This window comes from Pseudomonas sp. RC3H12 (assembly GCF_018596375.1).
In the GTDB taxonomy this organism is placed as follows: domain Bacteria; phylum Pseudomonadota; class Gammaproteobacteria; order Pseudomonadales; family Pseudomonadaceae; genus Aquipseudomonas.
This window is the reverse complement of sequence record NZ_CP075595.1, coordinates 5310858-5425283: the sequence shown is the minus strand read 5'-3', so window position 1 is coordinate 5425283 and position 114426 is coordinate 5310858. Positions and strand designations below refer to the sequence as shown.

The following is a 114426-nucleotide window of genomic DNA, read 5'->3' as shown; positions in this document are numbered from 1 at the left end:
AAGGCCGACTACAACCCGGACAAGGATTTCCTGCCACCGGACCTGGCAGCGGCGGCGGCGAAGAACTTCGAACGCCGGCCTTGAAGGCAACACACTACCTGTAGGGCGGGCTTCGTGGGAGCGGGCTTGCCCCGCTCCCACCACAACCGCGCCTACAGGCTCATCATCAGCTCAGCAGGCGCGCCAGCCCATCGAGCAACCGCTGCAACGCCCCCTGATTGGCCCGCATCACCGCCCTGCCCGCCTCGCCCATGCGCCGCGCGTCCTGCGGCAGCTCGACCAAGCGGCGCACCGCCGCGGCCAGGCCCTCGGCATCGTCCACCTGCTGCAACGCCCCCGCCTCGCGCAGCATCGCGCTGATCTCGAGGAAGTTGAACACATGCGGTCCCATGAGCACCGGCAGTGCCAGCGCCGCCGGTTCCAACGGGTTGTGACCGCCCGTGGGGACCAGGCTGCCGCCTACGAAAGCGATATCGGCCAGTGCATACAGAAACAGCAGTTCGCCCATGGTGTCGCCCAGCAGCACCTGGGTCTGCGCCGTGACCGCGTCACCGGCCGAGCGGCGCACCGTGGAGAACTGTCCGGCGCACAGCTCATGCACCGCCGCGAAGCGCTCGGGATGGCGCGGCACCAGGATCAGCAGCGCATCGCTGTGTACCTTCAGCAGCTCACGATGAGCCTCGAGAATCAACGCGTCTTCGCCATCGTGGGTACTGGCGGCGATCCACACCGGGCGCTGCCGGGCAGCCCACTGCTCGCGCAATGCGCAGGCCCGTGGCAGCAGTTGATCGTCGATCGTGAGGTCAAACTTGATCGAACCGGTCACCTGCACGCATTCGTGGCGTGCACCGAGCGCGCAGAAACGCTCCGCCTCGGTTTCGGTCTGCACGGCGATCAGGTTCATCTCCTCGAGCATCGGCCGGGTCAGGCCGGCAAAACGGGCATAACCACGCGCCGAGCGCTCGGACAGCCTCGCATTGGCCAGCGCCACCGGAATGCCGCGCCTGGCGCACTGGTGGATGTGGTTCGGCCACAGCTCGGTTTCCATGATGATGCCCAGGCGCGGGCGCACATGGTCGAGGAACCGCCCGGCCGCCCACGGCAGGTCGTAAGGCAGGTAGCAGTGCTGCACCCGTGGCTCGCCCTCGAACATCGCACGGATGCGCTCTGAGCCGGTCGGGGTCATGCAGGTGAGCGTGACCGGCAGGTCCGGGTACTGCTTGAGCAGGGCCCGCACCATCGGCGCGGCAGCGATGCTCTCACCCACCGAGACCGCATGCACCCAGATGCCACCCTGACGCATGGGTGGCAAGCCACAAGCGAAGCGCTCGGCAATACGCGCACGGTAGGCCGGCGCCTTGCGCCCGCGCAGGAACAGGCGCAGCGCGACCAGCGGCAGGCCCAGATGGAAAAGCAGGGTATAGAGGGTTCTGTTCATGACGGCGGAGTTTACTAGGAACTGGATGAAAAGGCCTGTCAGCCAATGGCCCGCAGGTGCACGGCGAAGCGCTCGGCCAGCCACTGCGCCGCAGGGCCCAAGGGCTCGTCACGGCGCCAGGCCAGTTCCGCCACCAGCGCCGGCGGGCGCCATTCGCTGTCCAGCTCGACCATCTGCGCCTGGTAGGTGGGGTACTGCACCACATGACGCGGCAGCCAGGCCCAGCCCAGGCCGCGCATCAGCAATTCGGCCATGGCATAGAAGCTGTCGGCACGCCAGATCTGCGGGCTGATCGCCTCGCCGCCGGGGTAGCCGCTCTGCTGCGGGGTGATCAGCAACTGGCGATGGCGGGCCAGTTGTTGGCGGCTGACCTTGGCCAAGTGTGCCAGCGGGTGGTCGATGGCACACACCGTGACCATCTCGACGCTGCCCAGGGCGCGTCGCTCCAACGAGGCGGGAATGCTTTCATGGTGAAAGAACAACCCCAGGTCGGCGCGCCGCTCCACCAGCTTGCGCGCCACATCGCCCTGGGCGCCGCTGGCCAGTTGCACCTCCAGGAAGGGGTAGCGCACCGCCAGCTCGTCGAGGCTGTCGATCACCGGCTGGTAGGGCATGGCCTCGTCCTGGGCCACCCGCAACAGCGCTTCCTGGCCACGCATCAACGCGAGTGCCCGACCGTCCAGACGCTCGCACTGGCGCAACAGCTCGCGGGCGTCCTCCAGCAGCGCGGTGCCGCTTTCGGTCAGGCGTGGCTGGCGCCCGCTGCTGCGCTCGAAAAGGGTCACGCCCAGGTCCGCCTCGAGCAAGGCGATGGCGCTGCTGATCGCCGACTGGGCCTTGTGCTGCTCTCGGGCCACGGCGGAAAACGAACGGAGTTCGGCGGTCCGCACGAACAAGCGAAGTTGTTCAAGGCTCCAGTGTTCAGTCATCCCTATCCTATCTCCAAAGCAGATAGGTAATGACTTTACCGCATCCAGGAATTCCCTAGAATGCCCATCCAGCAACGGAGAACCCGCACCATGAACGCCTACACCTATCTCGCCATCGCCATCTGCGCCGAAGTCATCGCCACCGCCTCCATGAAAGCGGTCAAGGGGCTGAACACGCCGCTGCCGCTGCTGCTGATGGTCTGCGGCTATGGCGTGGCGTTCTGGATGCTGACCCTGGTGGTGCGCAGCATTCCGGTGGGCATCGCCTATGCGATCTGGTCGGGACTGGGCATCGTGCTGATCAGCATCGCGGCGCTGGTGATCTACGGGCAGAAACTGGATGTGCCGGCGATGCTGGGCATGGCCATGATCGTCGGCGGGGTGGTGGTGATCCAGGTGTTCTCCAATACCGCGGGGCATTGATCCACGAGGAACACTGTTCCCATGTGAACTGTATACTGCGCACCTGTCCCAGTTTTCGAGGTGCCCGCATGCCATCCGCCATTACCACTGACGTGCTGATCGTCGGCGCCGGGGTCGCAGGCCTCTGGCTCAATGCCCGGCTGCGCCGCCTGGGCTACTCGACGGTGCTGGTGGAGCGCGCCAGCCTGGGTGGCGAGCAGACCATCAAGTCGCAGGGCATCATCCACGGCGGCACCAAATATGCCTTGCACGGCGCCCTCACCGGCGCCTCCGAGGCCATCGCCGACATGCCGCGACGCTGGCGCGAAGCGCTGGCCGGCAACGGCGAACTGGACCTGAGCGGCACCCGCCTGCTGTCCGAGGCCCATTACCTCTGGTCCCCCGGCACCCTGGCCGGCAACCTCACCAGTTTCTTCGCCAGCAAGGCCGTGCGCGGCCGGGTCGACCAGGTCAAGGGCGAGCAACTGCCGCCGGCCCTGCAGGACCGCGCCTTCAAGGGTAAGGTCTACCGCCTGGCCGAACTGGTCATCGACGTGCCCAGCCTGCTGGCCAACCTCGCGCAACTGGCGGGTGACAGCCTGCTGGCCGGCGAGCGAATCGAACCGCTGCGCGACGGCGAAGAGCTCGCCGGCCTGGTGGTCGATGGCCGCGAGATCCGCGCCCAGCGCATCGTCCTTAGTGCCGGCGGTGGCACCGCAGACCTGCTGCACGCCCTGGGGCTGGAGCAGCCGGCCATGCAACGCCGACCGCTGCACATGGTCCTGGCCAAGGGACCCAACCTCAAGCCCTTGTATGCCCACTGCCTGGGCGGTGGCCCCAAGCCGCGCATCACCGTGACCACCCACCCGGCCGCCGATGGCCAATGGGTGTGGTACCTGGGTGGCGATATCGCCGAGGCCGACGGGGTTGCTCGCGAGCCTGAGGCGCAGATCGCCGCGGCGCAGAAGGAAGTCGCCAGCCTGCTGCCTTGGGTCGATCAAAGCCTGGTGCGCTGGGCCACCCTGCGCGTCGATCGTGCCGAGCCCGCACAATCGGGCCTGGTACGCCCGGACAACGCCTTCCTTGCCGACCAGCAGCGCCTGCTGGTCGGCTGGCCGACCAAGCTGGCCCTGGCGCCGGACTTCGCCGATCGCGTGCTGGCCAGCTTCGAGCGCGACGGCATCAGCCCGGCGAGCCAGCCTGACCTTGCCGACCTGCCGCGCCCTCCGCTGGCGCTGCCAGCCTGGGAGCAACTGCTGCCATGAGCCTGCCGACCCTGCACGATCACCACCGTCCCTTGGGCAGCACCGGCCTGCGGGTATCGCCACTGGGCCTGGGCACGGTCAAGCTGGGCCGCGACCAAGGCGTCAAATACCCCAATGGTTTCACCATTCCCGATGACCAGGCCGCGCGCCTCTTGCTCGCGCAAGCCCGCGAGCTGGGCATCAACCTGATCGACACCGCCCCGGCCTATGGCCGCAGCGAGGAGCGCCTCGGCCCGTTGCTGCGCGGCCAACGCGAGCAATGGGTCATCGTCAGCAAGGTCGGTGAAGAGTTCGAGGATGGCCAGTCGCATTTCGATTTCAGCGCCGCCCATACCCGTCGCTCGGTCGAGCGCAGCCTCAAGCGCCTGGAAACCGACCGTATCGAACTGGTGCTGGTGCACTCCGATGGCAACGACCTGGCGATCCTCGAGCAGGAGGGGGTGTACGAAACCCTCGCCGCGCTCAAGCGCGAAGGCAAGATCCTTGGCTACGGCTTCTCCGGCAAGACCCCCGCAGGTGGCCTGAAGGCCTTGGAACAAGGTGATTGCGCCATGGTCACCTACAATCTCAACGAGCAGGCGGAGCGGCCCGTGCTCGACTACGCTGCCGAACACGGCAAGGCCATCCTGGTAAAGAAGGCCCTGGCCAGCGGCCATATCTGCCTGGCGCCGGGGGTCGACCCGGTGCAGGCCAGTTTCGAGTTGCTGTTCGCCCACCCCGGCGTGTGCAGTGCCATCGTCGGCACCATCAACCCGGTTCACCTGGCCCACAACGTGGCCACCGTCGCCCGCATCCTGGGCCGGCCCTGAGCCGCCCGGGCGGGGGCCCAACGCAAGGAGGAGCCTCGTGCCGCGTACGCTGATCCGCAAGAATCCGAGCAACTTCAAGACCCTGCCGCTGCACGTCGAAGCCACGCCCGACGGCCTGACTTACCAGAGCATCGGCATGCCGCTGAATTTCGCCCAGACCCTGCAGCGGCGCAAGGCCATCCAGGTCGCCGACCCCGAACGCTTCGTGGCGGAGCTGGCCAACCTCGGCGTGTCGGTGCGCCTCACCCTGAACTGGCAAGGCCGCGACTACTGGGTGCTGGTGCGCCAACGCCGACAGGACCGTGGCGATGTGGTGCTCAAGCTGATTTCAGGCTATGTCCCGGCCCACGAGCTGAACCTGCCGCTGCACACGGCGATCCAGGAAGTGGCCGAGGAGTGCCTGCTGGAAACCCCTGAAGGCTGGCTTGGCGGGCGCTTCAACGATACCTGGCTGCCGGCGCCCTATGCCGCCGCCCTGCACTATCGCGAGGCGCTGCCGTTCGTGCTCTCGCCTGAGTCCGGTGCCGCCCGCCCGGTGCATTGCGCCCGGCTGACCCTGCTGGAGCGGCCACGGGCCTACGTGCACCTGCCCACCGCGTCGTTGCAGCTGATCTACGACCTGCGTCTGCAAGTGCCCAAGGAGGCCAAGTCACTGAGCCTGTTCCATGTCGATGAACGGCTCGAGGGCGACCAACTGGTGGCACGGCTCGACCGCAAAAGACCAGACCTTTACCTGATGCCGTTGAAGGACGGCCAACCGATGGCAGAGCTCTATACCCTGAAGAAGGATCAACTGCTGCCGGCGAGCACACGCGGCCTATGGCTGGCTGAAAGCTTTGCACCACAGGTAGGCTGGGTGGTTCGGGAGGAGCGGGTACGCTGGAAGGATTGGTTGAAGCAACAAGGCCTGGCCGAACACAAGCGCGAACCGGCTTCGCACCTGGAGCGCTTCAGTGACAAGGCCCGGGCGTTGCTGGAGCGAGCGCGGGACACGCTGCACAAATGAACGCGGGGCAAGTCGGAGCGGCGGTGCGCCGATGCGACTTGCCCCGCGATTGCAACTGACTCAGTGCTTGCGGATCTTCTCGACGATCGCCGTGGTCGAGCTGTTTTCCACCAGCCCCAAGACCTTCACCGTGCCGCCGTAGGCCTTGACGATATCGGCGCCGACCACCTGGTCGATACCGTAGTCGCCGCCCTTGACCAGCACATCCGGCTTGACCTGGCGCAGCAGGTTCTCGGGGGTGTCCTCAGGGAAGCTGATGACCCAGTCCACCGCACCGAGCCCGGCCAGCACGGCCATGCGCCGATCGACGCTGTTGATCGGACGGCCCGGCCCTTTCAGGCGGCTGACCGAAGCATCGTCGTTGATGGCGACGATCAGACGGTCCCCCTGGGCACGGGCTTGCTCCAGGTAAGTTACATGGCCTGCGTGCAGGATATCGAAGCAGCCATTGGTGAAGACGATGCTCTCGTTGTGCGCACGGGCATCATCGATCGCCAGCAGCAACTGCTCCAACCCCAGCACACCGCGCTCGGAGCCTTCCTCACGCTGGATCGCCCGGCGCAGTTCGGGTGCGCTGATAGCGGCGGTACCCAGCTTGCCGACGACGATGCCGGCAGCCAGGTTAGCCAAGGCGACCGCATGAGGCAGGTCTTCGCCGGCGGCAATGGCGGCGGCAAGCGTCGAAATCACCGTATCGCCGGCACCGGTGACATCGAACACCTCACGGGCTCGGGCCGGCAGGTGCAGCGCCGGGTGGCCGATGCGCAGCAAGGTCATGCCGTGCTCGCCACGGGTCACCAGCAGCGCGCCCAGGTCCAGCTCCTCGAGCAGCTTCAGGCCCTTGGCCACCAGCTCGGCTTCGTCGGCGCAACGGCCGACGATGGTCTCGAACTCGCTGAGGTTCGGGGTGATCAGGCTGGCGCCGCGGTAGATCGAGAAATCCTTGCCCTTGGGGTCGGCCAGCACCGGGATGCCCTTGCTGCGGGCAGCCTGGATCAACGACTGGTGATTCTTCAGCGCGCCCTTGCCGTAGTCGGACAGCACCAGCACCTTGACCCCTTCGAGCAAGGCATCCACTTCCGCCCCCAGCGACAGCGGATCGGTGGCGAAGGGTTCTTCGAAATCGATGCGCAGCAACTGCTGGTGGCGGCTCATGACCCGCAGCTTGACGATGGTCGGCTGATGGGCGATGCGCTGGAAGATCGAGCGCACGCCCGCCGCCTGCAGGCTGTTGGCCAGGCTGTCGGCAGCTTCGTCCTGGCCGGTGACGCCAACCAGCGCGGCTGGGGCGCCGAGGGCGGCGATGTTCAAGGCCACGTTGGCGGCGCCGCCGGGACGGTCCTCGATCTGATCGACCTTGACCACCGGCACCGGCGCTTCAGGCGAGATACGCGAAGTACCGCCATGCCAGTAGCGGTCAAGCATGACATCGCCGACCACCAGTACCGGGGCTTGATCGAAACGCGGCATGGACAACTTCATGGGCAACCCATCATTGGAAAAGTGAACAGGGGCAGGATATTAGCACAGGGTTGCGCAGGGCTTTACGGCCAACGGCGGCAATGCTGTATCGATTGACTGGCGGGGCCGCGCGGGCCCCGCCATACGGCCAATCAGGTGATGTCGGCCTTTTCCGCTTCGTCCAGGCCCATGGCGTGCAGGCGGGCATAATGGCCATTGGCCTGGAGCAGTTCGGCGTGGGTGCCACGCTCCACCAGACGGCCTTGATCCATTACCAGGATCAGGTCGGCCTTCTCGATGGTCGACAGGCGGTGGGCGATCACCAGGGTGGTGCGACCTTCCATCACGTGATCCAGCGCCGCCTGGATGTGGCGCTCGGACTCGGTATCGAGGGCCGAGGTCGCCTCGTCGAGGATCAGCAGTGGCGCGTTCTTCAGCAGCGCCCTCGCGATCGCCAGACGCTGGCGCTGGCCACCGGAGAGCAGCACACCGTTCTCGCCGACTTCGGTATCGAAGCCCTTGGGCAACTGGTCGACGAACTCCTTGGCGTAGGCATCGGCGGCGGCGGCCTCGATATCCGCCCGCGGGGCGCCGGCCAGGTCACCGTAGGCGATGTTGTTGGCCACCGTGTCGTTGAACAGGGTGACGTGCTGTGTCACCTGGGACACATGGCGACGCAGGTTGCGCAGGCGGTACTGTTCGATTTCCACGCCGTCGAGCAGGATCTGCCCTTCTGTGTGGTGGTAGAACCGCGGGATCAGCGCCGCCAGCGTCGACTTGCCGCTGCCGGACCGCCCGACCAGGGCGATCATCTGCCCAGGCTCGGCGGTGAAGCTGATGTCGCTGAGCACCTGACGCTCGGTGCCGGGGTAGGTGAAGCTGAGGTTCCGTACTTCGAGGCGCCCGTCTACCCGTTCCTTCTCGACGGTGCCGGCATCGACCTCCGGCTTCTCGTCCAACTGCTCGAAGATGCTTTCGGCACCGGCAAGGCCCTTCTGGATGGTCGAGCTGACTTCCGAGAGCTGGCGAATCGGCTTGGGCAGTAACCCAGCCGCCGTGATATAGGCCACCAGATCACCGGCCGACGCCTCGCCGCGCAGGAACAGCACCAGGAACATCAGCGTGGCCATGGCGGTGTAGATCACCAGTTGCAGCAACGGCGTGTACAGCGCACCGGTCTTGGTCATGCGCAGCTGCTTGTCGGTGTTGCTCTGGCTGGCAGCGTTGAAGCGACGCTCTTCGTAGCTTTCGCCACCGAAGCTGCGCACCACGCGATAACCCTGGATGGTCTCGGAGGCCACATGGGTGACATCGCCCATGGCTACCTGGATCTTCTTGCTCTGCTTGCGGAATTTCTTGCTGGCGGTACTCACCATCACCGCGATCAGCGGCAGGATCGCCACCATCACCAAGGTCAGTTTCCAGTTCATCCACAGCAGGTAGGCGAACAGGAACACCACTGTCAGGCCTTCACGGATGACCACCTTGATGGCATCCGTGGCAGCGCCGGTGACCATGGTCACGTTGAAGGTGATGCGCGAAATCAGGTGCCCGGAGTTGTGGTTGTCAAAATAGCGGTTGGGCAGCACCAGCAGCTTGTTGAACAACTCGACGCGCAGGTCGTGAACCAGGCACAACGACACCTTGGACAGGTAGTAGTTGCCCAGGAACGAGCCCAGGCCCTGCCAGGCGGCGATCAGGATGATCAGCAGCGGCACCGCCTGCAGCAACTGCAGGTCGCGCAGGTAAGGCACGCTCGGGAACAACACCGCCTGGGGATTGCTCAGGCCGTCGACGAAATACTTGAGGATCCCGGCCAGCATCGGTTGGGTCGAGGCGAAGATCACGAAACCGACGATGCTCAGCAGGAAGATGCCGATATAAGGTTTGACGTAGCCCAGCAGGCGCAGGTAGATCTTCAGGCTCGCAGGCGAAGACGATTCGGGAACTGTCATGAGAATCCGTCGGGTCAAAAAGAGTCGGGATTATAACACACGCGGTGTCTCGCACCGCCCGCTGCAGGTAAGATAGGCGGCTGTCCCGAACCCATGGCCCTGGAGGCTAGATGCACGCACTTGACCACGCCCGCTACCTTGCCCTGCGCGAGGGCGCTCACGTCCTCGAAGCCGACGGTACTGGCGACAAGGTCCTGCGCCTGCGCGACGGCACGATGCTCAAGCTGTTCCGGCGCAAGCGCCTGATCAGCTCGGCGGCCTGGTATCCCTATGCCCGACGCTTCGCCGACAACTGCAAGGCCCTGGCCGCGCGCGGCATCCCCTGCCCACAGGTCAAGGCGGTGTACCGGATTGCCGAGATCGCCCGCGATGCCGTGCATTACGACCCGCTCCCAGGGCATACGCTGCGTCAGCTACTGGAGCAACCCGGCGAACATCCCGAGCTGCGCGACCAGCTCGGGCAGTTCATCGCGACGCTGCACGAGTCAGGTGTGTACTTCCGCTCCGCGCATCTGGGCAACGTGGTACTGACGCCCGAAGGCAAGCTGGGGTTGATCGATGTCGCCGACCTGCGCATGTACCGCAAGCCGCTGCGCCGATCACAACGTCAGCGCAACTTCCGTCATATGCTGCGTTATCGGCAAGATCGGGAATGGTTGCTGGGTGACCGCGACAACCTGTTCATCGAGGCCTACCTGGCCAGCCAGCAGGTCTGTCGTCGCCAGGACCTGGCCAGCGCACTGGCCTGAACGAAGATGGCCGCCCGGAGGCGGCCATCGTCATCATCAGCGCAAACGTCGCTGCTGCAACCCACGGCCAAGCACCATGGCTGCCGGCAGCAGGACCAGCGGCCATAGCTCGTCGGGGTTACCAATCAGCTTGCTGCCGTCGAAGTTGAGCATGACCAGGGCACAGGCCAGGTACATGCCCCACGGGTCGCGCAGGCGCACGGCCTGGACCAGGGTCATGGCGACGATCACCAGGAACAGCACAAGCGAGACGCCGCCGGTATAGAGACCCAAGGCAACGAAAATGTTGTGCGGATGCTGGATCGGCATGGTGCCGCTCAGCAGCTTGTCGGTATGGAACTCGACACCGCAGCCAACCATCCAGCCACAGCTCTCCCATTCACCAACCATCACATGGAACAACTCGCTGCGATAGGAATCGCCACGCTCGAAAAGCGAGTGGAACCAAGCCGCGTCCTTGACCAACCACAGGACCACCACACCGAATACAGCGAACACGGCGAGCCACGGCCCGGCCACCCGCGGGAAACGCCACAATGCCCAGCACGCCCAGACAGCGAACAGGAACACTGCACCGACCATCGCGGTACGTGTCTGCATCACGAAGGTGACAGCCACCACCGACAGCACCACCGCGCAAAAAGCTTCGAACCAGCGACGACGGTGCAGCCAGCCCGGCATGGCCAGCGCCAGGGCACAGAGCAGCCAGATGCTGGTGTAGATGACGTTCTGCATGCGCGCCGGCATCAGGTTGACCCGCTCGCCCAAGACGTGGACGCCCGTCAGGTAGGCATATGCCGCATAGCCGAAGACATACAGACAAATGGCCCAGAACAGCACCCGGGCAAACATCTCGGAGCGCAGGAAACGCTGGTTTGTCAGCCCCGCGATGGTGAAGACGAACAGCGCCACGTAGGCAATGTGCTTGTAGAACTGGCTCTCACCGGCGATTACCGCTGGCACCAGGAACCACAGCAGGAACACCAGCCAGGCCAGCCCAAGTTTGTCGTGCAGCAGCCCGGCGCCTCGCTCCTTGATCAGGAACACCAGACCCGGCAACGCGATGAACGCGTAGAAAATGTTGTTCGTCCATTTCGACGAGTCCATCAGCACGAAGCTGGCCAGGAAAGCGATCAACGCCGCAGTGAAATAGCGACGACTCCTGCTGTTGTCTCGGTCAACCCCTTCAAACATCCTTCAACACCCATCCAAGCAATAGTCCGATGACCAGCACACCCAACAAGCGGATGCGATCCATGCGCTTGCGTCGTACCTTCTTGATTTTTTCTTCCGGCATTTCCACATGCTCGCCGAACCCTGTGTGCAGCACCGCGTCGTTTTCCAGGATCAGCGCGTAGCGGTCACGCTCGGCGTAGAGCCGAGACAGGCTCTTCTCGCCCGAATGCGCGGCGTACGGCGCATGCGCCTGGTAGTCGGCAAGCCTGCGCAGGCCCGGGTTGAACGAGAAGCCCTGCCATTCCGCCTTGTGCGAACCCAGCTTGTGGAAGGCAATACCCTTCAGCACCTGACGCGCCTCGAGGAACACATAGGGGCTGTGCACCTGCAGGTCATGGTTGAAGCTGCGCAGCCAGACCTGTAGCGCTTGTGGGTCGGCCTCCAGCAGCGCCTGGGACTCCTCGACGAAACCCGGACGATAGAAGGCCCAGTCGTCCTCGCAGTGGAATACCCAGAACGTCTTGACCTGTGAATAGGCGGCATCCACCGAGCGCAACTGCCCAAGTTTGGGGTTGTTGACGATGAAGGTGGTGTGCTCACGCCAATGTTCGGGGATGCAGCCGCGCACTGCCTCGTCGCCGGAGTCTTCGGTGATGAAGACTTCACGGATAGGCGCCGTGTTGTAGAGGTCGAAACTTTCGAGCGTGCGCTTGAGCAGTTCGAATCGACCACAGCTGGTCACCACCAGTGTGATCTCGCTGTTTTCACTGAAGATCATGGCTTCCTCGATGTGTATGGGGCCTAACGCGACAGGCCGATGGCCAGCAGCACACGCGCCAGCAGGCCGGGCTTCGCGGCCGGACGCAGCGGTGCGCGCATGGCCTCGGTGATCGCCTGCCCGAGCGCGTGGAAGGTATAGCGCTGCTCGGCAAGTTGCTGGCCGTTGCGTGAGATACGCTCGGCCAAGGCCAGGTCGCCACGCAGTTGGGCGAGCTTCTCGCGTAGTTGTTCAAGGTCGCGATAGAGCACGATGTTGTGCATGTCGACGAAACCCAGTGCCTGGTTCTCCTCCTCGCCCTGGTCATAGGCGAACAGGACGCAACCACAGGCCATGGCTTCGAAGTTCTTGATCATGTACTCGCCCATGCCAACGTCGGCACTGACGAAAAAGCGGATACGGCTGAGGGTCTGGCTGTATTCCTCGCCCGATTTGGTGCGGGTGATCAGCAGGTTCTCTACCGCCGCAATCGACTCGAGCATCTGCTTGCGGCCCGAGTAGGCCACACTGCGCAGGCTGCCGACGAACGCCAGCTCGATGTCGCGCTCGCGGTTCTCGTTGCGCAGCAGCGCCTGGTCGTAGCCCTTGGGTACGAATACCGCATCGAAGCCTTCATCACGCAAGCGACGGGTAACCACCGCACCTGAAGTGATGACCCGCGCCCACGGCAACTGGCGGTAGTACTCGCTGAACTTACCGGTGTACTTGCACGGGATGTAGTTCTGATAGGCGTCGTGCTCGAGGATCACCAGGTTCGGGATGGTGCGGATGAAACGCGCCTGGCGGATTTCTTTCTTGAACCGCAGGAAGAACAGGATGCGGTCGTACTGATCGACTTGCACATGCCGATGGAAGTAGCTGCGCAGATCGGCCTGCTCGTCGCCGGTGAGCCAACGGATGTCGCACTCGCAGTCAGCCGCGATGCCTTCGTAAAGACGGTCCAGGATGGCGCGTTGCTCTTTCTGGACCAGGAACAGGACTTTCACCGTGGCTCTCTCTTGTCGATCACTGTACCGACCCACAGCAGTTCGTGGCGCCGTACGGCCTTGCGGAAGAATTCATTGTCACCGAATGCCGGCCAGCGCCGGGCGGCCAGGCAGCGCTGCAGGAAGCGACGAACCCTGCGTTTGAATGGAGCCGCAGGCTGCAGGTCGTGCATCATACCCAAAGCGATGGCCTTTTGCCTCTGCTGCTGCTCGCCAACCCCCAGCACCCAGGGGCGCATGGGCAGGCCCGCATCGAAGAACGGTGGCAAAGGTACCCCGGTACCGGCATTGCCCATCGGCCAGCGGTCATTGTCGTGCAGGTGATTGGCGTACAACAGCAAGGTTTGCGGCTGCCAAATCGCCCCTTGCAACGCTTGCTGCAGGGCGTCATGGGCGCACACGTGGTCCGGGTGGGGATCGAGCGTCGGGTGCGGCATCACGATGGTTGCCGGGCGCGCATGCTCGATGAGCTCGCGCAGGTCCTGGACCAGGTTGTTCCAGGTCGGCCGGCCATCGGCATCGCTGCGCAGCGCGACTTCGTTGAAACGGCGGAATGGCCGGGTGTCGATAAGGTCGGCCTCGCGCGATGCGACAGGTGTCTCGGGCTCGGCCTGCATGGCCGGCAGTTGCATGCAGAAATAGCCCAACTGCACACACTGCCGGGAAGGCACCCCGGCCCAGCGGGGTACGGCGATGCTGTCCCAACTGCGCAACTCGCCCTTGAGCCGGGCCGCCTCTACCAGGCCAAGGCCGAAGGTTTCGCGGTAATACGCGTTCTCGATCTCGCCTGCGGTCAGGGTCACGATCCAGCTGCTTTTTGCCTGGGCATACGCGGCGAATGCCGCAAGTTCGGCATCGTCGGCATGGGGTGCGATGACCATCAGCGAGCCGGCCAGGTAGTCGGCGTGACGGAAAACCAGCAATTCCATCTCCGGCGCCACGCGGCAGTGCCGGCCCCTCAGGCGCAGCCGCCCGCCGCCCAGCGCCTCCGCCTGGCCACCCAGGTTCAGGTAGCGAACACCGCGGACACCACGCTCGAAGGCCTGGCAATCGTCGACGCCACCTTCGATGCGTACCGCCGGGTCGAGCAGGCGCCCCAACCAACCGGCGCGCAGATTCACCCGCAGCAACAGAGTCTCGCTGCCGTCCAGCTGGCAACCATTCGGCAATGCAAGCACCCCGCCATGGCTGTGCAGCGCATGTCGCTCGCTGGCCTGCAAATCGTACTGGTAGTCGCTGCCGGGCACGTAGAACAGGTGGTCGGAGAACCAGGCCTCATGGGCCACCCACAACAACACCGCGAGGACAGGCGGCAACCACCATGCCCACACCGCCGTGAGCAACAGCGCGACAAGCAGTACCAGCAGGATCACCCGCTTGCGCTTGCGATGGCGTTTGAGCAGTTGCTGCTTGTTGGCGCTCATGTTCAGACCTGGAAGACGTTGACGGGATTGCACCAACGATCCTTGTACTCTCGGTCGGCCCGGCCGAAGGAGAACCGCAGCGCCTTGCCGCGGGCATTGGCATCCTCCCAGGCAGCCTGGGTATTGAGGAAGCTCAGTACGCTACCAGGGCTGAAGGCCTTGGTCTCGGGATCGACACCGCCGTTTACATATTCGACGCTGATCCATTGTGGCGCCTCGACGCGATACACCAGCTGGATCGCGATCGGCGCCCCCTCCAGGAACAGTACGGAGCCAATCAACAGTTCGCGCAGGCGCTCGACCACTTCGGCCATGCGGGCCGCACCGGTAGCCGGGAAGCCCCAGCGACGCTGGAACAAGTCACAGTACATCGCCGCGATCTCGGCTGCAGTGAAATCGCCGATCGGTCGCACCTGGCCGCCGGCCTCTTCCAGCAGGCGCAGCTCACGGCGCTGGTTATAGCGGAACTTCTTCGACAGGTCCTCGTGCGGGCGAGACATGGCCAACTGCTCTGGCTGCGCCTTGAGACCGCTGAAACGGCCCTGGTTCAGTTCAGACAGGTAACGCCCGGCATGGCGCAGCGGCGCGGCGCAGTCATCGGCGGCCGGCAGGATGATCTCGGCGTTGCCCAGGTCGAACAGGCCTTTCTTGCCATGACGCTTGAGCACGTCCTTGGACAGCGCCAAGTGGCGTCCCCATACCGGCAACGCGGCCTTGAGCTCGCCATCCTGTGAAAAACCCAGATAGCGCACCGGGATCTGGGCCAGGTCGGCCAGTTGCTCGATCACCAGAGGATGGGTCGCCACACTGCCGCCATATAGCTGCCAGGCGTCGCCATAGGCGGCCGCGTCGATGACTTGCCAACCGCGTTCGCGCCAGCCTTGGATAAAGTTGAGCATCAAGCCTCCGCGACCAGCGCACGTACCTGCGGCAACTGCCAGAAGGCATCGCGCACCGCCTGGTCGCTGAAACGCTGCTGCAGGCGCTGCAGCATGTGCAAAGCACAGGTCTCACGCTGTCCGGCGTCCAGCCCGGCCATATGCTTCAGGCCCTGGGCCAGCTGCGCGGCATCGCCCAGCGGGAACAGCACGCCCACGCCCTCGACCACTTCCCGGGCGCCGCCACAGGCGGTGGCCAGCAGCGGCACGCCCGCCACCATGGCCTCGAGCAGGACCATGCCGAACGGCTCATGGTCGGAGCTCAGCGCAAATACATCGAAGGCGCGGAAATAACGGCGAGCGTCCGGCACCTGGCCGAGGAATTCCACCTGCCCAGCGATGCCCAGCTCACTGGCCAGCGCCTTGAGCTTGGCCTCGAGGCGACCCTTGCCCAGGATCACCAGCCGCGCGCCAGCCGGCAGACCAGGCAAGGCCTCTGCGAAGCCGCGCAACAGCGTGGCCTGGTCCTTATCCGGGTGCAGGCGGCCGACATTGCCGACCACCCAGGCCTGTTCATCCAGGCCCAAGGCATGACGCGCCTCGTCACGCGGCACCAGGCTGGCCTGCAGTGCCTCGACATCAATGCGGTTGTACAGGGTCTGGATACGTTCGGCCGGCCACCGCCCCAGGCAGCGGCGCATGTCGTCGCGCACCGCATCCGAGACACCGAGCAGGCTCAGGCGCTTGCGGAACAGGTTGGCAAACAGTCGGCGTCCCTTGCGCTGGTAGTCTCCAAACGCGTGGTGCACGCCGATCACCGGCAGGCCGGTGCCCAGCAGCGCGACATAGATTGGCTTGAAGCGGTGGGCGATGCAAAACGCAAAATTGCGCTGCGCGGCGATCTTGCGCAGCGCGGCGATGGCGCCAAGCTTCAGGCCACGCACGGCCTTGGAACTGAACTCCAGGAACAGTACCTCGTCCGAGGCGCAGCCAGCCGCGACCTGCGCGTCAGCTGCCCCGGTGAGGAACACGGTGGTGACCTTGTAGCCGCTGCCCTGGAACAGGCTGGCATATTGACGGGCACAGTCGAGGAACGGCCCGTCATAGCCATGGCAGAACTGCAGGATCCGCGGTTCAGAGCGGCTGGTCATACGGCGCGGCGCCTTCCTTGACCACCAGGATGTCTTCCATGATCAGGTACTGCAGGTCAGACCCAAAGAACATGTTCAGGGCATCGGTCGGCGAGCAGATCATCGGTTCGCCTCGACGGTTGAGCGAAGTGTTCAGCGACACGCCGTTGCCGGTCAGGTCTTCCAGCGCCTTCATCATGTCGTAGTAGCGCGGGTTGTACTCGCGCTTGAGCACCTGGGCACGCGAGGTACCGTCCTCGTGGACCACTTCCGGCACACGGGTCTTCCACTCTTCTGCCACTTCGAAGGTGAAGGTCATGAACGGGGCCGGATGATCGATCTTGATCATCTGCGGCGCTACAGTGTCGAGCATCGACGGGCAGAAAGGCCTCCAGCGCTCGCGGAACTTGATCTGGTGGTTGATGCGGTCGGCCACGCCCGGCACGCTCGGGCAGCCGATGATCGAACGACCACCCAGGGCGCGCGGGCCGAACTCCATGCGACCCTGGAACCAGGCCACCGGGTTGCCGTCGACCATGATCTTGGCAATCTGCTCGGGCATGTTCTCAAGCTTGCGCCATACCGGTTTGCTAGGGTGACGGGCACAGGCGGCGATTACATCTTCGTTGGAGAACGCAGGGCCGAGGTAAACGTGCTCCATCTTCTCGACCGGCACGCCACGGGCGTGGGACACATAGGCAGCAGCACCCACCGCAGTACCGGCGTCGCCGGACGCTGGCTGGACGAACAGCTCTTTCACGTCATCGCGTGCGATGATCTTCTGGTTCAGCTTGACGTTCAGCGCACAGCCGCCGGCGAAGGCCAGCTTGCCGGTCTCTTTCAGGGTATCGCCCAGGTAGTGGTCGATCATCTGCAGGGCGAGCTTCTCGAACAACGCCTGCATGCTCGCCGCGTAGTGGATATACGGCTCGTCGGCGATGTCGCCTTCGCGTTTCGGACCCAACCACTCGATCAGCTTGGGCGAGAAGTAGAAGCCCTTGCCCTTCTCTTTATAGCGGCGCAGGCCGATGACGTTGGCGTACTCGGTATTGATTACCAGCTCGCCGTTTTCGAAGCTGGCCAGGCGCGAGAAGTCATATTTGCTGGCATCGCCATACGGCGCCATGCCCATGACCTTGAACTCGCCGTCGAGCATCTCGAAGCCGAGGAACTCGGTGATCGCGCCATACAGGCCACCCAGGGAGTCCGGGTCGAAGAATTCCTTGATCTTGTGGATCTTGCCGTTTTCGCCATAGCCGAAGAAGGTAGTGGCGTACTCGCCCTTGCCGTCGATGCCGAGGATCGCGGTCTTCTCTTTGAAGCCCGAGCAATGGTAGGCGCTGGAGGCGTGGGCCAGGTGGTGCTCGACCGGTTCGATCTTGATCTTCTTCGGATCGAAGCCCAGCTGCTCCAGGCACCAGACGATCTTCTTGCGGTAGCGCTTGTAGCGCCGGTTGCCCATCAGCAGCGCGTCGAGGGCGCGATCCGGGGCGTACCAGTAGCGCTTGGCGTAGTGCCAGCGGGCCTTGCCGAACAGGCTGATCGGGGCGAAAGGAATGGCCACCACGTCGACGTCCGACGGCTTGATGCCGGCCTGCTCCAGGCAGAACTTCGCCGACTCGTAGGGCATGCGGTTCTTCGCATGCTTGTCACGCACGAAGCGCTCTTCTTCGGCGGCGGCAATCAGCTTGCCGTCGATGTACAGGGCCGCGGAAGGGTCATGGCTAAGGGCGCCGGACAGGCCAAGAATCGTCAGTGCCAAGGGGTTAGCCTCTCAAATCGGTATGAAGTGCGCCACCGGCCATTCAGGCGGATGGCGGCTAAAGGGCGGGATTATAACGCAAAGATCGCCTGACGCGATGCATGGACGTGGCAGCGCGCTTGCCCCACGATGGCGCTGGATTTGCTGACGCCATCGCCGGGCAAGTCGGGCCGCCGCATCGCCGCTCCCACGCTGCCTGCAACGCCTGTTTATTCGGCGATCAGCCAGTCCATGCGGAAGCTGCCGGCGGTCTGCGCCAGTTCCTTGGCCAACCACGGCAGCAGCGCCTTGAGTTCATCTTCCAGGCCCCACGGTGGGTTGGCGATGGCCAGGCCCGAGCCGTTCAGGCCCTGCGGGCTGTCCTGGTGATGCACGTACAGCTCCACGCGCAGCAGCTTGGGCGCGCCGGTGCTGGTGAGGTCCTGGTAGAAGCGGGTCAGCGAACGCTGGTCCTTGATCGGGTACCAGATGGCCGCGACGGTCTGGCGCATGCGACCGATCGCCTCCTTCATCGCCACGGTGCAGCGCTTGAGCTCGTCGGCCTGCTCGAACGGCGGGTCGATCAGCATGATCGCGCGTTTTTCCTGCACCGGTAGCAGCGCCCGCGGGATATGCCAGCCCTCGCCCAGGCGCACGGTGACTCGCGGGTCCTTCTTCATGTTCTCTTTGAGCAGCACGCCGTCTTCAGGGTGCTTTTCGTTGAGCTGTGCACGGTCCTGTTCACGCATCAAGCGCCGGGCCAGCTCAGGGGAGCCGGGGTAGTAGCGCAGTTCGCCGTTCTTGTTCAGGCGCTTGATGACGCCCAGATAGTCGGCGGTGACGGCCGGCAGGTCATCGCGATTCCACAGGCGGGCGACGCCTTCGAGGTACTCACCGGTACGGCTCGCCTGATCGCCCTGCAGGTCGTACAGGCCAAGCCCTGCGTGGGTGTCGATGTAGGCGAACGGCTGCTCCTTGCGCGACATCAGGGCGATGAGGCGGGTGAGCACGATGTGCTTGAGGACGTCGGCGTGGTTGCCGGCGTGGAAGGCGTGACGATAGTTCATGGCGGCTCCTGCGGGGGCGGCAAGTTTACCTTGTCGCGAGGGAGACGTCAGGTACGGCGGTCGAACGATTTTAACCCCATCGCCGGCAAGCCGACTCCCACAGATTTGAGTTTATCCCTGTGGGAGCCGGCTTGCCGGCGATGAAGGCGACGCCGGCTCAGCAGGCGTTACTTGTCAGCGTGATACTGCGCATCAGCGGTTTCAAAGCGCGACACCATGCTGTTCGACGGGCTGCCCAGCTTGCTCACCAGGAAGATGGCGATGCTGGCGAACAGGAAGCCCGGGATGATCTCGTACAGACCGGTATCCAGCTGCTTCCAGACGATCACGGTCAGCGCACCGACCACGATGCCCGCCAACGCACCATTACGGGTCATGCCTTTCCACAGCACCGAAAGCAGCACAACAGGGCCGAAGGCGGCACCGAAGCCGGCCCAGGCGTAGGCCACCAGGCCGAGCACACGGTTTTCGGGATTGGCGGCCATGGCGATGGCGATCAGCGCGACGGCCAGCACCATCAGGCGACCGACCCATACCAGCTCCTTCTGCGAGGCGTTCTTGCGCAGGAACGATTTGTAGAAGTCCTCGGTCAGCGCACTGGAGCATACCAGCAGCTGGCAGCTCAAGGTGCTCATCACCGCCGCCAGGATGGCCGACAGCAGCACGCCGGCGATCCACGGGTTGAACAGGATCTTGGCCAGCTCGATGAACACGCGCTCGTGGTTTTCGGTGACCGGACCGGCCAGGTCAGGATGCGCCGAGAAGTAGGCGATGCCGAAGAAGCCCACGGCGCAGGTGCCGGCCAGGCACAGGATCATCCAGGTCATGGAGATGCGACGGGCGTTGGCGATCGACTTGACCGAGTCGGCGGCCATGAAGCGCGCCAGGATATGCGGCTGGCCGAAGTAGCCCAGGCCCCAGCCCATCAGCGAGATGATACCGATGAAGGTGGCGCCCTTGAACATGTCGAAGTGCGCCGGGTTCACCGCCTCGATGGCAAGGAACGTGGTGTCGAAGCCGCCGGTGGAAATCAGCACGATGATCGGCGTGAGGATCAGCGCGAAGATCATCAGCGACGCCTGCACGGTGTCGGTCCAGCTCACTGCCAGGAAACCACCGATGAAGGTGTAGGCGATGGTTGCCGCGGCGCCAGCCCACAGCGCGGTCTCGTAAGACATGCCGAAGGTGCTTTCGAACAGGCGGGCACCGGCAACGATGCCAGAGGCACAGTAGATGGTGAAAAACACCAGGATCACGATCGCGGAGATGATCCGCAGCAGGCCGCTCTGGTCTTCGAAGCGACTGGAGAAGTAGTCTGGCAGCGTCAGGGCGTCACCGTTGTGCTCGGTCTGCACACGCAGACGGCCGGCGACGAACAGCCAGTTCAGGTAGGCGCCGACGGTCAGGCCGATGGCGATCCAGGCCTCGGAAAGGCCCGCGAAGTAGATGGCGCCCGGCAGCCCCATCAACAGCCAGCCGCTCATGTCCGATGCGCCGGCGGAAAGCGCGGTAACCACGCTGCCGAGACTACGGCCGCCGAGAATATAGTCGGAAAGGTTCTTGGTGGAGCGATAGGCGGCAAAGCCGATCAGCACCATTACCGCAATGTAGACCACGAAAGTGATCGTTAGTGGATTGCCCATGAGTTGTGCCCTGGCGTTGTTTTTATCTCTTGCGACCGCCGCGCACGACGGTTGCACCCAGGCGGCGCATCCTATGCAACAACATGAACGAGGTGCAACCATTTTTCATTTGCAAGTTGCACCCAACCATGTTTTTTCGGATAAAGCCCCTTTTTTGCTCCTTTTCGGAGCAAACACAGCGTTTTAAAGACGAAAAAGCAGCAAAAAAGACCGTTTTGACTGTAGGGAAACTGACTTCAGACGAGTTGCACCTTTACCGGGAAGATTTCGGGTTGCACCCGGTTGCACCCTGATTGTCCTACAGGCTAATCTTGCCTTCAGCTTAGGCCACATCCGTGACCAATAACGAGGATAAGAAATGGCGACGACCACCCTTGGGGTCAAACTCGACGACCCGACCCGTGAGCGACTCAAAGCAGCTGCGCAGTCCATCGACCGCACGCCGCACTGGTTGATCAAGCAAGCGATCTTCAACTATCTCGAGAAGCTCGAGGGTGGCGCCACCCTGAACGACCTCAACGGTCATGCCGCCGCTGGCGATGACGCCGGCGAAGTCGCCGCCGACCACGCCCACCAGTGCTTCCTGGAATTTGCCGAAAGCATCCTGCCGCAGTCGGTGCTGCGCTCGGCGATTACTGCCGCCTACCGTCGCCCCGAGCAGGAAGTGGTGCCGATGCTGCTGGAGCAGGCACGCCTGCCGGCCGCCCAGGCCGAAGCCACCAACAAGCTGGCCGCAAGCCTTGCCGACAAGCTGCGCAATCAGAAGAGCGCTGGTGGCCGCGCCGGTATCGTCCAGGGTCTGCTGCAGGAGTTCTCGCTGTCCTCGCAAGAGGGCGTGGCACTGATGTGCCTGGCCGAAGCCTTGCTGCGTATCCCCGACAAAGGCACCCGTGACGCGCTGATCCGCGACAAGATCAGCACCGGCAACTGGCAGCCGCACCTGGGCAACAGCCCATCGCTGTTCGTCAACGCCGCCACCTGGGGCCTGCTGCTGACCGGCAAGCTGGTCAGCACCCACAACGAATCGGGCCTGACCTCCTCGCTCACCCGCATCATCGGCAAGAGCGGCGAGCCGATGATCCGCAAGGGCGTCGACATGGCCATGCGCCTCATGGGCGAACAGTTCGTCACCGGCGAAACCATCGCCGAGGCCCTGGCCAACGCCAGCAAGTTCGAGTCCAAGGGCTTCCGCTACAGCTACGACATGCTTGGCGAAGCCGCGCTGACCGAGCACGACGCGCAGAAATACCTGGCCTCCTACGAGCAGGCGATCCACTCGATCGGCAAGGCCTCGCACGGCCGCGGCATCTATGAAGGCCCGGGCATCTCGATCAAGCTCTCGGCCCTGCACCCGCGTTACAGCCGCGCCCAGTACGAACGCGTGATGAGCGAGCTGTACCCGCGCCTGCTGTCGCTGACCCTGCTGGCCAAGCAATACGACATCGGCCTGAACATCGACGCCGAGGAGGCCGACCGCCTGGAGCTGTCGCTGGACCTGCTCGAGCGCCTGTGCTTCGAACCGTCGCTGGCCGGCTGGAACGGCATCGGCTTCGTTATCCAGGCCTACCAGAAGCGCTGCCCATACGTGATTGACTACGTCATCGACCTGGCCAAGCGCAGCCGCCACCGCCTGATGATCCGCTTGGTAAAAGGCGCCTACTGGGACAGCGAAATCAAGCGCGCCCAGGTCGAAGGCCTGGAAGGCTACCCGGTCTACACCCGCAAGGTGTACACCGACGTGTCCTACGTCGCCTGCGCCCGCAAGCTGCTGGCCGTGCCAGAAGCCATTTACCCGCAGTTCGCCACCCACAACGCCCACACCCTGTCGGCCATCTACACCATCGCCGGGCAGAACTACTACCCGGGCCAGTATGAGTTCCAGTGCCTGCACGGTATGGGTGAACCGCTGTATGAACAAGTTGTAGGCAAGATCTCCGAGGGCAAGCTGAACCGTCCGTGCCGTGTGTACGCCCCGGTCGGCACCCATGAAACCCTGCTGGCCTACCTGGTGCGCCGACTGCTGGAAAACGGCGCCAACACCTCGTTCGTCAACCGCATCGCCGACCACTCGATCTCCATCCAGGAGCTGGTCGCCGACCCGGTCGCCAGCATCGAGCGCATGGGCACCCAGGAAGGCAGTATCGGCCTGCCGCACCCGCGCATCCCGATGCCGCGTGAGCTGTACGGCAGCGAGCGGGCCAACTCGGCCGGCATCGACATGGCCAACGAACACCGCTTGGCGTCGCTGTCCTGCGCCCTGCTGGCCACCGCCCACAACGACTGGAAAGCCACCCCGCTGCTGGCCTGCGCCGCCAGCGAGCAGCCGGCAGCGCCGGTGCTCAACCCGGCCGACCACCGCGATGTCGTGGGTCACGTGCAGGAAGCAACCGTCGCCGACGTCGACAACGCCATCCAGTGCGCGCTGAACGCCGCGCCGATCTGGCAGGCCACTCCGCCGGCCGAACGCGCCGCGATCCTCGAACGCGCCGCCGACCTGATGGAAGCCGACATCCAGCCGCTGATGGGCCTGCTGGTGCGCGAAGCCGGCAAGACCTTCGCCAACGCCATCGCCGAAGTGCGCGAGGCCGTGGACTTCCTGCGTTACTACGCGGTGCAGGCACGCAACGACCTGCGCAACGACAGCTGCCGCCCACTGGGCCCGGTGGTGTGCATCAGCCCATGGAACTTCCCGCTGGCGATCTTCTCCGGCCAAGTGGCCGCAGCGCTGGCCGCCGGCAACCCGGTACTAGCCAAGCCGGCCGAACAGACCCCACTGGTCGCCGCCCAGGCCGTGCGCCTGCTGCTGGAAGCCGGCATCCCCGAAGGCGTGCTGCAACTGCTGCCAGGCCAAGGTGAAACCGTCGGTGCCGGCCTGGTCGGTGACGAGCGCGTCAAGGGCGTGATGTTCACCGGCTCCACCGAAGTCGCCCGCCTGCTGCAACGCAACATTGCCGGGCGCCTGGACAACCAGGGCCGTCCGATCCCGCTGATCGCCGAAACCGGCGGCCAGAACGCCATGATCGTCGACTCCTCGGCGCTGACCGAGCAGGTGGTGATCGATGTGGTTTCCTCGGCCTTCGACAGTGCCGGCCAGCGTTGCTCGGCCCTGCGCGTGCTGTGCCTGCAGGAAGACTCTGCCGACCGCGTGATCGAAATGCTCAAGGGCGCGATGGCCGAAAGCCGCCTGGGCAACCCCGAGCGCCTGTCCGTGGACATCGGCCCGGTGATCGACGCCGAAGCCAAGGCCGGCATCGAGAAGCACATCCAGGGCATGCGCGACAAAGGCCGCACCGTGTACCAGGTGGCTATCGCCGAGGGCGAAGAGATCAAGCGTGGCACCTTCGTGATGCCGACCCTGATCGAACTGGAAAGCTTCGACGAGCTCAAGCGCGAGATCTTCGGCCCGGTGCTGCACGTGGTGCGCTACAACCGCAAGGACCTGGACCAGCTGATCGAGCAGATCAACGCCTCCGGCTACGGCCTGACCCTGGGCGTGCACACCCGCATCGACGAGACCATCGCCAAGGTGGTGGACAACGTCAACGCCGGCAACATGTACGTCAACCGCAACATCGTCGGTGCCGTGGTCGGCGTGCAGCCGTTCGGCGGTGAAGGCCTGTCGGGCACCGGCCCGAAAGCTGGCGGCCCGCTGTACCTGTACCGCCTGCTGTCGACCCGCCCGGCCGACGCCATCGCCCGCCACTTCCAGGCCGACGATGCGCGTAGCCAGGCCGACACCACCCTGCGCGACCAGCAGCTCAAGCCGCTGACAACCCTCAAGACCTGGGCGGCCAGCAGCCAGATGAGCGACCTGGCCGCGCTGTGCGAGCAGTTCGCCGAGCAGTCGCAGAGCGGCATCACCCGCGTGCTGCCAGGCCCGACCGGCGAGCGCAACACCTACAGCGTGCTGCCACGCGAACACGTGCTGTGCCTGGCCGACAACGAGGCCGACCTGCTGGCCCAGCTGGCAGCGGTACTGGCCGTGGGTAGCTCGGCGGTGTTCCAGGATGGCGAACCGGCCAAGACCGTGCGCGCTCGTCTGCCGAAGGAGCTGCAAGCGAAGATCAAGCTGGTGGCCGACTGGAGCAAGGACGAGGTGGCCTTCGACGCGGTCATCCACCACGGTCACTCCGACCAGCTGCGCGGCGTCTGCGAGCAGGTGGCCAAGCGTGCCGGCGCGATCGTCGGCGTGCATGGGCTGTCGAGCGGCGATCACCAGATCGCCCTGGAGCGCCTGGTGATCGAGCGAGCGGTGAGCGTGAACACCGCGGCAGCGGGTGGTAACGCCAGCCTGATGACCATCGGCTGACACAGATCGAACAAAAAAGGAGAGCTTCGGCTCTCCTTTTTTGTGGGCGCTTGGCCTAATCGTCATAGTGGTAACGGCACTGCAGGATGGTCAGGGTTCCCGCCTCGTAGAAGTAGACCAATCGGTGTTCGCGAGTGATACGGCGAGACCAGAAACCTGACAAGTCGCCTTTGAGCGGTTCTGGCTTGCCGGTGCCTTTGAAAGGGCTGCGCAGGCACTCACAGATCATCGTGTTGATGCGCTGGAAGATAGCGACATCACTGTTTCGCCAGTAACCGTAGTCTTCCCACCCCTCAGCAGTGAAGGCCACGCTTGTGGTGCTTCGCGCCTCAGTCTTGTTTCGTTGCTTGGCTTTCACATTCATCGAGTGCCAGTTCCTGGGTAACGGCCTTACCAGCCCGGAGCTGAGCAATGGAAGCGCGAAGACGCTTGGCGTTCGCGGACGACTCCAGCAGGTACATGGTCTCGCGCATGCCGTTGTAGTCCTCGAGCGAAATCATCACGACCGGCTCGCCACGCTGACGAGTGATGACTGCCGGCTCATGGTCCCGGCATACGTCGTCCATTGTCTGCTTCAGGTCGGCGCGTGCCTGGCTGAACGTCAGTACATGCATTTTTCCTTCCTTTCCAGGTACAGCCTGGATCAGTTCTCGAGAGTCAACAGGCCTAAATGACAGGTCGGCGCTGTGCGACCTGCCTGCCAAACATTGTACAAACTTGCGTACAACTCGCAAGGTCGAGCCCTGAAACTATTTGGAGAACTGATTGCCGCTGGGAAAGGTGGATATGGAACCGGAATTCCCGCAGCGGCAAAACAGCGTTAAGTCCTGCTGCCATGTAGGAGCTGTCCCAAACCGGCGCTTGACGCGATATCAAGACAGCCCCACTCCTGCGGCAGTACTCAAATGCGTGGGAGCGGCGGTGCGCCGATGCGACTTGCCCCGCGATGCCCTTTTGGGTCGTCAACACCCCATGCCCAGTTCGGCATCGTCCATCAGCGCCTTGGCCAGGGCGCTCAGGTAATACTAGGCCCAGAGCAGTTGGAGCTTTTCCTCCATGATCCCGGTGATAGTCAGGTTGCCCAAGGTGACCTGGGCGATGGCCACTTCTGCCCCCATATCACCCACGCCAATTAACCTGTCCCCTGCCCCACCACCCCGCCTAGACTCGCTGCACCCCGAATCAGGAATGCCGCCATGTCCGAGCAACTCCTCAGCAGCCGCAACCTCGCCTTCGAACTCTACGAAGTCCTCGACGCCGAGGCCCTGACCCAGCGTCCGCGCTTCGCCGAGCACAGCCGCGAGACCTTCGACGCGGCGCTGACCACCGCCCGTACCATTGCCGAGAAGTACTTCGCCCCGCACAACCGCAAAGGCGATGAAAACGAGCCCCGCTATGTGGACGGCCGCGCCGAGCTGATCCCGGAAGTAAAACCGGCCGTGGACGCCTTCCTCGAAGCCGGCTTCCTCAACGCCAACCGCGACTTCGAAGTCGGCGGCATGCAGTTGCCAAGCCTGGTATCACAGGCCTGCTTTGCCCACTTCCAGGCCGCCAACGCTGGCACCACGGCCTACCCGTTCCTGACCATGGGCGCGGCCAACCTGATCGAGAGTTTCGGCACTGAGGAGCAAAAGCGCCTGTTCCTGCAGCCGATGATCGAGGGCCGCTACTTCGGCACCATGGCCCTGACCGAGCCCCATGCCGGATCGTCACTGGCCGATATCCGCACCCGCGCCGAACCCGCAGGTGACGGCAGCTACCGGCTCAGAGGCAACAAGATCTTCATCTCCGGCGGCGACCACGAGTTGTCCGAGAACATCGTGCACATGGTCCTGGCCAAGCTGCCGGACGCGCCAGCCGGGGTGAAGGGCATCTCGCTGTTCATCGTGCCCAAGTACCTGGTCAACCCCGACGGCAGCCTGGGTCCGCGCAACGATGTGCTGCTGGCCGGGCTGTTCCACAAGATGGGCTGGCGCGGCACCACTTCTACCGCGCTCAACTTCGGCGACAACGGCCAGTGCGTCGGTTACCTGGTCGGCCAGCCGCATCAGGGCCTGGCCTGCATGTTCCAGATGATGAACGAGGCACGTATCGGCGTCGGCATGGGCGCGGTGATGCTCGGCTACGCCGGCTACCTGTATTCACTGGAGTACGCCCGCCAACGCCCACAGGGCCGCCTGCCGGACAACAAGGATCCGCACAGCGCTGCCGTGCCGATCATCGAGCACAGCGACGTCAAGCGCATGCTGCTGGCACAGAAGGCCTACGTGGAGGGTGCTTTCGACCTGGGCCTGTACGCGGCCCGGCTGTTCGATGACACCCACACGGCGGCGGATGAAAACACCCGCCAGCAAGCCCAGGAGTTGCTCGACTTGCTCACCCCGATCGTCAAGTCCTGGCCTTCGGCGTTCTGCCTGAAGGCCAACGAGCTGGCAATCCAGATCCTGGGCGGCCACGGCTATACCCGCGAGTACCCGGTGGAACAGTACTACCGCGACAACCGCCTCAACCCGATCCACGAAGGTACCGAAGGCATCCAGTCCCTCGATCTGCTCGGGCGCAAGCTGGCACAGAACAGCGGCGCCGGGCTCAAGCAGCTGATCCGCCTGATCGCCGGCACCTGCGAGCGCGCCAGCCATCATCCGAACCTGGACAACCTGCGCCAGCCATTGGAACAGCTGGTCAATCGCCTGCAAGCGGTCACCCTCGTCCTGCTCGGTGACCTGGCCCAAGGCAAGGTCGCTGGGGCCCTGGCCAACTCAGCGCTGTACCTCAAGGCCTTCGGCCACTGCGTGATCGGCTGGCGCTGGCTGGAGCAGGCCATTCATGCCGAAGTCGGCCTGCTCAAGGGTAGCGACTGCGACTTCTATCAGGGCAAGGTCCAGGCCGCGCGTTATTTCCTCACCTGGGAAGTGCCGGGCTGCCATAATGACCTCGCTTTGCTCGAGGCCCGCGACGACACGTGCCTGGGCATGCAAGAGGGGTGGTTCTAGGGGGAGCCACCGCGCACACGGAGGTTTCCCATGTTCGACTCCAGCACCCTGCTGCGCCAGCGCTTTGCCGCGCTGCGCAGCACGGCCGAACTGTTCTCGCTTCGCCATGTGAAGCAATCGCACCAGTCATTGTCGGTGCGGCGCAACGTCGCCGAGCCGCCCTTCTTCAGCCAGGACGAAGGCGCCATGCTCACCGTGCGGGTCAACGGCGTCGAGGCCTACGCGGCCACCGCCGACCTGTCCCAGGCAGGCCTGCAACGCGCGCTGGAACAGGCCGAGGCACTCGCCCGGCGGATCAAGGCCAGCAGCCTGCTCGACCTGAGCGGCCAGGCCGCCCCGAGCGGGCGTCACGATCATGTCTCGCCCAATTTCGAACAATCCCTGCCCAACCTTGCCGACTGCCTGGAACTGCTCGCCGCCGAGTCCGCCAGCGTACCCAAGGACGAGCGTCTGGTGGACTGGCAGGCGAGCCTGGGCTTCAGTGTGGTCGAGCAGACCTACCTGAACTCCGTCGGCGCCGAGCTGCGTCACGCCCAGCGCTTCATCTACCCAGGCCTGGGCGTCACCGCCAGCGACGGCCAGGACAGCCAGAGCCGCAGCCTGGGCCGGGAGAACTTCGGCCAGCAAGGCGGCTTCGAAGTGGTCGAGCGCTGCGGCCTGGTCGGCGCGGCCCGCCGGGTGGCCGACCAGGCGCTGCAACTGCTGCTGGCGCCGAACACCCCGGCCGGTCAGCGCGATCTGTTGCTGATGCCCGACCAGATGATGCTGCAGATCCACGAATCCATCGGCCACCCGCTGGAGCTGGACCGCATTCTCGGCGATGAGCGCAACTACGCAGGCACCAGCTTCGTCAAAACCAGCGACTTCGGCCACCTGCACTATGGATCGAAGCTGCTCAACGTGACTTTCGACCCGACCATAGGCGAAGAACTGGCGAGCTACAGTTTCGACGACGACGGCACCCCGGCCAGCAAGCAGTTCCTTATCCGCGATGGCTTGCTGGTGCGCCCGCTGGGCGGCGCCCTGTCGCAACAGCGTTCGGGCCTGGACGGCGTGGCCAACAGCCGCGCCTGCAGCTGGAACCGCGCGCCGATAGACCGCATGGCCAACCTCAACATCGAGCCGGGCGACCAGACGCTGGCGCAACTGATCGCAGGCATCGAGCACGGCATCCTGATGCGCACCAACCGCTCCTGGTCCATCGATGATGCGCGCAACAAGTTCCAGTTCGGTTGTGAGTGGGGCCAACTGATCGAGAACGGCGAACTCAAGGGCGTGGTGAAGAACCCGAACTATCGCGGCATCTCCGCCGACTTCTGGCGCAACCTCTCGGCGGTCGGAGACCGCAGCACCTTCCAGGTACTCGGCACGCCCAACTGCGGCAAAGGCGAGCCCAACCAGGTGGTGCGGGTCGGCCATGCCTCGCCGGCCTGCGTGTTCCGCCAGATCGACGTATTCGGAGGGGACGTCTGATGAGCACCGTCTACCAGCAACGTTTCGAAAGCTTGCTCGATAGCCTGAACGCCGCCTTGCAGCCCGGCGAGCAGTTCACCCTGGGCTACAGCGCCGAGCACTCGCAGTTCGTGCGCTTCAACCACGCCAAGGTGCGCCAGGCCGGGCTGGTCAGCCAGGCCAGCGTGCAGTTGCGGCTGGTCCGCGAAGGACGCCAGGCCGAGCAACAGATCACCCTGGGCGACGATCCAGAACTGGACCGCCAGCGCCTGCACGATGCCCTCGCGCAATTGCGCCAGACCCTGCCGCTGCTGGCTGTAGATCCCTACCTGAACCTCGACGACAGCACCTGGCACAGCCATAGCCTGCAGGAGCAGCCACTGCCCGAGCTGGACGAAGTGCTGGCCTTGATCGAGCGTGGAGCCGGCGATCTGGACCTGGTCGGCATCTATGCCGCCGGCCCCATCTGCCGCGGCTTCGCCAGCTCGTTCGGCGCCTTTGGCTGGCACCAGGCCAACAGTTTCAACGTTGACTGGAGCCTGTTCCACGCCAACGGCCAGGCCGTCAAAGCCAACTACGCAGGGCAGGCCTGGCGCGGCGAAACCTTTGCCGCACGCCTGCGTCAGGCTCGCGAACAGCTGGCGCACCTGGGGCGCCCGGCCGTCACCCTCAAGCCCGGCAGCTACCGCGCCTACCTGGCACCAGCGGCGATGGACGAGATCGCCGGCATGCTGTGCTGGGGAGGCTTCTCGGCACAAGCCCTGGCCACTGGCAACAGCCCGTTGCAGCGCCTGTACAACGGCGACGCGCAGTTGAGCCCACTGGTGAGTTTCAGCGAACAGGTCAGCGGCTCGCTGAGTCCGGCCTTCTCCGACGAGGGCTCGCCGCGCCGCGACCTGCTGCTGATCGGTGAAGGGCGGGCGCTGGAGCGACTGGTGAGTGCGCGCAGCGCCGTCGAATTCAGCCAGCAGGCCAATGGCGCCGACAGCTACGAGTCGCCCTGCGCGCTGAGCCTGGCGCCAGGCAACCTGCCCGGCGAGCAGATTCTCGAACGTCTGGGCACCGGCCTTTACATCAGCAACCTCTGGTACCTGAACTACTCGGACCTGTCGGCGGCACGCATGACCGGGCTGACGCGCTTCGCCACTTTCTGGGTGGAGAACGGGCAGATCCAGGGCCCGGTGAGCACCATGCGCTTCGACGACAGCCTGTACAACCTGCTGGGCAGCCAACTGGAGGACCTGACCCAGGAGCGCGAGATGATCCTGTCGACCAGCACCTACGGGCAGCGCAGCACCGGGTCGAGTCATCTGCCCGGGGCGTTGGTCAAAGGCCTGACCCTGACATTGTGATCGACAGGACTGGGCTCATCGCTGGCAAGCCAGTTCCCACAGTGGCCGGCATGCACTGCCCCTGTGGGAGCCGGCTTGCCGGCGATGAGGCCCGCGCCGGCAACACAGGACATTGAGGTAACCCATGCCCGACCGTGCCCCGCTGGACCCCGTCACCGCCCGCTGGATCCCCTGGGTGGTGGCCATCGCCTTCTTCATGCAATCGCTCGACGGCACCATCCTCAACACCGCGCTGCCGGCCATGGCCCGCTCGCTTGCCGAGGACCCGCTGCGCATGCAGGGGGTGATCATCGCCTACATGCTCACCGTGGCCTTGCTGATCCCGGCCTCAGGCTGGATTGCCGACCGTTTCGGCACCAAGCGCATCTTCTTCAGCGCCATCCTGCTGTTCAGCTTCGGCTCGCTGTTGTGCGCCATGGCCAACAGCCTCGGTTTCCTGATCTTCGCCCGGGTGGTGCAAGGCCTGGGCGGCGCACTGATGCTGCCCGTGGGAAGGCTGGTGGTGTTGCGCGCCTACCCGCGCAGCGAACTGGTGCGGATCATGAGTTTCATCACCATCCCCGGCCTGCTCGGGCCACTGCTTGGCCCGACCGTGGGCGGCTGGCTGGTGGAAATCCTCAGCTGGCACTGGATCTTCCTGCTCAACCTGCCAGTGGGCGCCGTGGGTTGCTATGCGGTGTGGAGGTTCATCCCCGACCTGCGCGGCGCCGAGCGCACCACCTTCGACGGGCCGGGCTTCCTGCTGTTCGGCGCGGCGATGGTGCTGATCACCATCGCCATGGAAGGCCTGGGCGAACTGCACCTGCCGCACCTGCGGGTGATGCTGTTGCTGTTCGCCGGCATGGCCTGCCTGGCCGCCTACTGGCTGCGCGCCGGACGCGACCCGGAGCCACTGTTCTCGCCGTCACTGTTCCGCGTGCGCACTTTCGCTATCGGCATCCTCGGCAACCTGTTCGCCCGCCTGGGCAGCGGCGCCCTGCCCTTCCTGGTGCCGTTGCTGCTGCAAGTGGCGCTGGGTTATTCACCGGCACAGGCCGGGATGAGCATGATTCCGCTGGCGGCGGCGGCGATGCTCGCCAAGTCGGTGGCCCGGCCGCTGATCGAGCGCCTCGGCTACCGCATCGTGCTCACCGGCAACACCCTGCTGCTGGGCCTGCTGCTGGCCAGCCTGGGGCTGGTCGACGAACAGACGCCGTATGCGCTGCTGCTGGCGCAGCTGGCGATGCTGGGCGCGGTGAACTCAATGCAGTTCACGGCGATGAACACCGTGACCCTGATCGACCTCGACGACGCCAGCGCCAGCAGCGGCAACAGCCTGCTGTCGGTGGTCGCGCAGCTGTCACTGAGCCTGGGCGTGGCCTGCGCCGGCGCGCTGCTCGGTGGATTCACCGCGGCCGGCAGCGCCGAAGGCGTGGAAAGCACCCTGGGGGCGTTCCAGCTGACCTTCGTCACCATCGGCGTGATGGCCATGCTGGCGGCGGCGATCTTCCTGCAACTGGCGCCGACAGACGGAAGGCGCGCCCGTCGTCCGGAAGAGCACGTGGAGTCGTAGGGCGAATGGCTTCGAGGCTGGTAGACTGTGCGACATTTTTCGCTTCGCACCGCAGGCCCGCCTCGTGACCGTTGAAACCACCGCCTTTGCCACCCTCCCGCTGTCCGCCGCCATGCTGGCCAACCTGGACGCCCTGGGCTATGCCTCGATGACCCCGATCCAGGCCCAGAGCCTGCCGGTGATCCTCAAGGGCCAGGACCTGATCGCCCAGGCCAAGACCGGCAGCGGCAAGACCGCCGCCTTCGGCATCGGCCTGCTCAACCCGATCAACCCGCGCTACTTCGGCTGCCAGGCCCTGGTGCTGTGCCCAACCCGCGAGCTGGCCGACCAGGTGGCCAAGGAACTGCGCCGCCTGGCCCGCGCCGAGGACAACATCAAGATCCTCACCCTGTGCGGCGGCGTTTCGCTCGGCCCGCAGATCGCCTCGCTGGAGCACGGCGCGCACATCATCGTCGGCACGCCGGGGCGCATCCAGCAGCACCTGGACAAGGGCACACTGGTCCTCGACGGGCTCAACACCCTGGTGCTCGACGAAGCCGACCGCATGCTCGACATGGGCTTCTTCGACGCCATCGCCAGCATCATCGGCAAGACCCCGTCACGCCGTCAGACCCTGCTGTTCTCGGCCACCTACCCGGCCGGCATCGAGCAATTGGCCAAGGCCTTCATGCGCCAGCCGCAGCAGGTCAAGGTCGAGGCGCTGCACAGCGACAACCAGATCGAACAGCGCTTCATCGAGATCGACGCTCAGCAGCGCCTGGACGCCGTGACCCGTGTACTCGGCCACTACCGTCCACAGTCCTGCGTGGCGTTCTGCTTCACCAAGCAGCAGTGCGAGGACGTGGTCGCCCACCTCACCGCCAAGGGCATCGTTGCCCAGGCCCTGCACGGCGACCTGGAGCAGCGCGACCGTGACCAGGTGCTGACGATGTTCGCCAACCGCAGCAGCTCGGTGCTGGTGGCCACCGACGTCGCCGCCCGCGGCCTGGACATCGATGGCCTGGACATGGTCATCAACGTCGAACTGGCGCGTGATGCCGAGATCCACGTGCACCGCGTTGGCCGTACCGGTCGCGCCGGCGAGAAAGGCGTGGCGGTCAGCCTGGTGGCACCGGCCGAAGGCCATCGCGCCCAGGCCATCGAAGACTTGCAGAAGCAGCCGCTGCGCTGGGAACAGCTGGACAGCCTCAAAAGCAAAGGCGGCGAGCCGCTGCTGCCACCGATGACCACCCTGTGCATCGCCGCCGGGCGCAAGGACAAGCTGCGCCCGGGCGATATCCTCGGCGCGCTGACCGGCGACGCCGGGCTGCCGGGCAAGCAGGTGGGCAAAATTGCCATTTTCGACTTCGTCGCCTTCGTCGCCGTGGAGCGGGCGGTGGCCAAGCAGGCCATGCAGCGGTTGAACAGCGGCAAGATCAAGGGTCGCGCGCTGAAAGTCCGTATCGTCTGAAGTCTTTTTGGGGCTGCTGTGCAGCCCCAGCTATTGAATAGGTAACACTGTGTACTCCACCGACGTGATCATCCTCGGCGCCGGCGCCGCCGGCCTGATGTGCGCCCTGCTCAGCGCCCAGCGCGGGCGCCGGGTGCTGGTGCTCGACCACGCCAACAAACCGGGCAAGAAGATCCTCATGTCCGGCGGCGGGCGCTGCAACTTCACCAACATGTACACCGAGCCGGCCAACTTCCTCTCGCACAACCCGCACTTCTGCAAGTCGGCATTGGCCCGCTACACCCAGTGGGACTTCATCGAGCTGGTGTGCAAGCACGGCGTGCCGTACCACGAGAAGAAACTCGGCCAGCTGTTCTGCGACAACAAGTCCAGCGACATCCTCGACATGCTCCTGGCCGAGTGCGACCAGGCCGGCGCCGAGCTGCGCATGAACACCAGCATCGACAAGATCGAAAGGACCGAGGCCGGCTACAGCCTGCAGACCAGCGCCGGCCCATTCGCCTGCCAGTCGCTGGTAATCGCCACCGGTGGCCTGTCGATCCCGACGCTCGGCGCCAGCGGTCTCGGCTATCAGGTCGCCCGCCAGTTCGGCCACGAACTGCTGCCGACCCGAGCCGGCCTGGTACCGTTCACCATCACCGAGCCCCAGCTCAAGGCACTGTGTACCGAGCTGTCCGGCACCTCGCTGGACTGCATCGCCAGCTGCAATGGCACCAGCTTTCGCGAGAACCTGCTGTTTACCCACCGTGGCCTGAGCGGGCCGGCGATCCTGCAGATCTCATCGTTCTGGGAAGCCGGCGACACCGTCGAAATCAACCTGCTACCTGATCGCGACGCCTTGGAATGGCTGCAAGGCCAACAAGCCGAGCGTCCCAATAGCGAGCTGAAGACCGTGCTGGGCGAGGTGTTCACTCGCAAGCTGGCCAACTTGCTGGCCGAGCAGTGGTTCGAGTCCAAGCCACTGAAGCAATACACCCCTGCGCAGCTGGCGCAGGTCGCCGAAAAATTGGCGGCCTGGCAAGTAGTGCCGGCGGGGACCGAAGGCTATCGCACCGCGGAAGTGACCTTGGGCGGCGTGGATACCCGCGAAGTGTCTTCGAAAACCATGGAATCGCTGAAAAGCCCGGGGCTGTACTTCATCGGCGAAGTGCTGGATGTCAGCGGGCACCTGGGCGGTTTCAACTTCCAGTGGGCCTGGGCCTCGGCCAACGCGGCGGCGCAGTTCGTGTAGAGTAGAATCCATTCAGCAGCACGGAACGCTTCTTGCTGGTTTGTGCTGTGAAGGGTGCGAAACCATCGCGGGGCAAGCCCGCTCTCACGTCAGAACGGTGGGAGCGGGCTTGCCCTGCGATGAGGCCCCAGAGATTCTTTTTCGAATACTGCCCAGCAGGCCATCATGTCATCGAGCTCGTTCCGCCATTCATTGCGTCGCCTGTGGGGCCAAGACAAGTTCAGCTACGCCATCCGCGTGACCATCGCCCTGACCGGCAGCATGGCCTGGTGCTGGTACCAGAACGAGATGAGCCTGCTCATCCCGCTGTTCCTCGGCATCATCGCCAGCGCCCTGGCCGAGACCGACGATGGCTGGCAGGGCCGGCTCAGCGCCCTGCTGGTGACACTGGGCTGTTTCGCCATCGCCGCGCTGTCGGTCGAGCTGTTGTTCCCCTACCCCTGGATCTTTGCAATCGCCCTGGCCCTGGCGGCGTTCTCCCTGACCATGCTCGGGGCCCTGGGCGAACGCTATGGGGCAATCGCCTCGGCCACGCTGATCCTGTCGGTCTACACCATGATCGGTGTCGACCAGCGCGGCGGAGAGGTCAGCGATTTCTGGCACGAGCCGTTGCTGCTGGTGACGGGTGCGGCCTGGTACGGACTGCTGTCGGTGTTGTGGCAGGCGCTGTTTTCCAACCAGCCGGTGCAACAGAGCCTGGCCAGGCTGTTCTACGAGCTGGGCAGCTACCTCAAGCTCAAGGCCAGCCTGTTCGAGCCCGTCCGCACCCTCGATGTCGAGGCCACGCGCCTGGAACTCGCCAAGCAGAATGGCAAGGTTGTGGCCGCGCTCAACGCCGCCAAGGAGATCATCCTGCACCGGGTCGGCAACAGCCAGCCCAACTCCAAGGTCAGCCGCTACCTCAAGCTGTATTTCCTGGCCCAGGACATCCATGAGCGGGTCAGCGCCTCGCACTATCCGTACAACGGCCTGACCGAGGCGTTCTTCCACAGCGACGTGATGTTCCGCTGCCAGCGCCTGCTGCGCAAGCAGGGCTCGTCCTGCCAGGAGCTGGCGCGCTCGATCCGCCTGCGCCAGCCGTTCGTGCTTGCCAGCGGCTACCCCGAGGCGCTTGAAGACCTCAACGCCTCGCTGGAGCACCTGCGCATCCAGAACAACCCGGCCTGGCGCAGCCTGCTTCGCTCGTTGCGGGCGCTAGCCGCCAACCTGGCCACGCTGGACCGCCTGCTCAGCGCCGCCAGCAACCCGGACAGCCTGGCCGATGCCAGCGACAGCAGCCTGCTCGACCGCTCGCCACGTAACTTCAAGGATGTGTGGAAACGCCTGCGCACCCAGCTGACTCCCACCTCGTTGCTGTTCCGCCACGCCCTGCGCCTGTCGCTGGCATTGTCAGTGGGCTACGGCATGGTTCACCTGATCCACCCGACCCAGGGCTATTGGATCATCCTCACCACGTTGTTCGTCTGCCAGCCCAACTATGGCGCGACCCGGCGCAAACTGGTGCAACGGATCATCGGCACCGCCATCGGCCTGACCGTGGGCTGGGCGCTGTTCGACCTGTTCCCCAACCCGATCGTCCAATCGCTGTTCGCGGTGGTCGCAGGGGTGGTGTTCTTCGTCAACCGCACCACCCGCTACACCCTGGCCACGGCGGCGATCACCCTGATGGTGCTGTTCTGCTTCAACCAGATCGGCGATGGCTACGGGCTGTTCCTGCCACGCCTGTTCGATACCCTGGTCGGCAGCCTGATTGCCATCCTCGCGGTGTTCCTGTTCCTGCCCGACTGGCAGGGACGGCGGTTGAACAAGGTGCTGGCCAACACCCTCGCCTGCGCCAGCGAATACCTGCGCCAGATCATGCAGCAATACGCCCATGGCAAGCGTGACGACCTGGCCTACCGCCTGGCCCGGCGCAATGCGCACAATGCCGACGCGGCACTGTCGACCACCCTGGCCAACATGCTCATGGAGCCGGGGCATTTCCGTAAGGAGGCCGACGTCGGCTTCCGCTTCCTGGTGTTGTCACATACCTTGCTGAGCTACCTCTCGGGGCTGGGCGCTCACCGCGATACAGCGCTGCCGGCCGAAGTCCACGAGCAGTTGATCGATGGCGCCGGGCGGAGCCTGGCCAGCAGCCTGGACGAGATCGCCAATGGCCTGGCGGCACGCTTGCCGGTGGCGATCCACAGCGACGCCGAGGAGGCGCTGGCCAACGCGCTGGAACAGATGCCCGAGGAGCTGGACGAGCATCAGCGCCTGGTGCAGACGCAATTGGCGCTGATCTGCCGGCAGTTGGGGCCGTTGCGGACCTTGGCCGGGCATCTGATCAAGGAAGGTCAACCCGCCTGAACGCCCGCTCCCACACCAGGAGCGGGCTCAGAAACCATGCTGGCGCATCAGGCGGGCGTAACTGCCGTCGGCCTTCATGGTGGCGATGGCTTTTTCGAAACGCGCCACGATTTTCTTGTGCTCCGGGTGCTTGAGGCTTACCAGGATATGCAGGCTGTTCTCCCCCAGCGGCGGGTCGACGAAGGTCACACCCTCGCGCACCTGCTGCGGCTCGCGCTGCAGGTTGTAGCGCGCCACATACTCATCCTCCACCGCCAGGTTCACCCGCCCGGCCGCCAGCATGCGCACCGCCGATGAAAAGTTGCGCACCAGCACTTTGTTCAGGCGTTCGTCGCTATCGAATTCAGGGGAATAGGCGTAGTCGCGCACCACAGCGATGGTGTAAGGGTACAGGTCAGCCTGGCGGGCATAGGCAAAAGCCTCGCCTTCACGCTTGAGCAGGCGGATACGGTTGACCAGGTAGGTCGCGGAGAACTGGCCGATCAGGGTGCGCTCCTGGTTGTACCAGGCATTGATCAACACATCGTAGCGCCCCTCGCCCACCCCCATCAGCGCCCTGGCCCAGGGCACCTCCTCGAACTCGGTGGCGTAGCCGGCACGGGTCAGCGCCGTGGTGACGATGCTGGTGGCCAGGCCGCCACCGGGCATGCTGGTGTCGGTAAAAGGCGGCCAGCTGTCGGCCACCAGCCGCAGCTTGCCATGGGCCAGGGCAGGCCCCGCACACAACAGCCCGAGTAAACCAAGAACGCAAAGCAGTGGCCGCATGCTCAAGTCCTTTCGCAATTGGTAACCCACGCGGAAACGGCGATCTTAACTACTACTGCACTGGCAGCCTACACAAGGCTGATCGTTGTGGCACGCGACAATACTGTCAAATTGCCTCTATTTTGGCCGGTCTGTGGACAATTTCATCATTCAGCCGCGCAGGCGTTCGAAGACCCACTGGGCAATCTGCGCATCCTGAACCGCGACACCGGTCAGGTCGGCGAGGGTGACCTCGTGCTGATCCTGACGCCCCGCTTCCTGACCAGCCAGCACCGCGCCCAGCTCCAGCAAGCGGGAAGGTTCGAGCGACCCCGCCTTGAGCGCGTGGGAAACCTCGCCATAGGCTCCGCACTGGGCCTGCGAGTCGACGATGATTCGCGACATCGAGGCGACCAGCGCCGCATCCAGCTCTTGCTTGCCGACACAGTCCGCGCCGACCGCCGTGATATGGGTTCCGGGACGAACCCACTCGCGCCTGAGCAACGGCTCACGCGACGGCGTGGTGGTGACGATCAGGTTGGCCGCCTGCGCGACAGCCTGCGGCTGCTGGACCGTCTGCACTCTGAAGCCCAACGCCCGGGCATGCTCACGGTAGTCCGACAAGCCTTGCTCACTGCGCCCCCAGACCACCACCTGGCGACAGCCCGTCAACGCCATCAGGCATTCAAGTTGCAGACGGGCCTGCAGTCCGGTGCCAAGCACGCCGATGGCCTCCACCTCGCGAGGCGCCAGCAGGCGGGCGACAATGCGCCCGGCCAGGGCGGTGCGCACGGCAGTCAGCCATCCCTGGTCGGCCAGCCAGGCCAGCGGTTCACCGGTACGGGCCGACAACACCAACATCAAGCCGTCATTGCTGGGCAGGCCCTTGCCCGGATTGTCGTAGAAACCACTGGAGACCTTAACCACGAAGGTTTCGCCGCCTTCGAGATAAGCCGACTTGATGCAGCAATCGCCATTGGCCTGGCGGAACTGGAAGTTCTGCACCGGCGGAGCCTGCACCTGACCCGCACTGTAGGCCCTGAAACCGTCCACCAGCCGCCGCTCGATCGCGTCGAGGTCGAGGCAGGCCTTGATCGCCTGCAGGTCGTGGATCTTCATGCGAGGGCCTCCAGGTATTTCTCCAGCTGGATGTTGCGTCCACACAATACCACCGCCACTTTCTTGCCCCGGTATTGCCCGGCCAGCTGCTTCATGCCGGCCAGCGCGACGGCGGCGGCGCCTTCGATGATCCAGTGCTCGCAGGCGGCAGCGTCGCGCATGGCTTGCCTGATCTCGTCCTCGCTGACCAGCACGGTTCGCGTCAGCAGGCGCTGGCAGAGGGGCAAGGTGACCGTGTCCGCTTCCACGCCGCCGGCAGTGCCGTCGGACAGGGTGGGTAACTCGACCATCTCGATGACCTGGCCTTGTTCGATGGAGCGTTGCAAGGTCGGCGCATTGGCCGGCCAGCAGCCGATGATTTCCACCCATGGCGCCAGCTTGTACAGTGCGGTGGCGATCCCGGACACCATCCCGCCGCCGCCCACGGCGACGAACACCGCATCCAGGTCCGGCGCCTGCTCGAACAGTTCCATGCCGATGGTCCCCTGCCCGGCGATGACCTCCAGGTCGTTGTAGGGCGAGACGAACGGCTTGTGCTGGCGCAACGCCTCCTCGCGGGCCAGTTGCTCCGCCCCCAGCGAATCGACCTCCAGAATCTGTACCTGCGCCCTCAGCAGACGCATCGCCTCGATCTTGGCAGGCGAGGCCTCAGCGCTGATATACACTGTCACCGGCACGTTCAGCAGCTGACCGGCCAGGGCAAGCCCTTGCCCATGATTGCCCGAGGAAGCAGCGATAACCCCCCTGCTCCGTTGCGCCTTATCCAGCAGGCGCAGCTTGTTGCTGGCACCGCGGAACTTGAACGATCCGGTCAGCTGGAGGTGTTCGCACTTGAGATGGACGTCGCAGCCAGTCATGGCCGAGAGCGCCAGGCTGCGCGCCAGTGGGGTCACCGGTACCAGCGGGCGCAGGGCCTGATGAGCCTGGAGAATGGATTGGTACAGCTGCTCGAGCGCCAGATCGTCGATAGGCATGGGGCGGAATCTCTTCGGAAAACGACAGGCAGGCGCCGACGCACAGTGGAATAAAAATCCACCGTAGAATATTTTTCCACCAAGTGCAAGCCTGGAAACTATGCTTCCCGCGCGAGTTTCACATACTTGTAGACCGTCGCCCTGCCCATGCCGAGGATATTGGCCACGTAGTCGTACGTACTGCCGCCGCGGAAGGCGCCTTCTCCGTGCAGGGCCTCGACCAACTCGCGTTTCTGCTCCCGACTGAGCCCGTCGAGGCTCAAGCCATGCTGCCTGAGCCAGGCATGCAGGAAGGTGTTGATGCGCTCCTGCCAGTCATCACGGAACAGCACATCTGGCTGAGGCAGCAAGCGGCTGGCCTGGAAGAACAGGTCAAGTGCCTGCTTGGCCTGCTCCAGCACCGAGATGTTGAAGTTGATGCACAGCAGCGCCTCGGGTGCCCCGGCCTCATCGACCATGACACTGCTGATCGAACGCACTTTCTGACCGTTCCAGTTGAGTTTCTCGTAGGGCCCCAGCGGCGTCGTGGCGCCGAGCTCGCCCGGCAGGTCCTCCAGCGCCGAGTCGTCGCCCAACTGCCGCCTGGAAATATTGTTGGCGATATGCACGACTGTCTGGTTGCGTAGATCGTGGACCACCACTTCGGCATGGGGGAACAACAGGGTCGCGACACCATCGGCCATGGCGGCGTAATTGCTGAAACGAGCGTCGATGGCCTTGGAAGACATACGGAACATCCTGAAAGAAAGGTGTGGCGTAGTGAGAGGGGTGAAGCTCAGGGATACCCCAGCACATCGCGAATCTGGCGCAGGTGCTGGATGATCCACTGCTTGTCGATCGCTCCCCAGTCACGGATACGGTAGTGCCCGGCATGGTTGCGCGCACCGAGCTGCTGCTCGAACTCACAGACGATGTCCAGGTCGGCCAGGGCGGCGATGGTGTCCTGGGCGGTACGCCGGGGCATGCCGGTGGCTTCCATCAACGCCGGCACATTGGTGGCGGTCTGGCTGTCGATCAGCCAGGCCACGTAAAGGCGACGGTAGAAGCTGCTGCGGGTCTTGCTCACTTCCGTGGTCATGGGGTGCTTGTCCCTCAGGTGTTGCCCGGCAGTTCCCGATAGGTCAGGTAGACGCGCAGGTCGAATTCAAGTTGATGGTAATCCGGCTCCATGTGCTGACAGAGCTGGTAGAACGCCTTGTTGTGATCGCGCTCCCTCAGGTGCGCCAGCTCATGCACCACGATCATGCGCAGGAACTGCGGCGCTGCCTCGCGGAACAACGAGGCGACGCGGATCTCCTTCTTCGCCTTGAGCTTGCCGCCCTGCACCCGCGATACCGCCGTGTTCAGGCCCAATGCACGGTGGGTGAGGTCCAGGCGGTTGTCGAACAGGACCTTGTCCAGCGGCGGCGCGCTGCGCAGGTACTGCTGCTTGATCTCCTGGGCATAGCCGTACAGGGCCTTGTCGCTCTGCACGTCATGGCGTTCGGGGTAGCGCTGGCGCAGGTAGTCGCCCAGACGATCGCTGGCGATCATCTGGCGCACCTGTTCCTGCAGGTGCGGCGGGTAGGCTTGCAGGTAACGTAGGGCGGTCATGGCAGACGTTCGGAACGAGAAGACGCGAGTTTAGCCAATCACGACGCCCATGGGAAAAACGCTGGGAAATCGCCAGCGGCGTCGGCGGTGAGCGGCCGGGCCACCAGGAACCCCTGCACGTAGGCGCAACCGGCGCCCTTGAGCCATTCGGCCTGGGCCCGGGTCTCGACGCCCTCGGCGATTACCGTGATGTCATAGGCCGCGCACAGGTCGATGACGCTGCGCACCAAGGCGATATCCACCGCCGAGTCCGGCAACCGCGCGACCAGGTGGCGGTCGAGCTTGAGCGTGTCGACAGGCAGGTCGCGCAGCATGCGCAGCGAGCAGTCGCCAGCGCCGAAATCGTCGAGCGCCACGCGAATGCCCAGCTCCCGCAGGCGGTGCACCTGCTTCACCGCCGCGTCGATGTTGTACATCAGCGAGGTTTCGGCAACCTCCACCTCCAATTGGGCGGGTTGCAGTTGATGCTTGTCGATCACCTGGGCCAGTTCATCGACCAACCCGGGCATGGTGAACTGAGCGCGGCTCAGGCTGATGCCCAGCACCAACTGCGAACCAAAGCGATCGCTCCAGGCATTGCGTTGCGCGGCGCCCTTGCGATAGATCCAGCTGGCCAGGCGGTTGATCAGGCGAGCTTCTTCCAGCAACGGGATGAACAGCCCGGGCGGCACGTCGCCGACGCTCGGGTGCTGCCAGCGCAACAACGCCTCGAAGCCGCGCAGCCGGCCATCGGCGAATGCCACCTGGGGTTGGTAGACCAGGCTGAAATCATTTTGCTCGATGGCCGTGCGCACGCTGTCCTCAAGCATCAGCCGTGAGCGAGCGCGGCCATTGAGTTCCTGGTCGTAGAAGCGGTACTGCTGGCGACCAGCCTGCTTGGCCGCGTACATCGCCGCATCGGCCGCGCGCAACAGGCCCTCCACGTTGGCGCCGCAGTCGGGGTAGGTGGCGATGCCGATGCTCACCCCCAGGTTGACCTCGAGCCCATCCACCTGCTGGAAGCTCGACATGCGCTCCAACAGCTTTTCGGCATAGCGGCCGGCCTGTTCGGGGTACGGCAGGCCGTCGAACAGCGCGGTGAACTCGTCGCCGCCCATACGCGCCAGCAGCGCCTCGCTGCCCAGGCACTCCTTGAGCTGGTCGGCCACCCAGCGCAGGACCTTGTCGCCGGCCTCATGGCCGAGCAGGTCGTTGATCCGCTTGAAGCCGTCCAGGTCCATGTACATCAGGGCCTTGGCCTTGTCCGAACGCTCGTTGCGCAGCAACGCGCTTTCGGCGGTCTGGTAGAAGCCACGACGGTTAAGCAGCCCGGTCAGCGGGTCGGTCACCGCCTGGTACTCCAATTGCTGGTGCAGGCTGCGCACCACCGACATGTCCAGCACCGTCACCACCATGGCCTTCTGTTCGGCGGGCAGCGGCGCGCAGGACAATGCCACCGGCACCAGCTGGCCACCGAGGGTGCGCAGCTGGGCATCGTGCACACGGAAGATCTGCCGCCGCAGATAGGCCTGGTAGAAGTCCGACTCGTGCCACAGGTTGGCACAGGGGAGCTGGATCAGGTCCAGCATGTGCGCGCCTTGCAGTTTGTCCACCGGCGCATCGAGCAGGCGTGAGATGGCCGGGTTGGCGAAGCCGATGCAACCCGTTTCGTCCACCACCAGGATGCCCTCGGCGGCATTTTCCAGGATCGAGGCGTTGAACGCCCGCGCCGACTCCAGTTCACGGGTCAGCCGTTGCAGCATGCGCCTGTTGCGCTGCTGCTCCAGCAGGGCCTGGACCTTGGGCTTGAGTATCTGCGGGTCGAACGGTTTGAACAGGTAGTCCACAGCGCCGCTGGCATACCCTTTGAGCACGGCGGCGTCGGACTGCTCGTTGGCGGTCAGGAAAATGATCGGGGTCAAACGCGTGCGTTGGCTGCCGCGCATCAGGCGGGCAACCTCGAAACCGTCCATCTCGGGCATCTGCACGTCGAGCAGAACCAGGTCGACCTCGTGCTCGAGCAAGGTGCTCAGGGCTTCCATCCCTGAACTGGCGGTCAATACCTGCCAATCCTGGCGGGACAGCAAGGCCCGCATGCTGATGAGGTTCTCCGGGTAGTCGTCTACGACCAGCAGAACCGAACTGCTTTCCGGTGTTTGAGAATAAGCGCCATCCATGTTGCTTCTCTTGGTAAGTCCAACTGCGACTTGTTATTGGATCCGATTGTTACTCTAGTCTCGGCCTCCGAAGACGCAATGCAGGTGGATGGCTATAAGCCACTGGAGTTGATGTTAGCCGACTAACGGTATCAGTGCCGGACAACCGACGCGCGGCCCAGGCCTGAGCGCTCCGCACCAGGCAGCAGGCACAAAAAAGCCCGCATCGCTGCGGGCTATTTCGTTGAACGTGCCGGATCAGTTGATCTTGGCCGCCAGTTCACCTTTGGCATAGCGCTGGAACATGCCTTCCAGGGAGATCGGCTTGATCTTCGAGGCGTTGCCGGCGGTGCCGAAAGCTTCGTAGCGGGCGATGCACACGTCACGCATGGCCTTGACGGTTTCACCGAAGAACTTGCGCGGGTCGAACTCGCTCGGGTTCTGCGCCATCAGGCGGCGCATGGCGCCAGTGGAGGCCAGGCGCAGGTCGGTGTCGATGTTGACCTTGCGGACACCGTACTTGATGCCTTCGACGATCTCTTCGACCGGCACGCCGTAGGTTTCCTTGATGTCGCCACCGTACTGGTTGATGATCGCCAGCCACTCTTGCGGCACCGAGGACGAGCCGTGCATCACCAAGTGGGTGTTGGGGATGCGCTTGTGGATTTCCTTGATACGGTCGATCGCCAGCACGTCGCCGGTAGGTGGCTTGGTGAACTTGTAGGCGCCGTGGCTGGTACCGATGGCGATAGCCAGGGCGTCCACCTGGGTCTTCTTGACGAAGTCGGCCGCTTCTTCCGGGTCGGTCAGCATCTGGCTGTGATCCAGCACGCCTTCGGCGCCGATACCGTCCTCTTCACCGGCCATGCCGGTTTCCAGCGAACCCAGGCAGCCCAGCTCGCCTTCCACCGAAACACCACAGGCGTGCGCCATGGCGACGGTCTGCTGGGTGACACGGACGTTGTACTCGTAGTCGGTCGGGGTCTTGCCGTCTTCACCCAGCGAGCCGTCCATCATCACCGAGCTGAAGCCCAGCTGGATGGAGCGCTGGCACACGTCGGGGCTGGTGCCGTGGTCCTGGTGCATGCACACCGGAATGTGCGGGAACTCTTCGATGGCAGCCAGGATCAGGTGGCGCAGGAACGGCGCACCGGCGTACTTGCGAGCGCCAGCGGAGGCCTGGACGATGACCGGGGAGTCGGTCTTGTCGGCGGCTTCCATGATCGCGCGCATCTGCTCGAGGTTGTTGACGTTGAAAGCCGGAACGCCGTAGCCGAACTCGGCGGCGTGGTCCAGCATCTGGCGCATGCTAATGAGTGCCATTGTGTATCTCTCTCCCGACAAGCGTCGTTTGTTTCGTGCAAGCCTGCCGCAGGGGCGGTTGCTGTTCAAGTAGTGTGGGCCACCTGCGCGGCCCGGCCAGTCACGGTGCCTTGCAGCCCCGCCCAATCAGATCGTTGGTCGCCACCCAGTACACCAGGCCTTCTTCACCTTTGGTGTGGAAGGCCAGCATGCCATCGCTGTACAGCGCGCCGGAGGCGCCCGGCTCGGCCTTGAGCCGGTAGACCTGGTCGCCGCCACCCAGGCGCACATCGACCGCGTCCTGTTGTGCATCGGCGAAGCGCCACAGCACCTCGGCCTGGCTGTCGCAGACCCATCGGGTCCAGTTGTCCGCCGGGGTGGGTTGAGCGGGTTGCAGCAACGAACAGCCTGCCAGGGTCGCCAGGGCCAACATGGCCAGAAGCGCTTTCATTCAATTACTCCGCCAGGGGCCGCAATGCGGCCCCAATGTCCAAGACCACGAAAACCGCCCCAGGTTGCCTGCCATCCGATCAAGGGCAGCCCGGCGCCTTGCGCTGGTGTTCGTCGTCGTATTTTTCCAGGCCGTCCGGGCCCAGGCGCTTGTTGATCACCGGTGCCGTCTCGGCCTGCCACTGGGACTGGTAGCAACCGCCCTTGGGCGGCTGCGCCGGGTCGGCCTCGCTGCCCGAGTTGCTGGAGCAGGCGCCCAGCAACACGGCCACGATCATCACAGGCAATTGCTTGACCATCAGGTCGCTCCCTTTGCCAGGCGCCTTCAAAATCAGGCCTTGGCCCGTTCTTCCAGGATTGCCACGGCAGGCAGGACCTTGCCCTCGACGAACTCGAGGAACGCACCGCCACCGGTAGAAATGTAGGAGATATCGGCACCCACACCATACTTGTCGATGGCCGCCAGGGTGTCGCCGCCACCAGCGATGGAGAACGCGGCGCTGTCGGCGATGGCCTGGGCCAGGACCTTGGTGCCGTTGCCGAACTGGTCGAACTCGAACACACCGACCGGACCGTTCCACAGGATAGTCTTCGAGGTCTTCAGCAACGCGGCGAACTGCTCGGCGGTCTTCGGACCGATGTCCAGGATCATGTCGTCGGCGGCGACGTCGGCGATCGACTTGACAGTGGCTTCGGCGTCTTCGGCGAATGCCTTGGCAACTACCACGTCCACCGGCAGCGGTACGCTGACCTTGGCGGCGATGGCCTTGGCGGTCTCGACCAGGTCAGGCTCGTACAGCGACTTGCCGACCGGGTGACCGGCGGCGGCCAGGAAGGTGTTGGCAATGCCGCCACCGACGATCAGTTGGTCACACACGGTGCTCAGGCTGTTCAGCACGTCCAGCTTGGTGGAGACCTTGGAGCCGGCAACGATGGCGGCCATCGGCTTGGCCGGGGCTTTCAGGGCCTTGCCCAGGGCGTCCAGCTCGGCGGCCAGCAGCGGGCCGGCGGCGGCGACCTTGGCGAACTTGGCGACGCCATGGGTGGAACCTTCGGCGCGGTGGGCGGTGCCGAAGGCGTCCATGACGAATACGTCGCACAGGGCGGCGTACTTCTGCGCCAGCTCGTCGGCGTTCTTCTTCTCGCCTTTGTTGAAGCGCACGTTCTCGAACAGCACCAGGTCACCGGCCTGCACCTGAACGCCGTCGAGGTAATCGGCGACCAGCGGTACGTCGCGGCCCAGGGCCTTGCCCAGGTAGTCGGCAACCGGCTTGAGGCTGTTCTCGGCGGAGAACTCGCCTTCGGTCGGGCGCCCCAGGTGCGAGCAGACCATTACCGCCGCGCCCTTCTCCAGGGCCAGCTTGATGGTCGGCAGCGCTGCCAGGATACGCGCATCGCTGGCGACCACGCCGTCCTTCACGGGAACGTTGAGGTCTTCGCGGATCAGCACGCGCTTACCTTGCAGGTCGAGGTCGGTCATCTTCAACACGGTCATGAATGCAGTCCTTCAGGGCTGTTTGCTGCGGGTTGGGTGGACGACGTGCAGATAGTGTTCGGCAACGTCGAGCATACGGTTGGCGAACCCCCATTCGTTGTCGAACCAGGCCAGCAGGTTCACCAGGCGAGGGCCTGAGACACGGGTCTGGCTGGCATCGACGATGGCCGAATGCGGGTCATGGTTGAAATCACAGCTGGCGTGGGGCAGCTCGGTGTAGGCCAGCAAGCCTTTGAGCGGGCCATCCAGGGCGGCCTCGCGCAACACCCGGTTGACCTCGGCCGCGCTGGTGTCGCGGGCGGTCTGCAGGGTGATGTCCAGGCACGACACGTTGACGGTCGGCACACGTACCGCTTTGGCCTGGATTCGCCCGGCAAGTTCCGGTAGCAGGCGCTCGATACCGCGCGCCAGGCCAGTGGACACCGGGATCACCGACTGGAACGCCGAGCGCGTGCGGCGCAGGTCTTCGTGGTGATAGGCGTCGATCACCGGCTGGTCGTTCATTGCCGAGTGAATGGTGGTGATCTGTACGTACTCGATGCCAAAGGCCTGGTCCAGCACCCGCAACAGGGGCACGCCGCAGTTGGTGGTGCAGGACGCGTTCGATACCAGCAGTTCGTTGCCCGTCAGACAATCCTGGTTGATGCCGTAGACCACCGTGGCATCGACGTCGACTTCACTGGCCATCGGCTGCGAAAACAGTACCCGCGGCGCACCGGCATCGAGAAAGCGCTGGCCGTCGGCGCGGGTGTTGTAGGCGCCAGAGCACTCCAGCACCAGGTCGACATCGAGGGCGGCCCAGTCGATGCCTTCGGGGGTGGCACTGCGCAGCACTTTCACGCAGTCGCCGTTGATATGCAGACAGTCGCCGTCGACTTTCACCTCACCGGGGAAACGCCCGTGGGTGGAGTCGAAGCGCGTCAGGTATTCCAGGCTGGCCTGGTCGGCCAGGTCGTTCAGCGCGACGATCTCGAAACCAGCCTTTGCCCCTCGCTCGAACAGTGCGCGCAGGACACAGCGGCCGATGCGGCCGTAACCGTTGAGTGCAACTTTGTAGGGACGCGGGTGGGGCATTCGATACTCACGTGCAGGTGCGTTGAACGACCATCGCGGGGCAAGCCCGCTCCCACAAGGCACCGGGATGCCTTGTGGGAGCGGGCTTGCCCCGCGATCAGACGGGAGGCATGGAGCCTCCCGGGTGCATCAGTCTTCCAGCAGCTCTTCAGCGGTGCCCAGGATGTTGTCCAGGGTGAAGCCGAACTCCTCGAACAACGCGGAGGCCGGCGCCGACTCGCCGTAGGTGGTCATGCCGATGACGCGACCTTCGAGGCCGACGTACTTGTACCAGAAGTCGGCATGGGCAGCTTCGATGGCGATGCGCGCGCTGACTTCCAGTGGCAGGACCGACTGCTTGTAGGCTGCGTCCTGGGCATCGAACACGCTGGTGCTCGGCATCGACACGACGCGGACCTTGCGACCCTCGGCGCTCAGCTTGTCGAACGCCTGGACGGCCAGGCCCACTTCGGAACCGGTGGCGATCAGGATCAGCTCAGGCTCGCCGGCGCAGTCCTTGAGGACGTAACCGCCACGGGCGATATCGGCGATCTGCTGGGCATTGCGATCCTGATGTTGCAGGTTCTGGCGCGAGAAGATCAGCGCCGAAGGGCCGTCCTTGCGCTCCAGGGCGGCTTTCCAGGACACGGCGGACTCGACCGCATCGGCCGGGCGCCAGGTGTCCAGGTTCGGCGTGCTGCGCAGGCTGGTCAGTTGCTCGATCGGCTGGTGGGTCGGGCCGTCTTCGCCCAGGCCGATGGAGTCGTGGGTATAGACATGGATCACGCGCTGCTTCATCAGCGCCGACATGCGCACGGCGTTGCGGGCGTATTCCATGAACATCAGGAAGGTCGCGCCGTAAGGCACCAGGCCGCCGTGCAGGGCGACGCCGTTCATGATGGCGGTCATGCCGAATTCGCGCACGCCGTAGAAGACATAGTTTCCGCTGGCGTCATTGGCCTCGACACCCTTGCAACCTTTCCACAGGGTCAGGTTGGAGCCGGCCAGGTCCGCCGAACCACCGAGGAACTCCGGCAGCAGAGGGCCGAAGGCGTTCAGGGTGTTCTGGCTGGCCTTGCGGCTGGCGATGGTTTCGCCCTTGGCGGCGACTTCGTTGATATAGGCCTGGGCCTTTTCGGAGAAGTCGGCCGGCAGGTCACCTGCGTCACGGCGCTTGAACTCGGCAGCCAGTTCCGGATAAGCCTTGGCGTAGGCGTCGAAACGCTCGTTCCAGGCAGCTTCGGCCTTGGCGCCAGCGGCTTTGGCGTCCCACTCGGCATAGATGTCGGCCGGGATCTCGAACGGACCGTGGTTCCAGTTCAGTTCCTTGCGGGCCAGGGCGATTTCGTCGTTGCCCAGCGGTGCGCCGTGGCAGTCTTCCTTGCCCTGCTTGTTCGGCGAGCCGAAGCCGATGATGGTCTTGCAGCAGATCAGGGTCGGACGGTCGCTCTTGCGAGCGGTGTCGATGGCCATCTTGATCTCGTCGGCGTCGTGACCGTTGACGTTGCGGATCACCTGCCAGTTGTAGGCTTCGAAGCGCGCCGGGGTGTTGTCGGTGAACCAGCCGTGCACTTCGCCGTCGATGGAAATGCCGTTGTCGTCGTAGAAGGCGATCAGTTTGTTCAGGCCCAGGGTGCCGGCCAGCGAGGCGACTTCATGGGAAATGCCTTCCATCATGCAGCCGTCGCCGAGGAACACGTAGGTGTTGTGGTCGACGATGTTGTGGCCTTCACGGTTGAACTGGGCGCCCAGCACCTTTTCCGCCAGGGCGAAGCCCACGGCGTTGGCCAGGCCCTGGCCCAGGGGGCCGGTGGTGGTCTCGACCCCTGGGGTGTAGCCATACTCCGGGTGGCCCGGGGTGCGGCTGTGCAACTGACGGAAGGCCTTGAGGTCGTCGATGGTGACGTCGTAGCCGGTCAGGTGCAGCAGCGAATAGATGAGCATCGAACCATGACCGTTGGACAGCACGAAGCGGTCACGGTCGGCGAAGCTGGGGTTGCTCGGGTTGTGCTTCAGGTAGTCGCGCCAAAGCACTTCGGCGATATCCGCCATGCCCATGGGGGCACCTGGGTGGCCGCTGTTGGCCTTTTGCACGGCATCCATGCTGAGGGCACGAATGGCGTTGGCACGTTCACGACGGCTGGGCATCGCTGAGTCTCCTGGGGCTTGAAAGGGTGGTGAAGCGAAAAAAGGCGACCATTTTCGCCCACAGGGGGGGCCTGGGGCAATGACGTATGGTCGCAGTCGGGCTTTTTTCCTGTGTTTGGCCTGCTTTTCACGAGAAATGCGCCTGCGCAACCACCACCCATCCAGCAATATCAAAACTTTTTGATATTGCTATTGCGACGACAGCATCCCCTGACTAGACTCCCGCCCCATGAACCTCAATGCGCCCATCACCCCGCAACGCAGCGACGAGCTGGCCGCCCTGTGCAAGGCCGGCGGCGACCCGCTGCGCCTGAACGTGCTGCGCGCATTGGCCAACGACTCGTTCGGCGTGCTGGAGCTGGCGCAGATCTTCGACATCGGCCAGTCGGGCATGAGCCATCACCTCAAGGTACTGGCCCAGGCCGACCTGGTGGCGACCCGTCGCGAAGGCAATGCGATCTTCTACCGCCGTGCCCTGCCCGACAGTCAGCGCCTGGGTGGCCGCCTGCATACGGCACTGCTCGAGGAAGCCGACGACCTCGCGCTGCCCGTCGACGTACAGGCGCGTATCGCCCTGGTGCAACAGCGCCGCGCCGCCACCAGCCAGGACTTTTTCCAGCGCGTAGAAGAAAAGTTCCGCGCCCAGCAGGACCTGATCGCCGGCTTGCCGCAGTACCGCGAAAGCCTGCTGGCGCTGCTCGACAAGCTCAGCTTCGGCGTCGGCGCCAGCGCCCTGGAAGTGGGGCCTGGCGACGGCGGATTCCTGCCCGACCTGGCCCGCCGCTTCGACCAGGTCACGGCCATGGACAACAGCCCGACCATGCTCGAACTGGCGCGCCAGGTCTGCGAGCGCAATGCACTGAATAACGTAAACCTGCAGTTGGCCGATGCACTGGGTGCAACGGATGTGGAAGCCGACTGCGTTGTGCTGAACATGGTCCTGCACCATTTCAGCGATCCGGCCCAGGCCTTGCGCCTGCTGGCCAAACGGGTGAAGGCGGGCGGCAGCCTGCTGGTCACCGAGCTGTGCAGCCATGACCAGGGGTGGGCGCGCGAAGCTTGCGGCGACCTGTGGCTTGGCTTCGAGCAGGACGACCTGGCCCGTTGGGCCGACGCGGCAGGGCTGGCCCCCGGGGACAGCCTCTACGTGGGCTTGCGTAACGGTTTTCAGATCCAGGTCCGGCATTTCCAGCGGGCCACTGGCGACATACAACATCGGTAAATTTCAGGAACCCATCGAGATGAGCGAATACTCCCTTTTCACCTCCGAGTCCGTGTCCGAAGGGCATCCGGACAAGATCGCCGACCAGATCTCCGACGCGGTGCTGGACGCCATCATCGCCCAGGACAAGTACGCCCGCGTAGCCTGCGAGACCCTGGTCAAGACCGGTGTCGCCATCATCGCCGGCGAAGTCACCACTTCGGCCTGGGTCGACCTGGAAGACCTGGTGCGTAACGTGATCATCGACATCGGCTACAACAGCTCAGACGTCGGCTTCGACGGCGCCACCTGCGCCGTGATGAACATCATCGGCAAGCAGTCGGTGGACATCGCCCAGGGCGTCGACCGCTCCCGCCCGGAAGACCAGGGCGCCGGCGACCAGGGCCTGATGTTCGGCTACGCCAGCAACGAGACCGACGTGCTGATGCCGGCCCCGATCTGCTTCTCGCACCGCCTGGTCGAGCGCCAGGCCGAGGCGCGCAAGTCCAAGCTGCTGCCTTGGCTGCGCCCGGATGCCAAGTCCCAGGTCACCTGCCGCTATGAAAACGGCAAGGTCGTCGGTATCGACGCGGTCGTGCTGTCGACCCAGCACAACCCCGAGGTCTCGCAGAAAGACCTGCAGGAAGCGGTGATGGAGTTGATCGTCAAGCACACCCTGCCTGCCGAGTTGCTGCACAAGGGTACCCAGTACCACATCAACCCGACCGGCAACTTCATCATCGGTGGCCCGGTGGGCGACTGCGGCCTGACCGGCCGCAAGATCATCGTCGACTCCTACGGTGGCATGGCTCGCCACGGTGGTGGCGCGTTCTCCGGCAAGGATCCGTCCAAGGTCGACCGTTCCGCCGCCTACGCCGGCCGCTACGTGGCCAAGAACATCGTCGCCGCGGGCCTGGCCGAGCGTTGCGAGATCCAGGTGTCCTACGCCATCGGCGTGGCCCAGCCGACCTCCATCTCGATCAACACCTTCGGCACCGGCAAGGTCTCGGACGAGAAGATCGTGCAGCTGGTGCGCGAGTGCTTCGACCTGCGTCCGTACGCCATCACCACCATGCTCGACCTGCTGCACCCGATGTACCAGGAAACCGCTGCCTACGGTCATTTCGGCCGTACCCCGCAGCAGAAGACCGTGGGTGATGACACTTTCACCACCTTCACCTGGGAGCGCACCGACCGCGCCGCCGCCCTGCGCGACGCCGCTGGCCTGTAAGCCTCCTACAGCAGTAAAAGAAAGCCCCTGCCGAGCGATCGGCAGGGGCTTTTTCGTGACATATCGCCTGACAATGCGGCACGTCGCACCAAGCAACTGGAACCTAGGCTGAGGACTCCTTACCGCCTCGCAAGGATGCCGGTCATGCCTCTACTGCCGATACTCATGCTCCTGTCGACTCTCTTCACCAGCGCACAGGCCGGCCAGTGTCCGGATTGGGGCCCATCACAGGCGAATGCCGAAATGGTCCGACTGGGCGAGACCCTGGCCCGCTGGGACGATCACTACCATCGTCAAGGCAAGTCATTGGTGGCGGACGAACTCTATGACCAGAGCCGCCAGCGCCTGCTGCGACTGCAGCGGTGCTTCAACCTGCCAGACGCGGCGCCCGACCCGCTGGCCGGCGCACGTGGCCCGATGCCCCACCCGGTCGCACACACCGGCGTCGACAAGCTGCCCGACGAACAGGCGATGCGCCGCTGGCTGGCGGGCAAGCGCGATGTCTGGATACAGCCCAAGGTCGATGGCGTCGCGGTTTCCCTGATCTACCAGCAGGGCCGGCTGGTCCGGCTGCTCAGCCGCGGCGATGGCGTCCAGGGCCATGACTGGAGCCGGCATATTCCTTCGCTCGGCGCAATCACCCGACAGCTGCCGCAACCTGTGGACCTGGTGCTGCAAGGGGAACTTTACAAACGCCTGGAGGGCCATGTGCAGGCTCAGGCAGGCAGCCTTAATGCTCGCGGCAGCGTGGCCGGGCTAATGGCACGCAAGCAGCTGGACACCGCCCGCGGCGCGAGCATCGGCCTGTTCGTCTGGGACTGGCCACACGGGCCGCGAACCCAGGCGGAGCGCCTCGAGCTACTGGCCGCCATGGGCTTTGCCGACAGCCAGCGCTACAGCATCCCGATCGCCAGCCCGGAGCAGGCCGCCGAGATGCGCCTGCACTGGTATCGCGCCGCCCTGCCCTTCGCCACCGATGGCGTGATCCTGCGCCAGGGCAGCCGCCCGCCCGCCGAACGCTGGCAAGCCAAGGCCCCTTACTGGATTGCAGCCTGGAAATACCCCTTCTCCCAAGCCCTGGCCGAAGTGCGCGAAGTACGCTTTCGCATTGGCCGCACCGGCAAGGTAACCCCCATCCTGCACCTGGCGCCTGTCGAGCTGGACGACCGTCGGGTTTCGCAGGTCAGCCTTGGGTCCCTGGCACGCTGGCAGAAACTCGATATTCGCCCGGGCGACCAGGTGGCCATCAGCCTTGCAGGCCTCACCATTCCGCGGTTTGACGACGTGGTACATCGCACGGTCGTGCGACAGCCCGTCACCTCACCGACTGCCGGGCAGTATGACGCCCACACCTGCTGGCAGGCTGGTGCTGGCTGCGAAGAACAATTCATCGCCCGATTGACCTGGTTGAGCGGCAAGCAGGGGCTGGCCCTGCCAGGGATCGGGCCTGGCACCTGGCGCCGACTGGTGGATGTCGGCCTTGTGACCACCCTCGTGGATTGGCTGGAGCTCGATACCCAAGTCCTGGCGGCCGTGCCGGGTCTCGGCGATGCCAGGGCCCGACAACTTCATGACAGTTTTAGCGCGGCGCGCTTGCGCCCCTTCCTCCAATGGTTGAACGCGCTAGGCGCGCCCTTGCCTCAGGGGATGCCCCTGGAGGCCGACTGGTCGACGCTCGCAACGCGATCGGCTGACGCATGGCAAGCCTTGCCGGGCGTCGGTGGCGCAAGATCGAAACAACTCGAGGTATTTTTTGCAACAGAAGATGTTCAAGCCCTTGCCGAGCAACTGGGCGGGTATCGTATCGCCGGTTTCCAGCTCGCGAACGACTCCGCCGAACAATGACGAGTGTAGGTCAACTCCGAGTTTGCCGTTTAAAGACCCACCAAGGGTTCCTAAATCCGGCAAACCAAGGCAGGATTCCACCAACTTTTGCTGCTCCGCCCCGCTCAGGAGGCTTTTCATGACACGTTTCACCGCTCTTTTCCTGCTGGCAACCCTTGGCCTGGCAACCGGCGCCGCGCAAGCCGCCCAGCCGGATGCAGGCCTGACCGGCTGCGCCGCCAAGCGCAGCGCCATCGAGAACCAGCTGAAGATTGCCCGTGAACATGGCAACAGCAACCAGGCTGCCGGGCTCGAAGAGGCGCTGCGTGGCGTGGACAACTGCACCGAAGCCGGGCTGCGCAAAGAGCGCGAGCAGAAAGTGCTCGATGCCCGCCACGAAGTGAACCAGCGCACCAAGGACCTGGACAAAGCCATGAAGAAAGGTGACGCGGAAAAGATCAACAAGCGCAAGGACAAGCTGGCCGAGGCGAAGAAAGATCTGCAGGAAGCCGTGGACGAGCTTGAGCGCTGACTTTTTAACAGCCCTTGATGTGGGAACGAACCCGCTCCCACAACAGCCTCCCACGGCTCAGTGATTACGAAACTCGCTATGACAGGCCTTGCACGCCGCCTCGACCTTGTCCATCGGGGCCTTCATCTGCGCTGCGTCCAGCGGCGGGTTGCGGGTCACCGTCACCAGGTCGCCGGTAACGCCCTCCAAATGCCGGGCCAGGTCCTGGAACCGCGCCTGGCGCTCCCAGACATCCGCCCGTGCGCTGCTGTCACCCTCGTCGCGCACCTGCGGGAAGTGCTGCCACGGCTCATGGGCCAAGGTATCCAGCTTCACCGCGCCCTCGGCGAACTTCACGTCATCGAAGGGCAACCGCCCGCGCAGCATGCCACCCATGTCTTCACTGGTCTTGAGCATCTGCTTGAAGATCGCCTTGCGCTGGCCCAGCGGCGAGTTGGGGTCGACGCCGTCACAGGCGGTCAGGGCGAGGGCGGCGAGCAGTACTACGGTCAATCGCTTGAACATCACGGTCTCTTTGGCCAGGCAAACGGGTGGCCAGTATCGCCGCCTGCCGGGCAAAGACCAATAGCCACACAGAAAACAAGGGCGAATGTTCATGTTTCGCCCAGCACAGGACCCACCCGATGAAATCTGCATTGCGCCATCTCGCCTGGGCCCTCCCCGCCCTGGCGCTCCTGGCCGGCTGCAACGGCGGCGAAAGCGCCAAGCCCGAGCCTCATGCCATCGCCACTTATGTACCAGCCACCTGGAAGGACCTGCCCCAGGTCAGCGACGACGACCTGCTGGCCGGTTTCTATGCCTGGCGCAACGGTTGCGAGAAGCTCAAGCGCGATCCGGTGTGGGCCGCTACCTGCGAGGCAGCCGGTTCAGCCACGGCGAGCGCTGACCAGGTACGCACCTTCCTCGAGCAGAATCTCCAGGTGTATGGGCTGCGCTCGGCGCAGAACAGCGCCAACGGCCTGATAACCGGGTACTACGAGCCGGTCTACCCCGGCAGCCTGGAACGCACCGAAGCCGCGCATGTACCGGTGTACGGCGTACCCGAGGACATGATCGTGGTCGATCTGGCCAGTGTGTATCCCGAACTCAAGGGCAAGCGCCTGCGCGGGCGCCTCGATGGCCGCGTGCTCAAGCCCTATGACACCGCCGAAGTGATCAACCGCGACGGTGCCAAGGCGCCGGTACTGGCCTGGCTGACCGACCCGATGGACTTGCAGTTCCTGCAGATCCAGGGTTCCGGTCGCATCCAGCTGGAAGGTGGCCGCCAGCTGCGGCTGGGGTATGCCGACCAGAACGGCCACCCCTATCGGCCGATTGGCCGCTGGCTGGTGGACCAGGGCCAGCTGCCCAAGGAACAGGTGACCATGGGCAGCATCCACGCCTGGGCCCAGGCCAACCCGCAGCGGGTCCCCGAGTTGCTGGCCAGCAACCCGAGCTACGTGTTCTTCAGCACCCGGCCGGATAGCAACGAAGGTCCGCGCGGCTCGCTCAACGTGCCGCTGACCGCTGGCTACAGCGTGGCCATCGACCGCAAGGTGATCCCGCTGGGCAGCCTGCTGTGGCTGTCCACCACCCGCCCCGACGGCAGCCCGGTGGTGCGCCCCGTGGGGGCGCAGGACACCGGCGGGGCGATTACCGGTGAAGTGCGTGCGGACCTGTTCTGGGGCACCGGTCCTGAGGCCGGTGAACTGGCAGGCAACATGAAACAACAGGGGCAGATATGGATGTTGTGGCCTAAGGGTCAGCCTTTGCCCGAAGTACCGAAGGTCCCCTGAAGGGCGCTATCGCGGGGCATGCCCGCTCCCACTGCGGGAGCGAGCTTGCCCCGCGATGCAGTCAGATCGAAACGACAAAGAACGACACGATCAGCGCCATCCCGACGAACCATACCAGCGAGCGCAACACTGCCCAGTCCGCCAGGTAGCAGATGATGTAGAGCAACCGGCTGGTGATGTACATCACCCCCAGCACATCTTGGGTCACTTGTTCGGCATTGCCGACGATATCGGCCACCAGCACCGCCGCGGCAAACGCGGGAAACGCCTCGTAGCCGTTCAACTGGGCGGCATGGGCTCGCCGTGGCAGCCCTTCGAGCTTGTCCAGGAACGCACGAGGGTCGTGATTGGCACGCAGGCCGAAATACCCGCTGCTGAGTTTGGCGATCAGTGCACATAGCGGCGGCAGGACCAGCGCGACGAGAATGCACCACAGGGCTACGGTCATCTACAGGACTCCTTGTTCATAGAGGTTCGCTTCAGAGCTTCATCACCAGCATGCCGGCCAGTACCAGCCCGCAAGCTAGGAGTCTTGGCCCGCCAAAAGGTTCTTTGAGGTAGCGCATGCCCAACAGCACCACGAGGATCACGCTCAACTCGCGCAACGCTGCCGCTTCGGCCACCGAGCCCAGGTGCATGGCCCAGAGCACCAGAGCGTAGCTGAACAATACGCAGAACCCGACCGCCAGGCCCAGCTTCCATTGGGTGCGCCAGAACAGCATGAACGGCCCTCGTCGGGCCACCATGGCCAGCAACGGGAACGGCCAGGCACTGAGCAAGGTCAGCCATACCAGGTAGTCCCAGGGCTTGCCCCACAGGCGTACGGCCTGACCGTCGAACCAGGTGTAGCAGCCGATGCACAGGCCTATCAGTGCCACCACCGGCAGCATCGACCAGGGCAGGCGCTCGCCGCCGCCGCCCTGCCAAAGCAAGCACGCCATGCCACAGGGGATCAGCAGGATGCCGATGATCTGCTGCTGGCTCAGCGACTCTCCGGCAAAAGCCAGGGTCAGGCCCAGCACCACCAATGGCGACAGGCCACGCATCAACGGATAGACCAGGCCCAGGTCGCCGACCCGATAGGCCTGGATCAGCAGAAAGCGGTACAGCTGCTCGGCCAGCGCCGAGGCCAACAGCCAGGGCCAGATCTCGGCGGGCGGGAAATCTACGAAGGCTACCGCCAGTATGGCGAAACTCAGCGCCACCACGTCCATGCTGGCGATCACCAGCAGCCGCTCGGCGCTGAACTTGATCAAGGTATTCCAGGTGGCATGGAGCAGGGCTGCGACCAGTACGAGGGAAGTTGCCAGCACGCCTTGGAATCCTTGTTGTCGTTTGGTGGGGACCACTATATAGCGCCTGGCTAGTTATGGCCTCATCGCAGGGCAAGCCCGCTCCCGCGCCTTCGCCTGACAGGAACCAACTGGAGAAATCCGGTCATAAGGTGTGTCCCGAACGCCGCGCCAGGTCATCAAAGAACTACCCGAGCCATTCGGGTAATGACTTGGAAGCCACTTTCACAGGATTCGGGATGCTTGAATTAGTTGCCGCGTTTATCTGCCTCACCACCCTCCTCACTTATGTGAACTACCGCTTCATCGGCCTGCCGCCGGCCATCGGCGTGATGGTCACCGCATTGCTGTTCTCCCTGATGCTGCAGGGCCTGAGCCTGATCGGCTTCCCTGGCCTGGAAGAACGCGTCGAAGGCCTGATGAACCAGATCGACTTCAACGACCTGCTGATGCACTGGATGCTGTCGTTCCTGCTGTTCGCTGGCGCCTTGCACGTCAACCTCGCCGACCTGCGCAGCTACCGCTGGCCGATCGGCCTGCTGGCCACCCTTGGCGTACTCATCGCCACCGTGGTGATCGGTTACCTGGCTCACTGGGTGTTCGCCCTGTTTGGCTGGAACGTGCCGTTGATCTACTGCCTGCTGTTCGGCGCGCTGATCTCGCCGACCGACCCAATCGCCGTGCTCGGCGCACTGCGTACCGCCAACGCCTCCAAGCCGCTGAAGACCACCATCGTCGGTGAGTCGCTGTTCAACGACGGCACGGCGGTCGTGGTGTTCACGGTGCTGCTGGGCATCATCCAGCTGGGCGAGACGCCGAGCGTCGCCGACACCGCCATCCTGTTCGCCCGCGAGGCCCTGGGTGGCATCGCCTTCGGCGGCCTGATCGGTTACGCCACCTACCGCATGATCAAGAGCGTCGAGCAGTACCAGGTGGAAGTGATGCTGACCCTGGCGCTGGTGATCGGCGGCTCGGCCATGTGCTACGAGCTGCACGTGTCGGCGCCGATCGCCATGGTGGTGGCCGGCCTGATCATCGGTAACCTGGGGCGCAACCTGGCGATGAACGACATGACCCGCCGCTACATGGACGGTTTCTGGGAACTGATCGACGACATGCTCAATGCCTTGCTGTTCGCGCTGATTGGCCTGGAGCTGTTGCTGCTGCCGTTCAACTGGCTGCACCTGGCGGCCGGTGGCGTGCTGGCGGTGGCGGTGCTGGCTTCGCGGCTGCTGACCGTGGCGCCGGCGATCGTGCTGTTGCGCCGCTGGCGCAGCGTGCCGCAGGGCACCATCCGCGTGCTGACCTGGGGCGGCCTGCGCGGTGGCGTGTCGGTCGCCCTGGCGCTGTCGCTGCCGCAGGGCGCCGAGCGTGACCTGCTGCTGTCGATCACTTACATCGTGGTGCTGTCGTCGATCCTGATTCAGGGCCTGACGGTCGGCAAGGTGGTGCGCAAGGTCAGCACACAACCCAAGTAACAACGTAGAGGCGGACTAGCCCCGCGATATCGTCTGCACAGGCATCGATGTTGATCCTGCCGGCGCCATCGCGGGGCAAGTCCGCTCCCACGCTTGAGCAAACGGGTCTATTCCACCGCGCTGTCCGGGAACTGGTCCTGGATGTACTTGATCTCGGTGCGCCCGTGGGCGGCAGGCAGGCCATCCTCACCCAGGTTGACGAACACCATCTTGTCGACGGTCAGAATCGCCTTGCGGGTGATCTTGTTGCGTACTTCACACTTGAGGGTGATCGAGGTGCGGCCAAACTCGGTGGCGGTGATGCCCAGCTCGATGATATCGCCCTGACGCGAAGCACTGACGAAGTTGATCTCGGAAATGTACTTGGTCACCACGCGCTGATTGCCCAGCTGGACGATGGCGTAGATCGCCGCCTCCTCGTCGATCCAGCGCAGCAGGCTGCCGCCGAACAGGGTGCCGTTGGGATTGAGGTCTTCGGGTTTTACCCATTTGCGGGTGTGAAAGTTCATCTGTACTCCTGACCTGCTTGCTGACATGCGCTAATGATGGCAGACCGCTCGGTCACGCTCCATTGAACATCGACTATCGTCTCGATTAATCGACAGAAAGTCTTGGGTGTGTCACACGCCCGCGGCTATAATCTTGCCGTTTCACATGGCCCCCCACAGTGGTGGCCATCCCGCCACCCATCCGAGGGGCGCTGCAGCAGGCTTGGCCTGTCAGGCTCGGTTGGGGCGTTGTCCGCGCAAGCGGACGCTCAACGCACAACGGCGCCCATTCGCACACTACGAATGGAGGCTCTCAATGAGCGCTGTAAACACGCCTGCAGGTTTTTCCGACTTCAAGGTCGCCGACATCTCCCTGGCCGACTGGGGCCGCAAGGAAGTCATCATCGCCGAATCGGAAATGCCCGCGCTGATGGGCCTGCGCCGCAAGTATCAAGCCGAGCAACCGCTCAAGGGCGCGAAGATCATCGGCTGCATCCACATGACCATCCAGACTGCCGTGCTGATCGAGACCCTGGTCGCCCTGGGTGCCGAAGTGCGCTGGTCGTCGTGCAACATCTTCTCCACCCAGGACCAGGCCGCCGCCGCCATCGCTGCCGCCGGCATCCCGGTGTTCGCCTGGAAAGGTGAAACCGAGCAGGAGTACGAGTGGTGCATCGAGCAGACCATCCTCAAGGATGGCCAGCCATGGGACGCCAACATGGTGCTAGACGACGGCGGTGACCTGACCGAGATCCTGCACAAGAAATACCCGGCCATGCTGGACAAGATCCACGGCGTGACCGAAGAGACCACCACCGGCGTGCACCGCCTGCTGGACATGCTGGCCAAGGGCGAGCTGAAAGTCCCGGCGATCAACGTCAACGACTCGGTCACCAAGAGCAAGAACGACAACAAGTACGGCTGCCGTCACAGCCTCAACGACGCCATCAAGCGCGGCACCGACCACCTGCTGTCGGGCAAGCAGGCCCTGGTGATCGGCTACGGCGACGTGGGCAAGGGCTCGGCCCAGTCCCTGCGCCAGGAAGGCATGATCGTCAAGGTCACCGAAGTCGACCCGATCTGCGCCATGCAAGCCTGCATGGACGGTTTCGAAGTCGTCTCGCCATTCAAGGACGGCATCAACACCGGTACCGAAGCCGGCATCAACAAGGACCTGCTCGGCCGCATCGACCTGATCGTCACCACCACCGGTAACGTCAACGTCTGCGACGCCAACATGCTCAAGGCCCTGAAAAAGCGCGCCGTGGTCTGCAACATCGGCCACTTCGACAACGAGATCGACACCGCCTTCATGCGCAAGAACTGGGCATGGGAAGAGGTCAAGCCACAGGTGCACAAGATCCACCGCACCGGTGCCGGCGTGTTCGACCCGCAGAACGACGACTACCTGATCCTGCTGGCCGAAGGCCGCCTGGTGAACCTGGGCAACGCCACCGGTCACCCGAGCCGCATCATGGACGGTTCGTTCGCCAACCAGGTCCTGGCGCAGATCTTCCTGTTCGAGCAGAAGTTCGCCGCGCTGCCTGCCGCGAAGAAGGCCGAGCGCCTGACCGTGGAAGTGCTGCCGAAGAAACTCGACGAAGAAGTGGCACTGGAAATGGTCCGCGGCTTCGGGGGCGTGGTCACCCAGCTGACCCCGCAGCAGGCCGAGTACATCGGTGTGACCGTCGAAGGCCCGTTCAAGCCGGACGCTTACCGCTACTAAGCGGCTGGTTGCCAGTGCCAGGTATCCTTGCCCGGCACTGGCAGGCAACGTTTCGAACCGATGTCCGAGCCAGGCCGGCCCCCACCGTCCTGGCTTTTATTTGCAGGCAGCAGCCCAGGCTCACTGCCGAAGGAACCAGAGATGTCACAAGAACGCCGCTACAGTTTCGAATTTTTCCCCACCAAGACCGATGCCGGTCACGAAAAACTGATGGGCGTTGCCCGCCAGCTGGCCAGCTACAACCCGGACTTCTTCTCCTGCACCTATGGTGCCGGTGGCTCGACCCGCGACCGCACGCTCAACACCGTGCTGCAGCTGGAAAATGAGGTGAAAGTCCCCGCCGCCCCGCACCTGTCCTGCGTGGGTGACAGCAAGGACGACCTGCGCGCCCTGCTGGCCGAGTACCAGGCCGCCGGCATCAAGCGCATCGTCGCCCTGCGTGGCGACCTGCCGTCGGGCATGGGCATGGCCAGCGGCGAACTGCGCTACGCCAGCGACCTGGTCGAGTTCATCCGCCAGGAAACCGGCAACCACTTCCACCTGGAAGTGGCCGCCTACCCGGAGATGCACCCGCAGGCGCGTAATTTCGAGAGTGACCTGGCCAACTTCGTGCACAAGGTCAAGGCCGGTGCCGACAGCGCCATCACCCAGTATTTCTTCAACGCCGACAGCTACTTTTATTTCGTCGAGCGCGCGCAGAAGCTGGGCGTCGAGATCCCGGTGGTACCCGGCATCATGCCGATCACCAACTACAGCAAGCTGGCGCGGTTCTCCGACGCCTGCGGCGCCGAGATCCCACGCTGGATCCGCAAGCAGCTGGAGGCCTATGCCGACGACACCGCCAGTATCCAGGCCTTCGGCGAGGAAGTGATCACCCGTATGTGCGAACAGCTGCTGCAAGGCGGCGCGCCGGGCCTGCACTTCTACACCCTGAACCAGGCCGAGCCGAGCCTGGCGATCTGGAACAACCTGAAGCTGCCACGCTGATGGTCGCGAACAAGGCTTTGGCGCAGGTCAGAGCCTTGTTCGTCCACCTAGGCGCCGTACGCTCCCACGGCCAGCGTTCACTGGTCTTGCCCGGGCTTGCAGCGTACTCTCACGTCATGCGCACGCTCATCCTCCCTCTCCTGCTGTTGCTGCTTGCCGGCCTGAGCCCGATGGCCCATGCCGAAAGCCTGCGCATCGTCAGCGACGACTGGGCCCCCTACCTCTATCAGGAGAACGGCCAGGCCAAAGGCATCGACTACGAGATCACCAACGAGGTGTTCAAACGCCTCGGAGTCCAGGTGCAGTGGCAGTTCCTGCCCTGGAAGCGCTGCCTGGCCATGGTCGAACAGGGCCTGGCGGACGCCGTGATGGATATTTTCCAGGTCGACTCGCGCCAGGGCTACCTGGTCTACCCGGACGAACCGATGTCCGAGGTCGAGTTCGTCCTCTACCAAGCGCGTTCACGCCCACACCCGGTCGAGCGCGTCGAGGACCTGGCCGGGCTGACCATCGGCACCTCGCCGGGCTATGTCTACGATGGCACCTTCGCCGAGTCACCGCTGTTCCGCCGCGAGCCCGCGCCCAGCCACGAGGCCAATTTCGGCAAGCTGGCGCTAGGGCGCATCGACCTGCTGGTGACCGACCGCCAAGTCGGCCGCTATGTGAGCCATCGGCTGGGCCTGGAGCAGGCCGTCGAAGAGCTGCCCCTGGTGGTCAGCCGCCGCCCGCAGTACCTGGGGCTGGCCCGCAAGCCCGGCCGCGAGGCGTTGGCGCAGGCCTTCAGCGACGAGTTGCGGCGCTTCAAACAGGAGCCCGCCTATGCGGCGATCAGTGCCCGCTACCTCGGCAATAAGGATTTTCCTTTCGCCGTTGAGCAGCAGGAACGCGGCACACGCTGATTGCTCTGTTATACTCGGGCCTTCCCGCCCGGCTCACGCCCGGACGCTCGGCCTCGCAACAGGCATCTCGACCCGCAGCCGCGCACCTTTGGTGCCCGCCCGCCGGCATTCAGGATGCGCAGTGAACGCCCAGCTGGACCGGACGCGATCGCATCCCTCCGATGCCCGTCGCGCCAGGCAGAACACCCCATCGGGCCTAGCCCCCACGAGAACAGGATTGCCCATGTCCTTTGCTTCCCTCGGTCTCTCCGAGGCTCTTGTCCGCGCTATCGAGGCAGCGGGCTATACCCAGCCCACTCCGGTGCAACAGCGGGCCATTCCCGCCGTGTTGCAAGGTCGCGACCTGATGGTCGCCGCCCAGACAGGTACTGGTAAAACCGGCGGCTTCGCGCTCCCTATTCTTGAGCGCCTGTTCCCGGGTGGCCACCCCGACAAATCGCAACGCCATGGCCCGCGCCAACCGCGCGTGCTGGTGCTGACCCCCACCCGCGAGCTGGCAGCGCAGGTGCATGACAGCTTCAAGGTCTACGCCCGCGACCTCAACTTCATCAGCGCCTGCATCTTCGGTGGCGTCGGCATGAACCCGCAGGTCCAGGCCATGGCCAAGGGCGTCGACGTCCTGGTCGCCTGCCCGGGCCGCCTGCTCGACCTGGCCGGCCAAGGCAGCGTCGACCTCTCGCGTGTCGAGATCCTGGTGCTGGACGAAGCCGACCGCATGCTCGACATGGGCTTCATCCACGACGTCAAGAAAGTGCTGGCGCGCCTGCCGGCCAAGCGCCAGAACCTGCTGTTCTCGGCGACCTTCTCCAAGGACATCACCGACCTCGCCGACAAGCTGCTGCACAACCCCGAGCGCATCGAGGTCACGCCGCCGAACACCACCGTCGAGCGTATCGAGCAGCGGGTCTACCGCCTGCCGGCCAGCCACAAGCGCGCCCTGCTGGCGCACCTGATCACCCTGGGCGCCTGGGAACAGGTGCTGGTGTTCACCCGCACCAAGCACGGCGCCAACCGCCTGGCCGAGTACCTCGAGAAGCACGGCCTGACCGCCGCGGCGATCCACGGCAACAAGAGCCAGAACGCCCGCACCAAGGCGCTGGCCGACTTCAAGGCCAACACCGTGCGCGTGCTGGTCGCCACCGACATCGCCGCCCGCGGCCTGGACATCGACCAGTTGCCCCACGTGGTCAACTTCGAGCTGCCCAATGTCGAGGAAGACTACGTTCACCGCATCGGCCGTACGGGCCGTGCCGGTCGCTCCGGTGAAGCCATTTCGATGGTCGCGCCGGATGAAGAAAAGCTGCTCAAGAGCATCGAGCGCGTCACCCGCCAGAAAATTCCGGATGGCGACCTGATGGGCTTTGACGCATCGCAGGTCGAGGCCGAGAAGCCGGAAGTGCGCGAGCGCCAGCCGAACAATGGCCGCGGTGGCCGCAACCAGCAACCTCGCGGCGAAGGCGGCAAGGAAGGCAGTGGCGGGCGCAAGGACAAAGGCAAGGACAAAGGCCGCAACAAGCCTTCGTCCGAGAAGTCCGCGGAAAAGGACAAGTCCGGCGAGAAACAGCAGCAGGGCCAGCAGCGCAAGCCGCGTGACCAGAAGCCACGCCAGCAGCAGAACAACGGCCAGAAAGCCGTGCCTGTCGCCGCCCCCAATCGCGACCCTGAAGAGTTCCTCGACGACGACGTCGACAACTTTGGCAACCGCGCCGACTACGTAAGCCCCTACCAGAACGCCAAGAACCAGGGGCGCAATCGTCGCCCGGGCGGCAACGGGGGCCAAGCCCAAGGGCAAGGCCAGCGCAGTGGTGGCGGCCAGGGGCAAGGCCAGGGCCGTGGCAATGGCCAGCAGCGCCAGGGCCAGGGCTCCGGTGAAAAGCGCCCGCGCAACGGCGGCGGTAGCAATGGTGGCGCCCGACGCGACAACAACGGTGGCCGTGCCCGCCGTGAAGATTCGTCCCGCCAGGAACCGGCCGTGCGCAACCCGCGCGAGTCGCAGAGCGCGCCAGTGATCATCCGCAAGGAATCCAAACTCGACCGCTACCCGACGCCCGAGCAATTGGACGACCTGCCAAGCCGCCCACGCGGTGAACGCCCGGCGCTGCTGACCCGCAAGGGCTGAGCCCGCAATCGCGGGGCCTGCCCCGCGATGAGGCCATGCAAAGCCAACGAAAACGCCGCCCATTGGGCGGCGTTTTCGTTGCTGGCGAAGCGAATTACTTCTGCTTCACGCCTTCGACGCTGATATCCAGGTCCAGGGTCTGCGAAGTCGGGCCTGGGCCCTTGATGCCGAAGTCGTTCAGGTTCAGCGTGGTGGTGGCGTTGAAGCCAGCGCGCTCGCCGCCCCACGGGTCCTTGCCCTCGCCATTGAACACGGCCTTGAAGGTGACGGGCTTGGTCACGCCGTGCAGGGTCAGGTCGCCGGTCACATCGGCAGTCTTGTCACCGGTCGACTTGACGCTGGTGGAGACGAACTTGGCTTCCGGATATTTTTTGACATCCAGGAAGTCCTTGCTGGCGATGTGCTTGTCACGCTCGGCGTGGTTCGACCACAGGCTGGCAGTCTTCAGGTCTACGCTGATCTTGCTGGCCTCGGGCTTGGCACTGTCCCAGGTGAAGTTGCCGTCGAAGTCCTTGAAGGTGCCGTGGATGAAGCTGTAGCCCAGGTGGCTGATCTTCCAGTCGACGAACGCGTGCTGGCCTTCCTTGTCGATCTTGTACTCGGCGGCCATGGCCTGGCCGGCGGAGATCAGAGCGGTACCGAGCGCCAGAGCGGCAAAAGTCTTTTTCAACATCCTTACTTCCTTCCTTTGCAATTGAGGTTGAGAGTCAAGCTTTGCGGCCCAGCATGCGGGTCAGGGTCGCGTCACGGTCGATGAAATGATGTTTCAATGCCGCCAATGCGTGCAGTACGGCAAAAATCACCAGGCCCCAGGCCAGCCAGAGGTGGATCACCCCCGCCAGGTCAGCCTGGTCAGGCAGGTCGCTGACCAGCGCGGGAACGTCGAACAAGCCGAACACCGGAATACCCACGCCGTCGGCTGTGGAAATCAGATAGCCCGCTATCATCACTGCGAACAGGCCCAGGTACAGCGCCAGATGGCCCAGCTTGGCGGCCAGCCGGGTGACCTTGCCATGGTTGGCCGGTGCCGGTGGCGGCGGGCTGACGAAACGCCAGACTACCCGCAACAGCATCAGTGCCAGCAACACCAGGCCGATGCTCTTGTGCAGGTCCGGACCGGACTTGCGCCATGGGTCGTAGTAATCAAGGCCGACCATCCACAAGCCCAGGCCAAACAGCCCGAAGACCGCCAGCGCCCCCCCCCAGTGCAGGATGATGCTGACCAGGCCATAGCGAGAAGATGAATTGCGCAGTTGCATGTTGGCGTATTTCCCCGTGAAAGCTGTGCACAAGACTAACGCGTAATGCATCGAATAAAAGCGTAAAAAACAGCTTCTGATTATCGAAAAACCAGATATTAATTCTGGAAGCTTCCTATTAAGGAAACATTAACGATAGACGTTTGGAAGATCCGACGCCATCGCGGGGCAAGCTCGCTCACACAAGGCCCCGCGTTGGCGGCTATACCGAGATCAGCCGGCCTTGGCCTGGCTGTTCATCACCGGCTTCTTGGCCGGTTCCGACTTGGCAGTGGCCTTCTTCACCGGCGCCGGTTTGGCTGCAGGCTTGTGGGCCTGCTTGGCCGCAGGCTTGGCGGGGGCCTGCTTGGTGGCCGCCGGCTTCACTGGCTCTTCCTTAGCAACGGGCGTCGGCGCAACCGGCGCGGGTGCCGGCACAGGCGCAACTTCCTCGGCCTTGGCGATCGGCGCGGCCTTGGCCTCTGGCTTGTCAGAGCCACCAAATAGACGCGAGAAGAAGCCCGGCTTGGCCTGCTCGGCCTTCACGGGCTCCGCCTTGGCCGGAGCCTTGTCGGAGGCGCCGCCGAACAGGTTGGAGAAGAACCCGCCCTTGTCCTTCGCGGCCGCGACGCCGGCCGCTCCAGTAGCCGCTGCGGCGGCTACCGACGCAGCCTTGGCCGGGTCGAAGGACTTGCCCGCCGCCAGGTCCTGGACCTGCCTCGCGGCACGCTGGCCGCTACGCAGGGCCCCTTCGAGGGTACCTGGGTAAAGCGCATCGGTGTGTTCGCCGGCAAAGGCGATCCGTTGTACCGGGCGCTCCCACAGTCGCCAGTATTTGCTGATCTGCCCCGGGCCATAGGCCAGGTAGGCACCGCCCATGCCGGCGTCGGTGCTGTAGCGGCGGATTTCATAACCGGTGAAGGCGCCGCGTGCCTGCGGGTAGAAAGCGTGCAGGCGGATCAGTACCTGGTCGACCATCTGCTTGTCACCAAAAGCCTGGAGCAAGCGGGCGTTATCGCCGGACAGGTTGATCACCACGTTGGCGCCGCCCTTGAGCGCCGGCTCGATCCACAGCATGCCCAGGCCAGTGTTGCTGAAGATTTCCCCGGACATGCGTGCACGGCTTTCCCACACCGGGTTCTTGAACTTGAGCATCAGCTGGTCGCGCCAGCCATAGTTGGTGCCCTTCAAGGCGGCCAGGTGCTGCCCGTCCAGGCCTGGGGTCATCTGGATCTTGGCCAGTGCACGCAGCGGTACGGCCATGACCAGGTAGTCAGCCTGGTAGCCGACACCGCCGACCTTGACGGTCACACCGTCTTTGTCCTGAACGATGGCGGTAACCGGCGAACTGGTCTTGATGGTCTTCAGCTGCTTGACGAAGGCCTGGGCCAACACCGGGCTGCCACCTGGCAGGCGCGCGGCGCGCAGGTCACGGTCGCTGACATTGCGGTAGACCCGGCCTTGCTGGGCGAAGTACAGCAGCGACAGGCGCGACGGCTCATCATAGCGGGTGCGGATCTGCTGGTTGACCAGCTGACGGGCGGTGGCTGGCAGTTGCAGCTTGTCGAGCCAGGTGGACACGTTCATCTGGTCGAGGGCGAACAGGGTGCTGTTTGCCGCGGGATTGAGCGGGTCTTCAATGGAACGGGCCAGGTCGTCGAGGGTTTTCTCGAAGCGTTTGAGCGCCTCGGCAGTGGCTGGCTGCTTGGTCGCCAGATCGGTGGCACTGAAATATTCACCGTCGATCAGGTAGCCGGGGTTGCGCACGAACTCCGGGGCCGGCAGGGTGGCGACCTTGAACTGCTCCAGATACTGGTTGAGCACCGGCTGGGTCTTGCTGTTGCCGACCCATTCGCTGGTGGCCAGGCCCGAACGCCCGCCCATGCCCGACTTGGCTTCCAGCAGGGTCACCTGCCAGCCCTTGCTCTGCAGCTCGTAGGCCGCGGTCAGGCCCGCCAGGCCACCACCGACGACGATCGCCGTCTTGTCCTTGGCCAGCGCGACGCCGCTGGTCACCCCGATCAATACCAACGCGCACAGGCGCACCCAAGCAGCAGCCATGATGGCGAACTCCGGTTAGAGAAGCGATAGATGGGACGGGGAGCAATGCCCCGGGAGAGATGCGTTAAGAATACGTCACCTCTGCCCACCCTGCCACCGCAGTGACATCAAGTGCCTTTGGCAACTGGTAATTTTGTCAGTGGCGTTGGGTCGCCGGGGCGTGCAGCCTTGGCTGGCACTCAAGCATCGAGCCGGGGAAGAACAGTGATCTACACCGAAGATTTTGCCAGGTGGACGCCTTCGGCGCCCCTACCCGAGTGCTCCTGGCGCACGCCCACCGGCCTGAACATCGTGTCCAATGGCATTGTCTACAGCGCGCGCTACCAGACCGACGAGGGGCGGATCGGCACGGAATTGATCATCCATGGCCAGTGCGATATCGAGTTCATCTTCGGCCAGACGGTCGATTGCCTGCTGCTTGAAGTGGATGTCACCACGCTCGGCACGGCCGTCTCGACCGCCTACTGGTTGACCCTGCGCGACCTGGACTACACCGAGTTCACGCCCGGGCCCGGCACCCACGGCACCTCCTGGCACGACGTGCCCGGCCCGCTCGACCGCCTGACCCTGTCCACCCTGCCGCAGTGCACCGTGCATATCCGCCAGCTGGAATGGCGCCCGGCCTGGCGACATTGAGCGGTTGTCCTGCCCCCCGGCATTGCTTAGGCTTACGCGGTCAAACCGAGCCGTAACGCCAGGAGAAGTGCCCATGGGCCTCAACGATCAGTGGATGCAGCGCGACCTGAAGGTCCTTTGGCACCCCTGCACCCAGATGAAAGACCACGAACAGCTGCCGCTGATCCCGATCAAGCGCGGCGAGGGCGTGTGGCTGGAGGACTTCGAGGGCAAACGCTACCTGGACGCCGTCAGCTCATGGTGGGTCAACGCTTTCGGCCATGCCAACCCGCGCATCAACCAGCGCATCAAGGATCAGGTCGACCAGCTCGAACACGTGATCCTCGCCGGCTTCAGCCACCAGCCGGTGATCGAGCTGTCCGAACGCCTGGTAGCGATCACCCCCGCCGGCCTGGACCGGGTGTTCTATGGCGACAATGGCTCATCGTGCATTGAAGTGGCGCTGAAGATGAGCTTCCACTACTGGCAGAACACCGGCAAAGCGCAGAAGAAGCGCTTCGTCACCCTGACCAACAGCTATCATGGCGAGACGATCGCCGCGATGTCGGTGGGCGACGTGCCGCTGTTCACCGAAACCTACAAGGCGCTGCTGCTGGACACCATCAAGGTGCCGAGCCCGGACTGCTACCTGCGTCCGGAAGGCATGGGCTGGGAAGAGCACTCGCGGAACATGTTCGCGGCCATGGAGCAGACCCTGGCCGAACACCACGCCAGCATCGCTGCGGTGATCGTCGAACCGCTGATCCAGGGCGCCGGCGGCATGCGCATGTATCACCCGGTGTACCTCAAGCTGCTGCGCGAGGCCTGCGACCGTTACGACGTGCACCTGATCCACGATGAGATCGCGGTCGGCTTCGGCCGCACCGGCACGATGTTCGCCTGCGAGCAGGCCGGCATCACCCCGGACTTCCTGTGCCTGTCCAAGGCCCTGACCGGCGGCTACCTGCCGCTGGCCGCCTGCCTGACCACCGACAAGGTCTACCAGGCGTTCTACGACGACTACCCGACCCTGCGCGCCTTCCTGCACTCGCACAGCTACACCGGCAATCCGCTGGCCTGCGCCGCGGCCCTGGCAACTTTGGACATCTTCGAGCAGGACAACGTGATCGAGGCCAACAAGGCCTTGTCGGCGCGCATGGCCAGCGCCACCGCGCACCTGGCCGACCATGCCCACGTCGCCGAGATCCGCCAGACCGGCATGGTCCTGGCCATCGAGATGGTCCAGGACAAGGCCACCAAGGCTGCCTACCCCTGGCAGGAGCGCCGCGGCCTGAAAGTCTTCGAGCACGCCCTGAGCCGTGGCGCACTGTTGCGCCCGCTGGGCAGCGTGGTGTATTTCCTGCCGCCTTACGTGATCACACCCGAACAGATCGACTTCCTGGCCGAGGTGGCCAGCGAAGGGATCGATATCGCCACCCGCGACAAGGTGAGCGTTGCCGTGCCGGCCGACTTCCATCCGGATTTCCGCGATCCGGGCTAGCCCCAGACCAACCCGAAACCTGTAGGAGCCGGCTTGTCCGCTCCTACAGGATCTGCGTCAGCCTTTTTCCAGAGCAAGCCCATGAGACTCTCCCGCTTCTTCATCGACGCCCCACTGGGCCTTGGCGAGCACGAGCTCCCCGAAGCCCAGGCCCACTACATCGGCCGCGTGCTGCGCATGGCCGCTGGCGACGCCGTGCAGTTGTTCGACGGCAGCGGCCAGGAATACCTCGGCCAACTGCTCGAAGTCGGCAAGAAAACCGTGCGCGTCAGCCTCGACCAGGCACTTCCCGGCCAGGCCGATTCGCCTTTGCATATCCACCTCGGCCAGGGCCTGTCCCGCGGCGAGCGCATGGACTGGGCGATCCAGAAAGCCACCGAGCTGGGGGCCAACGAAATCACCCCGATCGTCAGCGAACGCTGCGAAGTACGCCTGAAGGACGAACGCGCCGACAAGCGCCTGGCCCACTGGCGCCAGGTGGCTGTCAGTGCCTGCGAGCAGTGCGGGCGCTCGACCTTGCCGGTGATCCACCCGCCCGTGACCCTGGCCGAGTGGCTGAAAAGCACCGAAGCCGACCTCAAGCTGGTGCTGCACCCGGTGGCCGAGCCACTGACCAGCCATGCCAAACCGGCCAGGCTGGCCTTCCTGATCGGCCCCGAGGGCGGCCTGAGCGAAGCGGAAGTCGAGCAGGCCAAGGCCGCCGGCTGCCACGCCGCCCGCCTCGGCCCTCGCGTGCTGCGCACCGAGACCGCCCCAGTGGTGGCCCTGTCGGTGGCACAGCAACTGTGGGGCGATTTCTAACGCACGTAGAAAAACACCGCGACGAAGTGCATCAGGCTGCCGGCAATCACAAACAGGTGCCAGATGCCGTGCCAGTGGCGAAATCGGCTGTCAAAAGCGAAGAAGATGATGCCGACGGTGTAGAACACACCGCCGGCCGCCAGCCAGGCGAAACCCGCGGCACCCAGGCTGTGCAGCAGCGGTTTCACCGCCACCAGCACGATCCAGCCCATCAACGCATAGATGACGATCGACAGGATCCGTGCCTCGGAGCGCGGCTTGATCTCCTGCAACATACCGACCAGCGCCAGCCCCCAGACCACCCCGAACAGGCTCCAGCCCCAGGGGCCGCGCAGGCTGACCAGGCAGAACGGCGTGTAGCTGCCGGCAATCAACAGGTAGATCGACAGGTGGTCGAGCTTGCGCATGACCCGCTTCGCCCGCCCGCGGGTGCTGTGGTAGAGGGTGGAGATGCTGTAGAGCAACAGCAGGGTGAAACCGTAGATGGAGAAACTGACGATCTTCCAGGGATCGCCCTGCAGGCCCGCCACGACGATCAGCCAGCTCGCGCCGATGCAGGCCAGTACCGCGCCGACCAGGTGGGTCCAGGCGTTGAAGCGTTCACCGTAATACATGCAAACACAGACCTCCCGCAGCAGTCAGGGTTCCTGAGCCCCGCGACAGGGCCCGCTCAACCATCATCCTAGCCAGCTGCAGATTGCAGATCAGCGTCACGCACCAATCTTTCCAGCCCGGCCAGGTCCGGCACTCGCGCCACCTGCTCGCCCACCTGCACTGCTGCCATCTCCAGCGCGGCAAGCGGCACGTCAACATAGTTCAACTGGCTGTCGAGCTTGCACGAGCGCGGAATACCCTGCAGCAGCAACGCCAGGAAGCGCAGGCCGGTATCCCCCAGTGCATTGAGCACCACTACCCGTGCCCGCTCGCCGCAGGTGGTCTGCCCGCCACAGGCTGCCTCGAAACCGATCAACGGCAAGCGCTGCTGGCGCCAGTCCACCCAGCCCAGGTGCCAGGCCGGCTCCCCTGGCTCGCAGGCGATGGCGCGATGACCAATCAATTCGGCCACCGCCACGTTGGGCAGTACCAGGGTGCGGTCGCCCAAGGGCAACAGCAGGCCGGTGAGGCTGCTGCGCTGGCCGGCGATATGTTCAAGCATGGGGTTGGCTCCAGTGGGCGATGCTCTGCAACAGGACCGACTCCTGGTAAGGCTTGCCGAGGTATTCGTTGACGCCGATGGCCATGGCCCGGTCGCGGTGCTTCTGCCCGGTGCGCGAGGTGATCATGATGATCGGCAACTGTGCCAGGCGTTCGTCGCGGCGGATGCGCGTGGCCACCTCGAAGCCGTCCATGCGCGGCATCTCGATGTCCAGCAGCAACACGTCCGGGCGGTGCTCCTCGAGCAGCGCCATGGCATCCACCCCGTCCTTGGCGGTCAGCACGCTCATGCCGTGGCGTTCGAGCAGGCGGCTGGTGACCTTGCGCACGGTCACCGAGTCGTCCACCACCATCACCAGCAATGGCCGCCTGGGCACCGGGCCGGTCAGCAGATGCTGCCCCTGCGCCGCGCCCGGCAGGCGCGCCAGGCGTCGCTGCTGGCCGCGCAACTGGCCGAGCAGGTCGAGAATCAGCACCACCCGCCCGTCGCCAAGCAGGGTGGCACCGGACAGCCCTGGCACCGCCGCGAACTGCGGGCCCAGGCTCTTGACCACGATCTCGCGGCTGGGCGACAGGCTGTCGACCTGGATCGCGAACGATTGCTCGTGGGAATGGGTGAGCAGCACCGGCAGCGGCACGCTCTGGCCCAGCAGGTTGGGTTGCGTACCCTCCTGCAGCAGCTCGCCGAGGTAACGCAACGCGTAGTCATGGCCGGCATAGCTGTAGCGTGGCGGGTCGAGTCGGTAGCAGGCCTCGAGCTCCGATGGCGGCACGCGCACGATGCCCTCGATGGTGTTCAGCCCAATAGCGTACTGCTCATCCTCCACGTGCACCATCAGCGCCCGGTTCACCGACACGGTGAACGGCAAGCGGATCAGGAAGCGCGCGCCCTTGCCGGGGCTGGACTCGATGCTCATCGAACCGCCCAGCTGCTTGACCTCTTCATGGACCACGTCCATGCCCAGGCCGCGCCCGGAGATCTGGGTGATCTTCTCGGCCGTGGAAAACCCCGGGCGCAGGATGAACTGCAGGATCTCGTGGTCGCTCAAGCGTGCCTGCGGATCGAGCAGGCCGCGTTTGATCGCCTTGTTGCGCACCGCCTCCAGCGGCACCCCGGCACCGTCGTCGCTCATCTCGATGACGATGTCGGCGCCTTCGTGCAGCAAGTTCAGGTGGATGGTGCCCTGCTCCGGCTTGTCGGCCGCCAGGCGCGCCTCGCGGGCTTCCAGGCCATGGTCGACGGCATTGCGCAGCATGTGTTCCAGCGGCGCGACCATGCGCTCGAGCACACTGCGGTCCAGCTCGCCCTCGGCATTGCCGACCACCAGTTCGACCTGTTTGCCCAGTTCGCTCGCCACCTGCCGCACCACCCGTTGCAAACGCGGCACCAGGCGCTCGAACGGTACCATCAAGGTGGCGGTCAGCCCCTCTTGCAACTGGCTGTTGACCCGCGCCTGCTGCTGCAACAGGCTGTGCGCTTCCTGGGCCCGCTGCAGCAGGGTCTCCTTGAGGTCGAGCAGGTCCGAGGTGGACTCGAACAGCGCCCGCGACAATTGCTGCAACTGCGAATGACGGTCCATCTCCAGGGGGTCGAAGTCGTCATAGGCGTCACCCTCGAACTGGTGCCGGCTCGAGATCCGCCCCTGGGTCTCGATATCCAGGCGCAGCAGCTGGTCGCGCATGCGCTCCAGCGTGGTCTCCATCTCGTTGAGAGCGAACTGCGCATCGTTGACCTGCTGCTCGATGCGCCCACGGATCACCGAATGCTCGCCGGCCAGGTTGCCCAGGTCGTCAAGCAGTTCGGCATCGACCTTGACCATGTCCCCGGACCGCTCGGGCGCGACAGCCGGGGCTTCGGCCGGGGCGGGCTCGGCCTGGGGCTGCCCGGCGGCGCTGTCGGTCAGCGCGGCGCTGGAGAAGTTGCGGATATAGTCGATCAGCGCCGTCGCCGCGTGCAGCGGCTCGCCCAGGCGCGCCGCGTCGAGCATGTGCGCCAGGCGGTCATGGCAGTTCTGCAGCAGGCTGAACAAGGCCGGCGTCGACGGCAGCCGCGCGGCCGCCAGCAGCTCGTACAGGAATTCCAGCTCATGGGCCAGGTCGCCGATGGCGGCGATCTCGACCATGCGCGCCCCCCCCTTTAGGGTGTGCAGGTCGCGCAACAGGTTCTCCACCTCGACCGTGTTGCGCGGGTCGGCCTGCCAACGCGCCAGGGACTGGGCCGCGCTTTCGAGGATATCGGAGCTCTCTTCGAGGAAAACCTCCAGTAGTTCCTTGTCGCCTTCGCTTTCCTGCGTGTCGTCCTGCGCCTCGGTCGGGCCAGGTGGCGGAGCGTTATGGCGGAAATCGCGCAGCTCGCCCAGCAACGCCACCGCCGACAGCGGTGACTGGCCCTCGCGCAAGCTGCGCAGCATCTCGGCCAGGGCGTCATGGCTGCGTGCGAGCATCTCGAACAGCCCTGGGCTTGCCCCGATCCGCCGGTCCACCAGCCCTTCGTAGAGCCGCGCGAGCTCCTGGGCAAGCACTTCGATGGCGCCAATCGCGGCCATCTGCGCACCGCCCTTGAGGGTCAGCACATCATGTTGCAACGCAGACAGCGGTGACAGGCTTTCGGGATCGTCCTTCCATTGCCGCAGTGCCTGGTCGGCGCCTTCGAGAATATCCGCGGCCTCCTCGAGAAACAGCTCGACGACAGCGGGGTCCGGCAACTGGCCAGGTAGGGGCAGCACTGTCGCGCCAGCTGCGCCGACCAACCCCAGGGCCGCCGGGTCGAGGGCATCGTCAAGCAAGCCATGCAAGGCGGCCAGGCAATCGGGGCGGGCGGTCGGATCCTGCCCGGCGGCTATTTCGTCGAACAGGTCGAGCAGCGCTTCGTGGGCCTGACGGGCGATGGCAAAGAAACGCGGTGTCACCGCAAGGCTGCCCTCTTCGACCGCGCCATAGAGGTCGAGCAGCCCTTCGCAGACTTCATCCACCTGCCACAGCTCAGCCTGGTGCGCGCCATGGCTGAGGGTGGTCATTTCCTCGAGCAGCAGGTGCAGCTCATGATGCTGCGTGGGGTCGGCCTGCCAGTTGGCCAGCCGCGCCTCGGCGTCAAGCAGGATATCCATGCCCAGGGTCAGGAAGGTGGCCGTCAGTTGCGGGTCACGCCTGGCCCGGCGCGACGGGTGCGGCTCGGCCTGGTGCCGGGCGAGCCTGGCATCGACCGTTTGCCCGACCTGCTCGATCAACGCCGCAGCCCCCGGGATGGCAGCCAATGGTGAGCTATCCAACTGGTCCAGCCCCAGGTGGAACAGCGCACGCGCAGCCTCCAGCAGCTCGATCTCGGCCTGCTGTAAAGGCAGGTGGTGACCTTTGTACTCGCGCACCAGGCGGTCGAGCGCGGTGGCCAGTTCCGCCACCGGCATCACGCCGGCCATGGCGGCGCTGCCCTTGAGGGTGTGCAAGGCGCGTTGCAGGCTGTCGCTGACCACTGTGCCTTGGGCACCAGCCACCTGCAGGAAAACATCGAGCCCGGCCAGGTGCCCCTGGGCCTCGTTACGGAAAATCTCCAGCAGCTGCGGATCGAGCCCGTCGATGCTGGCGCTGGCCGGCGTGTCATTGAGCGCCAGTGCGTGCAGATGCCCGGCCAGCTGCTCTATCTCCGCAGTGGGCGGCAATTGGCTGGCGGCGAAGTCGGCGAGCAGGTCGGGCAGGCGCACGAACACTTGCTGCAAGGCCACCAGGCCTTCGGCGCTCAGTGTGATGCGCCCCTCCAGCACCCGGTTGAGCAGGTGCTCGGCGCCCCAGGCGAGTTCTGCCACGGCCTCTGCATGAACCATCCGCCCGCTGCCCTTGAGCGTATGCAGCGCGCGGCGTACCTCGATCAGTGCCTCGCGCAGGCCGTTGTCGGCACGCCAACGCAGCCACTGGCGCTCGAGTTCAGGCAACAGTTCGCCGGCCTCTTCGAGAAAAACCCCGCGCAACTCGTCATCGACACCGTCCGCCATGCCAGAGCCAGCCAAGGGCCGCTCGAGGCGCGGGCATTGCACGCCCAGGGCGATCAGGCTGGCGTGGGCCATGTCGATGAAACGCTGGGCATCGGCCAGAGGATCGGCCACCCGCCACTGCAACCAGGCCTCCCCGGCGCACAGGGCATCGGCCAGGTGGGCCAGCTCATCGGGCAGCGGCTCGTCCTCCACATGGACCAACCAGCCCTGCACATACCCCGCGCACCCACCGAACACCTCGGCGGCGGCCGGCAGCATCAGCATCGCCAACGCCCCGCGCACCTGCTGCAGCAAACCGGGCAAGGCCTGCAGGCGCTGACGCGACCAGTCCGACTCCAGGCAGTCGCCGATCAGGTCCTTGGCCTGCTGCAGCACATTGAGCGACTCGTTGAGTACCAGTTGGCGAATCTCGGCAAGGTCAGAACCAGGCAGGTTGCCTGGCGAGGTCTCCTCCAACGGGCCGACCATGCCGTTGAGGGTCGCCTCGACGTACAACAGCGCCCCGGCGACATCCATCAACAGCGCCTCGTCCACCGCGCCGTCCTTCTCGACCTGCGCCTGCAGCGCCAGCACCTGGTCGATGATTACTCGTCGTGGCTGCTGGAAACCCAGCACTGCCAGGGTATCTGCGACATGGCGCAAGGGTGGCAGCAAGGTTTCCAACGACTCGCGGGGCGGATGCTCGCCACTGACAAAGGGGTCGAGACGGTCCTTGATGCGCATCAGGTCATCGCACAGGGCCATCACCACCGAACGCAGCGCGTCCCGCCCAGGGCCGGCCTGCATGTGCTCACGCCAGCTCCCCAGGGAAAGGTCGAGGTTGGCGAGGTCCGCGGCGCCCGCCAGGCGCTGCCCGAGCTCGCCCAGCAGGCTGCCCTGGGCCAGGGGCTCGGCACCCCGGCAGACCCGCAGTTGGTTGAGCAACGGCATGACCACCAGCGGCAAGTCGTGACGCGCTCCCCGCAGTCGATCCAGGTAAGGCGGCAATTGCTCAAGCCCCCGGAACAGCGCGCCCAGGCAGTCACCGCGAGGGCTCACCTGGCCCTCGGCCATGGCCCGTCCCAGCAGCTCCAGTTCCTCGGCCAGGCGCGTCGCGCCCGGCAATTCGAGCAGGTGCAGGCAACCGTGCACCTGGTGCAGGTTGTCGACGAAGAACGCCAGCATCGACAGGTCGCCTGGCTCCGCCGAGAAACGCTCCAGGGCCTGGCGCGCCTGCGCCAGGCAATCGAGGATGGGGGCCTTGATCCAGGCCAGGGCCACCGTGTCGTGGCGCTCGCCGGCCGTATTGCCCGGGCCGGCCATGCTCGCCCCGCTCACGACCGCTCCACCGGCTTGGGCAGGGTGAAACCGGATACCGAGCGGCGCATCTCGCTGGCCATGCGTGCCAGGTGGCGGATGCTGTCGGCCGTGGCGCCGGAACCGGCGGAGGTCTGCGCGGTGATCTGCTGGATCACCGCCATGGTGTGGGAAATCTGCCCGGCAGACGACGTCTGCAACTGAGCGGCATCGGAGATGCTGTGAATAAGGTCGGCCATCGTCTGCGACACGCCTTCGATCTCTGCCAGGGCCACGCCGGCGTCCTGGGCCAGGCGCGCGCCGCGCACCACTTCGGCGGTGGTCTGCTCCATGGAGATCACCGCCTCGTTGGTATCGGCCTGGATGGTGCGTACCAACGCCTCGATCTGCCGGGTTGCCGAGGACGAGCGCTCGGCCAGGCGCTGCACCTCGTCGGCGACCACGGCAAAGCCGCGGCCGGCCTCGCCGGCGAGCGATGCCTGGATGGCCGCGTTGAGGGCGAGGATGTTGGTCTGCTCGGCAATGTCGTCGATCAGGCTGACGATATCGCCGATCTCCTGGGAGGACTCACCCAGGCGCTTGATCCGCTTGGCGGTGTCCTGGATCTGCTCGCGGATGTTGTCCATGCCGTGGATGGTGTTGTGCACCACTTCGTTGCCCTTGTTGGCGATGGCCACCGAACGCTCGGCCACCTTGGCCGATTCATAGGCATGCGCGGAGACCCGGTCGATCGACTCGACCATATCGCCCACCGCCTCGGACGCCTCGCTGATCTGCTCGGCTTGGTGCTCGGAGGCCTTGGCCAGTTGGCGGGCGGTGTTCTGGGTGTCCTGCACCGCAGCGGCGACCTGCTCGGCACTGTGGTTGATGGTGGCTACCAGGTCGCGCAGCTGGTCGACCGAGAAGTTGATCGAGTCGGCGATGGCTCCGGTGAAGTCCTCTGTCACCGAAACGGTCACGGTCAGGTCGCCGTCGGCCAGTTCCTCGATCTCGTCGAGCAGGCGCATGATCGCCTGCTGGTTGCGCTCGTTCTTTTCCGCGGTCTCGCGGAGCTGGCGGTGGGTGGCGCGCACCATCACCAGGCCGATGAGGATGATCGAGGCCAGTGCCAGCAGGCCGAGTACGTAGCCGCCGACAGTATCGAGGGTACGCCCGCCGGCCAGGTTTTCGAAGCCGTTGGCCAGGTGCGAGGCCTCGTCGAGCAGGGTCTGCGACAGGCTGAAGATGTTACCGGCAGCCTCGCGCACGCGGAACAGTTCGGGCGAAGTCTCGAGGATTTCGTCCACCGAGCCCGAGACGAACTGGAACAGTTCGGCGATCTCGGCCAGCCGCGCCCGGGCATCGGCGTCCTCGACGCGGGTGACCTGGATCGCCGGGTTGCCGGCGAGCATGCCCTCGAGCACCTGGCCGAAGCGGCTGGCGTCGCGGCCGAAGGCATCGGCGGCCTGCACCGAAGTCTCGTCACCGGCGAGCACGGTGTTGACCGAGCCGAGAATGCGCTCGGCCAACAGCAACTGGCGCTGGGCCACGGCCACCTGGTTGGCCGGCGCACCGCTCTGCAGCAGGATTTCCACCACTTTCTCGTATTCGACCTGCAACTGCGGAACGGTCTCGGCCAGGGTGGCCGCGACCTGGTGCAACGACAGCACGGTCTGTTCGCTGGCCAGGATGGTGTCGGTGTTCTTGCGCAGGTTCTCCCAGTCCTGGCGCACCGCGTCCATTTCGTCGCGTACCGTGGCGGGCGCGGCGGGCAGGCCGGTGGTCTTGTCCCCCTCGCGCAGGTAGCTCCAGCGCCGCTCGAAGTCGTTGCGCGCGTCGCTGAGCAGCCTGAACGCCAGCGCCTTGCCCGCCGCCGCCTCGGTGGCGTTCTTGGCAATGCGCTGGGACAGCACGCGCAGCTCGCCGGCATGGCCGATGTACTGCTTGTCGTGGTTGGCCTGGGTGTTGAGGTAGGCGAAGTTGGCGAACAACAGGACGATCGACAGGATCAGCACCACGAACAGCACGGTGATCTGCGCGGTGCTGCGCGGGCGTTGGGCCACGGCGGCGGGCGAGACGCCGGCTGCGGCAACGGTGGGTCCTGGCTTGTTCACGTCGAAAGTCCTCTACAACGCCACATCGAGAAAGCCCGGCGCCTGGGCCAGGGCGAACGGGCTGAAGATCGCCCAATTGCGCTCACGGGGAAAATGGCCCTGCACGAAGGGCGCGGCCGCGCGGATCAACGGTTGCGGCGGCGACAGTTCGAGGCTGCTCAGGGCGAAGTGCTGCAGGCCGACCACTTCGTCCACCAGCAGCCCGGCGAACAGCTCTTCGTGATCCAACACCAGCACCCGCCGTTGCTTGCCCGCCGCCGCCGGCCCCAGGCCGAAGAATGCACACAGGTCCATCACCGGCAGCAGCCGCCCACGCAGGTTGGCCACTCCGCGCACCCAGGGCTGCACACCCGGCACCCGGCTAGCGCGGGGTTCGCGCAACACTTCGGCGACTTCACCCATGGGCGCGACGAACCACTGCCCGGCGACACGAAAGCCGATGCCGCTCCATTGTTGCAGGCGGATGTCCTGCGGTGGCTGGTCGGCCACCAGCAGGCGGCAGCGCCGGTCGATGTCCAGCAGCAGCTCGAAGGCGGTCAGCGACGCGCCCTGGGGCCGGGTGGTCAAGCCTGCAGCACTTCTTTGAGCTTGGCGATCAGCGCGTCTTCTTCCACAGGTTTGGTCAGGAAGTCGCGGGCGCCCTGGCGCTGGGCCCAGATCCGATCGGTTTCCTGGTCCTTGGTGGTGACCACGATCACCGGGATGGCGCTGGTTTCCGGGTCCTTGCTCAGCTGGCGGGTGGCCTGGAATCCGTTCATGCCGGGCATGACAATGTCCATCAGCACCGCGTCGGGCTTCTCCTGGCGGGCCAGGGCCACGCCGTCGGCGCCGTTGTCGGCCTTGAGCACCCCATAGCCGTGCTTCTCCAGCCATTCGGTCAATCTGTACATCTCTGTCGGCGAGTCGTCGACAATCAGAACTCGGGCCATGCTGTTTCCCCATCAGGAAATAGAGACGCCGCCTTGCGTGGGCGGCGTCAGGGTGCGTGTGGGTCCTGCACGGCGAAACCGGGCACGCAGGCACGGATCGCATCGAGCAGTTCTTCCTTGCTGAACGGTTTGGTCAGGAACTGGTCGGAACCGACCACCCGGCCGCGGGCCTTGTCGAACAGGCCGTCGCGGGAAGAGAGCAGGATCACCGGGGTGTCCTTGAACGCGCTGTTGTGCTTGATGATGGCGCAGGTCTGGTAGCCGTCGAGGCGCGGCATCAGCACGTCGACGAAGATGACCCGCGGTTTGTGGTCGACGATCTTGGCCAAGGCGTCGAAGCCGTCACTGGCGGTGATCACCTCGCAGCCTGCCTCGCCGAGCAACATCTGCGCGGTGCGGCGGATCGTGCGGGAATCGTCGATCACCATCACCTTCAGGGGTTGTTCCATATAGTTCGCCATCATTTGCTGCTCTGGTCTGAGCGGCAAGCTGCAAGTTACAAGCGTCAAGTAAAAGCAAATGGGTGTGCAGCCCGGCTCTCTTGCAGCTTGTGGCTTGGAGCTTGAAGCTGGATCGAGCCTTTTTAGCACACTCCCGAAGGCCATTCCATCCGCCCGCCCCTTGACCGTGGGCGCGCCCGGCGCCACCCTGAGCCACTTTTCTTTCGTGCCATCGCGGCCTAGGGCCGCCAAGAGGAACTACCCATGAGCGTTCGCCTCGGGATTGTCATGGACCCCATCGCGTCCATCTCCTACAAAAAGGACAGCTCGCTGGCCATGCTGCTGGCCGCCCAGGCCCGCGGCTGGAGCCTGTTCTACATGGAGCAGCGCGATCTGTACCAGGGCCAGGGCAAGGCCCGCGCACGCATGCGCCCGCTCAAGGTGTTCGCCGACCCGGCCCGCTGGTTCGAACTGGGCGAGGAGCAGGACAGCACCCTGGCCGAGCTGGACGTGATCCTGATGCGCAAGGACCCGCCCTTCGACATGGAGTTCGTCTACAGCACCTACCTGCTGGAACAGGCCGAGGCCGAAGGCGTGCTGGTGGTCAACCGCCCGCAGAGCCTGCGCGACTGCAACGAGAAGCTGTTCGCCACGCTGTTCCCGCAGTGCACGCCCCCCACGCTGGTCAGCCGCCGCCCCGACATCATCCGTGAGTTCGCCGCCGAGCATGGTGATGTGATTCTCAAGCCGCTGGATGGCATGGGTGGCACTTCGATCTTCCGTCACCGGGTCGGCGACCCCAACCTGTCGGTGATCCTCGAGACCCTGACCGCGCTCGGCGCCCAGCAGATCATGGTGCAGGCCTACCTGCCGGCGATCAAGGATGGCGACAAGCGCATCCTGATGATCGACGGCGAGCCGGTGGACTACTGCCTGGCGCGCATCCCGGCCAGCGGCGAGACCCGCGGCAACCTGGCCGCCGGTGGTCGCGGCGAAGCCCGCCCGTTGAGCGAGCGCGATCGCTGGATCGCCGCCCAGGTCGGCCCGACCTTGCGTGAAAAGGGCCTGCTGTTCGTCGGCCTGGACGTGATCGGCGACTACCTCACCGAAATCAACGTCACCAGCCCGACCTGCATCCGCGAGATCGACGCCGCCTTCAACACCAATATCGGCGGGCAATTGATGGACGCCATTGATCGCAAGCTTCAGGCGCGCTGACCGAAGACAGGTGGCAACACCGCGCAGTGGGGTATGATGCCGGTCCTTTTCGACTGAGCTGCTGCCCCGCCGAGGCTCTGTACGAAAAGTCTTGAGACGCAGGTCAGGCAAGGCGAAAACCGCCGAGGAAGCGCAGTGTACTGGAGTACATGAGCATTCCGAGGCTGTTTTCAACGCAGCATGAACAAGTATCAAGGCTTTTCGTACAGAGCCTAGCGGTTGCTGGATACCCGATGACGCTCCCCGCCGACATCCCACCCGACCTGCTGCCACCGCGCGTCCGCCCGGTGGACCGGCTCGGTTTCACACTGTTCCTGGCCACCCTGGTGCACCTGGCGCTGATCCTGGGCGTGGGTTTCACCGTGGTCAAACCGGCCGAAATCCGACACGCCATGGATATCACCTTGGCCACCTTCAAGAGCGAGAAAGCGCCCGAGAAGGCCGATTTCCAAGCCCAGGACAACCAGCAGGGTAGCGGTACGCTGGACAAGAAAGCGGTGCCCAAGACCACCGAGGTCGCGCCGTTCCAGGACAGCAAGATCAACAAGATCACCCCGCCCCCGGCGGCGAAACCGCAAACACCCCCGGCACCGGCGAAGTCCGTGGTCGCCACCCAGGCGCCGAAGCCGCAGAAAGCCGAGCCCAGGCCCAAGGAGAGCAAGCCGCAACCTAAGCCCGAGGCCAAGGTACCGGACTTCGACAGTTCGCAGCTGTCCAGCCAGATCGCCAGCCTAGAGGCCGAACTGTCCCAGGAACAGCAGCTTTACGCCAAACGCCCGCGCATCCACCGCCTGAATGCCGCCTCGACCCTGCGCGACAAGGGTGCCTGGTACAAGGAAGAGTGGCGCAAGAAGGTCGAGCGCATCGGCAACCTCAACTACCCCGAAGAAGCCCGGCGCCAGCAGATGTACGGCAGCCTGCGGATGATGGTGTCGATCAACCGCGACGGTTCGCTGTACGAGGTGCTGGTGCTGGAGTCCTCCGGCCAGCCCGTGCTGGACCAGGCCGCCCAGCGCATCGTGCGCCTGGCGGCGCCCTTCGCGCCATTCACCGGGGACCTGGCGGAGTTCGACCGCCTGGAAATCATCCGTACCTGGCGCTTTGCCCGGGGTGACCGGCTGCAGAGCAACTGATCGGGCTGCGTTGCGGCCCCAGACTGACCTGCAGAGCACCTTGTCAGCCTCGCCACCTGGCGCCACACTAGCGGACATGAAGACCCTCGCCCCCAGCTACCTCAAGCACCAGTTCCTGATCGCCATGCCGCACATGGCCGATCCGAACTTTGCCCAGACCCTCACCTACATCGTCGAGCACAATGCCCACGGCGCCATGGGCCTGGTGGTCAACCGCCCGCAGGAGCTGAACCTGGCCGACATCCTCGAGCAGTTGCGCCCGGACGATGAGCCGCCCGCCAGCACCCTGCACATCCCGATCTACCAGGGCGGCCCGGTGCAGACCGACCGCGGCTTCGTGCTCCACAGCAACGACCGCAACTACCAGGCCACGGTCGAGCTGGAGGGCCTGTCGCTGTCCACCTCCCAGGACGTGCTGTTCGCCATCGCCGCCGGCGACGGTCCGCGCAAGAGCCTGATCACCCTGGGCTACGCGGGCTGGGAAGCCGGCCAGCTGGAAGCCGAGCTTGCCGACAACGCCTGGCTCAACTGCCCCTTCGACCCCGAGATCATCTTCGGCATGGCCAGCGACATGCGCCTGGGCGCCGCCGCCGCCAGCCTGGGGATCAACCTCAGCCTGCTGACCAGCCAGGCGGGCCACGCCTGATGGCCGAACTGCGCTTGCTGCTTGGCTTCGACTACGGCACCCGGCAGATCGGCGTGGCCGTCGGCCAGGTGATCACCGGCCAGGCCCGGGAACTGTGCACGCTCAAGGCACAGAACGGCGTGCCGGACTGGAACCAGGTCGAGAAGCTGATCAAGGAATGGAAACCCGACGCCATCGTCGTCGGCCTGCCGCTGAACATGGACGGCACGCCCAGCGAGATGAGCGAACGCGCCGAAAAATTCGCCCGTCGCCTGCACGGCCGCTACAACCTGCCGGTACACACCCACGACGAACGGCTCACCACCTTCGAAGCCAAGGGCGAGCAGATGGCCCGTGGCGGCCGTCATGGCAGCTACCGCGACAATCCGGTCGACGCCATCGCCGCGGCCCTGCTGCTGCAAGGCTGGCTGGAGGCCAACACTTAAATCCGCTTTGCCGCCGGCGGCTTGCCGGCGCCCGCCTTCCGAGGAGCACGCAATGAGCCTACCCAATCCCGCCGACCTGATCCGGCAGATGGCCGTCGACCTTCGCGCCCACCTGGCCCGCCGCACGATCGCCGAGCCACGCTTCATCGGCATCCGTACCGGCGGTGTGTGGGTGGCCCAGGCCCTGCAGGCCGAGCTCGGCGACCAGAGCCCGCTGGGTACCCTGGACGTCTCCTTCTACCGTGACGATTTCAGCCAGAACGGCCTGCACCCGCAGGTGCGCCCCTCGGAATTGCCCTTCGAGATCGAAGGCCAGCACCTGGTGCTGGTGGACGACGTGCTGATGAGCGGGCGTACCATCCGCGCCGCGCTCAACGAGCTGTTCGACTACGGCCGCCCGGCCAGCGTGACGCTGGTGTGCCTGCTCGACCTGGATGCCGGCGAACTGCCGATCCGCCCGAATGTGCTTGGCGCCACCCTGTCCCTGGCCGCCCATGAACGGGTAAAATTGACCGGACCCACGCCGCTCGCCCTCGAGCGCCAGGACCTCGCTCCCGCATCCGCCCTTTAAGAGTCCCCCGCGATGACGCCATTCGACGCCAAGCGCCCGCTGCAGCTCAATGATCAGGGCCAGCTGCGCCACTTCCTCTCGCTCGACGGTTTGCCCCGCGAACTGCTGACCGAGATCCTCGACACCGCCGACTCGTTCCTCGAAGTCGGCGCCCGGGCCGTGAAGAAAGTCCCGCTGCTGCGCGGCAAGACCGTGTGCAACGTGTTCTTCGAGAACTCCACCCGTACCCGCACCACCTTCGAGCTGGCCGCCCAGCGCCTGTCGGCGGACGTGATCAGCCTGAACGTGTCGACCTCCTCGACCAGCAAGGGCGAGACCCTGTTCGACACCCTGCGCAACCTGGAGGCCATGGCCGCCGACATGTTCGTCGTGCGCCACTCCGACTCCGGCGCCGCCCATTTCATCGCCGAGCACGTGTGCCCGGACGTGGCGGTGATCAACGGCGGTGACGGCCGCCACGCCCACCCGACCCAGGGCATGCTCGACATGCTGACTATCCGTCGGCACAAGGGCAGCTTCGAGAACCTGTCGGTGGCCATCGTCGGCGATATCCTGCACTCGCGCGTGGCCCGCTCCGACATGCTCGCGCTCAAGGCGCTGGGCTGCCCGGACATCCGCGTGATCGGCCCGAAGACGCTGATCCCGATCGGCATCGAGCAGTATGGCGTGAAGGTGTACACGGACCTCGCCGAAGGCCTCAAGGATGTCGACGTGGTGATCATGCTGCGCCTGCAGCGTGAGCGAATGGCCGGCGGCCTGCTGCCCAGCGAGGGCGAGTTCTACCGCCTGTTCGGCCTGACCACCGCGCGCCTGGCCGGTGCCAAACCCGACGCCATCGTCATGCACCCAGGCCCGATCAACCGCGGCGTGGAGATCGAGTCGGCAGTGGCAGACGGCCAGCACTCAGTGATCCTCAACCAGGTCACCTACGGCATCGCCGTACGCATGGCGGTGCTGTCCATGGCCATGAGCGGGCAGAACGCGCAACGTCAATTCGAGCAGGAGAACGCCCAGTGACCATCAGCATTATCGGCGCCCGGGTCATCGATCCTGCCAGCGGCCTGGACAAGGTCACCGACCTGCACCTCGACGGCGGGCGCATTGCCGCCATCGGCGCCGCTCCAGCCGGTTTCAGCGCCAGCCGCATGATCCAGGCCGATGGCCTGGTCGCCGCCCCAGGCCTGGTCGACCTCGGCGTCTCCCTGCGCGAACCTGGCTACAGCCGCAAAGGCAACATCGCCAGCGAAACCCGCGCCGCGGTCGCCGGTGGCGTCACCAGCCTGTGCTGCCCACCGCAGACCAAGCCGGTATTGGACACCTCGGCCGTCGCCGAACTGATCCTTGACCGCGCCCGCGAAGCGGCCAACAGCAAGGTCTATCCGATCGGTGCCCTGACCAAAGGCCTGGAAGGCGAGCAACTGGCCGAACTGGTGGCCCTGCGCGACACTGGCTGCGTGGCCTTCGGCAACGGCCTGAAAGAGATCCCCAACAACCGCACCCTGGCTCGCGCCCTGGAATACGCCGCCACCTTCGACCTGACCGTGGTGTTCCATTCCCAGGACCGTGACCTGGCCCAGGGCGGCCTCGCCCACGAGGGGCCGATGGCCAGCTTCCTCGGCCTGCCTGGCATCCCGGAAACCGCCGAGACCGTGGCCCTGGCCCGCAACCTGCTGCTGGTCGAGCAGAGCGGCGTGCGCGCTCACTTCACCCAGATCACCAGCGCCCGTGGCGCCCGGCTGATCGCCCAGGCCCAGCAGTTGGGGCTGCCGGTCACCGCCGATGTGGCGCTGTACCAACTGATCCTCACCGATGAGGCCCTGCGCGACTTCTCAAGCCTGTACCACGTGCAGCCGCCGCTGCGCACCGCCGCCGACCGCGACGGCCTGCGCGAGGCGGTGAAATCCGGGGTGATCCAGGCAATCTCCAGCCATCACCAGCCCCACGAGCGCGATGCCAAGCTGGCGCCGTTCGGCGCCACCGAGCCAGGCATCAGCAGTGTAGAACTGCTGTTGCCGCTGGCCATGACCCTGGTGGAGGACGGCCTGCTCGACCTGCCGACCTTGTTGGCACGCCTTAGCAGCGGCCCGGCCACGGCCATGCGCCTGCCAGCCGGCGAGCTGAAAGTCGGCGCCGCCGCCGACCTGGTGCTGTTCGACCCGAAAGCCTCGACCGTGGCCGGCGAACACTGGTTCTCCCGCGGCGAGAACTGCCCGTTCATCGGCCACTGCCTGCCGGGCGCGGTGCGTTATACCTTGGTCGATGGGCACGTCTGCCACGAGGCCTGAGTAACGCCATCACGGGGCAAGCCCGCTCCCACGAAGCCCCCCGGGGTCATTGTGTGGAGCAGGCCTGCCAGGCAATGCCTTGAAACAACCATTCATCCCTCTCGGTTGAAATCCTTCCCCCCTCCCCCCATATGAGTCTGCATCAGGCATTTTCGCCCCGCTGCGTGGAGACTCTCCCCTTGACTACCATCGTTTCTGTCCGCCGTAACGGCAAAGTCGTCATGGGCGGCGACGGCCAGGTTTCCCTCGGCAACACCGTGATGAAAGGCAACGCCAAGAAAGTGCGGCGCCTGTACAACGGCCAGGTCATCGCCGGTTTTGCCGGTGCCACCGCCGATGCCTTCACCCTGTTCGAGCGCTTCGAAGCCCAGCTGCAGAAACACTCCGGCCACCTGGTGCGTGCCGCCGTCGAGCTGGCCAAGGAATGGCGTACCGACCGCTCGCTGAGCCGCCTGGAAGCGATGCTGGCCGTGGCCAACAAGGATGCATCCCTGATCATCACCGGCAACGGCGACGTGGTCGAACCCGAGGACGGGCTGATCGCCATGGGTTCCGGTGGTGGCTATGCCCAGGCCGCGGCCCGCGCCCTGCTGAACAAGACCGACCTCTCGGCCCGCGAGATCACCGAGGCCGCCCTGAACATCGCCGGCGACATCTGCGTGTTCACCAACCACAACCTGACCATCGAGGAGCAGGACCTGGCCGAGTGAATCAGTTGTTTTGGCGTCCCGCTCGCAGCGGGACTTTTCCACACTGATCACTGTGCTTGAGGACCCCACACATCATGTCCATGACCCCACGCGAAATCGTCCACGAACTCAACCGCCACATCATCGGCCAGGACGACGCCAAACGCGCCGTCGCCATTGCCCTGCGCAACCGCTGGCGGCGCATGCAGCTCCCCGCCGAGCTGCGTGCCGAAGTCACCCCCAAGAACATCCTGATGATCGGCCCCACCGGCGTGGGCAAGACTGAAATCGCCCGCCGCCTGGCCAAGCTGGCCAACGCACCGTTCATCAAGGTCGAAGCGACCAAGTTCACCGAGGTCGGCTATGTCGGCCGTGATGTCGAATCGATCATCCGCGACCTGGCCGACGCCGCGCTGAAGATGCTGCGCGAGCAGGAGATCGTCCGCGTGCGCCACCGCGCCGAGGACGCCGCCGAGGACCGCATCCTCGACGCCCTGCTGCCACAGGCGCGGGTCAGCAGCTTCAGCGAGGAAGCCCAGCAGAGCAGCAGCGACTCCAACACTCGCCAGCTGTTCCGCAAGCGCCTGCGCGAAGGCCAGCTGGATGACAAGGAAATCGAGATCGAAGTCGCCGAAAGCATGGGTGTCGAGATCGCCGCGCCACCCGGCATGGAGGAGATGACCAACCAGTTGCAGAGCCTGTTCGCCAACATGGGCAAGGGCAAGCGCAAGGCACGCAAGCTCAAGGTCAAGGACGCGCTGAAGATGGTCCGTGACGAAGAAGCCGGCCGCCTGGTCAATGAGGAAGAGCTCAAGGCCAAGGCCCTGGAAGCGGTCGAGCAGCACGGTATCGTGTTCATCGACGAGATCGACAAGGTTGCCAAGCGTGGCAACGTCGGCGGCGCCGATGTCTCCCGTGAAGGCGTGCAGCGCGACCTGCTGCCGCTGATCGAAGGTTGCACCGTCAATACCAAGCTGGGCATGGTCAAGACCGACCACATCCTGTTCATCGCCTCCGGTGCGTTCCATCTGAGCAAGCCGAGCGACCTGGTGCCCGAATTGCAGGGCCGTCTGCCGATCCGTGTCGAGCTCAAGGCGCTGACCCCGGAAGACTTCGAGCGCATCCTCAAGGAACCGCACGCCTCGCTGACCGAGCAGTACAGCGCCCTGCTCAAGACCGAGGGCCTGAACATCGAGTTCGCCGACGAGGGCCTCAAGCGCCTGGCCGAGATCGCCTACCAGGTCAACGAGAAAACCGAGAACATCGGTGCCCGCCGCCTGCACACCCTGCTCGAGCGCCTGCTCGAAGAGGTGTCGTTCAGCGCCGGCGACCTGGCCAGCGCCCACGACGAGACGCCGATCCACATCGACGCCGCCTACGTCAACAGCCACCTGGGTGAGCTGGCGCAGAACGAAGACCTGTCGCGCTACATCCTGTAAGACCGCAGGGGGCCGCGTTGCGGCCCCCTTGCACAATGCCTGGAATCACTCGAAGCTTGCAGCTTGAAGCCAAAGAGAGAGTCACCCATGGCCCGCCTCCCCACCGCCATCAACCTGCACAAAGCCTCCAAGACCCTCACCCTCACCTACGCCCCCGGCGAGGTCTACCACCTGCCCGCCGAGTTCCTGCGCGTGCACTCGCCTTCCGCCGAAGTCCAGGGCCACGGCAATCCCATCCTGCAATTCGGCAAGATCAACGTCGGCCTCAGCGGCCTGGAACCGGCTGGTCAATACGCACTGAAACTGACCTTCGACGACGGCCATGACTCAGGATTGTTCACCTGGGAATACCTCGAGCAGCTGTGCCTGCGCCAGGAGCAGCTATGGGCCGACTACCTCGACGAATTGCACAAGGCCGGCAAATCCCGCGACCCGTCCGAATCGGTAGTGAAATTGATGCTCTAGCTCAAGCCCCGCAAGCTTTAGAGCGCATTTTCTAATCTCATCTGCTTGAATGCCTGGATGACGGCCAAAGATTGGCTGTCTTGCGCATTACACGAAAGTCGGGTAACCAATGGAGCTGGCAAGTTCCCTGCATCGCCTCCGGGCAGGCAGGGCCAGGCCGGTATGTAGAGGTCGCGAGCGAAAGCAGGTTGTCTTCACACGCAGAAACCCCCGCAGCTCATCATCGGCACGCATCCGGTCGCAGCACCGCTGTTCCTTATCACTGGTCACCCGAGTAGCAGTACCGGGCTGTCACAGCACACCGGTACTCGTCTCAGGACAACGGAGCGTCGTAGATGAGTAACAAGAACAACGATGAGTTGCAGCGGCAGGCCTCGGAAAACACCCTGGGGCTGAACCCGGTCATCGGCATTCGCCGCAAGGATCTACTTACATCGGCACGCACGGTATTACGCCAGGCCATGCGCCAGCCCTTGCACAGCGCCAAGCACGTGGCGCACTTCGGCCTGGAGCTGAAAAACGTCCTGCTGGGCAAGTCGGCGCTGCAACCGGAAGGCGACGACCGTCGCTTCAGCGACCCGGCGTGGAGCAAGAACCCCCTTTATCGCCGCTACCTGCAGACCTACCTCGCCTGGCGCAAGGAACTCAACGACTGGATCAGCGAGAGTGACCTGTCGCCGCAGGACATCAGCCGCGGGCAGTTCGTCATCAACCTGGTGACCGAGGCCATGGCGCCCACCAACACCCTCTCCAACCCGGCCGCGGTCAAACGCTTCTTCGAGACCGGCGGCAAGAGCCTGCTCGACGGGCTGTCCAACCTGGCCAAGGACATCGTCAACAACGGCGGCATGCCCAGCCAGGTGAACATGGAGGCTTTCGAGGTCGGCAAGAATCTGGGCACCAGCGAAGGCGCGGTGGTGTACCGCAACGATGTGCTGGAGCTGATCCAGTACAGCCCCATCACCGAGCAGGTGCACAGCCGCCCGTTGCTGGTGGTGCCACCGCAGATCAACAAGTTCTACGTATTCGACCTGAGCCCGGAAAAGAGCCTGGCGCGCTTCTGCCTGCGCTCGCAGCAACAGACCTTCATCGTCAGCTGGCGCAACCCGACCAAGGCCCAGCGCGAGTGGGGCCTGTCCACCTACATCGACGCACTCAAGGAAGCCGTCGACGCGGTGCTGGCGATCACTGGCAGCAAGGACCTGAACATGCTCGGTGCCTGCTCCGGCGGTATCACCTGCACGGCGCTGGTGGGCCACTACGCCGCCCTCGGCGAGAAGAAGGTCAATGCCCTGACCCTGCTGGTGAGCGTGCTCGACACCACTGTCGACACCCAGGTGGCATTGTTCGTCGACGAGCAGACCCTGGAAGCGGCCAAGCGCCACTCCTACCAGTCCGGCGTGCTGGAAGGCAGCGACATGGCCAAGGTGTTCGCCTGGATGCGCCCCAACGACCTGATCTGGAACTACTGGGTCAACAACTACCTGCTCGGCAACGAGCCACCGGTGTTCGACATTCTGTTCTGGAACAACGACACCACCCGACTGCCGGCCGCCTTCCACGGCGACCTGATCGAGATGTTCAAGAACAACCCGCTGATCCGTTCCAACGCCCTCGAAGTGTGCGGCACGGCCATCGACCTGAAGCAGGTCGACTGCGACATCTACAGCGTTGCCGGCACCGCCGACCACATTACCCCGTGGCAGTCGTGCTACCGCTCGGCACACCTGTTCGGCGGCAAGATCGAGTTCGTGCTGTCCAACAGCGGCCATATCCAGAGCATCCTCAACCCCCCGGGCAACCCCAAGGCGCGCTTCATGACCGGCGAAGACCGCCCGGACGACCCGGTGGCCTGGCAGGAGAACGCGGTCAAGCATGCCGACTCCTGGTGGCTGCACTGGCAGGCCTGGCTGGGTGAGCGCGCCGGCGAACTCAAGAAGGCACCTACACGGCTGGGTAACCGCGCCTATACCGCGGGCGAGGCCGCACCGGGAACATACGTGCACGAGCGTTGAGCCGAACCGCCGTGGTGCGCCTGCTGGCGCAGCGCGGCGCTACTTTCACCACAGAGTCACGCGCATGCCGCAACCGTACATCTTCAGGACCGTCGAGCTGGACGACCAGTCCATCCGCACTGCGGTCCGCCCCGGCAAGCCCCACCTGACGCCGCTGCTGATATTCAACGGCATCGGCGCCAACCTCGAGCTGGTGTTTCCATTCATCGAGGCCCTGGACCCGGACCTGGAGGTCATCGCCTTCGACGTGCCCGGGGTGGGCGGCTCGTCCACGCCCCGTCACCCCTACCGTTTTCCCGGCCTGGCCAAGTTGACTGCAAGGATGCTCGACTACCTGGACTACGGCCAGGTCAACGTCATCGGCGTGTCCTGGGGCGGCGCCCTGGCCCAGCAGTTCGCCCACGACTACCCCGAACGCTGCAAGAAACTGGTGCTGGCCGCCACCGCCGCCGGCGCGGTGATGGTACCGGGCAAGCCCAAGGTGTTGTGGATGATGGCCAGCCCACGGCGCTACGTGCAGCCCTCCCATGTGATCCGCATCGCGCCGCTGATCTATGGCGGCGGCTTTCGCCGGGATCCGGACCTGGCCATGCACCATGCCTCGAAGGTGCGTTCGGGCGGCAAGCTGGGCTACTACTGGCAACTGTTCGCCGGGCTCGGCTGGACCAGCATCCACTGGCTGCACAAGATCCACCAGCCCACCCTGGTGCTGGCCGGCGACGACGATCCGCTGATCCCGCTGATCAACATGCGCCTGCTGGCCTGGCGGATTCCCAATGCCCAGCTACACATAATCGATGATGGCCACCTGTTCCTGATCACCCGGGCCGAGGCCGTCGCACCGATCATCATGAAATTCCTCGAGCAAGAACGCCAACGCGCGGTCATGCACCCTCGGCCAGCGGCACGGGGGTAGGAAGGCTTTTTATTGCGTCAGCACGGGCCTTTGCGGGCACTCCCAGGCAGGTGATGCGAACCTGCAGGAGTAGCTTTACCCGCACCAAGGCCAACGCGGAAATGGATCTGACGAAGGAGTGTTGGCATGAAGGACAAACCGGCCAGAGGATCGACACCGGTCCCCGCCACGAGCATGAACGTGCAGAACGCCATTACCGGCCTGCGCGGTCGCGACCTGTTCTCGACCCTGCGCCAGGTCGGCCGGATCGGCCTGCGCAATCCGCTGCACACCGCGCATCACCTGCTGAGCCTGGGCGGCCAGCTGGGGCGCGTGCTGATCGGCGACAGCCCCTACCAGCCCCACCCGCGTGACGCACGCTTCAGCGACCCGACCTGGAGCCAGAACCCGTTCTACCGCCGCGGCCTGCAGGCCTACCTTGCCTGGCAGAAGCAGACGCGCCTGTGGATCGAGGAAAGCAGCCTGGCCGACGACGACCGCGCCCGGGCGCAGTTCCTGTTCAACCTGGTCAGCGACGCCTTCGCCCCCAGCAACTCGCTGCTCAACCCGCTGGCGGTCAAGGAACTGTTCAACACCGGCGGCCTGAGCCTGCTGCGTGGTGTCAGCCACCTGCTCGACGACCTGCGCCACAACGACGGCTTGCCACGGCAGGTGGACGAACGGGCCTTCGAGGTTGGCGGCAACCTGGCAGCGACCCCGGGCGCCGTGGTGTTTCGCAACGAGCTGCTGGAGCTGATCCAGTACAAGCCCATGAGCGAGAAACAGTACTCCCGGCCGCTGCTGGTGATACCGCCGCAGATCAACAAGTTCTACATCTTCGACCTGAGCCCGACCAACAGCTTCGTCCAGTACATGCTCAAGCAGGGCCTGCAGGTGTTCATGGTCAGCTGGCGCAACCCCGACCCCCGTCACCGTGAGTGGGGCCTGTCCAGCTATGTGCAGGCCCTGGAGGAAGCGCTCAACGCCTGCCGCAGCATCAGCGGCAACCGCGACCCCAACCTCATGGGCGCCTGCGCCGGCGGCCTGACCATGGCCGCGCTGCAGGGCCACTTGCAAGCTAAGAAGCAGCTGCGCAAGGTGCGCAGCGCCACTTACCTGGTGAGCCTGCTCGACAGCCAGTTCGACAGCCCCGCCAGCCTGTTCGCCGACGAACAGACCATCGAGGCGGCCAAGCGCCGCTCCTATCAGCGCGGCGTACTGGACGGCGGCGAGGTGGCACGGATATTCGCCTGGATGCGCCCCAACGACCTGATCTGGAACTATTGGGTCAACAACTACCTGATGGGCAAGACACCGCCGGCCTTCGACATCCTCTACTGGAACGCCGACAGCACGCGCCTGCCGGCCGCGCTGCACGGCGACCTGCTGGATTTCTTCAAGCTCAACCCGCTGACCTTCCCCGAAGGCCTTGAGGTGTGCGGCACACCGATCGACCTCACGCAGGTCGGGCTGGACAGCTTCACCGTGGCCGGCAGCAACGACCACATCACCCCCTGGGACGCGGTGTACCGTTCGGCCCTGCTGCTCGGCGGCGACCGGCGCTTCATTCTGGCCAACAGCGGTCATATCCAGAGCATCATCAACCCGCCCGGCAACCCAAAGTCCTACTACCTGGAAAACCCCAAGCTCTCCAGCGACCCGCGGGCCTGGTTCCACGACGCCCAACGCCGCGACGGCAGCTGGTGGCCCCTGTGGCTGGAATGGATACTGCAGCGCTCCGGCACGCTCAGGACGCCACGCGACGACCTGGGCAGCACCACTTATCCACCGCTGGGCCCCGCGCCCGGCAGCTACGTACTGGCACGCTGACCGGATGAAGACCCGCGACCGTATCCTCGAATGTGCCTTGCAGCTGTTCAATCGCCAGGGCGAACCGAACGTCTCGACCCTGGAGATCGCCAACGAACTGGGGATCAGCCCAGGCAACCTGTACTACCACTTCCACGGCAAGGAGCCGTTGGTGATCGGCCTGTTCGAGCGTTTCGAAGAGCAACTGATGCCACTGCTCGACCCGCCGCTGGACGTACGCCTGGATGCCGAGGACTACTGGCTGTTCCTGCACCTGATCGTCGAACGCATGGCCCAGTACCGTTTCCTGTTCCAGGACCTGTCCAACCTGACCGGGCGCCTGCCCAAGCTGGCGCGGGGCATGCGCAGCTTGATCAACGCCCTCAAGCGCACCCTGGCCGCGCTGCTGGCCAGTCTCAAGGGCCAGGGCCAGGTGACCAGCGAGACCCAGGCACTGGGGCAGTTGGTGGAACAGATCACCCTGACCCTGATGTGCTCGCTTGATTATCAGCGCGTGCTTGGCCGCGAGGGCGATGTCGGCGTGGTGGTGTACCAGGTGATGATGCTGGTGGCGCCGCATCTGCAGGCCCCGGCGCGCATAGCGGCGGAGCAGTTGGCAATGAGGTATCTGGAAGGCTGAAACGATCACGGGGCAAGCCCGCTGCCACGAGCCCTGTGCAGGCTTCGTGGCAGCGGGCTTGACCCGCGACCAGTGCGACCCGGTATCAGGCCTGGGTGGCCGCGTTTACCGGTGCCGACGGGGTGCTGCTGGCCGGCGCCGCGCTCGGTGCCGGGGCTGCGGTGGCGGCAGGCGCCGGTGCGGCGGGCTTGGCTGCCGCAGGTTTGGCCGGCGCCGCTTTCTTCACGGCCGGTTTCTTGGCGGCTGCCGGTTTGGCAGCGGGCTTGGCCGCTACAGGCTTGGCCGCTGCCTTGACCGCAGGCTTGGCCGCTGCGGTTTTCGCCGCAGGTTTTGCCGCAGCGGTCTTGGCCGCAGGCTTGGCGGCCGCCTTGGCCAATGGCTTGGCGGCCGTCTTGCTGGCGCTGGCCTTGGAGATCGGGGTGACCGAGGCACCGGTCAGTTTCTCGATCTGCTTGGTCAGCGAATCGACCTGCTGGTGCAGGGCCTTGATCTCATTGCGGCTGGGCACGCCCAGGCGCGAGATGGCGCTGTTCAGGCGCTTGTCGAAGGCTTCCTCCAGCTCGCTCCACTTGCCCAGCGCACGATCCTTCACGCCCGACACTCGCGAGTTGGTCGACGACTTGGCGCTTTCGGCCACGTCTTCGGCGGTTTTCTTCGCCTGCTTCTCGGCCTTCTCGCCGTCCTTCACCAGCGAATCGAACAGCTTCGGACCGTCCTGGTCGACCTTGGAGTAGATACCCAGGCCAGCCAACCAGATCTTGCGGGAGTACTTCTCGATTCCGCCGATCCAGGAGCTGCCTTCTTTCTCGGTGTTCTTCTTGCCAGCCATCCTGCTCTCCTTATGGTTTGTGCGCGACGCGCTCGAGCAGCTCGTGCAGCTGTTCAAGCTTGATGGACAACGCCTCAACGTCATGTTTAGACGGAATGCCGAGGCGATTCAAGGCGCGACCGACACGGGCGTCGAAGGCGCGTTCGATTTTGTCCAGCTGCGCCTCGACCCGACCGGGCACGCGGGTGACTTCCTGGGTGGCTTCGTCGATCTGGGTATTGGCGGCTTCGACAGCCTTGTCGAGGCGTTTCTTGCCACGCTTCTCGACGCCTTCACCGGCTTTCACCAGCTCCTTGAAATAGTCGGAGCCTTCCTGGCCGACACGGGCGTAGGCACCGATGCCCGCCAGCCAGATCTTGCGGGCGTAGCCGCGCACCTCGCCCAGCGTGCTGCCTTGGGCGTCGTCTTTTTGCTTGAGATTCACTTTGGCCATGCTCTGCACCTCATGCTCATTCTAAGGGAGGGAGGAACTGCCCGGGGTGGTAGGGCTTGAGCGTGAAGGTAGGCGGAAAAATTAGAATCCTCACCCTAAGGTGGAGTCATGCAGCGTTTGCGTTTGCGTGGGAGCGGGCTTGCCCCGCGATAGCGCGAGCCCGGGCAATCGCTTTCGCGGGGCAAGCCCGCTCCCACGATACCTGCTCCCACAAGGCCCGCGCCCGCAAACAGCAAGGAGCGCGCAGTGTCAGGCCAGCGCCTTGTCCAGCGCCCGCTCGATCTCGCCCTTGATGGTGCCGCTCATCATCGACAGCATCATGCCCAGCTTGAGCTCGACGCGGATGGTGTCCTCACCGATATGCACACTGCCGTTGGCGCCGCTGCGTTTCACATCGACACGATCACCGTTCCAGCTGGCCTTGAGGTCGTATTCGCGGGTCAGCTTGTCCACCAGCGCCTCGGCCTTGGCGCGGGCGGCTTCACGGCCGAGGGTGTGTTTGCGTTCGACGCTGATCTGGGTCATGCGGGTGATCCTGGATATGAAGACATAATCGCCATTATGCCCGCCCCCTTTGCATGACACACCCCGCCAAGACAAATCCGCCCGTAGCCCCTAGAATGGCCGTAATTTTTTTCTGGTGAAGCGATATGACCGACCAGCGCAAAGGCGACCACGCCGAACCCACCACCCACTTCGGCTACCAGGACGTTCCCGAGAGCCAGAAGGCGAAGAAAGTCGCCGAGGTGTTCCACTCGGTGGCCGCCAAGTACGACCTGATGAACGACGTGCTCTCCGGCGGCATGCACCGTCTGTGGAAGCGCTTCACCATCGAACTGTCCGGGGTGCGCAGCGGCAACCGGGTACTGGACATCGCCGGTGGCACCGGTGACCTGGCCGCCAAGTTCTCGCGCCTGGTCGGCCCGACCGGGCAGGTGGTGCTGGCCGATATCAACGAATCGATGCTCAAGGTCGGCCGCGACCGCCTGCTCGACCGCGGCGTGTCCGGCAATATCGAATTCGTCCAGGCCGATGCTGAAAAGCTGCCGTTCCCGGACAACCACTTCGACTGCGTGACCATCGCCTTCGGCCTGCGCAACGTGACGCACAAGGATGCGGCCATCCGCTCCATGCTGCGCGTGCTCAAGCCCGGTGGCCGCCTGTTGATCCTGGAGTTCTCCAAGCCGACCAACAAGCTGATGTCCAAGGCCTACGACGCCTACTCGTTCGCCTTCATGCCGCTGGCCGGCAAGCTCATCACCAACGACTCGGAAAGCTACCGCTACCTGGCCGAATCGATCCGCATGCACCCCGACCAGGAAACGCTCAAGAGCATGATGGTCGAGGCCGGCTTCGACCGCGTCACCTACCACAACATGACCAGCGGCATCGTCGCCGTGCACCGGGGGATCAAGCCCTGATGCTCCTGGCCGGCCTGCTCGCCAGCGTCGAGCACGGGCTCAACCGTGTCCTGCGCCTGGACAGCACCGCCCTCCCGCGCCTGGCGGCGCTGGAAGGCAAGGTGATCGAGATCGACTGCGTGCAGCCGGCCCTGAAGCTGTTCGTGCTGCCCGACGAGGAAGGCCTGATGCTTGCCGCCCATTGGGAAAGCGAGGTCGACTGCACCCTGCGCGCCCCCGCCGGGCGTCTGGCGCAGTTGGCGCTGGCCAAAGACAAGACCGCGGTACTGCACAGCCCCCAGGTCGAGCTGCATGGCGACAGCGCCGTGCTGCTCGACCTGTTCGGCATCCTGCAGGACCTGGAACTGGACTGGGAACACGAGTTGCAGCGTTGGCTGGGGCCGGTGCCCACCGCGCTGATCGCCGGCCACCTGCGCCTGCGCGCGCGCTGGACCCGCCAGGGCCTGGCCCGCTTCGGCGAGAATCTGTCCGAGTACCTGGCCGAGGAATCGCGTACCCTGGTCGGCAAACGCGAAGCCGAAGCGGCATTCAGCGAACTCGATACGCTGAAGGTCGATATCGAACGCCTCGAGGCACGCCTGCGCCGCCTCGCCCACACTCTTGATACCAGCGATAACGCATGAAGCTGCTCGCCGTCCGCCGTCTGTTGCGCATCCAGCGCGTCGTGATCCGCTACCGCCTCGATGACCTGCTGTTCGAACAACCCCTGCTGCCTTGGTGGCTGGCCAGCCTGCGCCTGCTGATGCCGTGGCGCTGGTTGCCGCGCAAGCCCTTGGAGCTGAGCCGTGGCGCACGCCTGCGCCTGGCGCTGCAGGATCTGGGGCCGATCTTCATCAAGTTCGGCCAGTTGCTCTCCACCCGCCGCGACCTGCTGCCCACCGACATCGCCGACGAGCTGATGCTGCTGCAGGACCGCGTGCCACCGTTCGACCCGCAGCACGCCGTGGCGCTGATCGAAGCACAGCTCGGTGCCAAGGTGGGCGAGGTGTTCAGCCGTTTCGACGTTGAGCCGCTGGCCTCGGCTTCGGTGGCCCAAGTACACGCCGCACGCCTGAAGAGCGGTGAGGAAGTGGTGGTCAAGGTGGTGCGCCCAGGCCTGAAACCGGTCATCGCCCAGGACCTGGCCTGGCTGTTCCTGATCGCCAAGGCCGCCGAGCGCGCCTCGGCCGATGCCCGTCGCCTGCATCCGGTGGAAATCGTCGGCGACTACGAAAAGACCATCTACGACGAACTCGACCTGCTGCGCGAGGCCGCCAATGCCAGCCAGCTGCGGCGCAACTTCGAAGGCTCCGAGCTGATGTACGTACCGCAGGTCTACTGGGACCTGTGCCGGCCCAAGGTGCTGGTGATGGAGCGTATCTATGGCGTGCCGGTCACCGACATGGCGACGCTCGCCGACCAGCGCACCGACATGAAGATGCTGGCCGAGCGCGGCGTCGAGGTGTTCTTCACCCAAGTGTTCCGCGACAGCTTCTTCCATGCCGACATGCACCCCGGCAACATCTTCGTCAGCACGGTCAAACCGTGGAGCCCGCAGTACATCGCCATCGACTGCGGTATCGTCGGCAGCCTCACTGCCGAGGACCAGGACTACCTGGCCCGCAACCTGATCGCCTTCTTCAAGCGCGACTACCGCCGCGTGGCCCAGCTGCATATCGACTCGGGCTGGGTACCGGCGCAGACCAAGGTCAACGAGTTCGAAGCGGCGATCCGCACCGTGTGCGAGCCGATCTTCGAAAAGCCGCTCAAGGATATCTCCTTCGGCCAGGTGCTGATGCGCCTGTTCCAGACGGCCCGACGCTTCAACATGGAGGTCCAGCCACAGCTGGTATTGCTGCAAAAGACCCTGCTCAATATCGAAGGCCTGGGCCGCCAGCTCTACCCCGACCTGGACCTGTGGAGCACCGCCAAGCCCTTCCTCGAACGCTGGATGCGCGAGCGCATGAGCCCGAAAGCGGTAATCGGCAACCTCTACAGCCAGGCCGAGCAACTGCCGCACCTGGCCGACATGACCCGCGACCTGCTCGAACGCCTGTCGCAACCGCACCTGCACGACCCGCAACTGCCCGAGCGCCGCCGCGCCGGCGACAACTGGGCGCTGCGCCTGCTTGGCGCCGGGCTGCTCGGTGGTGGCGCCACCCTGGCGGCCGGTGCGGCCAGCCTCAGCGCCCCGGCCGCCTGGCCTGCGTGGTTGATGCTGGCAGCGGGCCTGTACCTGATCGTGCGCCGATAGCCAGCCGCGTCGCTGGCTGGCACACTAGCGCACAGGGGCCCGGTACGGGAGCGGGCCCGGTTTGGAGTCGACGATGAAAGACTGGCTGGACGAGATCAAGTGGAACAGCGATGGCCTGGTACCGGCGATCGCCCAGGACCACAAGACCGGGCGCGTGCTGATGATGGCCTGGATGAACCGTGAATCCCTCGCCCTGACCGCCGCCGAGCATCGCGCCATCTATTGGTCGCGCTCGCGGGGCAAGCTGTGGCGCAAGGGCGAAGAGTCGGGCCATGTGCAGAAGCTGCACGAAATGCGCTTGGACTGCGACGCCGACGTGATCATCCTGATGGTCGAGCAACTGGGCCATATCGCCTGCCATACCGGCCGCGAAAGCTGCTTCTATCGCGTGTTCGAAGACGGCCAGTGGAAAATCGTCGATCCGGTCCTCAAGGATCCGGACGCCATCTATAGCGCAGGGCATTGACATGAGCGACACGCTAGACCGCCTCGCCGAGGTGCTGGAAGAACGCAAGCACGCGGCGCCTGACAGCAGCTACGTGGCCAGCCTGCATCACAAGGGCCTGAACAAGATCCTCGAGAAGCTCGGCGAAGAGTCCATCGAGACCATCATCGCTGCCAAGGATGCCGCCGTCAGCAAGGATTACAGCGATGTCATCTACGAGACCGCGGACCTGTGGTTTCATAGCCTGGTCATGCTCAGCGCGCTGGGCCAGCATCCGCAGGCGGTGCTCGACGAACTGGAGCGCCGCTTCGGCCTTTCCGGCCATGACGAGAAGGCCGCCCGTCAGCCACAGGCCTGACCGCGCGTATTTGTAGGAACGGGCTCACCCCGCGATAGCGCCGGTTCCGGCTGACATACATTTTTCAGGAGTACGAAATGGGTATTTTTGACTGGAAACACTGGATCGTCCTGCTGGTCGTCGTGGTGCTGGTGTTCGGCACCAAGAAACTAAAGAACTTCGGCAGCGACCTGGGCGAATCGATCAAGGGCTTCCGCAAGGCCATGAACGAAGAAGAAGCCAAGCCGGCCGAGCAGGCCCCACCGCCGGCGCAGCCCGTTCCGCCTGTGCAGAACACCGCGCAGCAGGCCCAGGGCCACACCATCGAGGGCCAGGCCCAGCCGGTTCAAGAGCCGCAGCGGAAAGACTGACCCATGTTCGGTATCAGTTTCAGCGAGCTGCTGCTCGTCGGCCTGGTCGCCCTGCTGGTGCTCGGCCCTGAGCGCCTGCCGGGGGCCGCACGCACTGCCGGGCTGTGGATCGGTCGCCTCAAGCGCAGCTTCAACGCGATCAAGATGGAGGTCGAGCGCGAGATCGGCGCCGATGACATCCGCCGCCAGCTGCACAACGAGCACATCCTGCAGATGGAGCAGGAGGCCAAGCGCATCCTCAACCCCCTGGCGCCACCCGTGCAGCCGCCGGCCAACGCTGAAACGCCTGCCGCACCTGCCGCCGATGCCGCCCCCGCGCAGCCGGCCGCAGCACCACCCTCCGAACCGCCACAACCGCCGCGAGCCCCATGAGCGAGAATCCGGAAACCGACCAGCCGATGCCGCTGGTCTCGCACCTGACCGAGCTGCGCACCCGCCTGCTGCGCTGCGTCGCCGCCATTTTCCTGATCTTCGCCGGGCTGTTCTCCTTCGCCCAGCAGATCTACACCCTGGTCTCGGCGCCGCTGCGCGAGCACTTGCCGGCCAACGCGACGATGATCGCCACCGATGTGGCCTCGCCGTTCCTGACGCCGTTCAAGCTGACCATGATCGTCTCGCTGTTCCTGGCGATCCCGTTCATCCTCCAACAGATCTGGGGTTTCATTGCCCCCGGCCTGTACCGCCATGAAAAGCGCATCGCCATCCCGTTGTTGGTGTCGAGCATTTTCCTGTTCTACGCCGGCATGGCCTTCGCCTACTTCCTGGTGTTCCCGCTGATCTTCGGCTTCTTCGCCAGCGCCACGCCCGAAGGCGTGTCGATGATGACCGACATTTCCAGCTACCTCGACTTCGTCATGACCTTGTTCTTTGCCTTCGGGGTCGCCTTCGAAATCCCGGTGGCGGTGGTGCTGCTGGTGTGGATCGGCGTGGTCGACGTGCAGTACCTGAAGAAGATCCGCCCGTACGTGATCATCGGCTGCTTCGTGGTCGGCATGATCCTCACCCCGCCGGACATCTTCTCCCAGACCCTCCTGGCCGTGCCCATGTGGATGCTGTTCGAGGTCGGCGTGCTGTGCGGCAGCCTGATCCGCAAGCGCAGCCACGCCCATGAAGAAACCGGCAACGACCACAACGACCAGCCGCCTGCGACCCAACCGTGAACCTGTTGCTCCTTGAAGAGGCCGACTTCGTGTCGGCCGACCGTGTTGTCCTGGCCGATCGCCGCTTCACCCATATGCAGGAGATCCATCGCGTGGCGGTGGGCGACAGCCTGCGCGTCGGGCGCATAGGCGGGCTGATGGGCAAGGCCGAGGTCATCCGCCTCGAAGGCCACGAAGCCGAACTGCGGGTGGCCTTCGACCAGCCCCCGCCGGCCAAACTGCCACTGACCCTGGTGCTGGCCGTGCCACGGCCGAAGATGCTGCGCCGGCTGTTCCAGACGGTCGCCACCCTGGGCGTGCCACGGCTGATTCTGGTCAACAGCTACAAGGTCGAGAAGAGTTTCTGGCAGACGCCGTTCCTCCAGCCCGAGACCATCCGCGAAAACCTCATTCTCGGTCTGGAGCAAGCTCGTGACACGGTGCTGCCGGAGGTGATCATCGAGAAGCGCTTCAAGCCCTTCGTCGAAGACCGCCTGCCCGCCATCGCCGCCGAAACCCTCGGCCTGGTCGGGCATCCTGGCCCCTACCCCGCTTGCCCTCGGGCAGTTGAAGGCCCGGTAACCCTGGCGATCGGCCCGGAGGGCGGCTGGATTCCCTATGAAGTCGATCTGCTGGGCAAGGCTGGCCTGGAGCCTGTGCAGTTGGGGGATAGGATCCTGCGCGTGGAGACGGCTGTAACAGCGTTGCTTTCGCGAATTTTCTGACAGACTAGTCAGCTTTTTCCCATCAAGTTTCCCCGCCGTGCGCCGATGCCCTATGCAACAAAACAATAATCCGCACTGCCACGCGCCGGGGAGTCGTCTATGTACCGTTGGTTTGCCCAGTCATTGGGAAATGTAAGCGTCAATCGCAAATTGGGGATCGGCTTCGGCCTGGTGCTGCTGCTCACTCTGGGCATCACCTTCACCGGTTGGCTGGGCATCGACAGCGTCACCAGCCGTGGCGACAAGCTCGGCAACATCTCGGTGATCCACCAGTACACCCAAGACCTGCGTCTCGCCCGCCTGGCCTACGAGCGCAGCCGTGATGACGCTTCCGTGGCCGAGCTGGAGAAGGCCCTGGCCAATCTTGAGCGCCAAGTACAGTTCATGATCGGCCAGATCGAACTGCCCGCCGACCGCCAGCGTCTGGACAAGCAACAGGACGCCGTACGCCAATACCAGCAAGCCTTTGCCGAGCTCAGGCAGGCCGGCCAGCACCGCGAGGCCAGCCGCGGCACCCTGGGCGACAGCGCCGACAAGGCCGCCGACCTGATCGGCAAGGTCCAGCAGCGCCTGTTGCAGGGCGGGGATATCCAGCAGTACCAGGAAGCTGTGCAGGTCGCGGCGCTGCTGCAGCAGGCGCGCTTCCAGGTACGCGGCTACACCTACAGCGGCAAGGCCGAATTCCAGCAGACCGCGCTCACTGCCATCGACCAAGCCCTGACCGTGCTCAAGGCCCTGCCCGCCAGGCTCCCGGCCGAGTTCGCCGCCAGCCTTGGCGATGCCGCCAGCGCGCTGGCCGCCTACCGCGACGCGGTGAACCAGTTCGGTAACGCCCAGGCGGCCAGCGAGCAGGCGCTGACGCGCATGTCCGCACAGGGCCAGGTGCTGCTGGACACCAGCCAGGCAATGACCGTTTCGCAAACCACCGTGCGCGACCAAGGCACCCAGCAGGCCAAGACCCTGCTGGCCGGTGCCACGGCGCTGGCCTTGCTGCTTGGCGTGCTTGCCGCGTTCGCCATTACCCGGCAGATCATCGTGCCCCTGCGCCAGACCCTCGCCGCCGCAGAACGCGTGGCCGGTGGCGACCTGCGCCAGGACCTCAAGGCCGACCGGCGCGACGAGCTGGGCCAGTTGCAGGCCAGCATGCAGCGCATGACCCAGAGCCTGCGCGAGCTGATCGGCGGCATCGGCGACGGCGTGACGCAGATCGCCAGTGCTGCCGAGGAACTGTCGGCGGTCACCGAGCAGACCAGCGCCGGGGTCAACAACCAGAAAGTCGAGACCGACCAGGTCGCCACCGCCATGAACGAGATGGCCGCCACCGTCCAGGAAGTGGCGCGCAACGCCGAACAGGCCTCGGAAGCGGCGCTGATGGCCGACCAGCAGGCCCGCGAGGGTGACAAGGTGGTGGGCGAGGCGATCAGCCAGATCGAGCGCCTGGCCAGCGAAGTGGTCAACTCCAGCGAAGCGATGAACCAGCTCAAGGCCGAGAGCGACAAGATCGGCAGTGTGCTCGATGTGATCAAGTCGGTGGCTCAGCAAACCAACCTGCTGGCGCTCAACGCCGCCATCGAAGCGGCCCGTGCGGGCGAGGCAGGCCGTGGCTTCGCCGTGGTCGCCGACGAAGTGCGCAGCCTGGCCCAGCGCACCCAGCAGTCCACCGAAGAGATCGAGGAGCTGATTGCCAGCCTGCAAAACGGCACCGAGCGCGTGGCCGGTGTCATGGACAGCAGCCGCGCCCTCACCGACAGCAGCGTGGAACTGACGCGCCGCGCCGGAGATTCGCTGGGCACCATCACCCGCACCGTGTCGTCGATCCAGTCGATGAACCAGCAGATCGCCACCGCCGCCGAGCAACAGAGCGCCGTGGCCGAAGAGATCAACCGCAGCGTGATGAACGTGCGCGATATCTCCGACCAGACCTCCGCGGCCAGCGAGGAGACGGCAAGCTCCAGCGTCGAGCTGGCGCGCCTGGGGACTCACCTGCAGGGTCTGGTGGGGCGTTTCAGGCTCTAGACTGCAGCTTGCGGGCTGTAGGCTTTGCCCTTCAGCCCGCAAGGACTTTTCCTACCCTATTTACAGGTCCAGTCCGACGGACTCCCTGCCGATGAGCAAGGGTCATAGCGGCAACATAGCGCTATGGCCATTTCTCAATTGGACGGAGACCTGCCATGTTCGGATACCTTGACCGTCAGCTCGGCAACCTTGGCGTCGGGCTCAAGCTCGCCCTGGGCTTCACCGTGGTGCTGCTGCTCACCCTGGCCACCACACTCAGCGGCTGGCGCGCCCTGGACGGCGCCATCGAGCGCTCGGAGCAGCTCAGCGACATCGGCCAACTCAACGACTTGACCCGAGACCTGCGTGCCGAGCGCATCACTTACCGGGTGCTTGCCGACGACGTCAGCAAGGCCCGCATCGCGACCATCCTGGAGCAGTTGCACGACCGCCTGACCCTGCTGCAACAACGCAGCGGCGTCGATTCGTCGCGGCAGATGCTGAACCAGAAACTGCAGCTGCTGCAGCGCCTGAAGGCCGACTTCGCCATCCTGCAAGGCACCGTGGACAGCCGCGAAGGCTTGCGTGCGGCGATGCAGGCGCAGGCAGGCGTGCTCGAAGCCGTGATCGACGAACTGCAGACCCAGGCCTTGCTCAAGCTGCCCGGCGATGGCCAGCAAGGCAGCGTAGTCGGGCTTATGGATACCCTGGGCCGTCATATCGAGTCCGCCAGCCAGCAAAGCCAAGTGCCGGCCTATACCTACTCGCCCCAGGACAGTTTCGCCAGCATGGGCGATGCCGCGCTGCAGGCGGCGAACGTCAGCCTGGGACAGTTGCTGCGGGCCATTGCCCCACTGGAACTGCCCGCCACATTGACCCAGCGGCCACAGGTGGAATTGGACCGCTATCGCGACACCCTGCGCCAATACCGCGAGGCTGCGCTCAAGGTTGAGCAACTGCAGGACGGCATGGAGAAAATGGGCGACGAACTGCAGGCCGTGAGCCGTGAACTGAGCGAGCGCAAGGTCGAGCAGCGCGACAACGAGGCCCTGGCCGACCGTTCGTTGCTGACCAGCGTGGCCGTGTTGGCGCTGGTGTTCGGCATCCTGGCCGCCTGGCTGATCACCCGACAGGTGACTCAACCTCTGCGGCAGGTGCTGTCCCAGGCCGCGCGCATCGCCCGTGGCGATCTCAGCCAAGTACAGACGGTGCACCGCCGTGACGAGATGGGCCAGCTGCAGACCAGCATGCGCGAGATGACCTTGAGCCTGCGCGAGCTGCTCGGCGGCATCGATCAGGGCGTCGGCCAGTTGTCCAAGGCAGCGGCAGAGCTGGCCTGCGCCAGCGTGGATACGCGCGAGCGCATCAGCCAGCAGCGCGAAGAGACCGATCAGGTGGCCACGGCCATGAACCAGATGAGCGCCACGGTACAGGAAGTCGCGCAGAACGCCGAACAAGCCTCGCTGGCGGCAACCACCGCCGATCATCAGGCACAGCTGGGCGATCAGGTGGTGGCTGAAGCCATCGCCCGCATCGAGCAGCTGGCAAGCCAGATGGACCGCTGCCTCACCGCGATGGGCCACCTGGCCGGTGAAAGCCAGCGCATCGGATCGATTCTAGATGTGATCAAGTCGGTTTCCGAGCAGACCAACCTCCTGGCGCTAAACGCCGCCATCGAAGCAGCCCGGGCGGGGGAAGCAGGGCGTGGCTTCGCCGTGGTGGCCGACGAAGTGCGCGGCCTGGCCCAACGCACGCAGCAGTCGACCGAGGAAATCGAGCTGCTGATCGACAGCCTGCACCGTGGTACCGACGAGGTCACCGGCCTGCTCGACGACAGCAAGAGCCTGACCGGGCAGAGTGTCGAGCTCAGCCGCAAGGCGGGTGCCGCGCTGGGGCAGATCACCGAAACGGTATCGAGCATCCAGGGCATGAACCAACAGATCGCCACGGCCAGCGAGCAACAGAGCGTGGTTGCCGAGCAGATCAACCGCAGCGTGATCAATGTACGTGATGTGTCGGACCAGACCAGTGCGGCCAGTGAGCAGACCGCTGCTTCAAGCGGGGAACTGGAGCACTTGGGGCAGCAGTTGCGGGGCATGGTGGGGCGGTTCAGCCTTTAGGCCTTCCGGCCGTGCGTTCAAATCTCCAGCCCCGGGCTTTGGCTTTGGCTTTGGCTTTGGCTTTGGCTTTGGCTTTGGCTTTGGCTTTGGCTTTGGCTTTGGCTTTGGCTTTGGCTTTGGCTTTGGCTTTGGCTTTGGCTTTGGCTTTGGCTTTGGCTTTGGCGATCAGAAGGTTCCCCCACAGCCCACTAGCGACAGCTGCGTCAGCCCAGGCGCCGCCCGTAACTTCGCGACTTCAGGAGGCCGAACGCAGGTCTTGCGCAGGGAGGTGACGGGCATGGATGCCCGTCAAGCGCTGCGCCCCAGGATGGGGCGTTCAGCGCGGTCCTCCCGGGAGCAAGGCCGGAGTGAGGGAACCCGGAGCGAAGCGGAGGGCCGGATGAATGGAGCGCAGCGTTTTTTGGTTACTTTTTGTCGCGTTTGACAAAAAGTGACTCGCCGGGTGGCGAAAGGGTGACTATGCGTCATTATAGCAAATGAATGCGCTTACAACTGTAAAAACCCACACCAATCGCATTTGACTTTGACTTTGACTTTGACTTTGACTTTGACTTACACAGCGTATGTTTTGAAAGTTATATGCGCATTCATTCGCCATGTCGACGCACAGTCACCTTTTCGCCTTTACGGCGACCTCCTTTTCTCTTGGTGTATGGACTTGAGACATCGCTGACACATGTGCGGGGACATGGTGGACACATTATCGCTTACCGTCGGGGTTGTTGAAGTCGATGGTTCGCAGCTTGTGTTGGCAGAAGTAAACATCAAAATGGTCGGGCCCTTGATCGCTGCGGCGGAGCGCCAATACATAGCCTGCTAGCGCCTTCGCTATCCGAAATGAGCGCTTCTTGAAGCGAAACTGACTGCTGTAGGGTTTCACCAGAATATCGTCGGGACCGTATTCAACGGTCGGTAGACGGCTTGGGAAGGCCCGCCTGCTCATCTGGTAGCGATCTGCCGGCACTTTGTAGCCCAGCTGTTGATGAGGACGCTTGTAGTTGTAAATGCCCCGCCAGAGGTCGAAAGCTTCCTGCGCTTCTCGCAGATCCCGGAAGCTGCGCCCTGTCAGTACCTCGGCCTTGAGCGTCCGATGGAATCGCTCATCCTTGCCATTGGTTTGTGGGTGCCCTGGTCTGCTGAAAGTCAGTCGAATTCCTAGTCGAACCAACCAGATACCTAGCGGTGTGAGTTCTCCAGGATTTCTTGGTGCTCCCCAGGGCGAGCCATTATCCGCGTTGATCTGCACAGGCAGTCCATACCGGCTGAACAGATCGGTCAGGTGCTCCATGACCAACTCTGTGCGCTGATGTGCGCAGGCCTGTATCACAAGGTTGAAGCGAGAGTGGTCATCAATCAGCGTCAGCGGATAACAAGGTCCCTGAGCCGTTTGGAAGAAACCTTTAAAATCGATCTGCCACAGATCATTCGGGGCTTCGCGCTCAAAGCGTGTCCATGGTTTAGCGGCCTCGGATGCCTCTGCGGTGATCAATCCATGCCGATGCAGGACATTGGTTACGGTGCTGGCACAGATTCGCTGATCAAGCAGGTGACTGATCTTTCGGCCACCCCACGTAGAGTGCTCCTTACGGATGGCAATCACTTCCTCTTCTAGCCCAGGCTGAGTCTTGCGAGGGCTGGCGGCCGGCTTTCGAGAGCGCTCCTGCAAGCCGGGCAGGCCGTTCTGTCGAAATCGATTGAGCCATTTGTAACCCGTCTGAGGGCTAATGCCGAACCGGCGGCATAGCTCCCTCATATTAGCGTCCGGGTGATTGGCCAGGTTAACGAACTCTTCTCTCAAGCTCATGGCATCTCTCGCGTTCCAAGGCATGGTCGTATTCCCGGCAGATTGCTTGCCGAAAAGTGTCAACCATGTCTCCGTACACGTGTCCACCATGTGTCCGGTCCATACATCTTGGGAAAAGGAGGCAAAACCGTTCGGCTCCGTTCATCCGGCCCCTACGCTTCGCTCCGGGGTCCCCTCACTCCGGGCTCGCTCCGGGAGGACGCGCCGACGGGCCATCCATGGCCTGATCGGCGCTTGACGGGCATCCATGCCCGTCACCTCCCTGCGCAAGCCCTCCGTTCGGCCTCCTGAAGTCGCAATTTGTGTCGCCTGATCTATCGCGCACTTAGAAGCAAGATCAAGATCAAGATCAAGATCAAGATCAAGATCAAGATCAAGAGAGAGCGTTCTTTAATTGGAGGCTAGAGATATTTCGACAGCCAAGCCTCTCACCAATATATGGCAAGAGGCCTGAACAGTTTGATCAGATATATTGCACCCACGAATTACGCAGGCCTCAAAACCCTCACAAAACTTGCCGCAAGAACGCCTGGGCCCGTGGGTCCTTCGGCGCGGCGAAGAACTGCTGGGGCGGCGAATCCTCCAGCAGCTTGCCATGGTCGAAGAACAACACACGGTCAGCTACTTCCCGGGCGAAGCCCATTTCGTGGGTGACACAGACCATGGTCATGCCTTCTTGGGCCAGGGTCTTCATCACATCGAGCACTTCACCGACCATTTCCGGGTCGAGCGCCGAGGTCGGTTCGTCGAACAGCATCACCTTCGGCTCCATGGCCAGGGCGCGGGCAATGGCCACCCGCTGCTGCTGGCCGCCAGAAAGGCGCGACGGGTACTCGTTGGCCTTCTGCGCGATACCGACCTTTTCCAGCAACGCCCGGGCCTTGGCTTCCCGATCGGCCTTGTTGCGCTTGCGTACCACCTTCTGCGCCAGGCACAGGTTCTCTAGCACGGTCATGTGCGGGAACAGGTTGAAGTGCTGGAACACCATGCCGACTTCACGGCGGTAGGCGTTGATGTCGGTCTTCGGGTCGTCCAGCTGCACGCCGTTGATGGACACATGGCCCTGGTCGAAATGCTCAAGGCCGTTCAGGCAACGCAGGAAAGTGGACTTGCCCGAGCCGGACGGGCCCAGCACCACCACCACTTCGCCCTTGGCGACCTGGGTGGTGACGTTGTCCACCGCACGCACTACCTGGCCGCGGGTGTCGAAGACTTTCAGCAGGTCACGGACTTCAATCACTTTGCGCAAGCCTCCGCTCGAGCCGGCTGGCGATGTGCGACAGCGGCAGGTTGATCAGCAGGTACAGGCCCGCCACGCAGAACCAGATCTCGAAGGTCGAGAACGAGGTGGTGATGGCCTCGCGACCGCTCTTGGTCAGCTCGGTGATGGCGATCACCGACACCAGCGAGGTGTCCTTGACTAGGCTGATGAACTGCCCGGCCAGCGGTGGCAACACGCGCTTGAAGGCCTGGGGCAGGATCACATGGCGCATCGACTGGGCGCCGTTCAGGCCCAGCGAGCGTGCCGCCTCGTTCTGGCCCTTGGCGATCGACTGCACCCCGGCGCGGACGATCTCGGCGACGTAGGCGCCGGTGAACAGTGCCAACGCCGCTACCCCGGCAAACTCCCGGGACAGGTTGAGCACGGTGCCGATGAAGAAGTAGAAGATGAAGATCTGCACCAGCAGCGGCGTGCCGCGCACCAGTTCGACATAGACCGTGGACAGGTCGCGCAGGGTGGGGTTGCTCGACAGCCGACACAATCCGGCGAACAGGCCGATCACCAGGCCCAGGGCGCCGGAGATGACCGAGATCCACAACGTGGTCCAAAGGCCCCAGGCCAAGGGACCAGCGGCCCAGTGACGGGTGACGCCGATGGCATCGCCCTCGGCTACGTCGTCGCCACGGGTCAGCAGCATGCTGTCCTTGGCCACTTCGACGACCTGGGTGTCGCCGCTCTCGTCCTTCAGGGTGACCCGGGCGTTGTCGCCGGACACCACGATTTCCTCGACCGTGCCAGGATTGGCGGCACGCTGGGTTTCCTCGGCCTTGTAGGCGAAGTATTGCGGAACGCGGTTCCAGCGCCACTCGTAGGAAATCATCGAGGTGGCCAGGTACAGGCTGATCGCCAGGCCCACCAGGACCAGCGCGGTCAGCCCGTGCCAGGGCCACTGTGCTTTCTTGTGTTTGATCACGTGGGGTACTTCCGTAAATGCGAACGCGCAGGGCTTGCCTGCGCGTCGAGGTCAGCGCTCGGGTTTTCGACCCGGGCCTTATTCCATTTCCTTCAGCCAATCCTTGCTCTTGAACCACTTGTCGTGGATACGATCGTAGGTCCCGTCATGCTTGATCTGGTGCAGGAAGTTGTTGATGTAGTTGATGCTGTCGTAATCGCCCTTCTTCAGCCCGAAGGCCAGTGGCTCGTAGGTGAAGGGCTCTTCCAGGAACACCAGTTTGCCGGCGCCGGCCTTCTCCACCGCCACCACGTTGTAGGGCGAGTCGTAGACGAAGGCGTCGGCCTTGCCGTTGACCACGTCCATCACCCCTTCCTGCTCGTTGTCGTAGCCGTGGTACTTGGCCTTGCCGATCAGCTTTTTCGCGACCATCTCACCGGTGGTGCCAAGCTTGGAGGTGAGGCGATATTTCTCGTTGTTCAGGTCCTTGTATGACTTGATCTCGCCCGCCAGCTCCTTGCGGATCAGCAGGGTCTGGCCGACGACGATGAAGGGCTCGCTGAAGTTCAGGCGCAGGTTGCGCTCCTGAGTCAGGGTCATGCCGCTACCGATGAAGTCGAACTTGTCGGTCATCAGCGCCGGGATGATGCCGTCGTAGGCGGTGGAGACCATCTCCAGCTTGACGCCCATGGACTTGGCCATGGCCTTGAGGATGTCGACTTCGAAGCCGATGATCTCGCCACGTTTGTTGGTCATTTCGAACGGCATGTAGGTCGGGTCCATGCCCACACGCAGGGTGCCGCGCTTGACCGCGTCATCGATGGCGCCGGCCTGGGCGGTGGCTACCGCGATCAGGGCGGTCGCACCTACCAGCAGTCGCGACAGGTATTTCTTCATCATCACCAAGTCCCCTAGCAAGAAGTACGCAGATTTTTCTTGTAAGCACGGTCCTATAGACCGATGCGTAATGTCGGGACGGATGCTAACGCATGCGAAGGCCGGGACCTAGAGCCGGCGGGGACTTTGTTGGCCAAAAATCGATGAGGGAAAAACAATCGCGGGGCACGTCGGGCCGCCGCATCGCCGCTCCCACGCACCGTTGATACGGCGTGGGAGCGGCGATGCGGCGGCCCGACGTGCCCCGCGATTATCGGTGCGACGCAATCATGCCAGTGCTGGCTGGACCACGTGCTCCGGATGCAGCGGCAGCAACGGCGAGTGCGGATCGTTGGCGATGGAAGCGCGCCATACATCGATCCACGCCGTGTTGTGCCCGGCCCATACCTGCTCGTGCAGGCGCGATAGCGCCACCGGGTCGCTGAGCAGCGCCAGGCGGGTGTTCAGGTCCAGGCCTTGTGGCCCCACTTCCAGCGCTTTGGCCACGCGCTCAACACGCAGCGCCTCGATCGGCGCCGCCTGGCCGTGACGCGCAGTGGCCATGGCACAGGCCAGGGCGTTCTGGCGCGGGTCGACCACGGCCCGGACAAAGCCATCGTGCAGGGCGTGCCAGCGGTTTTCATGGGTGTACTGGTCGGTGGCCAGCAGCTCCTGCGGCGTAGCGTACTCCTCGGGGATGAGGAACAGCTTCTCGTCCTTGGCCGCCAGGCCCAGGCGGGTGCGGCTGGAGATCACCGAGACCGGGATCGACAGCACCAGCGAGCCAACGATCGGCGCCAGCCACCACAGGAAGCTCGGGTTCAACCAAGCCACCAGGCCGGCCCAGGCGATGCCCAGCAGGGTCTGCGGACCATGGCGACGTACCGCCTCGCTCCACGGGGTCGAGTCATCGTCACGCTGCGGCGAGTTCCAGGTCGCGGCCCAGCCGAGGAACGCGGCCAGCACGAAGCGGGTGTGGAAGATCATCCGCACCGGCGCCAGCAGCATGGAGAACAGCATCTCCATCAGCATCGACAAGGTGACCTTGATGCGCCCGCCAAACTCGGTGGCACCCTTGGCCCAGATCAA

Annotated in this window: 102 protein-coding genes, 3 pseudogenes and 1 riboswitch (2 of these 106 running past the window's edge); of the genes and pseudogenes, 54 read left to right on the top strand and 51 right to left on the bottom strand. The window is 64.6% G+C overall.

Translation table 11 applies throughout. From position 1 onward, the window contains the following. A protein-coding gene (locus tag KHO27_RS24605; protein WP_023632667.1) for a TolC family outer membrane protein crosses the window boundary here: on the top strand, positions 1–84 show its 3' portion. The gene continues 1350 nt to the left of window position 1, outside the view; the window shows 84 of its 1434 coding nt (coding positions 1351–1434); its start codon lies off the left edge, out of view; it ends in the stop codon at positions 82–84. A gap of 82 nt (positions 85–166) precedes the next feature. Here KHO27_RS24605 and waaA read toward each other — a convergent pair whose 3' ends face one another. Then, positions 167–1438: a lipid IV(A) 3-deoxy-D-manno-octulosonic acid transferase gene (gene waaA, locus KHO27_RS24600; RefSeq protein WP_214500916.1), complete on the bottom strand. Its 1272-nt coding sequence runs from the start codon at positions 1436–1438 to the stop codon at positions 167–169. 38 nt (positions 1439–1476) lie between these two features. Continuing rightward, on the bottom strand, positions 1477–2367 hold the full coding sequence (locus KHO27_RS24595) for a LysR family transcriptional regulator (RefSeq protein WP_214500915.1): 891 nt from the start codon (positions 2365–2367) through the stop codon (positions 1477–1479). Positions 2368–2457: 90 nt separating this feature from the next. On the opposite strand from KHO27_RS24595, the gene KHO27_RS24590 reads away from it, so the two are divergent. The 4 genes from KHO27_RS24590 to KHO27_RS24575 all read left to right on the top strand — a co-directional run bounded on the left by KHO27_RS24590 (position 2458) and on the right by KHO27_RS24575 (position 5849). Continuing rightward, positions 2458–2790 carry a DMT family transporter gene (locus KHO27_RS24590; RefSeq protein ID WP_050707183.1) on the top strand — a complete coding sequence of 111 codons (333 nt, stop codon included), beginning with the start codon at positions 2458–2460 and terminating at the stop codon, positions 2788–2790. 68 nt (positions 2791–2858) lie between these two features. Beyond that, positions 2859–4034: an NAD(P)/FAD-dependent oxidoreductase gene (locus KHO27_RS24585; RefSeq protein ID WP_111532558.1), complete on the top strand. Its 1176-nt coding sequence runs from the start codon at positions 2859–2861 to the stop codon at positions 4032–4034. Continuing rightward, positions 4031–4843 carry an aldo/keto reductase gene (locus tag KHO27_RS24580; RefSeq protein WP_110702035.1) on the top strand — a complete coding sequence of 271 codons (813 nt, stop codon included), beginning with the start codon at positions 4031–4033 and terminating at the stop codon, positions 4841–4843. Before KHO27_RS24585 ends, KHO27_RS24580 begins: the two co-directional genes overlap by 4 nt. Positions 4844–4880: 37 nt before the next feature. Further along, positions 4881–5849 (top strand): metal ABC transporter ATPase, encoded by a 969-nt coding sequence (locus KHO27_RS24575; RefSeq protein WP_110702037.1) that lies wholly within the window; start codon positions 4881–4883, stop codon positions 5847–5849. A 60-nt stretch (positions 5850–5909) separates the two neighbouring features. Here the strand turns inward: KHO27_RS24575 and hldE are convergent, their stop codons facing one another. Both hldE and msbA read right to left on the bottom strand, forming a co-directional pair. Continuing rightward, on the bottom strand, positions 5910–7331 hold the full coding sequence (gene hldE, locus KHO27_RS24570) for a bifunctional D-glycero-beta-D-manno-heptose-7-phosphate kinase/D-glycero-beta-D-manno-heptose 1-phosphate adenylyltransferase HldE (protein WP_102682190.1): 1422 nt from the start codon (positions 7329–7331) through the stop codon (positions 5910–5912). 131 nt (positions 7332–7462) lie between these two features. Continuing rightward, the gene (gene msbA / locus KHO27_RS24565; protein ID WP_046853969.1) at positions 7463–9265 is read right to left on the bottom strand and encodes a lipid A export permease/ATP-binding protein MsbA; all 1803 of its coding nucleotides are present in this window, start codon (positions 9263–9265) and stop codon (positions 7463–7465) included. A gap of 110 nt (positions 9266–9375) precedes the next feature. Between msbA and KHO27_RS24560 the strand changes: the two genes are divergently transcribed. Next, a complete protein-coding gene (locus KHO27_RS24560; RefSeq protein ID WP_110702039.1) occupies positions 9376–10014 on the top strand; it encodes a phosphotransferase in 639 nt (212 codons plus the stop codon). Positions 10015–10050: 36 nt separating this feature from the next. Here KHO27_RS24560 and KHO27_RS24555 read toward each other — a convergent pair whose 3' ends face one another. The 9 genes from KHO27_RS24555 to putP form a co-directional block, all read right to left on the bottom strand. Then, positions 10051–11208 (bottom strand): O-antigen ligase family protein, encoded by a 1158-nt coding sequence (locus KHO27_RS24555; protein ID WP_214500914.1) that lies wholly within the window; start codon positions 11206–11208, stop codon positions 10051–10053. Next, positions 11201–11968: a glycosyltransferase family 2 protein gene (locus KHO27_RS24550; protein ID WP_214500913.1), complete on the bottom strand. Its 768-nt coding sequence runs from the start codon at positions 11966–11968 to the stop codon at positions 11201–11203. Before KHO27_RS24550 ends, KHO27_RS24555 begins: the two co-directional genes overlap by 8 nt. Positions 11969–11991: 23 nt before the next feature. Next, positions 11992–12954, bottom strand: coding sequence for a glycosyltransferase family protein (locus tag KHO27_RS24545; RefSeq protein ID WP_110702044.1), 963 nt, complete (start codon positions 12952–12954; stop codon positions 11992–11994). Further along, positions 12951–14378 (bottom strand): PIG-L family deacetylase, encoded by a 1428-nt coding sequence (locus tag KHO27_RS24540; RefSeq protein ID WP_110702046.1) that lies wholly within the window; start codon positions 14376–14378, stop codon positions 12951–12953. Before KHO27_RS24540 ends, KHO27_RS24545 begins: the two co-directional genes overlap by 4 nt. Positions 14379–14380: 2 nt before the next feature. Continuing rightward, the gene (locus tag KHO27_RS24535; RefSeq protein WP_110702048.1) at positions 14381–15277 is read right to left on the bottom strand and encodes an antimicrobial resistance protein Mig-14; all 897 of its coding nucleotides are present in this window, start codon (positions 15275–15277) and stop codon (positions 14381–14383) included. Further along, positions 15277–16407 (bottom strand): glycosyltransferase, encoded by a 1131-nt coding sequence (locus KHO27_RS24530; RefSeq protein WP_110702050.1) that lies wholly within the window; start codon positions 16405–16407, stop codon positions 15277–15279. The genes KHO27_RS24535 and KHO27_RS24530 overlap by 1 nt, the downstream gene beginning before the upstream one ends. Continuing rightward, positions 16391–18148 (bottom strand): carbamoyltransferase family protein, encoded by a 1758-nt coding sequence (locus KHO27_RS24525; RefSeq protein ID WP_214500912.1) that lies wholly within the window; start codon positions 18146–18148, stop codon positions 16391–16393. The genes KHO27_RS24530 and KHO27_RS24525 overlap by 17 nt, the downstream gene beginning before the upstream one ends. A gap of 209 nt (positions 18149–18357) precedes the next feature. Next, the gene (locus tag KHO27_RS24520; RefSeq protein WP_214500911.1) at positions 18358–19194 is read right to left on the bottom strand and encodes a 23S rRNA (adenine(2030)-N(6))-methyltransferase RlmJ; all 837 of its coding nucleotides are present in this window, start codon (positions 19192–19194) and stop codon (positions 18358–18360) included. Between the two features lie 167 nt (positions 19195–19361). Next, positions 19362–20837, bottom strand: a complete 1476-nt coding sequence (putP, locus tag KHO27_RS24515) for a sodium/proline symporter PutP (RefSeq protein ID WP_110702054.1) — start codon at positions 20835–20837, stop codon at positions 19362–19364. A 358-nt stretch (positions 20838–21195) separates the two neighbouring features. Here putP and putA point away from each other — a divergent pair, with 358 nt between their 5' ends. Beyond that, complete coding sequence (putA, locus tag KHO27_RS24510) at positions 21196–25146, top strand: trifunctional transcriptional regulator/proline dehydrogenase/L-glutamate gamma-semialdehyde dehydrogenase (protein ID WP_110702056.1); 3951 nt, start codon at positions 21196–21198, stop codon at positions 25144–25146. 55 nt (positions 25147–25201) lie between these two features. On the opposite strand, the gene KHO27_RS24505 is transcribed toward putA, so the two are convergent. The 3 genes and pseudogenes from KHO27_RS24505 to KHO27_RS26650 form a co-directional block, all read right to left on the bottom strand. Next, positions 25202–25510, bottom strand: a complete 309-nt coding sequence (locus tag KHO27_RS24505) for a Txe/YoeB family addiction module toxin (RefSeq protein WP_031315114.1) — start codon at positions 25508–25510, stop codon at positions 25202–25204. Beyond that, on the bottom strand, positions 25476–25760 hold the full coding sequence (locus KHO27_RS24500) for a type II toxin-antitoxin system Phd/YefM family antitoxin (RefSeq protein ID WP_023630627.1): 285 nt from the start codon (positions 25758–25760) through the stop codon (positions 25476–25478). Before KHO27_RS24500 ends, KHO27_RS24505 begins: the two co-directional genes overlap by 35 nt. A gap of 348 nt (positions 25761–26108) precedes the next feature. Beyond that, a pseudogene (locus tag KHO27_RS26650) lies at positions 26109–26225 on the bottom strand (DUF3077 domain-containing protein); the annotation flags it as partial. Positions 26226–26342: 117 nt separating this feature from the next. Between KHO27_RS26650 and KHO27_RS24495 the strand changes: the two are divergent. The 7 genes from KHO27_RS24495 to yccS all read left to right on the top strand — a co-directional run bounded on the left by KHO27_RS24495 (position 26343) and on the right by yccS (position 37525). Further along, positions 26343–28139, top strand: a complete 1797-nt coding sequence (locus KHO27_RS24495; RefSeq protein ID WP_110702059.1) for an acyl-CoA dehydrogenase — start codon at positions 26343–26345, stop codon at positions 28137–28139. Positions 28140–28169: 30 nt separating this feature from the next. Continuing rightward, positions 28170–29612 carry a TldD/PmbA family protein gene (locus KHO27_RS24490; RefSeq protein ID WP_214500910.1) on the top strand — a complete coding sequence of 481 codons (1443 nt, stop codon included), beginning with the start codon at positions 28170–28172 and terminating at the stop codon, positions 29610–29612. Continuing rightward, positions 29612–30943 (top strand): TldD/PmbA family protein, encoded by a 1332-nt coding sequence (locus KHO27_RS24485; protein WP_214500909.1) that lies wholly within the window; start codon positions 29612–29614, stop codon positions 30941–30943. The genes KHO27_RS24490 and KHO27_RS24485 overlap by 1 nt, the downstream gene beginning before the upstream one ends. A 124-nt stretch (positions 30944–31067) precedes the next feature. Then, positions 31068–32495, top strand: coding sequence for a multidrug transporter subunit MdtD (gene mdtD, locus KHO27_RS24480; protein ID WP_023632381.1), 1428 nt, complete (start codon positions 31068–31070; stop codon positions 32493–32495). A 112-nt stretch (positions 32496–32607) separates the two neighbouring features. Further along, a complete protein-coding gene (gene dbpA, locus KHO27_RS24475; protein ID WP_250888476.1) occupies positions 32608–33945 on the top strand; it encodes an ATP-dependent RNA helicase DbpA in 1338 nt (445 codons plus the stop codon). A gap of 49 nt (positions 33946–33994) precedes the next feature. Next, entirely contained in the window at positions 33995–35176 is a 1182-nt protein-coding gene (locus KHO27_RS24470; RefSeq protein ID WP_214500908.1) for a BaiN/RdsA family NAD(P)/FAD-dependent oxidoreductase, read from the top strand. Between the two features lie 165 nt (positions 35177–35341). Continuing rightward, a complete protein-coding gene (gene yccS, locus KHO27_RS24465; RefSeq protein WP_110702069.1) occupies positions 35342–37525 on the top strand; it encodes a YccS family putative transporter in 2184 nt (727 codons plus the stop codon). 27 nt (positions 37526–37552) lie between these two features. Here the strand turns inward: yccS and KHO27_RS24460 are convergent, their stop codons facing one another. The 13 genes from KHO27_RS24460 to tkt form a co-directional block, all read right to left on the bottom strand. Then, entirely contained in the window at positions 37553–38290 is a 738-nt protein-coding gene (locus tag KHO27_RS24460; protein ID WP_110702071.1) for a substrate-binding periplasmic protein, read from the bottom strand. 150 nt (positions 38291–38440) lie between these two features. Beyond that, on the bottom strand, positions 38441–39388 hold the full coding sequence (locus KHO27_RS24455; RefSeq protein ID WP_214500907.1) for an ornithine cyclodeaminase family protein: 948 nt from the start codon (positions 39386–39388) through the stop codon (positions 38441–38443). Next, positions 39385–40362: a threonine/serine dehydratase gene (locus KHO27_RS24450; protein ID WP_214500906.1), complete on the bottom strand. Its 978-nt coding sequence runs from the start codon at positions 40360–40362 to the stop codon at positions 39385–39387. The genes KHO27_RS24455 and KHO27_RS24450 overlap by 4 nt, the downstream gene beginning before the upstream one ends. A 98-nt stretch (positions 40363–40460) precedes the next feature. Further along, the gene (locus KHO27_RS24445; RefSeq protein ID WP_110702077.1) at positions 40461–41090 is read right to left on the bottom strand and encodes a helix-turn-helix transcriptional regulator; all 630 of its coding nucleotides are present in this window, start codon (positions 41088–41090) and stop codon (positions 40461–40463) included. Between the two features lie 47 nt (positions 41091–41137). Then, positions 41138–41440, bottom strand: coding sequence for a winged helix-turn-helix domain-containing protein (locus KHO27_RS24440; protein ID WP_110702079.1), 303 nt, complete (start codon positions 41438–41440; stop codon positions 41138–41140). Between the two features lie 14 nt (positions 41441–41454). Further along, positions 41455–41955 (bottom strand): M48 metallopeptidase family protein, encoded by a 501-nt coding sequence (locus KHO27_RS24435; protein ID WP_023631708.1) that lies wholly within the window; start codon positions 41953–41955, stop codon positions 41455–41457. 38 nt (positions 41956–41993) lie between these two features. Next, complete coding sequence (locus tag KHO27_RS24430) at positions 41994–44111, bottom strand: putative bifunctional diguanylate cyclase/phosphodiesterase (protein WP_110702081.1); 2118 nt, start codon at positions 44109–44111, stop codon at positions 41994–41996. Positions 44112–44348: 237 nt separating this feature from the next. Beyond that, a complete protein-coding gene (fba, locus tag KHO27_RS24425) occupies positions 44349–45413 on the bottom strand; it encodes a class II fructose-bisphosphate aldolase (protein ID WP_023631710.1) in 1065 nt (354 codons plus the stop codon). A gap of 100 nt (positions 45414–45513) precedes the next feature. After that, positions 45514–45843, bottom strand: a complete 330-nt coding sequence (locus KHO27_RS24420) for an MliC family protein (RefSeq protein WP_214500905.1) — start codon at positions 45841–45843, stop codon at positions 45514–45516. A gap of 79 nt (positions 45844–45922) precedes the next feature. Continuing rightward, entirely contained in the window at positions 45923–46174 is a 252-nt protein-coding gene (locus tag KHO27_RS24415; RefSeq protein ID WP_371918102.1) for a hypothetical protein, read from the bottom strand. Further along, on the bottom strand, positions 46174–47337 hold the full coding sequence (locus KHO27_RS24410; RefSeq protein WP_110702083.1) for a phosphoglycerate kinase: 1164 nt from the start codon (positions 47335–47337) through the stop codon (positions 46174–46176). Before KHO27_RS24410 ends, KHO27_RS24415 begins: the two co-directional genes overlap by 1 nt. Before the next feature lie 12 nt (positions 47338–47349). Continuing rightward, entirely contained in the window at positions 47350–48411 is a 1062-nt protein-coding gene (gene epd / locus KHO27_RS24405; RefSeq protein WP_139673969.1) for an erythrose-4-phosphate dehydrogenase, read from the bottom strand. 129 nt (positions 48412–48540) lie between these two features. Further along, a complete protein-coding gene (tkt, locus tag KHO27_RS24400) occupies positions 48541–50538 on the bottom strand; it encodes a transketolase (RefSeq protein WP_110702089.1) in 1998 nt (665 codons plus the stop codon). Positions 50539–50767: 229 nt separating this feature from the next. Here tkt and KHO27_RS24395 point away from each other — a divergent pair, with 229 nt between their 5' ends. The 4 genes from KHO27_RS24395 (at position 50768) to KHO27_RS24380 (ending at position 55326) form a co-directional block, all read left to right on the top strand. Then, positions 50768–51760, top strand: coding sequence for an ArsR/SmtB family transcription factor (locus KHO27_RS24395; RefSeq protein WP_110702091.1), 993 nt, complete (start codon positions 50768–50770; stop codon positions 51758–51760). A gap of 19 nt (positions 51761–51779) precedes the next feature. Beyond that, positions 51780–52970, top strand: a complete 1191-nt coding sequence (metK, locus tag KHO27_RS24390) for a methionine adenosyltransferase (RefSeq protein ID WP_038706913.1) — start codon at positions 51780–51782, stop codon at positions 52968–52970. A gap of 144 nt (positions 52971–53114) precedes the next feature. Beyond that, positions 53115–54815 carry an NAD-dependent DNA ligase LigB gene (gene ligB, locus KHO27_RS24385; protein WP_502937580.1) on the top strand — a complete coding sequence of 567 codons (1701 nt, stop codon included), beginning with the start codon at positions 53115–53117 and terminating at the stop codon, positions 54813–54815. A gap of 118 nt (positions 54816–54933) precedes the next feature. Beyond that, entirely contained in the window at positions 54934–55326 is a 393-nt protein-coding gene (locus KHO27_RS24380) for a DUF1090 domain-containing protein (RefSeq protein ID WP_110702095.1), read from the top strand. 57 nt (positions 55327–55383) lie between these two features. Here KHO27_RS24380 and KHO27_RS24375 read toward each other — a convergent pair whose 3' ends face one another. Beyond that, positions 55384–55830, bottom strand: a complete 447-nt coding sequence (locus KHO27_RS24375; protein ID WP_110702097.1) for a c-type cytochrome — start codon at positions 55828–55830, stop codon at positions 55384–55386. A 119-nt stretch (positions 55831–55949) separates the two neighbouring features. Here KHO27_RS24375 and mltA point away from each other — a divergent pair, with 119 nt between their 5' ends. Beyond that, complete coding sequence (gene mltA, locus KHO27_RS24370; protein WP_102682222.1) at positions 55950–57101, top strand: murein transglycosylase A; 1152 nt, start codon at positions 55950–55952, stop codon at positions 57099–57101. 61 nt (positions 57102–57162) lie between these two features. Here the strand turns inward: mltA and KHO27_RS24365 are convergent, their stop codons facing one another. Together KHO27_RS24365 and KHO27_RS24360 are read right to left on the bottom strand one after the other, a co-directional pair. Beyond that, positions 57163–57549 carry an MAPEG family protein gene (locus KHO27_RS24365; protein WP_046853941.1) on the bottom strand — a complete coding sequence of 129 codons (387 nt, stop codon included), beginning with the start codon at positions 57547–57549 and terminating at the stop codon, positions 57163–57165. 31 nt (positions 57550–57580) lie between these two features. Further along, on the bottom strand, positions 57581–58414 hold the full coding sequence (locus KHO27_RS24360; RefSeq protein WP_214500903.1) for an EamA family transporter: 834 nt from the start codon (positions 58412–58414) through the stop codon (positions 57581–57583). A 218-nt stretch (positions 58415–58632) separates the two neighbouring features. Here KHO27_RS24360 and KHO27_RS24355 point away from each other — a divergent pair, with 218 nt between their 5' ends. Then, positions 58633–59871: a cation:proton antiporter gene (locus tag KHO27_RS24355; protein ID WP_214500902.1), complete on the top strand. Its 1239-nt coding sequence runs from the start codon at positions 58633–58635 to the stop codon at positions 59869–59871. Positions 59872–59978: 107 nt separating this feature from the next. On the opposite strand, the gene KHO27_RS24350 is transcribed toward KHO27_RS24355, so the two are convergent. After that, a complete protein-coding gene (locus tag KHO27_RS24350; RefSeq protein ID WP_003257757.1) occupies positions 59979–60380 on the bottom strand; it encodes an acyl-CoA thioesterase in 402 nt (133 codons plus the stop codon). 177 nt (positions 60381–60557) lie between these two features. Continuing rightward, positions 60558–60654, top strand: a riboswitch (S-adenosyl-L-homocysteine riboswitch). A gap of 21 nt (positions 60655–60675) precedes the next feature. On the opposite strand from KHO27_RS24350, the gene ahcY reads away from it, so the two are divergent. The 4 genes from ahcY to rhlE2 all read left to right on the top strand — a co-directional run bounded on the left by ahcY (position 60676) and on the right by rhlE2 (position 66090). Next, positions 60676–62085 carry an adenosylhomocysteinase gene (gene ahcY, locus KHO27_RS24345; protein WP_046853939.1) on the top strand — a complete coding sequence of 470 codons (1410 nt, stop codon included), beginning with the start codon at positions 60676–60678 and terminating at the stop codon, positions 62083–62085. Positions 62086–62226: 141 nt separating this feature from the next. Next, on the top strand, positions 62227–63072 hold the full coding sequence (metF, locus tag KHO27_RS24340; protein WP_046853938.1) for a methylenetetrahydrofolate reductase [NAD(P)H]: 846 nt from the start codon (positions 62227–62229) through the stop codon (positions 63070–63072). 116 nt (positions 63073–63188) lie between these two features. Beyond that, positions 63189–63971 carry a substrate-binding periplasmic protein gene (locus tag KHO27_RS24335; RefSeq protein ID WP_250888394.1) on the top strand — a complete coding sequence of 261 codons (783 nt, stop codon included), beginning with the start codon at positions 63189–63191 and terminating at the stop codon, positions 63969–63971. A 223-nt stretch (positions 63972–64194) separates the two neighbouring features. Beyond that, a complete protein-coding gene (gene rhlE2, locus KHO27_RS24330; RefSeq protein WP_214500901.1) occupies positions 64195–66090 on the top strand; it encodes an RNA helicase RhlE2 in 1896 nt (631 codons plus the stop codon). Between the two features lie 94 nt (positions 66091–66184). Here the strand turns inward: rhlE2 and KHO27_RS24325 are convergent, their stop codons facing one another. From KHO27_RS24325 to KHO27_RS24315, 3 genes are all read right to left on the bottom strand, one after another. Then, positions 66185–66763: a YceI family protein gene (locus KHO27_RS24325; RefSeq protein WP_023629958.1), complete on the bottom strand. Its 579-nt coding sequence runs from the start codon at positions 66761–66763 to the stop codon at positions 66185–66187. Between the two features lie 34 nt (positions 66764–66797). Beyond that, complete coding sequence (locus tag KHO27_RS24320) at positions 66798–67349, bottom strand: cytochrome b (protein WP_214500900.1); 552 nt, start codon at positions 67347–67349, stop codon at positions 66798–66800. Positions 67350–67562: 213 nt separating this feature from the next. Continuing rightward, positions 67563–69389 (bottom strand): flavin monoamine oxidase family protein, encoded by a 1827-nt coding sequence (locus KHO27_RS24315; protein WP_214500899.1) that lies wholly within the window; start codon positions 69387–69389, stop codon positions 67563–67565. A 204-nt stretch (positions 69390–69593) separates the two neighbouring features. Between KHO27_RS24315 and KHO27_RS24310 the strand changes: the two genes are divergently transcribed. From KHO27_RS24310 to KHO27_RS24300, 3 genes are all read left to right on the top strand, one after another. After that, the gene (locus KHO27_RS24310) at positions 69594–70025 is read left to right on the top strand and encodes a hypothetical protein (protein ID WP_110702107.1); all 432 of its coding nucleotides are present in this window, start codon (positions 69594–69596) and stop codon (positions 70023–70025) included. Between the two features lie 73 nt (positions 70026–70098). Then, positions 70099–71505 carry an adenosylmethionine--8-amino-7-oxononanoate transaminase gene (locus tag KHO27_RS24305; protein WP_102682228.1) on the top strand — a complete coding sequence of 469 codons (1407 nt, stop codon included), beginning with the start codon at positions 70099–70101 and terminating at the stop codon, positions 71503–71505. A gap of 81 nt (positions 71506–71586) precedes the next feature. After that, positions 71587–72306: a 16S rRNA (uracil(1498)-N(3))-methyltransferase gene (locus tag KHO27_RS24300; protein ID WP_102682229.1), complete on the top strand. Its 720-nt coding sequence runs from the start codon at positions 71587–71589 to the stop codon at positions 72304–72306. On the opposite strand, the gene trhA is transcribed toward KHO27_RS24300, so the two are convergent. The 7 genes from trhA to pilG form a co-directional block, all read right to left on the bottom strand. After that, positions 72303–72920: a PAQR family membrane homeostasis protein TrhA gene (trhA, locus tag KHO27_RS24295; protein ID WP_102682230.1), complete on the bottom strand. Its 618-nt coding sequence runs from the start codon at positions 72918–72920 to the stop codon at positions 72303–72305. The genes KHO27_RS24300 and trhA overlap by 4 nt on opposite strands. A gap of 68 nt (positions 72921–72988) precedes the next feature. After that, the gene (locus KHO27_RS24290; RefSeq protein ID WP_110702111.1) at positions 72989–73462 is read right to left on the bottom strand and encodes a chemotaxis protein CheW; all 474 of its coding nucleotides are present in this window, start codon (positions 73460–73462) and stop codon (positions 72989–72991) included. Next, complete coding sequence (locus tag KHO27_RS24285) at positions 73455–78749, bottom strand: Hpt domain-containing protein (RefSeq protein WP_214502017.1); 5295 nt, start codon at positions 78747–78749, stop codon at positions 73455–73457. The genes KHO27_RS24290 and KHO27_RS24285 overlap by 8 nt, the downstream gene beginning before the upstream one ends. A gap of 11 nt (positions 78750–78760) precedes the next feature. Continuing rightward, positions 78761–80785: a methyl-accepting chemotaxis protein gene (locus tag KHO27_RS24280; RefSeq protein WP_102682257.1), complete on the bottom strand. Its 2025-nt coding sequence runs from the start codon at positions 80783–80785 to the stop codon at positions 78761–78763. A gap of 63 nt (positions 80786–80848) precedes the next feature. Further along, on the bottom strand, positions 80849–81403 hold the full coding sequence (locus KHO27_RS24275) for a chemotaxis protein CheW (RefSeq protein WP_110702115.1): 555 nt from the start codon (positions 81401–81403) through the stop codon (positions 80849–80851). Then, positions 81400–81765 (bottom strand): twitching motility response regulator PilH, encoded by a 366-nt coding sequence (pilH, locus tag KHO27_RS24270; RefSeq protein WP_046853925.1) that lies wholly within the window; start codon positions 81763–81765, stop codon positions 81400–81402. Before pilH ends, KHO27_RS24275 begins: the two co-directional genes overlap by 4 nt. Before the next feature lie 47 nt (positions 81766–81812). Continuing rightward, a complete protein-coding gene (gene pilG / locus KHO27_RS24265; RefSeq protein ID WP_110702149.1) occupies positions 81813–82214 on the bottom strand; it encodes a twitching motility response regulator PilG in 402 nt (133 codons plus the stop codon). Between the two features lie 255 nt (positions 82215–82469). On the opposite strand from pilG, the gene gshB reads away from it, so the two are divergent. The 14 genes from gshB (at position 82470) to KHO27_RS24195 (ending at position 96435) form a co-directional block, all read left to right on the top strand. Then, on the top strand, positions 82470–83423 hold the full coding sequence (gshB, locus tag KHO27_RS24260; RefSeq protein WP_214500898.1) for a glutathione synthase: 954 nt from the start codon (positions 82470–82472) through the stop codon (positions 83421–83423). Positions 83424–83656: 233 nt separating this feature from the next. Then, positions 83657–84556 carry an energy transducer TonB gene (locus tag KHO27_RS24255; protein WP_110702119.1) on the top strand — a complete coding sequence of 300 codons (900 nt, stop codon included), beginning with the start codon at positions 83657–83659 and terminating at the stop codon, positions 84554–84556. 76 nt (positions 84557–84632) lie between these two features. Then, a complete protein-coding gene (locus KHO27_RS24250; RefSeq protein WP_110702122.1) occupies positions 84633–85202 on the top strand; it encodes a YqgE/AlgH family protein in 570 nt (189 codons plus the stop codon). Then, a complete protein-coding gene (gene ruvX / locus KHO27_RS24245) occupies positions 85202–85627 on the top strand; it encodes a Holliday junction resolvase RuvX (protein ID WP_028688357.1) in 426 nt (141 codons plus the stop codon). The genes KHO27_RS24250 and ruvX overlap by 1 nt, the downstream gene beginning before the upstream one ends. 52 nt (positions 85628–85679) lie before the next feature. Then, entirely contained in the window at positions 85680–86198 is a 519-nt protein-coding gene (gene pyrR / locus KHO27_RS24240) for a bifunctional pyr operon transcriptional regulator/uracil phosphoribosyltransferase PyrR (RefSeq protein WP_102682235.1), read from the top strand. A gap of 12 nt (positions 86199–86210) precedes the next feature. Beyond that, the gene (locus KHO27_RS24235; RefSeq protein ID WP_102682236.1) at positions 86211–87215 is read left to right on the top strand and encodes an aspartate carbamoyltransferase catalytic subunit; all 1005 of its coding nucleotides are present in this window, start codon (positions 86211–86213) and stop codon (positions 87213–87215) included. Then, positions 87212–88483, top strand: coding sequence for a dihydroorotase (locus tag KHO27_RS24230; RefSeq protein WP_102682237.1), 1272 nt, complete (start codon positions 87212–87214; stop codon positions 88481–88483). The genes KHO27_RS24235 and KHO27_RS24230 overlap by 4 nt, the downstream gene beginning before the upstream one ends. A 179-nt stretch (positions 88484–88662) precedes the next feature. Continuing rightward, on the top strand, positions 88663–89193 hold the full coding sequence (hslV, locus tag KHO27_RS24225; RefSeq protein WP_011536056.1) for an ATP-dependent protease subunit HslV: 531 nt from the start codon (positions 88663–88665) through the stop codon (positions 89191–89193). 74 nt (positions 89194–89267) lie between these two features. After that, on the top strand, positions 89268–90611 hold the full coding sequence (gene hslU, locus KHO27_RS24220; RefSeq protein WP_110702128.1) for an ATP-dependent protease ATPase subunit HslU: 1344 nt from the start codon (positions 89268–89270) through the stop codon (positions 90609–90611). Positions 90612–90698: 87 nt separating this feature from the next. Then, a complete protein-coding gene (locus KHO27_RS24215) occupies positions 90699–91076 on the top strand; it encodes a gamma-butyrobetaine hydroxylase family protein (protein ID WP_046853917.1) in 378 nt (125 codons plus the stop codon). Between the two features lie 335 nt (positions 91077–91411). Continuing rightward, the gene (gene phaC / locus KHO27_RS24210; RefSeq protein ID WP_046853916.1) at positions 91412–93091 is read left to right on the top strand and encodes a class II poly(R)-hydroxyalkanoic acid synthase; all 1680 of its coding nucleotides are present in this window, start codon (positions 91412–91414) and stop codon (positions 93089–93091) included. 64 nt (positions 93092–93155) lie between these two features. Next, a complete protein-coding gene (gene phaZ, locus KHO27_RS24205; RefSeq protein WP_038706927.1) occupies positions 93156–94007 on the top strand; it encodes a poly(3-hydroxyalkanoate) depolymerase in 852 nt (283 codons plus the stop codon). A 126-nt stretch (positions 94008–94133) separates the two neighbouring features. Continuing rightward, positions 94134–95816 carry a class II poly(R)-hydroxyalkanoic acid synthase gene (gene phaC / locus KHO27_RS24200; RefSeq protein WP_102682240.1) on the top strand — a complete coding sequence of 561 codons (1683 nt, stop codon included), beginning with the start codon at positions 94134–94136 and terminating at the stop codon, positions 95814–95816. A gap of 4 nt (positions 95817–95820) precedes the next feature. Next, a complete protein-coding gene (locus tag KHO27_RS24195; RefSeq protein WP_110702132.1) occupies positions 95821–96435 on the top strand; it encodes a TetR/AcrR family transcriptional regulator in 615 nt (204 codons plus the stop codon). Between the two features lie 85 nt (positions 96436–96520). Here KHO27_RS24195 and KHO27_RS24190 read toward each other — a convergent pair whose 3' ends face one another. The 3 genes from KHO27_RS24190 to KHO27_RS24180 all read right to left on the bottom strand — a co-directional run bounded on the left by KHO27_RS24190 (position 96521) and on the right by KHO27_RS24180 (position 98222). After that, positions 96521–97264, bottom strand: coding sequence for a phasin family protein (locus KHO27_RS24190; protein ID WP_046853912.1), 744 nt, complete (start codon positions 97262–97264; stop codon positions 96521–96523). A gap of 10 nt (positions 97265–97274) precedes the next feature. Beyond that, the gene (locus KHO27_RS24185) at positions 97275–97697 is read right to left on the bottom strand and encodes a phasin family protein (RefSeq protein WP_023632554.1); all 423 of its coding nucleotides are present in this window, start codon (positions 97695–97697) and stop codon (positions 97275–97277) included. A 249-nt stretch (positions 97698–97946) separates the two neighbouring features. Next, on the bottom strand, positions 97947–98222 hold the full coding sequence (locus tag KHO27_RS24180) for a polyhydroxyalkanoic acid system family protein (protein WP_023632555.1): 276 nt from the start codon (positions 98220–98222) through the stop codon (positions 97947–97949). Between the two features lie 125 nt (positions 98223–98347). Between KHO27_RS24180 and ubiE the strand changes: the two genes are divergently transcribed. From ubiE to KHO27_RS26630, 13 genes and pseudogenes are all read left to right on the top strand, one after another. Continuing rightward, a complete protein-coding gene (gene ubiE / locus KHO27_RS24175; RefSeq protein ID WP_023632556.1) occupies positions 98348–99118 on the top strand; it encodes a bifunctional demethylmenaquinone methyltransferase/2-methoxy-6-polyprenyl-1,4-benzoquinol methylase UbiE in 771 nt (256 codons plus the stop codon). Next, positions 99118–99741 carry a ubiquinone biosynthesis accessory factor UbiJ gene (locus tag KHO27_RS24170; RefSeq protein ID WP_110702134.1) on the top strand — a complete coding sequence of 208 codons (624 nt, stop codon included), beginning with the start codon at positions 99118–99120 and terminating at the stop codon, positions 99739–99741. Before ubiE ends, KHO27_RS24170 begins: the two co-directional genes overlap by 1 nt. Next, positions 99738–101351, top strand: coding sequence for a ubiquinone biosynthesis regulatory protein kinase UbiB (ubiB, locus tag KHO27_RS24165; RefSeq protein WP_111532543.1), 1614 nt, complete (start codon positions 99738–99740; stop codon positions 101349–101351). Before KHO27_RS24170 ends, ubiB begins: the two co-directional genes overlap by 4 nt. Before the next feature lie 73 nt (positions 101352–101424). Beyond that, positions 101425–101817, top strand: coding sequence for a phosphoribosyl-AMP cyclohydrolase (gene hisI, locus KHO27_RS24160; protein ID WP_023632585.1), 393 nt, complete (start codon positions 101425–101427; stop codon positions 101815–101817). Between the two features lies 1 nt (position 101818). After that, positions 101819–102154, top strand: a complete 336-nt coding sequence (locus tag KHO27_RS24155) for a phosphoribosyl-ATP diphosphatase (RefSeq protein WP_023632586.1) — start codon at positions 101819–101821, stop codon at positions 102152–102154. A 77-nt stretch (positions 102155–102231) separates the two neighbouring features. Then, entirely contained in the window at positions 102232–102504 is a 273-nt protein-coding gene (locus KHO27_RS24150) for a twin-arginine translocase TatA/TatE family subunit (RefSeq protein WP_102682249.1), read from the top strand. A 3-nt stretch (positions 102505–102507) separates the two neighbouring features. Then, complete coding sequence (tatB, locus tag KHO27_RS24145) at positions 102508–102876, top strand: Sec-independent protein translocase protein TatB (protein WP_110702138.1); 369 nt, start codon at positions 102508–102510, stop codon at positions 102874–102876. Continuing rightward, complete coding sequence (gene tatC / locus KHO27_RS24140) at positions 102873–103664, top strand: twin-arginine translocase subunit TatC (RefSeq protein WP_023632588.1); 792 nt, start codon at positions 102873–102875, stop codon at positions 103662–103664. The genes tatB and tatC overlap by 4 nt, the downstream gene beginning before the upstream one ends. Continuing rightward, entirely contained in the window at positions 103661–104368 is a 708-nt protein-coding gene (locus KHO27_RS24135; RefSeq protein ID WP_110702140.1) for a 16S rRNA (uracil(1498)-N(3))-methyltransferase, read from the top strand. The genes tatC and KHO27_RS24135 overlap by 4 nt, the downstream gene beginning before the upstream one ends. 99 nt (positions 104369–104467) lie before the next feature. After that, positions 104468–105529 (top strand): annotated as a pseudogene (locus KHO27_RS26645) (methyl-accepting chemotaxis protein); the annotation flags it as partial. Then, complete coding sequence (locus tag KHO27_RS26640) at positions 105512–106384, top strand: methyl-accepting chemotaxis protein (protein ID WP_404940931.1); 873 nt, start codon at positions 105512–105514, stop codon at positions 106382–106384. The pseudogene KHO27_RS26645 and the gene KHO27_RS26640, both read left to right, overlap by 18 nt. A gap of 155 nt (positions 106385–106539) precedes the next feature. Next, positions 106540–107628: pseudogene (locus KHO27_RS26635) on the top strand (methyl-accepting chemotaxis protein); the annotation flags it as partial. Continuing rightward, positions 107611–108483: a methyl-accepting chemotaxis protein gene (locus tag KHO27_RS26630; protein WP_371918101.1), complete on the top strand. Its 873-nt coding sequence runs from the start codon at positions 107611–107613 to the stop codon at positions 108481–108483. The pseudogene KHO27_RS26635 and the gene KHO27_RS26630, both read left to right, overlap by 18 nt. 700 nt (positions 108484–109183) lie before the next feature. Here KHO27_RS26630 and KHO27_RS24120 read toward each other — a convergent pair. From KHO27_RS24120 to mdoH, 5 genes are all read right to left on the bottom strand, one after another. After that, positions 109184–110311: an IS481 family transposase gene (locus tag KHO27_RS24120; RefSeq protein ID WP_214500897.1), complete on the bottom strand. Its 1128-nt coding sequence runs from the start codon at positions 110309–110311 to the stop codon at positions 109184–109186. A 481-nt stretch (positions 110312–110792) separates the two neighbouring features. Next, a complete protein-coding gene (locus KHO27_RS24115; protein WP_110700378.1) occupies positions 110793–111527 on the bottom strand; it encodes an amino acid ABC transporter ATP-binding protein in 735 nt (244 codons plus the stop codon). Beyond that, positions 111520–112482, bottom strand: a complete 963-nt coding sequence (locus tag KHO27_RS24110; RefSeq protein WP_102685492.1) for an amino acid ABC transporter permease — start codon at positions 112480–112482, stop codon at positions 111520–111522. Before KHO27_RS24110 ends, KHO27_RS24115 begins: the two co-directional genes overlap by 8 nt. A gap of 78 nt (positions 112483–112560) precedes the next feature. Further along, on the bottom strand, positions 112561–113358 hold the full coding sequence (locus KHO27_RS24105) for a transporter substrate-binding domain-containing protein (RefSeq protein WP_173862488.1): 798 nt from the start codon (positions 113356–113358) through the stop codon (positions 112561–112563). 267 nt (positions 113359–113625) lie between these two features. After that, positions 113626–114426: the end of a glucans biosynthesis glucosyltransferase MdoH gene (mdoH, locus tag KHO27_RS24100; RefSeq protein WP_110700376.1), read on the bottom strand. 1767 nt of this gene lie beyond the right edge of the window; only the last 801 of its 2568 coding nucleotides appear in the window; its start codon lies beyond the right edge, outside the window; its stop codon occupies positions 113626–113628.

What these genes read in the sequence shown, in the direction of transcription:
- KHO27_RS24455 (WP_214500907.1), bottom strand. Translation starts at nt 39,388, where the DNA reads ATGAAGATCCACGACCTGCAGGCGATCAAGGCCTGCCTCGACCTCGAC.
- ligB (WP_502937580.1), top strand. Translation starts at nt 53,115, where the DNA reads ATGCCTCTACTGCCGATACTCATGCTCCTGTCGACTCTCTTCACCAGC.
- KHO27_RS24315 (WP_214500899.1), bottom strand. Translation starts at nt 69,389, where the DNA reads ATGGCTGCTGCTTGGGTGCGCCTGTGCGCGTTGGTATTGATCGGGGTG.
- ubiB (WP_111532543.1), top strand. Translation starts at nt 99,738, where the DNA reads ATGAAGCTGCTCGCCGTCCGCCGTCTGTTGCGCATCCAGCGCGTCGTG.
- KHO27_RS24530 (WP_110702050.1), bottom strand. Translation starts at nt 16,407, where the DNA reads ATGACCAGCCGCTCTGAACCGCGGATCCTGCAGTTCTGCCATGGCTAT.
- KHO27_RS24485 (WP_214500909.1), top strand. Translation starts at nt 29,612, where the DNA reads ATGAGCACCGTCTACCAGCAACGTTTCGAAAGCTTGCTCGATAGCCTG.
- KHO27_RS24285 (WP_214502017.1), bottom strand. Translation starts at nt 78,749, where the DNA reads ATGGCCGGCCCGGGCAATACGGCCGGCGAGCGCCACGACACGGTGGCC.
- KHO27_RS24155 (WP_023632586.1), top strand. Translation starts at nt 101,819, where the DNA reads ATGAGCGACACGCTAGACCGCCTCGCCGAGGTGCTGGAAGAACGCAAG.
- KHO27_RS26630 (WP_371918101.1), top strand. Translation starts at nt 107,611, where the DNA reads ATGCGCGAGATGACCTTGAGCCTGCGCGAGCTGCTCGGCGGCATCGAT.
- waaA (WP_214500916.1), bottom strand. Translation starts at nt 1,438, where the DNA reads ATGAACAGAACCCTCTATACCCTGCTTTTCCATCTGGGCCTGCCGCTG.
- KHO27_RS24590 (WP_050707183.1), top strand. Translation starts at nt 2,458, where the DNA reads ATGAACGCCTACACCTATCTCGCCATCGCCATCTGCGCCGAAGTCATC.
- phaZ (WP_038706927.1), top strand. Translation starts at nt 93,156, where the DNA reads ATGCCGCAACCGTACATCTTCAGGACCGTCGAGCTGGACGACCAGTCC.
- KHO27_RS24255 (WP_110702119.1), top strand. Translation starts at nt 83,657, where the DNA reads ATGACGCTCCCCGCCGACATCCCACCCGACCTGCTGCCACCGCGCGTC.
- hisI (WP_023632585.1), top strand. Translation starts at nt 101,425, where the DNA reads ATGAAAGACTGGCTGGACGAGATCAAGTGGAACAGCGATGGCCTGGTA.
- KHO27_RS24185 (WP_023632554.1), bottom strand. Translation starts at nt 97,697, where the DNA reads ATGGCCAAAGTGAATCTCAAGCAAAAAGACGACGCCCAAGGCAGCACG.
- KHO27_RS24420 (WP_214500905.1), bottom strand. Translation starts at nt 45,843, where the DNA reads ATGAAAGCGCTTCTGGCCATGTTGGCCCTGGCGACCCTGGCAGGCTGT.
- KHO27_RS24410 (WP_110702083.1), bottom strand. Translation starts at nt 47,337, where the DNA reads ATGACCGTGTTGAAGATGACCGACCTCGACCTGCAAGGTAAGCGCGTG.
- tatC (WP_023632588.1), top strand. Translation starts at nt 102,873, where the DNA reads ATGAGCGAGAATCCGGAAACCGACCAGCCGATGCCGCTGGTCTCGCAC.
- KHO27_RS24375 (WP_110702097.1), bottom strand. Translation starts at nt 55,830, where the DNA reads ATGTTCAAGCGATTGACCGTAGTACTGCTCGCCGCCCTCGCCCTGACC.
- KHO27_RS24195 (WP_110702132.1), top strand. Translation starts at nt 95,821, where the DNA reads ATGAAGACCCGCGACCGTATCCTCGAATGTGCCTTGCAGCTGTTCAAT.
- KHO27_RS24235 (WP_102682236.1), top strand. Translation starts at nt 86,211, where the DNA reads ATGACGCCATTCGACGCCAAGCGCCCGCTGCAGCTCAATGATCAGGGC.
- ubiE (WP_023632556.1), top strand. Translation starts at nt 98,348, where the DNA reads ATGACCGACCAGCGCAAAGGCGACCACGCCGAACCCACCACCCACTTC.
- msbA (WP_046853969.1), bottom strand. Translation starts at nt 9,265, where the DNA reads ATGACAGTTCCCGAATCGTCTTCGCCTGCGAGCCTGAAGATCTACCTG.
- KHO27_RS24170 (WP_110702134.1), top strand. Translation starts at nt 99,118, where the DNA reads ATGCTCCTGGCCGGCCTGCTCGCCAGCGTCGAGCACGGGCTCAACCGT.
- KHO27_RS24290 (WP_110702111.1), bottom strand. Translation starts at nt 73,462, where the DNA reads ATGCTTGAACATATCGCCGGCCAGCGCAGCAGCCTCACCGGCCTGCTG.
- KHO27_RS24395 (WP_110702091.1), top strand. Translation starts at nt 50,768, where the DNA reads ATGAACCTCAATGCGCCCATCACCCCGCAACGCAGCGACGAGCTGGCC.
- pilG (WP_110702149.1), bottom strand. Translation starts at nt 82,214, where the DNA reads ATGGAACAACCCCTGAAGGTGATGGTGATCGACGATTCCCGCACGATC.
- hslU (WP_110702128.1), top strand. Translation starts at nt 89,268, where the DNA reads ATGTCCATGACCCCACGCGAAATCGTCCACGAACTCAACCGCCACATC.
- KHO27_RS24380 (WP_110702095.1), top strand. Translation starts at nt 54,934, where the DNA reads ATGACACGTTTCACCGCTCTTTTCCTGCTGGCAACCCTTGGCCTGGCA.
- KHO27_RS24595 (WP_214500915.1), bottom strand. Translation starts at nt 2,367, where the DNA reads ATGACTGAACACTGGAGCCTTGAACAACTTCGCTTGTTCGTGCGGACC.
- KHO27_RS24300 (WP_102682229.1), top strand. Translation starts at nt 71,587, where the DNA reads ATGAGACTCTCCCGCTTCTTCATCGACGCCCCACTGGGCCTTGGCGAG.
- KHO27_RS24495 (WP_110702059.1), top strand. Translation starts at nt 26,343, where the DNA reads ATGTCCGAGCAACTCCTCAGCAGCCGCAACCTCGCCTTCGAACTCTAC.
- KHO27_RS24460 (WP_110702071.1), bottom strand. Translation starts at nt 38,290, where the DNA reads ATGCGGCCACTGCTTTGCGTTCTTGGTTTACTCGGGCTGTTGTGTGCG.
- KHO27_RS24305 (WP_102682228.1), top strand. Translation starts at nt 70,099, where the DNA reads ATGGGCCTCAACGATCAGTGGATGCAGCGCGACCTGAAGGTCCTTTGG.
- putA (WP_110702056.1), top strand. Translation starts at nt 21,196, where the DNA reads ATGGCGACGACCACCCTTGGGGTCAAACTCGACGACCCGACCCGTGAG.
- phaC (WP_046853916.1), top strand. Translation starts at nt 91,412, where the DNA reads ATGAGTAACAAGAACAACGATGAGTTGCAGCGGCAGGCCTCGGAAAAC.
- KHO27_RS24180 (WP_023632555.1), bottom strand. Translation starts at nt 98,222, where the DNA reads ATGACCCAGATCAGCGTCGAACGCAAACACACCCTCGGCCGTGAAGCC.
- KHO27_RS24580 (WP_110702035.1), top strand. Translation starts at nt 4,031, where the DNA reads ATGAGCCTGCCGACCCTGCACGATCACCACCGTCCCTTGGGCAGCACC.
- KHO27_RS26640 (WP_404940931.1), top strand. Translation starts at nt 105,512, where the DNA reads ATGCAGCGCATGACCCAGAGCCTGCGCGAGCTGATCGGCGGCATCGGC.
- ahcY (WP_046853939.1), top strand. Translation starts at nt 60,676, where the DNA reads ATGAGCGCTGTAAACACGCCTGCAGGTTTTTCCGACTTCAAGGTCGCC.
- KHO27_RS24120 (WP_214500897.1), bottom strand. Translation starts at nt 110,311, where the DNA reads ATGCCTTGGAACGCGAGAGATGCCATGAGCTTGAGAGAAGAGTTCGTT.
- phaC (WP_102682240.1), top strand. Translation starts at nt 94,134, where the DNA reads ATGAAGGACAAACCGGCCAGAGGATCGACACCGGTCCCCGCCACGAGC.
- KHO27_RS24325 (WP_023629958.1), bottom strand. Translation starts at nt 66,763, where the DNA reads ATGTTGAAAAAGACTTTTGCCGCTCTGGCGCTCGGTACCGCTCTGATC.
- metK (WP_038706913.1), top strand. Translation starts at nt 51,780, where the DNA reads ATGAGCGAATACTCCCTTTTCACCTCCGAGTCCGTGTCCGAAGGGCAT.
- KHO27_RS24555 (WP_214500914.1), bottom strand. Translation starts at nt 11,208, where the DNA reads ATGTTTGAAGGGGTTGACCGAGACAACAGCAGGAGTCGTCGCTATTTC.
- KHO27_RS24585 (WP_111532558.1), top strand. Translation starts at nt 2,859, where the DNA reads ATGCCATCCGCCATTACCACTGACGTGCTGATCGTCGGCGCCGGGGTC.
- KHO27_RS24550 (WP_214500913.1), bottom strand. Translation starts at nt 11,968, where the DNA reads ATGATCTTCAGTGAAAACAGCGAGATCACACTGGTGGTGACCAGCTGT.
- KHO27_RS24250 (WP_110702122.1), top strand. Translation starts at nt 84,633, where the DNA reads ATGAAGACCCTCGCCCCCAGCTACCTCAAGCACCAGTTCCTGATCGCC.
- KHO27_RS24355 (WP_214500902.1), top strand. Translation starts at nt 58,633, where the DNA reads ATGCTTGAATTAGTTGCCGCGTTTATCTGCCTCACCACCCTCCTCACT.
- KHO27_RS24540 (WP_110702046.1), bottom strand. Translation starts at nt 14,378, where the DNA reads ATGAGCGCCAACAAGCAGCAACTGCTCAAACGCCATCGCAAGCGCAAG.
- epd (WP_139673969.1), bottom strand. Translation starts at nt 48,411, where the DNA reads ATGCCCCACCCGCGTCCCTACAAAGTTGCACTCAACGGTTACGGCCGC.
- gshB (WP_214500898.1), top strand. Translation starts at nt 82,470, where the DNA reads ATGAGCGTTCGCCTCGGGATTGTCATGGACCCCATCGCGTCCATCTCC.
- KHO27_RS24435 (WP_023631708.1), bottom strand. Translation starts at nt 41,955, where the DNA reads ATGACCGCCCTACGTTACCTGCAAGCCTACCCGCCGCACCTGCAGGAA.
- pilH (WP_046853925.1), bottom strand. Translation starts at nt 81,765, where the DNA reads ATGGCCCGAGTTCTGATTGTCGACGACTCGCCGACAGAGATGTACAGA.
- mltA (WP_102682222.1), top strand. Translation starts at nt 55,950, where the DNA reads ATGAAATCTGCATTGCGCCATCTCGCCTGGGCCCTCCCCGCCCTGGCG.
- fba (WP_023631710.1), bottom strand. Translation starts at nt 45,413, where the DNA reads ATGGCACTCATTAGCATGCGCCAGATGCTGGACCACGCCGCCGAGTTC.
- metF (WP_046853938.1), top strand. Translation starts at nt 62,227, where the DNA reads ATGTCACAAGAACGCCGCTACAGTTTCGAATTTTTCCCCACCAAGACC.
- KHO27_RS24430 (WP_110702081.1), bottom strand. Translation starts at nt 44,111, where the DNA reads ATGGATGGCGCTTATTCTCAAACACCGGAAAGCAGTTCGGTTCTGCTG.
- tatB (WP_110702138.1), top strand. Translation starts at nt 102,508, where the DNA reads ATGTTCGGTATCAGTTTCAGCGAGCTGCTGCTCGTCGGCCTGGTCGCC.
- KHO27_RS24190 (WP_046853912.1), bottom strand. Translation starts at nt 97,264, where the DNA reads ATGGCTGGCAAGAAGAACACCGAGAAAGAAGGCAGCTCCTGGATCGGC.
- yccS (WP_110702069.1), top strand. Translation starts at nt 35,342, where the DNA reads ATGTCATCGAGCTCGTTCCGCCATTCATTGCGTCGCCTGTGGGGCCAA.
- KHO27_RS24440 (WP_110702079.1), bottom strand. Translation starts at nt 41,440, where the DNA reads ATGACCACGGAAGTGAGCAAGACCCGCAGCAGCTTCTACCGTCGCCTT.
- KHO27_RS24520 (WP_214500911.1), bottom strand. Translation starts at nt 19,194, where the DNA reads ATGAACTATCGTCACGCCTTCCACGCCGGCAACCACGCCGACGTCCTC.
- KHO27_RS24350 (WP_003257757.1), bottom strand. Translation starts at nt 60,380, where the DNA reads ATGAACTTTCACACCCGCAAATGGGTAAAACCCGAAGACCTCAATCCC.
- KHO27_RS24445 (WP_110702077.1), bottom strand. Translation starts at nt 41,090, where the DNA reads ATGTCTTCCAAGGCCATCGACGCTCGTTTCAGCAATTACGCCGCCATG.
- KHO27_RS24450 (WP_214500906.1), bottom strand. Translation starts at nt 40,362, where the DNA reads ATGCCTATCGACGATCTGGCGCTCGAGCAGCTGTACCAATCCATTCTC.
- KHO27_RS24320 (WP_214500900.1), bottom strand. Translation starts at nt 67,349, where the DNA reads ATGCAACTGCGCAATTCATCTTCTCGCTATGGCCTGGTCAGCATCATC.
- KHO27_RS24215 (WP_046853917.1), top strand. Translation starts at nt 90,699, where the DNA reads ATGGCCCGCCTCCCCACCGCCATCAACCTGCACAAAGCCTCCAAGACC.
- dbpA (WP_250888476.1), top strand. Translation starts at nt 32,608, where the DNA reads ATGCTGGCCAACCTGGACGCCCTGGGCTATGCCTCGATGACCCCGATC.
- KHO27_RS24105 (WP_173862488.1), bottom strand. Translation starts at nt 113,358, where the DNA reads ATGAAGAAATACCTGTCGCGACTGCTGGTAGGTGCGACCGCCCTGATC.
- ruvX (WP_028688357.1), top strand. Translation starts at nt 85,202, where the DNA reads ATGGCCGAACTGCGCTTGCTGCTTGGCTTCGACTACGGCACCCGGCAG.
- tkt (WP_110702089.1), bottom strand. Translation starts at nt 50,538, where the DNA reads ATGCCCAGCCGTCGTGAACGTGCCAACGCCATTCGTGCCCTCAGCATG.
- KHO27_RS24500 (WP_023630627.1), bottom strand. Translation starts at nt 25,760, where the DNA reads ATGCATGTACTGACGTTCAGCCAGGCACGCGCCGACCTGAAGCAGACA.
- KHO27_RS24335 (WP_250888394.1), top strand. Translation starts at nt 63,189, where the DNA reads ATGCGCACGCTCATCCTCCCTCTCCTGCTGTTGCTGCTTGCCGGCCTG.
- KHO27_RS24150 (WP_102682249.1), top strand. Translation starts at nt 102,232, where the DNA reads ATGGGTATTTTTGACTGGAAACACTGGATCGTCCTGCTGGTCGTCGTG.
- KHO27_RS24365 (WP_046853941.1), bottom strand. Translation starts at nt 57,549, where the DNA reads ATGACCGTAGCCCTGTGGTGCATTCTCGTCGCGCTGGTCCTGCCGCCG.
- KHO27_RS24505 (WP_031315114.1), bottom strand. Translation starts at nt 25,510, where the DNA reads ATGAATGTGAAAGCCAAGCAACGAAACAAGACTGAGGCGCGAAGCACC.
- KHO27_RS24535 (WP_110702048.1), bottom strand. Translation starts at nt 15,277, where the DNA reads ATGCTCAACTTTATCCAAGGCTGGCGCGAACGCGGTTGGCAAGTCATC.
- rhlE2 (WP_214500901.1), top strand. Translation starts at nt 64,195, where the DNA reads ATGTCCTTTGCTTCCCTCGGTCTCTCCGAGGCTCTTGTCCGCGCTATC.
- putP (WP_110702054.1), bottom strand. Translation starts at nt 20,837, where the DNA reads ATGGGCAATCCACTAACGATCACTTTCGTGGTCTACATTGCGGTAATG.
- KHO27_RS24560 (WP_110702039.1), top strand. Translation starts at nt 9,376, where the DNA reads ATGCACGCACTTGACCACGCCCGCTACCTTGCCCTGCGCGAGGGCGCT.
- pyrR (WP_102682235.1), top strand. Translation starts at nt 85,680, where the DNA reads ATGAGCCTACCCAATCCCGCCGACCTGATCCGGCAGATGGCCGTCGAC.
- mdtD (WP_023632381.1), top strand. Translation starts at nt 31,068, where the DNA reads ATGCCCGACCGTGCCCCGCTGGACCCCGTCACCGCCCGCTGGATCCCC.
- trhA (WP_102682230.1), bottom strand. Translation starts at nt 72,920, where the DNA reads ATGTATTACGGTGAACGCTTCAACGCCTGGACCCACCTGGTCGGCGCG.
- hldE (WP_102682190.1), bottom strand. Translation starts at nt 7,331, where the DNA reads ATGAAGTTGTCCATGCCGCGTTTCGATCAAGCCCCGGTACTGGTGGTC.
- KHO27_RS24490 (WP_214500910.1), top strand. Translation starts at nt 28,170, where the DNA reads ATGTTCGACTCCAGCACCCTGCTGCGCCAGCGCTTTGCCGCGCTGCGC.